Genomic DNA, 115,343 nt, shown 5'->3' with positions numbered 1-115,343 from the left:
TTTGGGCGACGAAGCGCTGGTCTTCTGAGAAGGCAGCGAGGGCGGCTTTTTGGCCGGCGGCGTCGCCGTCGAAGGTGAAGATGACTTCGCCGCCGGTGCCGTCGTCGGAGATGAGGCGGCGCACGATTTTGATGTGGTCGGTGCCGAAGGCGGTGCCGCAGGTGGCGACGGCGGTGTCGATGCCGGCCAGCTGGGCTGCCATGACGTCGGTGTAGCCCTCGACGACCACAATCTGCTTCTTCTTGGCGATAGGGCGTTTGGCCAGGTCAAGCCCGTAGAGAACCTGTGATTTTTTGTAGAGGGCGGTCTCGGGGGTGTTGAGGTATTTGGGCCCCTGGTCGTCATCGAAGAGGCGGCGAGCGCCGAAGCCGATGGTTTCGCCGGTGATGTTGCGGATGGGCCAGATGATACGCCCGCGGAAGCGGTCGTAGAGGCCCCGCTGCCCCTCTGAGAACATGCCGGTTTCGCGGAGTTCCTCGGTGGTGAAGCCCTTGTTCATGAGGTATTTAAGCAGGTTATCCCAGCCGCGCGGGGCAAAGCCTACCCCGAATTTTTGGGTGGCTGCGGGGTCGAAGCCGCGGGCGCCGAGAAACTTTTGGGCCTCAACGGCGGCAGGGGTGTAGAGGTTTTTTTGGAAGAACTCCGCTGCAATCTTGTGGGCATCGAGGAGGCGCTGGCGGCGTCCTACTTCTTCGCGGCTCATACCGCTACCCTGCTCGTAGTGCAGTTCGTAGCCGATACGGGCGGCGAGTTTTTCGACGGTTTCGGTGAAGGAGGTGTGGTCCATTTCCATGAGGAAGCTGATCACATCGCCCGATTCGCCGCAGCCGAAGCAGTGGTAGGTACCCATCTGGGGGCGCACGTGGAAGCTCGGGGTGCGTTCATCGTGGAAGGGGCACAGGCCCTTGAAAGAGCCGATACCGGCGGATTTGAGGGTTACGTACCCTTCGATGATTTCGCGGATGTCGGTGCGGGAGCGCACCTCGTCAATGTCTTCTCGTTTGATTAAGCCTGCCACGGGTTCAATTCTAGTCGGGGGCGTCAAGCCGGGGACTCGGGAGTTTTATGCCTTGTGGGCACCAACATGTTTAGCTGTAGAGATCGTCATCGAGTGGCCCCGGGCGGGTACGCCCCAGCCCGAAGGATTCCGGTGAGAGCGCAATTAACAGGGTTACGATGAAGGAGCCTACACCCACAATCCACAGGCCGGTCAGCGACCCGGCGAGCAAGCCGATGAGCAGGCTCGCCAGCGCCGCCATAAAGATCTGTTTGAAGGATTTCTTGTATCTCATGTGTCACGTCCTTAGCAGTGTGTATCTACCACAGCGGTTTATCGCCAACCGCCCAGTGGGTTCCTGTGATTCGCTTGAAGAGGGCGACCGCGGATCGATCGGTCAGGCAGGCGACCTGGTCAATCACCAGTCTCAGGCGGGCAGTATCGTCATTGCGCCCCAGCTCCTGCAGGTCGGCGGCAAAGACCGGGTCGAGATAGTTGGGGTTATCAAAGAGGGCGTGCACCAGGAATTCAAGGATCTCCTGCTGGTTCCCCTCGGTTGTTTGAGCGGCTGCCGCATCGCGGGGAGCCATCACAAAAGCCGTGGCGATACCCTTGAGCACGGCGATTTCGTGCTCAGTTTCTTCGGGTACCACCAGCTGGGCCTGGTAGCGGGTGAGCGGTTCGTCCCCGTAGACGTCGCGGGTTGCCAGCATGGCGCTGGCAGCAAAACGCCCAATGAGTTTAGAGGTAAGGGCCTTGAACGCCGCCATGGACGAGCGGGTCCCCGTCATGTTCGGCACCCAACGGTTGAGGTTCTCTAAGCGGGTTAGGGCTTTGTCGAGGGTGGCGTCCTCAACCCCGGGCAGGTACCAGAGCCGGGTTTTGTCGAAAACCTGCTGGCGGGCGTCCGCCTTTTTCAGGTCATCGAGCTGCACGTGCCCACCGAAGACGGCGTCCTCAACGTCGTGCACGGAGTAGGAGATATCGTCAGCGAGGTCCATGACCTGGGCTTCCAGGCATTTTTGGGTGGGGGCAGCCCCGGCTTCAGCGGCCCCGGCGCGGAGCCATTCGAAGACGGGCAGATCATCGGTGTAGATGCCAAATTTGCGGTTGGGCTTGCCGTCGGTTCGGGCGGGGGCGTTGGTGCGGGTCCAGGGGTACTTGCAGGTTGCGTCCAAGGACGCCCGGGTCAGGTTCAGCCCGGCAGAACCGCCGTCGTGCCTAATCACCTTGGGTTCAAGGCGGGTGAGCAGGCGCAGGGTCTGGGCGTTGCCCTCAAAACCACCGGCGTCCGCCGCTAGCCGGTCGAGGGCGGTTTCACCGTTGTGCCCAAAGGGCGGGTGGCCGAGGTCGTGGGAGAGGCAGGCGGTATCGACCACGTCGGGGTCGCAGCCCAGCATACGCCCCAACTCGCGGCCAATCTGGGCAACTTCCAGGGAGTGGGTCAGGCGGGTACGCACGAAGTCGTCGGTATCGGGGTCAACCACCTGGGTTTTAGCGCCGAGACGGCGCAGAGCCGCAGAATGCAACACGCGGGCGCGGTCGCGTTCAAAGGGCGAGCGGTAGACAAACTTGTGGTGTTCGGGAACCCAGCGTTCAGCGTCCGCTGCGCTATAGCCGGGAGTGGGGGCCTGTTCTGGGGTGAAGGTGCTGCTCATGAATCTCGTCTTTTCTCTACCGGTTCAATCTAGGCCTGGGATTCCAGTTTAGAGGTCATCGCCCTGGTCGAGGCCGTATTCTGCGGGCCAGGTGACCTCGCCTGAGATAGGCGGGTAGTCGGGGGTGAGGTTAACGAGTTGCAGGGCTTCTGCCAGGGCATTTGGCTCAACACCCTCGATGACTGCGCGTACCCCGTGGCGGGCTGCCGGCTCGAACCCAAAACGGCTGTAGTAGGCGGGCTCACCGAGCACCAGCAGGCTGGTGGGTGCATTGCTGACCTGGGCGGACGCCGCCGCACGGGCTAGAGCTTCACCTGCCAGGGCGGTGCCCGCTCCCCTGCCCTGGTAATCGGGGTGGACGGCCAGGGGCGCGAGCGCATAGGCAGGCCAGGACCCCACCCAGCAGCGGCTGATGAGAATGTAGCCGATAAGAGCACCGGTGACGGTGTCGCGGGCTGTGAGGGAGATTCCCGGTTCCCAGGCGTTGGGGTTGCCGCGCAGGGCATCGACCAGGTCGGCCTCGTAGCTGGTCTCAAAGGCAGCCAGGAGCAGGTCACGAATTTCTGCGGTATCGGCCGGGGTTTCAGGGCTCAGGGTGTGGGTGTGCATGTTTTAAGTCTAGAGGGTGCACCCAGCTCAGTGGGGCGGACGCCGCCCCCCGCTCTTCCTGCCCAGAGGCAGGGAAGCGGGGTGCAGCGTCCGCCCGCCCTTACCCTTCACAAACTCAGTGGCCACGAGAATCGCGCAGGGCCCACGAGCGTCGTGGGCCCTGCGCGATTCTGGTAAGCACTGTTTACTGGGGCAGCGGCTTCATGGATGCCAGGACGCGGTCAGGCAGCATTTGCACGCGCGGCGACAGATACCTATGATGAAGTTGATCAGAACTGAATAAGCTCAGTTATGCCTTGATGACCGTGATACTCCACTCAGCAGGGCCACGTTTAACAAAGTCTTTCGTTCCGTAACCGTTCTCAGCTGCCCACCTCGGAATTGCTTCAGTGCCCTGGGTGCAGTCAAAGTTAATAACCAGTTCGTCGCCGGAGCTAAGCTCAGCCATGGCTGCTTTGGCTTCTTGGACGGGAAAAGGGCAAATCAGACCATCTGTTTCGAGAATTCGCTGTGCCATGATGTCTCCTTAGGCTTTGATAAGTTGAAAGCGATTGACGATAAAGATTTTTGAAGCAAGGCCAGCACCCAGCAGCATAGCTACAAAGGCTACCCATCCCTGCCACGAGAACATAGACGTTTCAACCAGGCCGTTACCGATCGTGCAACCTCCAGCCCATGCGGCGCCCCACCCCATCAAGGCACCGCCGAGAATTGATTTCACGATAATGTCAGCACTAGGTACACGAATTTTAAATTCTCCACTTGCCTTAGCTGCAATGAAAGACCCTAGGAGAATCCCTAAAACAAGGAAAAGGCCCCAGTCAACATAATCGGTGTCACCCGTTGTCAGGAAAGCTGTGAGGTTAGCGCTAGGGCCGGTGATGCCAAGACCCCATTGACGCCCAGTTGCCCAACTCAAAGGCCAGGCAATAAGAGCGATGAGGCCGATGATAGCGCCTGTGATGTAAGGGTTCCAGGCTTTTTCAAAGAGGATGTGAGCTAAACCGGTCTTTTCGGCAGGCAGGGTAGCGACGGGCAGTTTAGGCCGAGTGAGGTTACGGTAGACCCAGATTCCGGTGATAAGAACCAAGATACCAACGAGAACCCAGGGAGAAACGCCAAGACTCTGGTAAATCGTTGCATTCTCAGTCACGCCCCAGGACTGCACGGTTTTTGTGCTTTGTCCTAGCGGCCCGAACTTGAAAATAGCGGCAAAGAGAGCATAGAAGATGAGGGCAAACCAAGACCCTACCAGGCCTTCACCAGCGCGATAGTAGGTACCCGTCGCGCATCCCCCGGCAAGGAGCATACCGATTCCAAAGATAAATCCACCCACCACAGTAGCGAAAGGAGCAAAGGCGCTAGCTACGGTTTCGGTAGGCAGGTAGCCCGTGCTGTTAAAAAGAGCTAGTCCTATAGCTTGGACGCTAATAGCTACGAAAAGGGCTCCAAGCCACCAGGTATTTTTAGCAACCCAAACATCACGGAAAGCACCGGTGACGCAGAACCGACCGCGCTGAAGCACAAAACCTAGGGCGGCACCCACAAAGAGACCTGAAATAAGCATGTGCTCCATGCTAGGTGCAGACATTAGCACCGGTAAATATAACGTTCATCTGGGGAAACCTAAGGAAACAGTTCGCAATACCGGTTTGATTCTCTCATCCATCGGCAGTAAGAGTGACCATGCTCTTCAACGCCCAACATATTACCGCCCACCAGAATCGCGCAGGGCCCACGCCGCTCGTGGGCCCTGCGCGATTCTGGTATGCGCTGTTTACTGGGACAGCGGCTTCATAGATGCCAGGACGCGGTCAGGCAGCATGTGCACGCGCGGCGACAGATCTTGGGGCGGGTACGTAGGATCGATACATTCACGCCAGTACTCGACGTGTTTTTCGTCCAACCAGTGCTCAGACTCAGTAACCTTCTGTTCTAAGCCGGCCTCCCCACGCACCGAATACCAGTACAGGTAATCGGTTCCATCGATTGTTTCAGCAAAGATTGTCTCAACATACATGTGCTCAGGCTCTAGTGTTTCCTTGACAGCCTCCATGTTCTGATTGAGGAAAAGCATCCACTCATCGACCTTATGTCGCTTGCCTGGTTTTACCCGAAATCGGGTCAGTTCAATCTGCATACCATGATTCTATCCAGGGTCTTCTTAGCTCCAGGGCTATCTCTTCATCCGCGAGTGCGCGTTATGCCCGCCCCTCGCCAATATAAAGAGCGCAACAATGGCAACCACTGTGACTAGCCCCCAGATTCCAGCAACAGTCCATGAAGCACCAGCAACGACTAAAGCAGGAATAAAAGTAACTGCCAGAATCTCATTCTGATTAAAAATCGAGAGCAAGGCGTAATCTTCAAGCGTGCGGGACTTAAGTTTCGGGTCAACAATGCGCAGTAGGGCAATGCCCTGTGCTAAGGCTCCTGTAGCCCAGCCCCACGTGAAAATTTGCTTCTCGAACCAGCCCTGATCAAGAACACGAGGAGCCAGCACCAACCCAAGAACCAGCAAAAGAACAAGACCCACGGCAAATAGAATAGTTAGCTGCACCCAGTAATCTGCTACTAAGCCAGGCTTAATAGAAGCAATACCGAAAACGATCAATACATCGGTAGCAGTGCCAGAAATAGACTGCATAGTGGTTCGATCAACGAAATGGCCCAGCTTGAGCTTATCTATACTCAGGCGAACGATGAGTCCCAAGATAAAAGCCAAGCTAAAAACAGGAATCGAAACTGATGGGAAAAACCCTTTAAGATACTGCTGAGCCATATAGCCAATCGCGGTAATAGCAGCAATAACACCCAAATGAAAGCCTAGGGTATCGATTGAAGAACTAGAAAATACGTGAGTACCGATAGAGGGCCGCTTAGCTTTCTGAGGAAGAATGCCTGTTCGAATTTCCTCAGGTAACTCTTTAAGGCCTGCAAACTCTTCAACATAACCTTTTTTAGCGCCATACTTAGCGATAATTACGCCGCCTAAAATCCCAATGAGTAGACCGACCGTTGCTGAGGTATAAGCTAATGACTGTATCTCCTCTTGTCCGGCCTGAGTAAAAACATCTCCTACTGCAGCTGCCGTGCCAAATCCACCAGCCCATCCCGAGAATAGAACCACTCCAAATGCTTCTGGGGTATCAAACAGAGGCCCCAGCAGTAAAAGAGTTAATAAAATACCTACAACAACTTGGGCGGAATAGAGCAGGACTGTGTAACTCAAGAACTGTCCCAAAGGGCGTCCTAGCTTATTGAGACTCAGGTCTGTTCCTAACGCGATACAAGCAAAGACGGCAGCAATAAGTACCGAGCCGTATGAGCCAATCGCACTTGAAAACGGTAACCAGTTAGCCCCGGCTGGCCCCAAAGCTAGCCCTAAAAATCCCGCAATAACGGGAGCCGGAATCATCAGTTCTTGAATAAATTTAATGCGAGCTCGCAGTACGGTGCTAACCGTGAGCAGCAGCCCGATAATACCCAGGTCAATGACCAGAGCCCAGGGAGTAAAGTCCACGGGAATCGCTCCTTTGCGTGTGGGGTGCGCTGTTTACTGTAGATGTGGTTCAAGTTGTATTGCCGAGAAAACCTATGCCGAGGGTTCAAAGAAACGACTTAGGTTGAAGTTCTGTAATGAAAAAGCTGGTTCTTGGTCCTCAACTAAATCTGCGATGGCACGGCCGAGAGCCGGGGTTAATTTGAAGCCATGCCCAGAAAAAGCTGTAGCTACTATAATCCGCCCCGAAAGACGATCGATAATCGGCCTATGATCTTGAGAAAATAGATCCATGTGCATAGAGTGGCGGGCGGGTCCGTCTGTGACCCCTTTCAGATACCGAGCAACTAATTGCGCAGGTTCTCGTAAAGCTGGGCCAGATGCTCGAGGTGGAAGCTCCCGCGGGGTAGGCACCTCAGAACGGTTGCCAACGTTACCTACCTTTACGGTCATCCCATCGAGACAAGGGAAACCGTAGAGATGGGACCCATTTGATTCTCTAATAAAGCCAGGAAAAGAGCTGGGAGCATAGTCCGTAACACCATTAGTGATGTACCATCCCAAGCTAATGGGAACAATCGACACGTACGGGTCTAGTTCTGGTACAAGGGTCTTAGACCATACTCCTGTACAGACGATGAGATGGTCAGCCTTATAGGTATCTCGGACAGTGCGCACCTTAACTCCGCGGGCAGTTTCTTCGAAGCCTACAACTTCTTCGTGTGTATGCAGCTCCGCACCAGCCGCTTTCGCTTCTTGTTGCATTTGGTGCACGATAGCGTCTGAATACAGCACCCCGCCTTGCTTATCGAGAATGCCAATTTCATCTGTGATATCAGCGTGTTGGGGGTAGCGGCGCCTCAGTTCTTCTGCATCGTATGCTTCGAAATCAATATGAAAGTTGTTGATAGAGTCTTGAACACCAATCAGCCCTGCACCATTGGGATGTCCGATTGTAAGAGCCCCTGTTTGGTGAAAAAGTTTTGCGGGATGACGCGTATCTAGGTCGATGAAGTAGTTACGTGAATATTTGAGAAGCGGCACATATTCAGCTCCCTCGTGGTAGGCCATACGAAAAAGTCGAGATTCGCCAGAGTATCCTCCGCGGTCATGCACCGGGGCGTACTGTTCAATTCCAAGCACTGAATGCCCACGAGCAGCTAGCTCCCCTGCAAGATACGAACCAATCGCTCCAAGACCCACGATAACCACTGAATACTTCATGTGCCACAGGTTACACGCTTGGCTTCTGTTAATAAATTTCCCCACACTTATATTTCGCAAAATCAGTGTCCACAAGAATCGTGCAGCGCCCACGCCACTCATGGGCCCTGCGCGATTCTGATAAGCACTCACGTAACCTGTGTTTTTAGAACCTACCGGGCGGTACAGTCATGTTCTATGAGTGAGAAGTATGTGCCCAGCTACGGCGACCTGGAGCGCTTTCGGTACGAGAGGCTTATTCGCACCAAGTCCAGGGCCTACCAGATGGCTTGCTGGCAGGGTTACCTGGGTACCCACGAGTTCTTTCTGGGCAATACTCTCAAAGGCTGGGCCACGCTCCTTCTCACTATGGCGGCCGCTAGCCTACTCGTCTACGAGTGGATACTCGGGCTTCTCCTACTGATTCTTGTTATCTGCCTCAATATCACGGCGGTACGGGCAATCGCCGCCTCAGACCCAGCCAGCGACATTTACGGTGAAGAGTGCGGAGCTGTCTTTCACAGCCTCCATATGATGAGCCTCTTCTCCATCATGTGGGACATGAACCTGTGGAAAGGTAAAACTCCCACCGACCCTCCACCGCCCGACATGGATTAGCCGGGCCCGGCCGTCCGCTCCCCTAGCCGCCGCTGATATCCAGCTCGGCGTCCACCAGGCCCAGGCGCTCTGCGTCCCCCAGGACGCGGGAATTCAGCCAACCATCGGGCAGGTGGGGCTTCTTGGGGTTGCCAGCACGTCCGCGAGGGCCCTCAACGGCGGCACCGGGGTAGCCGATGGAGTGGTCCAGCTCGGCCAGGTACTCGCGGAAGGCCTCGAGGGTGGGCACGGTCGACATCTTGGCGCGCAGCTTACCGCCCACCGGGTAGCCGTGGAAGTACCAGGCCACGTGCTTGCGGATCTCGCGCAGGCCGCGGGTCTCATCCCCAAAAGTCTCAACCAGCAATTCCGCGTGGCGATAAATCATATCCGCCACCTCAGAAACAGAGGGGCGGTGGCGCTCTTCCGAGCCCTCAAAAGCGTTCTGAAGGTCGCCAAAGAGCCAGGGGCGACCCTGGCAACCGCGGCCGACCACAATGCCGTCCACCCCTGTCTGCTCAACCATGGCGATGGCGTCCTCGGCTGAGAAAATATCGCCGTTGCCCAGAATTGGCACGTCGGGGATAGCTTCGCGCAGGCTGGCAATGGAGTCCCAGTCAGCCTTACCCGAGTAGTGCTGGGCGGCGGTGCGGCCGTGCAGGGCGATAGCTGCAACCCCGGCGTCGCGGGCAATTTTGGCTGATTCCAGGTAGGTCAGATGGTCCTCATCTATGCCCTTGCGCATCTTGATGGTCAGGGGTACGTCCCCGCGAGAAGCCTCGCGCACGGCGGTCTGGACGATGGCAGTAAAGAGGTCGGTCTTCCAGGGCAGGGCTGAGCCGCCGCCCAACTTAGTCACCTTGGGCACGGGGCAACCGAAGTTCAGGTCAATATGGTCGGCGCGGTCTTCTTCGACCACCATGCGGATTGCCTTACCCACGTTGACGGCGTCCACCCCGTAAATCTGGATGGAGCGGATTTTTTCGTCGCCATCATGGTCAATAATGCGCAGGGACTCGGGATTACGCTCCACCAGGGACCGCGCGGTGACCATCTCGGTCACGTACAGCCCGCCACCGTAGTCGCGGCAGAGCCGGCGGAAGGCCTTGTTAGTAACGCCAGCCATGGGTGCCAGCACCACCGGGGTGTCAATGGTGTGCTTGCCCAATCGCAGGGGAGGCAATTTTAGTTGCTTGGCACGGGCCGGGGTCTGGCCGGTCTCTAAAGTCTCTTCTGTCATAACCTTCCAATTCTGGCACAAACCCCGCGAGGGCGCTGTTAGCTAGAGCAAAGAGAAGGACGCCCTCCCCACCTGATTGCCGCTGCGCCAGCTGGTAGCTGGGCAAGTGCAGGGTGGGGCGGACGCCCGCCAGGGTACTAGGCTATGAGTGCTTAGGGGGTGGGGCGCCCACCGGTGAGGCCCAGGGTCTCGCCTGAGACGTAGCTAGCTTCGTCTGAGGCCAGGAATACGTAGGCACCGGCAATTTCAGCAGGCTGACCGGCACGCCCCAGGGGTGTGTCTTGCCCGAATTGGGTGAGCTTTTCCTGGGGCTGACCGTGACTGGGCTGCAACGGAGTCCAGAAGGGGCCGGGTGCTACCGAGTTCACACGGATACCGCGCGGCGTTAGCGCCTGGGCTAGACCCTTGCTGAAATTGTTCTGGGCTGCCTTGGTCAGGGCATAGTCCAGCAGGGTTTCGCTGGGCTCGTAGGCCTGAATTGAGGAAGTGAAGATGATGGAGGAACCTGCCTGAAGGTGCGGTAGTGCAGCCTTGGTGACCCGGTAGGACGAGTAGACGTTAGCTTTCATGGTGGCATCGAAGTCTTCGTCTGAGAGGTCTTCGAGCTTTTCGTGCCACACCTGACGGCTGGCGTTATTGACGAGAATATCGAGCCCACCGAAGGCTTCAACGGTTTTTTCAACAATCAGCTGGCACTGCTCTAGTTCCCGTAGGTCACCGGGTAGAGCCAGGGCTTGTACTCCAGCTTTTTCGATTTGTTCAATGATGGTGCGCGCATCGGGTTCTTCTTCGGGAAGGTAGGCAATGGCAACGTCAGCACCCTCGCGGGCGTAGGCGATGGCGACGGCAGCTCCCAGACCCGAGTCACCGCCGGTGATGAGGGCACGGCGGCCCTTGAGGCGCCCTGTCCCCCGGTAGCTGTCGATGCCGAGGTCGGCTTTGGGGGTCATTTCAGCGTCAAGACCAGGTTCGGGCTGGGTCTGTTCGGGTGGTGCGATGACGGGGTATTTACTGCGGGGATCTACGAGATGAGTCATTGTTCTTCCGTGAGTTGTGAGGGTAAACAGACGGCCCCGGGTGGTTCATTCCCGGGGCCCTTCATGAGGCTGTGGTTCAGCGCTAGAGGCTTAGAGCGAGGCTTACTTGTTGTCGCCTTCTACAACGATTTCTTCCTTGCGGACGTCTGCTGAGACGCGCTCAGTGTCGGTGCGTACTTCCTTGCCAACTGAGACGCGCTCGGTGGCTACGGTTTCGGTGGAGACAACGGGGCGCTCTTCGTGGGCGGTGACAGTAACGTCTGCCTGTGCCTCGGCGGAGTCGAAGTCGTAGTTTTCTACAACTTCGCCGTCCTTGAGGTTGGTGCGCTCAACAACAATTTCTTCCTTGCGGACGGGCACCTCGACGGTTTCATTTTCGGTGCGGACGACCTTGCGCAGGCGGACCTGGCCGGTCTGGGTTGCGCTGGTGGCGGTGCCAACGTTCAGGCGCTCTTCGTGGGCAACGACGTCGCCGTTCTCGGCAGTTGCGGTGGCCTGAGCTGCGTGGGCGTCGGCGGCAGGACGCTCGGTGTTAGCTACACCGGCAGTTGCGGTGCCAGCGGTTGCGGTGCCTGCGGTGAGTGAGTAGTACTCGTAGAGGCGCTGCTCTTCAGCGGGTGAAAGTTCGCCGTCTTCTGCGATGTTGGGGGCGCCCTTGACGAATTCCTTGGTGTAGGGAACGTGGATTTCTTCGCCTGCGTAGCGGGCCTTGTCCACGGGGATGAAGGATTCGTTGGTGCCGAAGAAACCGGTGTTGACGGTAACGAAGGTGGGTTCACCGGTCTGGGCGTCGAGGTAGAGCTCGCCTACCTTGCCAATCTTTTCACCGTCGGTGCCGAATACGGTGCTGTTGCGCAGGGTTTCGATGGTTTCGTTGGTAGCCATGAGCTATTGCCTTTCTTTGCGACTCTCAGTACGAGGTGTTGCGCCAGCCGAGCTCTCCCGATGAGTGCTATCAGTAGGCTGAGCAACTGGTAATAACCTTACATACTTTCAGCAGGCTGAGCAACTACTAAGCGAACTTTTTAAGAAAAAAGACAAAATTTCACCCTGAGGTGAAAAATAGAGCATGACTGGGCATGCCAACCAATGACATGCCTAGTCATGTCATTTTTGACAGATGACGCAAGAAAGTAACAGGGGTTAGTTTTAAAGTAAACATTTTCCACATACGCGCCCTCAGCATAGGCAGCACCTCAAGCCCAATCGGTGAATCGTCAAAACCTCTTGACAGGCACCCAAGAACAATCACATACTTGTGATACGTCAAGATTGCTTGACGCACCTAAGAAAGCGTCTAAGAAAGGAGGCCCCGTGCAGTCCAACGACCCGCGCATTACCGCCGTCCGCGCCGCTAACGAGCAGGTTAGCCAGGCTACCCGTGCGCTTGAGGACGCTGTGCAGGCGGCTCGCGCAGGCGGCGCGACCTGGCAACTTATCGGCTCGGCGATTGGCGTGACCAAGCAGGCTGCCGCCCAGCGCTTTTCAGAGACTGTCTACAACGCCCGGTCTCTCTCACAGATTCAGGTGGAGCTGGAGCAGATTACCGAAGCCCTCTTTGCTGCCCTGGCTCACAGTGACATCGAGCATGTACACAGCCACATGACCTACACAACCGCCCGGTTGCTGTCTAAACGCAAGATTCTGAAAACCTGGCAGCAGGTACTTGAGGCATGTGGCCCCTTTATTGAGGTGAAAAAAACCGTGGTAGAGCAGTCAGGCTCCGGCTTTGTACTCACCTACCGGCTGCGCCACGAAAATGGTGAGCCGGTCGGCCAACTCTCTTTCAACTCAGCCCGCAAAGTAACAGGATTGGTGATCTTCAATGACGATTCAGCAGAACTCCCCTGGTAACAGCATCTATGCGCCCCTCATCATGGTGGGACTGTGGGGCCTACACGGTTTTATCACCTGGTACCTCAGCCGAGAACTAGCTATAACCTTGTGGGCGATTGGCCTAGTGGGGGTTGGTACGGTGCTCACTCAGTGGTTCCTGCGCCCCAAGGGAAGCCGCACGATGGTATGGAGACCGGGACTCTTTGCCGGGACGCTTACTATTACCTGGATCGTCTGGGCAATTCTCAATATCTTTTGGGATATGCAAGCCCAGAACGCTGCAATCTGGCCGTTGCTCGGGTACATCGGTTCAAGCAGTAGTGCACGGGAGGCTTCAGCTCAGAGGCGCAAAGCCCGCGACATCGGCGTTTAGCTCCTCTAAGCCTGCCCCTCCCCCAGCTCAACGAGGCGAGGGGCAGAAAGGTGGGCGAGGGCGTCCGCGCCGATACGGGCAGCGCCCAGAGCGACCCGGCCGTCCACTCGTAGCGGGGTGCCCTCGTCCTGCCAGTAGGGGCGAGCCTGCTCCAGGTGCCCCGGGATTTCCCCGCGGGCGTTGCAGATGCGCCACCAGGGCACGTTCGACCCCCAGAGTGCGAGAGTGCGCCCCACCAGCCGGGGAGATTCGCCGGCGACCGCACCGACATCACCGTAGGTAGCAACCCGCCCGGCGGGCACGCACTCGGCCACCCGTAAGATTCTCTCTACGCGTGTATCGTCCACGGGCCTTTAACCGTCAACCAGTACCAGAGACTCGCTGGTCACGGTGGCAGCACCCATCTTCACCAACTGGTCGATCAGCACAGCCAAATCGTCCATGGAATCATCGACCTCGATCTGCACGGCGTAGGAGCCGGTCAGTACCGAGAGCAGCTGCATGATAGCCTCGCGGGCGCCGGGGTGGCCCACCCGGTAACCGATGGTAATTTCGGTGGCATCATCTTCAGAGACGGGCATCTGGCCGGCGTCTACCTCGATAGGGCGGTAGCTCACGGCAAAAGCGATGATGTCGCCCTTCTTGCCGTTCGCCTGGGCACGAAGTACATCATCGCGCAGCACCACAGCGCCCAGGGCCTCGGCCTCGTCTGAGAGGAAGAGGCGGTTGACGCGGCCGATGGGCAGGTCGGCAGGCTCGTCCCAGGTGTGTACGGCCCGGTAGAACTCCCAGAAACGCTGGGTCAGTTCGACAGACCCGGTGGCCAGGTCCTCGATGGCCTGGGTGATGCGTTCAGATTCGTCCTGGCGTAAGGGTACGGACGGCACTGCCCCGGCTTCAATGCGCACCATGCGCGAGCGCTGGGAGACCGTGAAACCGCGAGCAGAGGCAAAGTCAAGGCCGGTGGACGCCGGTTCCACCTTGGCGCGCAGAGCTACGGTGCCACTGGGGGCTGAGGCGGCGGCGTCCTTTAGGGCCTGTAGGAGCAGGCTGCCGAGGCCTGCGCGGCGGTGTTCGGGGGCTACTTCGATGTAGGACCAGAGGCGGTTGGGGTGCAGGTCGGTCTCGTAGACGGTGCCTGCAGCCACGGGCACGCCCTGGTGCTCTGCGACGAGGGTGCGGGAGAATCGGGTGTCGGAGTCGGGCCCGAAGGACGAGCGGAAGGCGGCTACCTGCCGGTTTTCGGCATCGTGCCAGTATTCGAGCAGGGCTAGGGTGTCGCCCTCTCGCCAGGGGCGTAGGGTGTAGGTGTTCTCGGCGGTGCTCACGGTGGTGCCTTTCGGGTAGCCGGTGGGGTGTACCCATCTACTTTAGCGCCCCTGCCTAAGCTGCGGACGTCCGCGGGGTGAAAAGCGCGCACGCTGAGCGTGAACCGGCAGAGCGGCACCTTGATTTCACCGACCTGTTACCAGCTAGACTTTAAGGGCTTAAAGTTTATTTGACTCTATTGTTTAGCGTGGTGTTATGACTTCTCCCCTTGCCCACAAGCCCACCCTCGTCGGCTCCCGCGTTGAGCTGCGCCCCTTCGACGCCGATGCCATTGACGCCATGATCGGTATTCTGCAGGAACCCGACGTTCTGATTAAGACCGGCACCGTTCACTCCCGCTCAACAGAGACCCACCCCTTCAACGAGACTAAGACCCGCGAGTGGTACTCCCGCCGCAACGAGAAGAAGAACCGCCTCGATTTAGCGGTGTACGCGCTGGACCAGCAGAAGTACGTGGGCGAGGTTGCCTTCAACGAGTACGACCCCGATAACGGCTCGGTCAACTACCGTATCGCGATTGGGCAGGCTGGCCAGAATAAGGGCTACGGCACCGAGGCTACTAAGCTCATGGTTGATTACGCCTTTGAGAAGCTCGATTTGCACCGTATTGAGCTTGAGGTGCTGGATTTCAACGAGCGGGCCAAGCACGTGTACACCTCCTGCGGGTTTGTGCCCGAAGGACGCCGCCGCGAGGCTTTCCTGATTGACGGCGAGTACCACGATGCGGTCATCAAGTCGGTCCTGCGCAGTGACTGGGAGGCCGCGCGCTCAGTCGCGGGCCACCTGACGCTGGATTTGAAGCGGGTAGAAATCTAGAAGATATTGTTCTTCTGAGGCACCAATGTGCTCCTTCATAGACGAAAGCCGCTCCTCCCACTTTGGGGAGGGGCGGCTTTTGTGCACCTTCTCTAGGCGTTACAGACGCGTCTTAAGCCAGCTGGCTCGGGGCTGGCGTGAATTGGGGTGAGCGCCCCAGCGCGAGCCCCAAGAGGGTCAGCAGGCGAACGCACGTCCGTCCTTTTATGTACCTACAGGTACTTACTTGGTCAGCTTAGCTGCCAGGTAGGCGGTGACCTGGTCGAGTGAGACGCGTTCCTGGGTCATAGTGTCGCGTTCGCGGATGGTGACTGCCTGGTCTTCGAGGGTGTCGAAGTCGACGGTGATGCAGAAGGGGGTGCCGATTTCGTCCTGGCGGCGGTAGCGGCGGCCGATGGCGCCGGCATCGTCGTAGTCGATGTTCCAGTTACGGCGGAGTTCGTCGGCCAGGTTCTTGGCGGTGGGGACGAGGTCTTCCTTCTTCGACAGGGGCAGGACGGCTGCCTTGACGGGGGCCAGGCGAGGGTCGAGCTTGAGCACGGTGCGCTTGTCGACGCCGCCCTTGGTGTTGGGGGCTTCGTCTTCGACGTAGGAGTCGACGAGGAAGGCCATCATGGAGCGGGTCAGGCCGAAGGAGGGCTCAATGACGTAGGGTACATAGCGTTCGCCGGTGCCCTGGTCAAAGTATTCGAGCTTGGCGTTGGAGTGTTCGTTGTGCACGCCGAGGTCGTAGTTGGTGCGGTTGGCAACGCCCATGAGTTCGCCCCACTCTGAGCCGGTAAAGCCGAAGCGGTATTCGAGGTCCATGGTGCCGGCTGAGTAGTGGGCGCGGTCGTCTTCGGGCACGTCGAACTTGCGCATGTTGTCGGGGTTGATGCCGAGGTCTACGAACCAGTTCCAGCAGTCTTCAATCCACTGGTCGTAGTACTTAGGGGCGTCGTCGGGGTGCACGAAGTATTCGATTTCCATCTGTTCGAACTCGCGGGTTCGGAAGATGAAGTTGCCGGGGGTGATTTCGTTGCGGAAGGCCTTGCCGATCTGGCCGATGCCGAAGGGCGGACGCTTGCGGGCGGCGGTGACGACGTTGTTGAAGTTGACGAAGATGCCCTGGGCGGTTTCGGGGCGCATGTAGTGCAGGCCCTCTTCGTTGTCGACGGGGCCCAGGTAGGTCTTCATGAGGCCGGAGAAGTTCTGGGGTTCGGTCCACTGGCCCTTGGTGCCGCACTTGGGGCAGACGATGTCATCCATGCCGTTTTCGGGGGCGCGGCCCTTCTTGGCTTCGAAGGCTTCGATCAGGTGGTCCTGGCGGTGGCGGGAGTGGCAGGAGAGGCATTCGACGAGGGGGTCGGTGAAGGTGGCTACGTGGCCTGATGCTTCCCAGACTGCCTTGGGCAGGATGATGGAGGAGTCGAGGCCGACCATGTCTTCGCGACCGCGCACGAAGGTCTGCCACCACTGCTGGCGGATGTTTTCTTTGAGTTCGGCACCGAGCGGGCCGTAGTCCCATGCTGAGCGGGAACCTCCGTAGATTTCACCTGCCTGGAAGACGAATCCGCGGCGCTTGGCCAGTGAAATAACGCTGTCGAGTTTGGACTTCGGTGCCATGTGTTGGTGTCTCCTATGAGCCTGCGCCACCGGTTGTGGCGTGCTTGGATGTTAAAGATAGGTGGGCCGGGTGGCGCACACGTCTTTAAGCCTACCGCACCTGGGTGTCTGGGTGCGGGCGCGGGTAGAGTGGTGGGTATGAGTATTGAGTCTGTTTTTATTCGTGATGATATGATTCGCCTGGGCCAGTTTTTGAAGCTGGCTAACCTGGTGGAGAACGGGGTGCATGCCCGTGAGGTGATTCAGGACGGCCTGGTGAAGGTGAACGGTGAGATTTGCGAGCAGCGCGGCCGTCAGCTGCATGCTGGCGATACCGTTGAGCTGAACGGCGTGACCGTGCAGGTGGAGGTTGAATAACCTCTAGCCAAGCGAATCCCATATTGGTATTCTCGGGTTATGACAGTTCAGATTGCAGTCCGTTTACCCGATGATTTAGTGGCCTTTCTTGATCATGAGGTGGAGGAAGGCCAGGCTAGAAGCCGCGCTGAGATTGTTGCTGAGGCGCTTGAGTATGAGAGGCGACGCCGGGCGGCTTTAGTTGATGCAGCTATTCTGGCTTCTCTGGGCCCAGAGGATGACCTGGACGAGTTAGTGGACTGGGCCAGCAGCACGCCTTCGTCTCAACAGTAGGCGTTGAATCGTGCGCGAAATTTGTTTAGTCCATCTCGATAAGACAAGGCCAGCGGTCATTTTGACGCGCGAGCCTACGCGGTTTGCGATGACTAAGGTGACCATCGCCCCTATCACCTCAACGATCAAGGGGCTATCGAGCGAGGTCTTACTAGGGCCTGCTAACGGTCTTGACCGTGAGTGCGCTATTTCTGTGGATAACATCCTGACGGTCCGTCAGGACACCCTAGGGCGGACGATTGGTTACCTCACGGAGCCTCAGGAAAAACAGCTCGCCCAGGCAATTATTTTCGCGTTTGATCTGCGGGCTCCCCTAGCCCGTTAAAGGCGAGCCCGCAGTCCTTACACATAATTATTCAGCAAGTACTTTCTCATTGAGGAAGGCTGAGATATGGGTGAGTTCTGCTGCTGCGACCCCGTGCCCGATGTTGGGGTAGGTCTGGGCGATGAGAGCGGTGTGTCCGGCTACCCACTCCTGGGTATAGGCAATTTTGTCGGGGGTGATGATGGGGTCAGCTTCGTCGCGCCCCCAGAAGAGGGGCAGGGGCTCGTCAGCTAGCTGGGCGTCCTTGAAGTAGTTCTCTCCCCCGGCCACAGCGTAGCCGGAGAGCCCTACCACGGCCTTGATGAGATCGGGGCGGGCACGGGCTACCGAGGTGGCAAGAGCCATGCCCTGGGAGAAGCCCAGCAGGGTCACGCTGTCGTAGTCGGCGGCGATGGGTTCGAGCCAGCCCAGCAGATAGTCGACAGCCAGTTCGATGGCGGTAAAGCCCACGGTGTCTAGTTGCTGGTTGAGGGGCCACCACTGGTAGCCCATGGCTGGTCCCTCGATGTAGGCGGAGTCGGCATCAGCTGGTAGCGGGTAGCCGACGGGCTGGGGCGCGCGGACGGACGCGTAGGTCACCTTTTCGCTGGGCAGGTAGGGGGTGAGCCCCAGCAGGTCGCGTTCGTGGGAGCCGTAGCCGTGCAGAAGGACAACCAGGTGGGTACCCCGGCGAAAGGGTTCTGCCTTTGAATATTCAACAGTGTACTGGTTCATAACCCCCAACTTACCACCGGCAGAGCCAGCCTTAGGCTACTGCCCACAGGTGCTTGCGCTCCCGCGGTTTTGCTTCGTCGGCGGCGTCCTGGGTTTCGATGCTGGTGGCGAGGATTCTTTCGAGCTGTTCGTGTTCGATGAGGAAGCCGTCGTGGCCGCAGGGTGAGTGGATGACGGCTGGCTCTACGGGGTTGGGCAGGGAGGCTGCCAGGATGTGGGAGTCGGAGGGGAAGAAGAGGCGGTCGGAGTCGACGTAGGCGATGGTCCAGTTGCAGGTGGTGCGGGCGAGGGCTTTTTCGAGGCCGCCGCGGTCGCGGCCGAGATCATGGGAGAGTAGGGCTTCGTTGATGGCGAGGTAGGAGCCTGCGTCGAAGCGGTTGGTGAGTTTGGTGCCGTGGTGGTCGAGGTAGTTTTCGACCTGGTAGCGGCCGCGGTCTGCGGTGAGGGGGTGCAGGACGTTGTGGCCGTCTTGGGCGTCGCGCCCGAAGCGGAAGTGGAGTTCGGCAGCGGAGCGGTAGGTGGTGTGGGCAATGCGGCGGGCCAGAGCCAGGCCGGTGACGGGACCGGGGCCTGGGTAGTAGTCACCGCCGGCGAAGGCGGGGTCTTGGCGGATCGCCAGGTTTTGCATGTGACCCCAGGCGATTTGTTCGGCGGTGGCGGCGGGGCCGGAGGCGATGACGGCGCAGGAGCGGACGAGCTCGGGGTAGGTGACGGCCCATTCGGCGGCGCGGGCACCGCCGAGGGAGCCGCCGATGACGTGGTGGAGGGAGGTAACGCCGAGCTGGTCGAGCAGGCGTTTTTCGGCGCGGACGCCGTCGCGGATGGTAACGAGGGGGAAGCGGGAGCCCCAGGGTTTTTGTTCGGGGTCGATACTGGCCGGGGCGGGTGAGGCTGGGCCGGTGGTGCCGTAGCAGCCGCCGAGCATGTTGGGTGAGATGACGAAGTATTTGTCGGTGTCGATCACGCGGCCGGGGCCGACGGCGGTGGGCCACCACCCGGCGGCTTCGGCGTAGGCGCGGTCTTGCTCGCTGGCGTCCGCCCCTACTCGCCCTGCCGAGACGTGGGTGTCACCGGTCAGGGCGTGCAGGATCAGAATGGCGTTGTCGCCCGCCTCGTTGAGGGTTCCCCAGGTTTCGTAGCCGATGGTGACGTCGGGCAGCACTGCCCCTGATTCGAGGGTCAGGTCGCCGACTTTGGCGTAGGTGAGGACGCCGTCGGTACGGTTGGGGGTGGTCTCAGCGGGGCGGGCGGTCGTCATTGGGCTACCTTTCCTTAGCGGATGGCGGTGAAGCCGAGTTCGAGGTCGGCGAGGATGTCGTCGATGTGTTCGATACCTACCGAAAGGCGGATGAAGGCGGGGTTGATGCCGATAGCTTCAAGCTCTTCGGTGGTGGACTGGCTGTGGGTGGTGGACGCCGGGTGTACGGCCAGGGAGCGCACGTCACCGATGTTGACCAGCAGGGAGTGCAGGGAGAGGGAGTCCACGAATTTCTGGGCGGTTTCGGCGTCGGCGTCCTTGAGGGTGAAGCCGAGGACGGCGCCAGCACCCTTGGGCAGGTACTTTTGGGCCAGTTCGTAGTAGGGGGAATCGGGCAGGCCGGAGTAGGTGACCGATTCGACCTGGGGGTGGTCTTTGAGGAACTGGGCGACTTTGAGGGCGTTCTCTACGTGGCGTTCTACGCGCAGGGAGAGGGTTTCAAGGCCGATGGCGATGTTGAAGGCGTTGGTCGGTGAGATGGAGGAGCCGAGGTCGCGCAGGAGGGAGACGCGGGCTTTGAGGATGTAGGAGAGGTTGACTCCGAAGGCACCGTCCGCGCCGAGGTCGCGGGCGTAGACCAGGCCGTGGTAGCTTTCGTCGGGCTGGTTGAAGAGGGGGTACTTGTCGGGGTAGGCGCCGTAGTCGAAGTTACCGGAGTCTACGATGACGCCGCCGACCGAGGTGCCGTGGCCGCCCAGGTATTTGGTGGCTGAGTGGATAACCACGTCAGCGCCGTGCTTGATGGGGTTGAGCAGGTAGGGGGTGGCAATGGTGTTATCAACGATGAGGGGCACACCGACCTCGTGGGCTACACCCGAGATAGCCTCGATGTCGAGTACGTCGCCGCGGGGGTTGGGCAGGGTTTCTGCGTAGAAGGCCTTGGTGTTCTCGCGGGCTGCTGCTCGCCAGGACTCGGGGTCAGCAGGATCGTCAACGAAGGTGGTTTCGATACCGAGGTTCTTGAGGGTGTACTTGAGCAGGTTGAAACTGCCGCCGTAAAGGGAGGGGGAGGCAACGATGTGGTCCCCGGCACCGGCGATATTCAGGATTGCGAAGGTGGACGCTGCCTGGCCGCTGGCCAGCAGCAGGGCGCCGACGCCGCCTTCGAGGGCAGCGATACGGTTTTCAACGGCTTCCTGGGTGGGGTTGTTGATGCGGGAGTAGATGGGGCCCAGCTCTGAGAGGGCGAAGCGACCTGCTGCCTGGGCGGAGTCCTTGAAGACAAAGGACGTGGTCTGGTAGATGGGTAGGGCACGGGCGCCGGTTGCCGCGTCGGGTTCCTGGCCTGCGTGAATCTGCTGGGTTTCGAACTTCCAGCCGGTGGGATTGGAGGGGGTGGGAACGGTGTTCTCGGTGGTCATGCGGTTACTCCTAGGGAGGTCGTTGTTTCAGTGTTCAGTTGAAACGGGCCGCATGCCGTATCTTCCGCCCGGGTAAGGAGGAAAAGAATCTGATGCCCTCGCAGAAGATAGAGGCACATCGGTCCCGCGCTTGCGTACCTGGTTCTCGGTGGGTACGCCCGGTCATCACCCAGGGCACCCCACCGCGAGTGGAGGGTTGCCGACCAGCTAGCTGGGGCTTAGCGCTGGTTCTCTTGACCTGTCTCTAGTCTGGCTGGCTCACCCGGGGACCGTCAAGAAAGGGCTCTAAAGTTTCAGCATGTGTCCTTGTATTGCGTACGTTACGTTCTATGAGCGTCATTTAGAATGGTGGGAAGCGAGTTTTTACGAAAGGGCTGATGATGTCTCTGACTCCTCCTCTTGCCAAGCGTGTACCCGTTGAGCGCACCCATCACGGTGATACTTTTGTTGATCACTATGAGTGGTTGCGCGATAAGGAAAGCGCCGAGGTTCTAGAGTATCTACGCGCTGAGAACGCCTTTACCGAGGCGGTCACAGAAGACCAGCAGCCCCTTCGGGACGCTATTTTTGAAGAGATTAAGGGGCGCACCCAGCTCACCGATATGTCGGTGCCCTCGCGCCGCGGGGCCTGGTGGTACTTTAACCGCACGGTTGCCGGTGAGCAGTACCCGGTCATGTGCCGCGTCCCCGCCCTCACAGAGGGCAGCGTTGAAGAGCGCTACCAGCCGCCGGTCGTCCGCCCCGGTGAGCCGCTTGACGGCGAGCAGGTCGTATTGGACTGCAACGAGTTTGCCCGCGACATGGCCTTTTTCTCCCTGGGTTCCTTCCAGGTCACTCGCGACGGCTCCCTGCTGACCTTCGGTGTTGATGACTCGGGCGACGAGCGCTACACCCAGTACTTCAAGAACCTCGATACCGGTGAGATTCTGGAGGAAAAGATTGAGGACGTCTTCGCTGGTGCTTTCTTTGCCTCCGGCGCTAAGCACCTGATCTACTCGGTAGCCGATGAGTCCTGGCGCCCCTATGAGGTGCGTGCCCACGCTATCGGCACCAGTGCGTCTGAAGATTTTGCCCTCTACCGCGAGGACGACAACGGGCTCTGGCTGGGAGCCGGGATGTCGTCCTCCCGAACCCACGTGGTCATTACCTCTTCAAACTCCGAGTATTCAGAGACCCGCATTATTAACATCCACGAGCTGGGCCAGCTAGAGCCCACGCTCATCATGAAGCGGGACGCCGGCATCGAGTACTCCACCGACGTTATCGATGTGGAGGGCACCGGCTACCTGGTCATCGGCCACAACCACGAGGCCCCCAACGGCGAAATCGTGCTGGCTCCCCTGCGGGAAGAGTACGTACCCTTTGCCGACTTCAAGGCCAGCTGGATTCCCCTGGTGCCCCACCGCACGGACGTCCGCCTAGAGGGTTTCAAGTTCTCCCGCAACCATCTGGTCCTGATGGCCCGTGAGAACACCACCGTCAAGGTGTTTGTGGCCCCGCGTACCGCGCTCGCGGAGCAGGTGGCTTCTGCCCACCCCCAGGGCATTGACCTCTATGAGCCCGGCGGCTTCACCGAAGAGCTCTACACGTCAGCCTTCTCCGGTGTGAACATCATGTCTCCGGTTATCCGCCTGAACTACACCTCCTACCTCACCCCCAGCAGCGTCTACGACTACTTCCCCGATACCGACGACCTCGTGCTGCGCCGCCGCACCCCCGTCATCGGCTACGAGCCCGAGAACTACACCGCCTACCGCATGTGGGCACCGGCAGCGGACGGAGCCATGATTCCGCTCTCCGTCATGCACCGCGCCGACCTCGATAAGGCCCAGGAAAACCCCCTGATTCAGTACGGCTACGGGTCCTATGAGTCCTCCATGGACCCCTACTTCTCCACCGCCCGCCTCAGCGTGCTGGACCGCGGCGTCATCTTCGTCGTCGCCCACATCCGCGGGGGCGGCGAAATGGGCCGTGCCTGGTACACCGAGGGCAAGAAGCTGGCCAAGAAAAACACCTTCACCGACTTCATCGACGCCACCGACTTCCTGGCCTCCCAGGCCTGGGTGGACGCTGCCCGTATCGGCATCATGGGTGGATCAGCCGGCGGCCTGCTCATGGGCGCCGTCGTCAACATGGCTCCCGAAAAATACGCAGCCTGCCTGGCCCAGGTCCCCTTCGTAGACGCCCTCACCACCATTCTCGACCCCAACCTGCCGCTCTCAGCCCTGGAATGGGAAGAATGGGGCAACCCCATCACCGATAAGGAGGTCTACGACTACATGAAGTCCTACACCCCCTACGAAAACATCCGCCCCGTCAAGTACCCGGCCATTGCAGCTGTTACCTCCCTCAACGACACCCGCGTCTTCTACGTTGAACCGGCCAAGTGGGTAGCAGCCCTGCGCGAAACCATTGACCCGGCCTCCCCCACTCCCCTGCTCAAAATTGAGATGGACGGCGGCCACGGTGGCGGCTCAGGCCGCTACACCGCCTGGCGCGAAATCGCCTGGGACTACTCCTTCCTGCTCACCCACCTGGGTGCCACTAGCGTCACGGAGTAAACCCGCTCATGCCCCCGTCCGCTGATCTAGTAGATCTCACCCCGCGCGTCCCCCACGAAATCTTGCTCTCCCTGCTGAATAAGCCGCCCTACCGGGAAAAGTGGATGCGGCACGTGCAAAGACGCCGGGGTAACTCCATCAACCAACGAGCCGTAGCCACCTTCATCGCCTACGAGCTTTCTGACTACCTCGACCAGGACATCGACCCGGCCACCATCAAAGACCGGGTCTCGCGCGCCCTCAACGGCGAAGCGATTTCGGACGCCACCGCCCACATGTTCATCACGGCCTTCGAGTTCACAGCGGCCGAGGCAAGAGAACTCCAGCGTGCCCTCTCGACCCACAGCCTCAGCCGAAAGCTCGCCCAGCGGGCAGAGACCCTCACCAGCGCCGAACGCACCATTGACACCCGCAACTACACGTCGCTCTCCACCCTGATGGACGGCCATGTCGACCGTTTCGGGTTCATGCGCCACTTCATCGTCACCGAGATTATCCGCTCTGAAGTTGATGAGCTCACCCTCATCTCTCCACGCTTCGAGTCCACAGATTCCACCGCCACCCTTGTTGAAGGTGGCGAACTCATCTCTATGAACGAGCATGAACGCGCCCATATCCATCACCAGGACAACACCATGTGGCAGTTAGCCATCAGGACGCCCTACCCTATTCGCTACGGACAGGTACACCAGATCCGCTACCGGATCGACCTCAATATCGAACCCATGCTCCGTAAACGAGAGAAGTTCAACTACGCTTCTCTAGGGCCTTTTACGCCGGCCCGCTTCAACACCAGCTTGGCCCTTACCTTCGATGCCCCGCCCACCAATATGCACCAGAAAATCTGGTCCCAAGCCATGCGCGATGAAAACCTGCTCGAAGTGATAGAGCTTCCCGCTCAGCTCCGCTACTCTATGAGCTTCCCCATCGCCGAAGACACTGTCTTCGCCTACTTTTGGGAATCTGACCATGATGGAGCTGTCAGCCACTACCACGAGGGCACCTCCGTGCGTCCTTCCCCTCTCGACTCCTCGAACTCCCACTAAAACCATGTCTTCATCTTCCGGCACCGATTCCACGACCCACCTGGTGAGCTCCCTGCTTCGTTCAGAACTCCTTGAACCCTACGTCCGCGATGTGTGGGAACGCTACGTCCACCACGAAAAACTGGGCGAGGCTAACCCCTTCTCTATCAGGGCTATCGCCCGCGCTATGAGTGCCCACCAACATACGGTTTACGGCTTAGAAATCCCGCCCCACAAGTACAAAGACCGGGTGCGCCGGGCCATTACCGGCGAACACATCAGTAGCGAAACCATTGACCTCTTGAGCGAGACCTTCGGCTTCGATGAGCGAACCCGCAAGACCCTGCACAAGGCAGCCACCCAGGGGTTCGATGACTCAGAAACCGTACAGTTCCTCCGCACCAACCCCCAGGTACTGACCTCTAGCTGCTACCTGGATATTCAGCTTGACCCGACTGACCCCGGTGCATTTACTCTCAACGCCACCTACACCCTTCTCAGTCTCGAGTCAGGCTGCTCGGCCTTCGTCTTCTCCCTGCCCCAGGGGCAAGAGCTCATCTGCGACAACCGGCACTTTTCCGTATCGCGTGTGAGCGAAGACCAGGAATGGGTCTTTACTCCCACCAGCTTCATCCAACCCCTACAGACTTTTATGCTGTGTTTTAGTGTCAAAGGCAGGGCAACACAAAACACCGATGATTCGTTTTCCCTTCTTCTTCCTTTCACACACCGCAGCTATTCCGCTGCTATCAAACTGACTGCTGCGGGAAGCCCCTTAACCGTCCGCTTCACCGAGCAAACCGATGCCAACGCTTCAGATGCCACTATTACCTGTGCCGGAGAAGTAACCGATTATCTCTCCCATTTCTACCCCAGTATTAAAGACACCCGCCTTACCCTGAGCTGGTCGGTTGCCACCTAGATTCCTACCACTCCCAATATCTAGGTCCCCTGATCGCTCTGCGATATAAGTGAGACGTGGGAGAACATAACCTAAGCATGTAAGGTTTGGTGGATGTGGTAACCACCTTCCCTTACACTCGATAACCCTAACCGGTGCTAGAGGTTCAGAGCTTCTGACAAAAGGACATCCCGCCCCTGGTGCATGTTTTCGCTCCTAGTTCCCCCCTCTGTACTAGTGCACAACCTCCCACCGCGTTATATCGAGAAAAGCTAGATAGCCTCAGTGCGATTTTTGCTATCTAGCCCGGCGGTCGATTTGTTTCCCTAGTGCATCGGCCGCTCACCGGGTAGAGCTCTTCTCCTCAGAGCCCTACCCGCGGTGCAAAGTAATAAGGCGCCCCTCTTTCCCAGAGCGGGCGCCTTCTTTGTACCCTTTCCCCTCCAGGGCAAGAAAAACCGGGCGCCCTCCCCACAGGGGAGAACGCCCGGCACATAGCTCAGTAGGTCAGGGAACCTTAGCCCTCAACACCCAGCTTTTCGAGAATCAGCTCGCGCACACGTCCGGCATCTGCCTGACCGCGGGTAGCCTTCATAACCTGGCCAACCACGGCGCCAGCGGCCTGCACCTTACCAGCGCGGATCTTGTCGGCAACATCGGGCATAGCGGCCAGAGCCTCGTCAATAGCGGCGGTCAGAGCCGAGTCATCAGAGACAACGGCCAGGCCGCGCTTCTCAACGATCTCAGCAGGGGTACCCTCGCCCTCAATGACGAAGCCGAGTACCTGGCGGGCAATCTTATCGTTGATCTTCTTACCCTCAATCAGCTGGTTGAGCTCAACGATGGTAGCGGCGGTTGCACCGGTTTCGGTCAGCTCAACCTCGCGTTCCTTGGCGATACGGGCAATCTCGCCCATCCACCACTTACGGGCAACTGAGGCGGGAGCACCGGCGGCGACGGTCTCTTCGATGGCGTCCATAGCACCGGCGTTGACCACGTCGCGGAACTCTTCGTCCGAGAAGCCCCAGTCGGCCTTCAGACGGCGGCGGCGCTCGGCGGGAGGCTCAGGCAGCTCGGCGCGCAGACGCTCAATCCACTCTTCGTCGGTGACGACCGGAACCAGGTCGGGCTCGGGGAAGTAGCGGTAGTCGTCGGCGTCAGACTTGGGGCGACCACTGGTGGTCTCGCGGGTGTCTTCGTGCCAGTGGCGGGTTTCCTGAACGACCTTCTCGCCTGCTTCGAGGACGGCCGCGTGACGCTGAATCTCGTAGCGCACCGCACGCTCAACCGAACGCAGGGAGTTGACGTTCTTGGTTTCTGAGCGGGTACCGAACTCGGTGGAACCCTTGGGCATGAGCGAGACGTTGGCGTCGCAGCGGACGTTACCGCGCTCCATACGGGCGTCGGAGATACCCAGGTTCTTGACAATTTCGCGAATGGCAGCCACGTAGGCGCGGGCCAGTTCAGGAGCCTTGTCGCCCGCGCCCACGATGGGGCGGGTAACAATTTCAATCAGCGGAACACCGGCGCGGTTGTAGTCGACCAGGGAGAAGTCTGCGCCCTGAATACGGCCAGCGGTGCCACCCTTATGGGTCAGCTTGCCAGCGTCTTCTTCCATGTGGGCACGCTCGATGTCGATGGTGAAGACGGTGCCGTCCTCCAGCTCAACATCCAGGGACCCGTTAGCGGCGATAGGCTCGTCGTACTGGGAGGTCTGGAAGTTCTTAGGGGTATCGGGGTAGAAGTAGTTCTTGCGGGCAAAATGGCTAACGGGCGCAATCTCGCAGCCCAGAGCCAGACCCAGCTTGATAGCGGATTCAACAGCCTTACCGTTGACCACCGGCAGCACGCCGGGCAGGCCCAGGGAGACGGGGGTGACATTGGTGTTCGGGGTATCGCCAAACTCGTTAGGAGCGGCGTCGAACATCTTGGTCTTGGTGTTGAGTTCTACGTGAACCTCGAAGCCGAGTACGGGGTCGTACTTCTCCATGGCTTCTTCAAACGACAGGATTTCGTCAGACATTTACTTAGCTCCCTCGAAGTCAAAGTCACGGATCAGGGCGGCGGTATCGGGCAGCTGCTCGTGCAGGTAGCCGCCCCACTTAGCGGTCAGCAGGGCTTCCAGACCAGCACCGGCGCGGTAGAGGCGGGCATCCTCGTGGGCGGGGGCGGTGAACTGGATGCCGACGGGCAGGCCGTCCTCATCTGCCAGGCCACCGGGCAAGGACAGGGAGGGTACACCGGCCAGGTTGGTGGGTACGGTGGCGATATCGCCCTTGTACATGGCCATGGGGTCGCCCTTGGTCTTCTCCCCCAGCTTGTAGGCGGTGGTGGGCGCGGTGGGGCTAATCAGCACGTCTGCGACCTCAAATGCCTTGGCGTAGTCGCGCTGAATCAGGGTGCGTACCTTCTGGGCTGAGCCGTAGTAGGCGTCGTAGTAACCGGCGGACAGGGCGTAGGTACCCAGGATGATGCGGCGCTTGGCTTCTGAGCCGAAGCCTGCGGCACGGGAGGCTGCCATGACGCGCTCGATGGTGACGTGGCCTTCTTCGGGCAGCTTACGCAGACCGAAGCGGACGCCGTCGTACTTGGCCAGGTTGGATGAGACCTCGGAGGACATAATCAGGTAGTAAGCCCCAATTGCTTCCTTGACGGAGGGCAGGGAGACCTCAACGATTTCTGCGCCGGCTTCCTTGAGCAGCTCCAGGGACTCGTTGAAGCGGGCCATGACGCCGGGCTGGAAGCCCTCGCCGGTCAGTTCCTTGATGACGCCGACGCGCAGGCCCTTGAGGCCACCTTCAGCGGCACCGGCGCGGGCGGCGTCCGCGTAGGCGGGCACGGGCTCGTTCAGGGAGGTGGAGTCCTTGGGGTCGTGACCGCCGATAACCTCGTGCAGCAGGGCGGTGTCGAGGACGGTGCGGGCACAGGGGCCGACCTGGTCCAGGGATGAGGCCATGGCAATGACGCCGTAGCGGGAGACCGAGCCGTAGGTGGGCTTAACGCCAACCGAGCCGGTGACGGCTGCGGGCTGACGGATGGAGCCACCGGTATCGGTACCCAGGGCCAGGGGGGCCTGGAAGGCAGCTACTGCTACAGCGGAACCACCGCCGGAGCCACCGGGAATACGGTCTAGAGCCCAGGGGTTGCGGGTAACACCGAAAGCTGAGTGCTCGGTGGTGGAGCCCATGGCGAACTCGTCGAGGTTGGTCTTACCCAGGATGGGCATACGAGCCTCGCGGATCTTCTGGGTGACGGTGCCGTCGTAGGGGCTCATCCAGCCCTCGAGCATACGGGAAGCTGCGGTGGTGGGCTGGCCCTTGGTGACAATGAGGTCTTTAACGGCGATGGGGACGCCTGCGAGGGCAGGTAGTTCTTTGCCGGCGGCACGGTCTGCGTCTACAGCGGCAGCAACTTCCAGAGCCTCTTCAGCGTTGAGGTGCAGGAAGGCATTGAGGCCGCTCTTGCCGGCTGCGCGGTTTTCTGTGTCCAGAGGTTCGCCATCGGTGGCGATGATGTGGTCTATGTAGGCCTGGGTTGCTTCAACAGAAGTCAGTTCCCCTGCGGCCAGCTTGTCAGCAAGTTCTGCTGCGGAAAGTTTGATGATGTCGTTCATGCCCGCTCCTTAGTCTTCGTCCAAAATTGCCGGAACCTTGAACTTGCCGTCTTCGGCGTCAGGAGCACCCGAAAGAGCTTCTTCAGCCGTCAGGGTTTCGCCCACCACGTCTTCGCGGAAGACGTTCTTGAGCGGGATGGGGTGGCTGGTTGCCGGAATATCGTCTGAGACGGCGTCTGAGACTGACTTGACGGATTCTACGATGACGTCGAGCTCAGCGGCCATAGCGGCCAGCTCTTCATCAGTCATCTCGATATGAGCCAGCATGGCAAGGTGTGCCACCTGCTCACTCGTAATAGCAGACATAATCACTTCCACGAGTTAGACATAGGTTTTCAGTTTCTATCTTAGCCCCCATACGGTCATAACACGATTTAAAAAAGAATCGCCCCCTAGCCTGTGCAGGCTAGGGGGCGACGGTGTGAGATCAGAAATCCGCTAGAGGTCTAAGAACCTGGAGGGGTCTTACTTAGCGGGGATGGTCAGAACCCAACCGATTTCAATCAGGTCAGCATCCTGAATCAGGTCAGAGTTAGCTGCCAGTACTTCGTCCCAGCCGTTGAAGCCGTGAGCGTAAGCAATTTCTGACAGGGTGTCGCCAGCCTTGACGGTGTAGGTGTTAGCAGCAGGTGCTGCTTCTGCGGTTGCTTCTGCAGCGGGAGCTTCAGCTACAGGAGCCTCAGCAACGGGAGCTGCAGTTTCTTCAACAGCAGGGGCAGTAGCAACTTCGGTTACCTCGGTTGCCTGAGGCGCAACAGCGGGGGCTTCAGCAGGCAGCTGGGGTGCTGCGGTACCGTAGTTTGCTAGGCCAAGCTTAGCGTTGCAAGCGGGCCAGGCGCCCCAGCCCTGCATCTGAAGGAGGTTTTCAGCAACGCGAATCTGCTCTGCCTTTGAGGCAGCTGCGGGGTTGCCGGTGCCGCCTGCGGCTGCCCATGAGGACAGTGAGAACTGCAGGCCACCGTAGTAGCCGTTGCCGGTGTTGATGGACCAATTGCCACCTGACTCGCACTGTGCGAGAGCTTCCCAAGCTTCGAGGGGAGCGGCGTTGGCTGCGGGGGTAGCGGCCAGGCTTGCTGCTGCTGCGCCACCGATTGCAAGTACTGCTGCTGAACGACGAATGTTGGAAGTCATGAAATGCTCCGTAAGGCCACCTTATGCTCTTCCCATCCCTGGGCATCAATGCATTGCCGTCTACCCGTAATCGTTGAGTGGATTGTTTGAGGCTTTACCCTGTAGACGGCATCAGGTGTGCGGTAGAGCCCAGCATGCGCCCACAGCTTCCACTGTGAGCTATAGACCGTTGCACCTGTGGCTTGGCGGTCGTTTTTGATTCGTTGATAACGATAACGTAACGATTTCGGCTTTGCCAACCCATTTTTGAGACAGAACACCTTTTACAGTCGAAGCCAAGACCCCTAGCCCTCCCCTGGGCAATTGGCTTTAAAGACAGGCTTGCACCACCCTTAACACCGGCAACAAGCCCGTATTTCTGCGGTTTAAAGCGGGCTACAGTCACTCAACACACCAAGACTTGTCTATCATTAAAGACAGGCTTACCCCGCTTTAAAAATTTCTTAAAGTTCAGCCACTCCCCCTTCAAACAACAGAGTCTTATGTCACATTTAGGTCACAGAATCAAAGAATCCTGTGACCTACCTGTGACTCATACCCTAAGCAACAGCGTCCGGCCCCTGCGCCAAAAGCAGCTCAAATCCCTCTTCATCCAGCACCGTCACACCCAGCTGTTCAGCCTTATCAAGCTTGGACCCGGCAGACTCACCAGCCACCAGGTAACTGGTCTTCTTCGAGACCGAGCCGGAGGCCTTTCCACCGCGCACAATGATGGCTTCCTTGGCACTATCACGGGTGAAGCGGGCTAGGGTTCCGGTGACCACAATGGTCAGACCTTCAAGGGTGCGCTCGATTGAGGCGTCCCGTTCGTCCTCCATCCGCACGCCGGCTGCCGCCCAGCGGTCTACGATTTCGCGGTGCCAGTCTTCTGCAAACCATTCCTTGAGCGAGCTAGCAATGATGGAGCCCACTCCGTCAACGCCTGCCAGGCGCTCCTCGCTTGCTTCGCGAATTGCATCCATCGACCCGAACTCGGTCGCCAGGGCCCTAGCCGCGGTGGGCCCCACGTGCCGAATAGAGAGGGCGACCAGCACCCGCCACAGGGGCTGGCTCTTTGCCTTCTCTAGCTGCTCAAAGAGCTTTTCGGTATTGCGGGTAGGGGCACTCGGCTTCTTCGCGGTACCCCGCGTATAGAAGTAGGGAACCAGTTCGGTCTTACCCGTAGGTTCACCTTTGACCTTTTTCTCGCGCTCAATACGCACATCTGCCAGATCCTCAGCGGTGAGGTCAAAGAGGAAGGCCTCAGAGATAAGCGGGGCCTGCTCAGGGGCTGCCGGACTGGTCAGGGCTTTAGCGGCCTCATAACCTAAAGCTTCGATGTCGAAAGCACCGCGCCCGGCCAGATGGTTGACGCGCTCGGTGAGCTGAGCGGGGCAGGAGCGGGCATTGAGGCAGCGGATATCCACATCGCCGTCCTTAGCGGGCGCCAGGGGCTGACCGCAGGAGGGGCAATCAGTGGGCATCACGAATTCCCGTTCGCTGCCATCGCGCAGGGCAACCACGGGCCCCACAATTTCGGGGATGACATCCCCTGCCTTACGCAGCACCACGGTATCGCCGATGAGTACGCCCTTGGCCTTGACCACGTCCTGGTTGTGTAGGGTTGCCATCTCAACCGTTGAACCAGCTACCTTGACCGGTTCCATCACACCGAAGGGGGTCACGCGGCCGGTCCGGCCAACCCCCACCCGGATATCGAGTAGCTTAGTGTTGACCTCTTCGGGCGGGTACTTGTAGGCCACGGCCCAGCGGGGTACGCGGGAGGTATATCCCAGGCGCTCCTGGGTGGAAAAATCGTTCACCTTAATAACGATGCCGTCGATTTCGTGCACCAGGGAGTGGCGTTTTTCGCCGTAGGTTGCAATGAATTCAAGAATCTCTGAGCGGCTAGTGAGTAGCTGGGAATAGGGGCTGACGGGCAGACCCCATTCCTGGAGCTGGGTATAGGTTTCAAACTGGGTGGTGATATCGAGGCCGGTGCGGGAGCCAATGCCGTGCACAAACATGCTCAGGGGGCGCTCGGCGGTCAGGGCGGCGTCCTTCTGCCGCAGGGAGCCTGCTGCCGCATTTCGCGGGTTGGCGAAGGGCGCCTTGCCCTGCTCAACCATCTGCTCGTTGAGGGCCTTAAAGTCAGCCGATGAGATAAAGACTTCACCGCGAATTTCGATTTCTTCGGGGTGGTGGCTACCGGCGAGCTGGGTAGGGATTGAGGCGATGGTCAGGACGTTGTGAGTCACGTCTTCGCCGGTGGTTCCGTCGCCGCGTGTGGCGGCGCGTACCAGCTTGCCCTTGCGGTAGAGCAGGTTGACCGCCAGGCCGTCAATCTTGAGTTCGGTGAGCCAGGCAGGGCGAGCGCCCGTCATCTCTTGGGCGTTGGTTTCGGCGCGGTCTAGCCAGGCGCCGAGCTCATCGAGGGAGAAGACGTCTTCCAGCGAGTACATGCGGGCCAGGTGGGTGACCGGGGCGAAGGCTGCTGAGGCTTCGCCACCGACTTCCTGGGTGGGTGAGTCGTTAGCAACCAGTTCGGGGTGCTGGGCCTCTAGCTTTTCAAGCTCACGGTAGAGGGCATCGTAGTCAGCATCCGAGATGGTGGGGGCGTCGTTGACGTAGTAGCTTTGGCGGGCTGCCCGAACGCGGTCAACGAGCTGAGCGTAGCGCTCCTTGATATCGGCAGCTACGCCCTGGCCTTCGACCAGGTCGCGGTCAACGCCGTGGACGGTTTCTTCTTCTACACCGGGAAGGTCTTTGTTTTCACTCACCCTATCTATTCTGCCCTATAACCTCCCCGGCTGAACTCTAGCCGTTGATACCCCGGTGCAGTTCTTTTTCAGAGTGGAACCGTTCTTCTTCGGTGGTAGCGGTGTGGGGGTAGTCGTAGCCGTCGATGTTGGCCACAATCTCGTGGGCGTCGGTCTCGGTCAGGGCTTTGAGTTCGGCTGCACGGGCTTCGGCGTCCGCTACGGTTATAGCGTCTGCCACAATTACGGTGATGTTGTCCCGCCCACCTGCGCGCAGGGCAGCCATCTGGAGCACGTCCGCCGCGTCCTGGGGGTGCTCGACGGTAGCAAGTACCCGGGCCATGTAGTTGTGGGAGAGTTCGCCAGAAAGACCGTCGGAACACATCATCAGGCGGTCGCCCTCACGAGCAGGAATAACCCAGAAGTCGGGTTCCCAGTAGTTACCGGTGCCCAGGGCACGGGTAATGACGTTACGGCGGGGGTGGGTCAGGGCCTCCATAGCGGTGATCTGACCGGTGTCGACCAGGTACTGAACCTCAGAGTGGTCTACAGTGATCTGTTCTAGTTCTAGACCTTCAACCGGCCCGTTAGAGATAGAGAGAGCTTCTTCGGTCTGAGCCTCTTCTGCCCGGACCAGCCGGTAGGTTCGGGAGTCGCCCACGTTGAAGATAAACCACATCTGCTGGTCGCCAATGTGGGTGAGCCAGGCACCGGTGACGGTTGTTCCTGCTCGTAGGTCAAGGGCGTTTTTGATGGCCTCATCGGCCTCACCAATGATTTCCTTGATTTTATCGAGGGTTTTGAGGATCTGGCGGTTGAGGGCGGAGGTTTCTTTGCGGCGCCTTCCCAGGCGGCGTCCGCCCGGTTCGTCGTTGAGGGCCTCGCTGGCAACTTCCTGCCGGAACGCTGTCTCTTCTTCTTCAGTCATGCCGCCGGGGCGGGTAAACATCTGGGCGTAGGCTAGGGTGCGGGTGCACAGGCGCGAAGCAACTTCACCCTTTTCGTGCCCGCCCATGCCGTCGGCGACCACGCAGAGGGTGCCGGCAACGACCATAGAGTCTTCATTGTTGTCACGGTACTGGCCTACGTCGGTTGACTTGCCCGCGTAGATAGTGAGGTTGGGGGCTGTGGTCATTCGAAATCGATCTCCAGTTCATTACCGATGCCCGGGGTAATCGCCACGGGCCTAACATTGCCAAAACCGCGCACGTTGCGCACGCCTTGGGGGATGAGTACAAAACGCCTGTCGTCTTCCAGCGCTTCAGCGGTCGAGTCATCGGTGAGGACGACCCCGGGTTCAGTCAGCGCAACCAGGCGGGAAGCCAGGTTAACGGTAGGTCCGTAGATGTCGCCCAGACGCGGCAGTACCCTGCCCCACACGAAGGATACGCGGGCTTCGGGGAGCTGGGGGTCTTCGCTGATAAGTTTTGAGAGGGTCAGGGCGATACGGGCGCCGTTTTCGGGGGATTCGACCAGGTACATGACCTCGTCCCCAACCGTTTTGATAATGCGTCCGCCGCCTACCGCAATCACTTCAGCACAGCGCTGTTCGAAGTTCTTAACCAGGCGAGCCAGGTTCCGCTCGTTCATCTCGCGTGAGAGTGAGGTGTAGGAGACCAGGTCGACAAAACCCACACCGCGGGCTAGGGGCAGGTCACTGTCTGCCAGGTCAGTTCCATCTTCTTCATCGCGCAGGGCAAGACGCAAGATGGCCGAATTGAGCATGCGGCGGTAGCCGTAGACGGTGATATCTTCTAGGTCTTCTATAAGGCGCGGAAGGAGACTTAGCAGTTCACCGCGGGCTTCGGTGTCGGTCAGCCCTCCATTGATAACCATGTCTTCCACCAGGGCTTCGACCTGCCAGACCACCATGCGGTCCATCATCTGCCCCACCGACCGGGTGAGCGACAGGGCGGCCTCTTCGGTCAGTTTGCCCTCTTTAATAAGGGAGGTAACCGTGGTCAGGGCTTTGCTGTCAGCGTGGGTGAAGTAGGCGTCGTCATCAGTGAGGTTAGGTAGCCCCAAGGAGCGCCAGATTTTGCGGGCGGTCAGCAGCGAAACCCCGGCGTCGTCAGCTACTTCGCCGCGCTTCATACTACGGTTTTCTCCCAGTAGAGCGCGTTCGAGTTCCAGCACGCCCTGGCGGGCTTCGTCGCTACGGTAGAGCTGGCTTTGCACGCGGTTATGGTGGTGCCTGCTCCGGTTGGGTGCGGTTCCGGCCTGTTCGGCGGGGTCGCTACCGGGTGCTGACTTCTCCACTGGAGTCTTCCTTCTCTTGGTTAGTGCTGCGTGGTTCTAGAGGTAGTAAGGTCTAGGGCTGGCACGGCGAATAGTTGCCTACTTCAAGAATACCTAGTTACTGTGAGCCAGGCTACGAAATGTTCACCACCCGCTAAGCGCCATCGCCTATTCTATGCCCGCCGTCACCTTTTTTCGAACCCAAACAACCTGTTTAGGCTTATCAGACAGATATTTTAAGTTTATACCCGGTAGCGGGAGGTAGACCCGCTCAGCAGAGCCCGCTGGGCCTCCTGAATCCCCCGACTAAAGCGTTCGGGGTCGGGTACGGCCCGCAGTACGTGTTGCACTCCACGGGCGTGGACGGTCAGGGCAGCAGCATTGGTTAACCCCATCAAGTGCCGGCGCCCCACGCTCACTCCCTCAATCTCGGCAAGCGGAACACTGACGTCCTGACCGGGGCCCCAGCCCCGTCTAATCACAACCCGGCCGTTAGTGAGCAGGTAGCTGGTATTCACCCAGCGCGCCACCCCCAGCACACCCAGCCAGACCAGCCACAGCGCAAGAGCCAGTGCCAGGTAGCGCCAGACAGGGGCACCGGCACCCAGAGCCGAGGCGAAACTCCAGGCAGTCATAGCAACGAGAAAATACGTTAGAGGGCGCACCAACAGCACCCCGTGGGCACGCGTTGCGGCAAGGGTGTGTTCTGCGGGGTAGAGGTCGCCTCGTAGTTTCATCACTGGTGAGTCTATCGATGCTTCCTGAAGATTGCCCGATATTGGCTAGGTTGAACAGCTAGCGCCCGTACCCCTGGGGGCGTACGTGCACCACATCCCCCACAGTGAAGCTTCGCTCCTCGCCGGTATCGGAGCGGACGACCAGCTCCCCTTCCGCGGTCAACTCAACTCCGGTTCCCCTAAAGGTCTCATCCCCGGGCAGGTGAATGGTAAGGGTAGCTCCCAGGGTGCTCATGCGCTCCCGCAGGCGGTCCAGGAGGGAGGCCCCGCCGGTAGCCGCACCCGCATCGAAGCCGGTGGCTGCAAACTCCCGGTAGTAGCGCGAAAAGCTGGTAGCCAGTACCGTCAGAGCCCGGTTCAAATCAACCGGCTGCCCAGATTCCAGCAGGGCGCTGGTGGCGGTAGGGACGGGCAAATCCTCCTGAGCCAGGTTCAGGTTGAGCCCGATACCCACCACAACCGAAATCTGCCCCTCCGGTTCAATCACGAGCTGGGCTAGAATACCGCAGGCCTTACGGCTACCCAGCAGCACGTCGTTAGGCCACTTAATAGAAGGGTGCAGCCCTGAGAGCTGCTCAAAAACATCACAGGCAGCCAAGGCGGCTAAAGAGGTAAACCAGTGATACTGGTCGGGCGCAACCCTGTTGGCCGGGTTAACGTGCGGACGCACGATAAAGCTGGTTGCCAAAGCGGCACCTGCCGGGGCTACCCAGACCCTGTCCAGGCGTCCTTTTCCCGCATTCTGGTCGGCGGTCGAGACCAGCGAGAGCTCCCCATAGCTGCGGCGCACCAGGGCATCACCCACCAGAATCTGCCGGGCATACTCGTTGGTTGACCCCACCGAGGGCAGAAGCTCCACCCGCTCAAACCCGCTCACATCAACCAGGTCAGCTTGAAGATGCCCCATGCGCGCACTCCTTATCTCACATACTAAGTTTCGACCGCTATTCTACGGGGTCACGCCCAGCCTGAGCGGCCTAGCGGTGCAATACTGGAACTGTCTAACCCCTACGAAAGGTTCTACCATGACCGTTTACGCTGTGCAGTACTCCTACGGCCCCGCCGACCTGCAGGCTGAGCACCGCCCCGCCCACCGCGAATACCTGGCCCAGCTCCATGAAGAAGGCAAGTTGCATGCTGCCGGCGCCTTCCTCGACGGCGACCCCGCAGGTGCCCTGCTCATCTTCGTTGCTGAAGATCGCGACGACCTCGACCGCATTATTGCAGCTGACCCGATGAGCACCGGCGGTGTACTCACCGGCTACACCGCGCGCGAATGGAACGCTGTGATTGGCAAGGTCGGCAAGTAAGCAAGAAGCACTAGAGCTGGAGCAGGCTCACAGCGAAGCTGTTGGCTTGGGGCTGGCATGAATCGCTTGTGAGCGCTAGCGAACCAGCGAGAGGGTCGACAGCAAGCGTGAGCCTGCTCCAGCTCTCCCGAAACACTCTTATTTAGAAAAATCGCTCAAAAATCCCAAGAATAATTGGGTGGGGCGGGGTGGCAGGTCTATAGTTGAAAAGAATGACCCTTATCCCAGGTCACCCCACACCATTGACCCACAGTGCACGAGGCAGGCAGAGCATGAGCGAGAACCCCACCACCGATGCCCCCGATTTGACCACCACCGCCGGTAAGATCGCTGACTTCTACGCCCGCCGCGAGCAGACTCTTGCGCCCACCGGGCAGGGCCCGATTGACCGCCAGCACGAACGCGGCAAGCAGACTGCCCGCGAGCGCATCGAGATGCTGCTTGACGAGGGTTCTTTTGTGGAGTTTGATGCTCTGGCTAAGCACCGCACTACGGCTTTTGGTATGGAGAAGAAAAAGCCGCTGGGTGATGGCCTGGTTTCGGGCTACGGCACTATCGATGGTCGCCTGGTTGCGGTTTATTCCCAGGATTTCACCGTCTACGGTGGTTCCCTGTCGCAGGTCAATGGCGAGAAGATTGTGAAGGTGCAGAAGTTCGCGTTGAAGAACGGCTGCCCCATTATCGGTATTAATGACGGTGGTGGCGCCCGTATTCAGGAGGGTGTTGCGTCGCTAGCCATGTTTGCCGATATCTTCCGTATGAATGTGAGGGCCTCGGGTGTGATTCCGCAGATTTCGGTGATTATGGGTCCCTGCGCCGGTGGTGCGGCTTACTCCCCCGCTCTGACCGACTATATTGTGATGGTTGATAAGACCAGCCACATGTTTATTACCGGCCCCGATGTCATTAAGACCGTGACCGGTGAAGAGGTCGATATGGAGACCCTGGGCGGTGCCCGCCAGCACAACGCGGTGACGGGTACGTCGACCTACCTCGCTGAGGACGAAGAGGACGCCTTTGATTTCGTCCGCGAGCTCGTTGAGTTCTTGCCCTCCAACAACCTCACCGAGACCTTCCCCCTGGATCATGACCAGGATCCCGAGGTCACCGTCGATGATCTTGACCTTGACCTGCTGATTCCTGATTCAGCTAATCAGCCCTACGATATGCGGGCTGTGATTGAGTCGGTGGTTGATGATGGCCATTTCTTTGAGATGCAGGCCCTCTACGCCCCCAATGTGATGATTGGTTATGCCCGGGTTGAGGGTAAGACCGTGGGTATTGTGGCCAACCAGCCCATGCAGTTCGCTGGCACCCTCGATATCAATGCTTCTGAAAAGGCTGCCCGCTTCGTGCGCAACTGCGATGCCTTCAACATTCCGATTCTGACCTTTGTTGACGTGCCAGGCTTCCTGCCCGGTACCGACCAGGAGTTCAACGGTATTATCCGCCGCGGCGCCAAGCTGCTGTACGCCTACGCCGAGGCGACCGTTCCGCTGGTTACCGTGATTACCCGCAAGGCCTACGGCGGAGCCTACATTGTGATGGGTTCAAAGAAGCTGGGTGCCGATATTAACCTGGCCTGGCCCACCGCCCAGATTGGCGTGATGGGGGCCCAGGGCGCGGTCAATATTCTCTACCGCCGCGAGCTGGCCGCTGTGGCCGAAGAGGGCGGCGATGTTGAGGCTAAGCGCGCGGAGCTGATTACCAAGTACGAAGAGGAGCTGCTCAACCCCTACCAGGCTGCTGAGCTGGGCTACATCGACGAGGTTATCGCCCCTTCTGAGACCCGCGTGCGCATCATTTCTTCCCTGCGGGCCCTGCGCGATAAGCGCGCAGCCTCCCCCGCCAAAAAGCACGGCAACATTCCACTGTAAGGGGCAGGTAGAACATGGCAACTCCCAATCCGCTGTCCCTGCTGGGCTTCGGCAAGAAGCCGGCACCGGCGTCCGCACCCCTTGAGAACCAGGGGCAGGACGCCGGCGATGAGCAGGTGCCCACCCCTGTGCTTTCGGTAGTGCGGGGCAACCCCACGGAAGAAGAGCTGGCTGCGCTGACCAGCGTCGTGGTGGCGCTACAGGCCCAGGCTGATTCCCGGCAGGAGACCGCACTGGAAATGTGGCAGCGCCGCCTCAACCACACCCAGCGCCTGGGTATGCGACTGCGCCCAGGGCCCGGCTCCTGGAAGCGGGCCCGTCCCCAGTAGTTCCCCCTACCCAACTCCCTGTTTTCTGGGTCACAGTAACCTAGAATGGGTGTATGACACTACACCCAGATTTACCCGAAATTTTTAAGGCCGACCGCACCCAGACCGAGGTCGACCGCATTGCCAACGACTACTACGAGAAGACCCTGGAACTAGACCCTGCAGCGGCTACCATCGAGGGCCGCAAGGGGCGGGAAACTGAGTACCCCGATTACTCCCCCGCCGGCACCCAGGCAGAGATTGACCTAGCCCGCGCTACTCTGGTAGCCCTTGAAGCCGTTGAACCGGCCGACGACATCGACCGGGTTACTGTCGATGCCATGCGCGAGCGGCTGGGCCTCAAGCTAGAACTGCATGAGGCGGGCCTGGGCGACTGGGAACTCAACAACATTGCCTCCCCTGTTCAGGGCATTCGTGCCATCTTTGACCTGATGAACCGCGAAACAGCCGAAGACTGGGGGCACATTGCTGGCCGTCTGGGTAACGTTGCGGAAGCGGTTCGCGGTTATATCGAGACCCTAGAAGCCGCCCGCGCCGCCGGTAAGGTGGCAGCGGTGCGCCAGGTTGATATCGTCATCGAGCAGGTGGCCGCCTACGTTGCTGAGGGCGGTTTCTTCGACACTCTGGCACAAGAGGTAGCAGAAGCAGCTCCCGAGCACACCGACCGCGCCACCCAGGGGGCGGCGTCCGCCAAGGAAGGCTACAGCGAACTTCTCTCCTACCTCAAAGACACCCTGCGCCCCGACGCGCCCGAGGCCGATGCTGTGGGCCGCGAGCGCTATTCCCTTTACTCCCGTCAGTTCGTGGGCACCACCCTTGACCTGGAAGAGACCTACGCCTGGGGTATTGAAGAACTCGACCGCATCATCGCGGCCCAGCAGGAGGTCGCCGAAGCCATCAAGCCCGGTGCCACCATTGACGAGGCAAAGGCCCTGCTCGATGCTGACCCCAAACGCACCCTCAACGGCACCGATGAGCTTCAGGCCTGGATGCAGAAGCTTTCCGACGCTGCCGTTGACTACCTGGCCCAAGAGCACTTCACGATCGAGGGCCCGCTGCGCAAGCTCGAGTGCATGATTGCCCCCACCCAGGAGGGCGGTATCTACTACACCGGCCCGTCCGCTGATTTTGAGCGCGCCGGTCGTATGTGGTGGTCGGTGCCCGAAGGTGAAGATACCTTTGGCACCTGGCGCGAAACCTCAACCGTCTACCACGAGGGCGTGCCCGGCCACCACCTGCAGGTTGCCTACGCAACCGCTATGGCCGAGGCCCTGAACCAGTGGCGTGCTAACGCCGTGTGGGTTTCGGGCCATGGCGAGGGCTGGGCCCTGTACGCTGAGCGTCTCATGGACGAGCTGGGTTATCTCTCTGACCCCGGCGACCGTATGGGCATGCTCGATGCCCAGCGCCTGCGCGCAGCCCGCGTGGTCTTCGATATCGGCCTGCACTGCGGTTTTGAGATCCCTGAACGCTGGGTTACCGAGCTGGGTGTAGAACCGGGCATCTGGGACGCAGAGAAGGGTTATAAGTTCCTAGAGGCCAACCTCGATATCTCCGAGGGCCAGCGCCGCTTTGAGTTCCTGCGCTACCTGGGCTGGCCTGGTCAGGCCCCCTCTTACAAGGTGGGCGAGCGAGTCTGGTTACAGCTACGTGAGGACGCCCGCGCCGCCGGAATCTCTGACCGCGACTTCCACACTCGGGCCCTCAAGCTGGGCTCAGTCGGGCTTGATACCCTGCGCCGGGCACTAGCTGCCTAAGTCGCGTAAACATGAAGCGGGCCCTGCACACCGATAGGTACGCAGGGCCCGCTTCTCTACGAGGTAGGGGTAAGGGTTAGGACGCTGCCGCGGCAGGTACCTGGGGTGCCTCGCCGAGGCGGGCGTAGACGTCCTCAGCTACAAATCCGCCCTCGGTGCGCGGGGCGTTGTAGAGGTCCTCGTTCAGAATGCCCTCGCGTTTGGCGACGATGAGCGCAACTAGGGCCTGGCCTGCGACGTTGACGGCGGTACGGCCCATATCGATGATGGGGTCGATAGCCAGGAGCAGGCCAACGCCGTCGAGGGGAAGACCCAGGGTGGAGAGGGTGAGGGTGAGCATAACCGTTGCACCGGTGGTTCCGGCGGTAGCGGTGGAGCCGAGCACCGACACCATAATGATGAGCAGGTAGTGGGTGATGTTGAGGTCGATGCCGTAGAACTGGGCCACGAAGAGGGCCGCTAGGGCGGGGTAGACAGCGGCGCAGCCGTCCATCTTGGTGGTGGAGCCCAGGGGGACCGCGAAGGAGGCGTAGGCGCGGGGCACACCGAAGTTACGCTCAGCTACGGACTGGGTCAGAGGCATGGTACCCATGGACGAGCGGGAGACAAAGCCCATCTGCACAGCGGGCCAAACACCCGAGAAGAACTGCTTGATAGACAGACCGTTGGCGCGGGCGATGGCGGGGTAAACCACGAAGAGCACAAGGGCCAGGCCGATGTAGAGCACAATCACGAAGCGGGCCAGAGAGCCCATGGAGGTCCAGCCGTAGGCGTAGACGGCTCGGCCAATCAGGCCGACGGTACCGAGCGGGGCCAGACGGATGATCCACCAGAGGACGGTCTGAATAATAGCCAGAGCGCTCTTATTGAGGTCAAGGAAGGGCTTGGCAGCGGGGCCGGTCTTGAGGGCTGCGATACCCACGGCTACTGAAATCACAAGGATCTGGAGCACGTTGAAGCTAGCTGAGCCGGTGACGGTCTCGCCCGAGTTTGAGATGCTCACACCCAGGCCGAGGAAGTTGGCGGGAATCAGGCCGGTGAGGAAGCCCAGCCAGGAGCCGGTGCGCCCTTCGTAGGTTTCGGGGGCCGCCAGGCCGGTATTTGCACCGGGCTGGGTGACGAGCCCGAGGATGAGGCCAATCACCACAGCGATGAGGGCGGTGTAGGCGAACCAGAGCAGGGTCTTGGTAGCCAGGCGGGCCGCGTTCGTTACCTCAGCCAGGTTGGCGATGGACGAGACCACGGCGGTAAAGATTAGGGGTACCACCGCTGCTTTGAGCAGGGTGACGTAGGAGGAGCCGATAGTGGAGAGGGTGGTCATGAGCCAGTTGGGGTTCTCTGTAGCATCGCCACCGAGGTTGGTGGCGACAAGGCCCAAGATCACGCCCAGAATAAGGGCGGCAATAATTTGATTGCCGAAGGACGTAGCCCAGGCGGGAAGTCTCTTGCGGCTAGCGGGTGCTGTGGTGTGGTTTGACATGTCTCACCACTGTACGCCGGGGGTTGGGGCTTGTGAATCGGGGTGTAAAGCTAGGACATATTTTGCTGTAAGTCACAGACCGACAGGGTTTTTCATGTAGCGCTCTTCACTTTTACACAACCCACCGCTAAACTGTGATTCAAGTTACTTTTATGTGCTTTTTATGAACAGGTAAGCCCTGGTTGCCTACCCGTAGTCAGACACAACTCAAAGGAGAGACAATGACTGTTTACGCTGCACCCGGCTCAGCAGATTCCATCACCACGTTCAAGTCCCGCTACGACCACTTCATCGGGGGTGAGTGGGTAGCCCCGGCCGAAGGCCAGTATTTTGAAGACATCTCCCCCGTTAACGGCAAGCCCTTTGCCGAGGTCGCCCGCGGTACCGCAGCTGATATCAACAAGGCTATTGACGCAGCCTGGAAGGCATTTGAGACCTGGGGCAAGACCTCCCCCACCGAGCGCGCTAACCTGCTACTCAAGCTGGCCCAAATTATGGAAGATAACCTGGAGTCCATAGCGGTAGCTGAGACCTGGGAAAACGGTAAGCCTGTACGCGAGACCCTAGCCGCAGACATCCCGCTGGGCGTTGACCACCTGCGCTACTTCGCGTCCGCTATCCGCACCCAGGAAGGCCGCCTGTCAGAGATTGACGAGGACACCGTGGCCTACCACTTCCACGAGCCCCTGGGCGTGGTCGGTCAGATTATCCCCTGGAATTTCCCCATCCTTATGGCCATCTGGAAGATTGCCCCGGCCCTGGCGGCGGGCAACACCATCGTGCTCAAGCCCGCCGAGCAGACCCCGGTTTCGGTGCTCTACCTGGTTGACCTCTGGAAGGATGTACTCCCCGCCGGTGTGCTGAACGTTGTGAACGGCTTTGGCCCCGAGGCAGGCGCCGCCCTCTCTGGCAGCAAGCGCATCCGCAAGATTGCTTTTACCGGCGAGACCACCACCGGCTCCATCATCATGAAGGCTGCAGCCGACAACATCATCCCGGTCACCCTGGAGCTGGGCGGCAAGTCCCCCAACGTCTTCTTTGCCGATGTTGCCGCCGAGAAGGATTCCTTCTACGACAAGGCACTAGAAGGCTTTGCCTCCTTCGGCCTGAACCAGGGCGAGGTCTGCACTTGCCCCTCGCGTGCGCTGATTCAGAAGCCGATTCACGATTCCTTCCTCGAGGCCGGTATCGAGCGCGTGAAGGCCATGAAGCAGGGCAACCCGCTCGATACCGAAACCATGGTCGGCGCCCAGGCGTCCAAAGAACAGTGGGACAAGATTACCGGCTACCTGAAGATTGGTAAGGACGAGGGCGCGGACGTTCTCGTCGGCGGTGAGGCTTGCGAGCTGGGCGGCGATCTGGCAGACGGCTGGTACATTCAGCCCACCGTTTTTGCCGGCAGCAACGACATGCGTATCTTCCAGGAGGAGATTTTTGGCCCGGTTCTGGCTACTACCTCTTTCACTGATTTTGATGAGGCTATGCGCATTGCCAATGACACCGACTACGGTCTGGGTGCGGGCGTCTGGACGCGCGACCAGAACACCGCCTACCGGGCAGGCCGCACTATTCAGGCTGGCCGTGTCTGGATCAACAACTACCATAATTACCCGGCCCACGCCGCTTTCGGTGGCTACAAGAAGTCAGGCATCGGCCGCGAGAACCACCTGATGATGCTTGAGCACTACCAGCAAACCAAGAACATGCTGGTCAGCTACTCAGATAAGCCGATGGGGCTCTTCTAATACCTGCTTCTGATAGCTTGAGGCTTATTCATAAGGGGTTCCGCAGGCTCACGCTCGCTGCCGACCCTCCCGCCGGTTCGCTAGCTGGCTCGCAAGCTCGCCAGTCCCGAGCCAGCAGCTTCGCTGTGAGCCTGCTCCACCCACCCTTATGAATAAGCCCTCTCAGACCCTATCTTTCCCCAGCAGGATTATTCCGTCAGACAATGGAAAGATAGGTTTTCTTTTATGGCGTTTTATGCTTTTAGTTTTTCTATTTCATCCCAAGATTCACTAACCACAATGGCAGCCATAGTATCTGTTAAACGCCCTAAATAGGTTTCCCACAACGAAGCATGAGTGGTATTTGCAATTAGCTTCCCTCCCCGCACCGCAACACGAATCAAAAACTCTTCCACCTGAAGAAAACTTGGAACCCACCCATCTGCAAGCTCTTCTAACAACCTGTCGATATAGCTACCGCTCCACTCATATTCATCGATCAATGAAATGATTGCCTGCGAGTTAAAACCTCCTCGCGCATAACTCAACCGCACCGGGTAGCAATTATTTTCAGCAACCATCGCCAAAAAACTGGATGAAATCTGGTTCCTCAAATACTCATTTTTCCACCGAAGTTCGTTTTTCCAGCGCCTACCAGTCTTATCTGAGCCAATATAAACAACCTGATTTTCTTCCGTAACCCACAAATACAAATCGCCTAAGACAGACTCATCCTCAACAACCTCGAGGGTAAATCCAGCCTTAGTCCACCAAAGACGCAGTTCATCTACGCTAAGCTGTGTGCTCACAATTTTCTCCTTTCGACACCTTCATTATAATTCTATCTAGTTGAATCAACCAGTTAGAAAAAGGTGTGTCATGAGCCCTTCCTCCGAGCAGCCCACTGGGCCCACAGACCTGGGAATCACTGTCGGCCAGATTTTTTACCACTTCAACCCGCGCCCCAAGACAAGAAACCGCCGCCCCATTCCCAAAGGGCAGCTCGACCCTTTCGCCCAAACCGGCTTCTACGTCGTCCTGGCGCTCACCGTGCAAACCGTTACGCTCGCCCCTATCAGATGCAATTCCTACAGCGACCTAGACGCACTCGGCATCAACGCCACCTGGCTTATTCCGTTTTCTCCAACACCACAAGAGTTAGAAGTCCTTATCCAGAATCCGCACTGCCACCAACAAGCCAAAGTCAACTCAGGCAGCACACCAGACGATTGGAAGCTCACCATCGAGCTAGAATCCACTTCCTATACACTCACCAAGTGGGACGGTTCAATGATCCTGACCCCCTAATCTTGAGGCAGATCCCACCAGAGAATCGGCTGACCAGGTCCGGAATTAAGCCAATTAAACTTCACCGACTCCAACCAGGGGCCAGCGTCCTGAACCTCAAAAGCCACAAGGTCACCCACCTCAGCGGTAACAGCCTCGTCCACACCAATAATTTCTCGCCCGGCAACCACTAGCCCACCCACAGTAATAACCAGAGGAAGGGACTGCCCCGGGGCCAGAGAACGAACTAGGGTCAGGTTAGAAGAGCTCACCTTCCATACCATCCGCGAAGCATCTGTTTGACCCGCCCGAACAGCAGCATCTTCAGACATTTCAGCTGCCATATCAAACCCATACCAGGTACGCCCCGCCGGGCCCGCAGTAGGCTGGGCATCTATTTGCCGCAAGATAACAGCCTTTTGAGCCCGAACCCCTAGCTCTACTAGCCGCTGAACGAAGCCAGACTTATCCCACCGCGGAGCAGAAGCGAGCTCCGCTATTCGCTCATAGGGGTAATAACGGGACTTAGCGCCGGTGGTATACGCAGGTCCCAGAGCATGAGCCCGGTCCAGTATCTGCACCTGAGCCAGCGGACGCCCCACCATGTCACTAACCTCTTTAAGAGAACAGAGTCGGATGTCAGAATACGCCACAAGTTATCTTTCGTTTGTTAATTTATCGGGTGACAGCCCTCGACTCTACCGCCCCTGAAACTTAGAGGAAGATAAACATTCCTTATAAGCCTGACGCCGAGGACGCCCCGCCAAAACTAGCTCCAAGGAATAAGGAAAGGCTCTAACCTGCTAGCGATTGACTCAAGGCTCTCCTGTCCTTCTGCTATGTCCATAATGAGCCGGTAGGAGGTATCAGAATCCATCACATGCTTTAATCCGTTGATACGCAAAAAGATATTGAGGAAAATCAGCGTGGTTCGCTTGTTCCCATCAACCAGTGCGTGGTTCCGAGCTAGAGATTCGCTCTGAGCGGCAGCCGCCAGCGGAATCGTAGGGTAAACGTGAGCTCCATACACCCTCGTAATAGGTCTTTCTAAGGCCGAATCTAGCAGTCCTACATCTCGAACGTAAAAGCCCAGACGCGCTACAACCTCAATAGCAATTTCGAGTTGAATCCGCTGCATTTATGAGTCGGCTAGTCGTTCCAAAGTTTTTGCATCATGCTCAAGCGCGTAAGCAAGCCCCTCTTCTACCATGGCCCGATGCTCTCTTTCTTCTAGCATGCGACGCACACTCTCGACGATGAGGGAGTGCTTAGATAAATGCTCGCGCTCTGCTAAATCTGCAAGCTGGTGGTCTAAATCTTCAGGAAGTCGCAAGGTAAGAGCCATACACCCACAATACCAAGTTGATACCATCAGCTCCATACCGATGTGCAGACTTGGCCCATCACACATGTTGTGGGTTCGGGGTTCGTCAGCCCCGTTAGACTGTTACCCATGCAGAACCCTACTGAAACCGCAGCCGCGGCGGGCGAACAGCCGGTGCGGCTCGTCCTTGCCTCATCTTCCCCTGCCCGCAAGAAACTCCTGGAGGACGCCGGCGTCCGCTTCACCGTTATTGTCAGCGATGTCGATGAGGACGCCGCCCTGCGCGAGGCCCAGCAGGCCGCCTACGAGGCTGGCCTGGGCGACATCACACCTGCACAAACAGCTCAGCTCCTAGCTAAGGCTAAGGCACAGGCTGTTGCCGCCCTGCCAGAGGCGGCCGGTGCCCTGGTCCTGGGCTGCGACTCTGTTTTCGAGCTCGACGGTGTTGCTTACGGCAAGCCCGGTAGCGCCGAGAAAGCCTTAGAACGCATCACCGCTATGAGCGGACGCAGCGGGCAACTCCACACCGGGCATTGGCTGGTCGATACCCGCGAGTCTGCCCAGAACACAGCAAATGGTAAGCACCCCGAGGCCAGCGAGTTGCGCACAGCAACCGTCCACTTCGATACCTTCAGCGACGAAGAAGCCCGGCGCTACGTAGCCACCGGCGAGCCCCTGTGGGTGGCTGGATCCTTCACAATCGACGGTTTCGGTGCGGCCTTCATTAAGGGAATTGAGGGCGAATACCACACCGTGGTGGGGCTTTCGGTGCATGCCCTACGCACAATGCTGGCTAACTTTGGTGTTTCAATCAGCGACATTTGGAAAAATTCGCGATAAATTTCAAGATACGACTTTTGTGAGGCGCCGTCACCCGGCGCCTGCTCATAATGCGTCATAGCCAGTAACGGCACGCCAGCACGGCGCATCAACCCGAGGAGCTTTACAGTGACTGCACATAACGACCTGGCCCAGACCTTTACCCCGGTGAAGGGTCGCCACACCGGCCCCGTCAGCAAGGTACTGATTGCCAACCGCGGTGAGATTGCCGTGCGCGTCATCCGAGCTGCCCAGGACGAGGGCATCTCAACCGTTGCCGTCTATGCAGACCCCGACCGCGAGGCCCAGCACGTGCTGCTAGCCGACGAGTCCTATGCCCTGGGCGGCACCACCGCAGCGGAGTCCTACCTGGTCATGGACAAGCTACTTGAGGTCGCCAAGCGCTCTGGAGCCGATGCCGTGCATCCCGGCTACGGCTTCCTCTCTGAGAACGCCCAGTTCGCCCAGCAGGTCATCGACGCCGGTCTGACCTGGATTGGCCCCTCCCCCGAGTCCATCAACCGCCTGGGCGACAAGGTAGCCGCCCGCCATATCGCCGAGAAGGTCGGTGCCCCGCTGGTTCCCGGCACCAAGGACCCGGTCAAGAGCGCAGCAGAGGTTGAGGCTTTTGCGAACGAGTACGGCCTGCCCGTTGCCATCAAGGCAGCTTTCGGCGGCGGAGGGCGCGGCATCAAGGTCGCCCGCGAGCGCGAGGGCATCGGGGAGCTCTACGAGTCAGCTGTCCGCGAGGCTATCGCCGCTTTTGGCCGCGGCGAGTGCTTCATCGAGCGCTTCCTTGACTCCCCCCGTCACGTTGAAACCCAGTGCCTGGCCGACGCCCACGGCAATGTTGTGGTTGTTTCGACCCGCGACTGCTCCCTGCAGCGCCGCAACCAGAAGCTGGTAGAAGAGGCCCCGGCCCCCTACCTGACCAAGGAACAGAACGAGCGCCTGTACGAGGCGTCCAAGGCTATCCTGCGCGAGGCAGGCTACCAGGGCGCCGGTACCTGCGAATTCCTGGTGGGTACCGACGGCACCATCTCCTTCCTCGAGGTTAACACCCGCCTGCAGGTTGAGCACCCGGTCTCCGAAGAGGTCACCGGCATTGACCTGGTGCGCGAGCAGTTCCGCATCGCCCGCGGTGAGACTATCGAAACCACCGACCCCGAGGTGCGCGGCCACTCCTTCGAGTTCCGCATTAACGGTGAGGACGCCGGCCGCAGCTTCATGCCCTCCCCCGGCACCATCGAGAAGCTGGTTATACCCACCGGCCCGGGCGTCCGCTGGGATTCCGGAGTTATCGCAGGCGATACCGTCAGCGGCAACTTTGACTCCATGATTGCTAAGCTCATCGTCACCGGCGCCACCCGCGAACAGGCCCTACAGCGGGCCCGCCGCGCCCTGGGCGAGCTGGTCATCGAGGGTATGCCCACCGTTGCCAACTTCCACCGCGCCGTACTCGATGAGCCTGCCTTCGCCCCTGCCCCCGGCGGTGACTTTGCCGTTCACACCCGCTGGATTGAAACCGAGTTCAAGAACACCCTGCCCGCCTACGACGGTGCCCTCACCCTGGCTGAGGCCGATGAAGAGCGCCAGAAGATTACCGTTGAGGTCAACGGCAAGCGCATGGAAGTCGTCCTGCCCGCCCTAGGTGGTACTACCGCCAAGCCCGCCGCCGCGTCCAAGGCCCGAAAGTCCCGCTCAAGCCGCGGGGGCGCGTCCGGCTCTGCCAACAGCAATGAGCTCACCAGCCCCATGCAGGGCACCATCGTCAAGGTTGCCAGCAAGGACGGCGCCAAGGTCGCCGAAGGCGATTTGATCGTCGTTCTGGAAGCCATGAAGATGGAGCAGCCCATCACCGCCCACAAGGCAGGCAAGGTAACCGGACTCAAGCTCAAGGCGGGCGATACCGTCTCAGCCGGGGCAATTATCGCCACCATCAAATAAAAGCACCGCGCACGGACTAGGCCAGTCCCCCTTGCCACTAGGTAAGGGGGCCTAACCTTTACCCAATACCCCATGAGCTCACATAGTGGAATTGAAGTTTCACATAGAGAACGCCAGTTTTAGAGTAAAACTGTTCAACACATTCCACACACCCTCAGAGAGATCCTGTGAGCACCACAACCGCCACCCCAGCATCCTCTGCCACCGAGCAGACCGTGCCCCGCAGCCGCGTCATCCTGGCGTCACTCATCGGCACCACCATCGAGTTCTACGACTTCTACATCTACGCCACCGCCGCCGTGGCAGTCTTCCCCGCCCTCTTCTTCACCGGCGAGGACGACACCGCCAAGCTCCTCGCCTCCATGGCGACCTTCGGCGCAGCCTTCATCGCCCGCCCCATCGGCTCCATCGTCTTTGGCCACTTCGGCGACAAGGTAGGCCGCAAGGCAACCCTGGTCGGCGCACTCCTGACCATGGGCATCGCCACCTTCCTCATCGGTCTGCTCCCCACCTACTACCAGATTGGCCTGTGGGCACCGGCCATGCTGACCATCCTGCGCTTCTGCCAGGGCCTAGGCCTCGGCGGCGAATGGTCAGGCGCAGCCCTACTGGCCACCGAATACGCCGAAGAAGGTAAGCGCGCCCGCGCCGCCATGTGGCCCCAGCTCGGCGCACCGTTCGGCTTCATCCTCGCCAACGGCTTCATGCTGCTACTCACCTTCGCCATGGGCTTCACCTCCCTCGCCGCCGGCGACACCATCGACCACAACTTCCTCGTCTGGGGCTGGCGCATCCCCTTCATCGCCTCCATCATCATGGTCGCAGTCGGCCTCTACGTGCGCTTCAAGCTCGAAGAAACCCCCGTCTTCAAACAGGCCCTCGAAAAGGACGAAAAGGTCAAGACCCCGCTCGCTGAAGCCTTCAAGGTAGCCTGGTGGCCCATGATTCAGGGCACCTTCATCATGCTCGCCACCTACGTACTCTTCTACCTCATGACCGCCTGGATCCTCTCCTTCGGCATCGGCAAGGTAGAAAAGGGCGGCCTGGGCATCGCCTACCGCGAATTCCTGGTCATCCAGCTCATCACCATTCTCTTCTTCGCAGCCATGGTCCCGGTCTCCGGCTGGCTAGCCGACAAGTACGGCCGCCGCTCATCCCAGCTCGTCATCACCGGCGCCATCATCATCTTCGGCCTCTCCTTCGGCTTCCTCATGGACCCCTCCGTCGTCGGCACCGGTGAGGACGCCAACGCCGGCCGCATCGTCCTCTTCATGGCCATCGGCATGACCCTCATGGGCCTGACCTTCGGTTCCATGAGCGCCTACCTGCCCGAGCTCTTCCCCACCAACGTCCGCTACACCGCCTCAGGTATCAGCTACAACGTCGCATCCATCCTGGGCGCAGCGCTGACTCCCTACGCCGCGGTGTGGCTGAACGCCAACGGTGGTGTGGGCGCAGTCGGCCTCTACCTGGCCGGCGCAGGCCTGCTCACCCTGATCTTCATGGCCATCACCCATGAAACCCGCGACGTGGACCTGACCACCATGGCCCGCACTAAGTAGGGTAGACGCACACAGCTCAAGGAGGGGTAGCGCCCGCTCTTGCCGACTAACCTTCTCGCTGGCTCGCAAGCTCGCAAGCGATTCATGCCAGACCCAGCCAGTCGGCTCCGAACGGGCGCTACCCCTCCCGTACTAGAAGTTTCTAAAACTTACTAAAGCCAAGTCACCACCAAAACCGCCCATTCCTCCAAGAGGAACGGGCGGTTTTATTATGGGCGGCGCACTTACTGCATGGTGTGCAACTGCCGCGCGGCTTCTGAGATAGAGCCGGTCAACGAGGGGTAGACCGTGAAGGTCTCAGCAATATCGTCGACATGCAGCTTCTTATCAACGGCCAGAGACAGCGGGAAGATCAGCTCTGAGGCGCGGGGGCCTACCACCACACCGCCAATGACGGTTCCAGAGTGCTTACGGGCAAAGATTTTGATGAAGCCATCCTCTACCGCCATCATCTTGGCGCGCGGGTTGGTCGTCAGTGGCAGCATGACCATATCGGCCTGGTACTTCCCCGACTCGATTTCGCTCTGGCTCACGCCGACGGTTGCAATTTCAGGGGCCGTAAAGATGTTGGCGGCAACCTGGTGGGTGCGCAGGGGCTTGACGATGTCGCCCAGCATGTGCGAAACAGCAACGCGCCCCTGCATCGCGGCAACAGAAGCCAGAGGGTAAACCCCGGTACAGTCACCGGCCGCATAAATGTTGGGGATGTTAGTGCGGGAGACGCGATCCACGTTAATGTGCCCTGATTCGCTCACTTCAACCCCGGCGTCCTCAAGACCCAGATTTTCGGTATTGGGAATCGACCCCACAGCAATCAGCACGTGGGAGCCAGCCACCTTGCGCCCGTCCCCCAGGGTGACAATGACGCCGTCGCCGGCCTCGTTGTAGCAGGCAGCTTCGGCGCGGGAGCGGGGCATAACGCGCACGCCCTTACGTTCAAAAACATTTTCAAGGACGGTCGCGGCGTCCTCGTCCTCACCGGGCAGCACCCGGTTGCGGGAGGAAATCAGGGTAACCCGCGAGCCCAAACCGTTGTAGGCCGAGGCGAACTCTGCACCGGTCACACCGGACCCGACCACAATCAGATCTTCGGGGAGTTCTTCAAGTGAGTAGAGCTGGGTCCAGTTGAGAATGCGCTTACCGTCCGGCTTAGCGGTGGGCAGCTCGCGGGGGTGGGTACCCACCGCCAGAATAATGAACTCGGTGGTCAGGTCATAGGTCAGCCCGCTGGAATCGGTCACCTGCACGGTGTGGCGATCCACCAGCTTACCGCGGCCATCAATCACTTTGACGCCACTACGTTCAAGGGTGCGTTTAATATCGTGGGACTGCTGATGAGCCAGGTCAATCAGACGCTTATTCACCTTGGCCAGGTCAACCGAAATGGGCGGCGGCGCGTCATTATCGCCCACCGAAATGGCGAGTTCCTGGGCCTTGCCGAAGCGGTTGCGGGCGTCCGCACTGGCAATCAGGGTTTTGGAAGGCACGACGTCGGTGAGGACGGCCGAGCCGCCCATGCCCTTATCTTCGATGATAGTGACGTCGGCGCCGTGGCTTGCAGCGACCAGGGCAGCTTCATAACCGCCGGGGCCACCGCCGAGAATGACAATTTTGTGCGATGCGTAGTCTGTTTTGAGAGTCACCCCTTTATTGTGTCGCACATCGCACGCACGCTCAACTCTGGGCAGGTTTGGTACCGTAGAAGGGTGTTGAATGATTCAAATATTTCCGCTGTTTCCACCGCTGACCCTCACCACCCGGCACTGGTTCGTGCCCGTGAGGCCGCGGAGTTCATTGCCGAGAAAACTGGCGTCGAGAAGCACGACCTAGCGCTGACGCTGGGGTCGGGCTGGGGCGAAGCTGCCTCCCTCATTGGCGAAGCCACCCACGTGCTCTCTGCCGACGAGGTCCCCGGTTTCCACAAGGCTGCCGTCGTGGGCCACCCCGGTACCCTGACCTCTATTCTGACCGAGAACGGTAAGCGAGCCCTGGTGATTGGCTCCCGCACCCACTACTACGAGGGGCGTGGCGTTGAAGCCGTCGTCCACGGTGTGCGCACCGCAGCCGCAGCCGGCGCTGACACCATGATTCTCACCAACGGCTGCGGCGGTCTGAACCCCGCCTACTCAGCCGGGGAGCCCGTCCTGATTTCTGACCACCTGAATTTCACCTCGGCGTCCCCGCTGACCGGTGCCCACTTCGTTGACCTGACCGACCTGTATTCTCCGCGCATCCGCGAGATTGCCCGCGGCATTGACCCCTCCCTGCAGGAGGGTGTCTACATGCAGTTCCCCGGCCCCCACTACGAAACCCCGGCCGAGGTCAAGATGGCAGGTGTACTGGGTGCTGACCTGGTGGGCATGTCCACCGCTCTTGAAGCCATCGCTGCCCGCGCTGCGGGTCTTGAGGTCTTCGGCATTTCACTGGTCACCAACCTGGCTGCCGGTATTCAGGAGACCCCGCTGTCCCACGCCGAGGTCATCGAAGCTGGCGAAGCTGCTGGCCCCCGCATTTCCCGTCTGCTCGCAGATATTATTGCGGCCCTCTAAGCACACAAGGAAACCCCATGTCACTAGATACTCAACAGCTTCTTGAACAGGCCCGCGCCTGGGCCGCTATCGACCCCGACGCTGAAACCAAAGCCCAGCTTGAGGGCATCATTGCCCATGTTGAGGCCGGCGATGAGGGAGCAACCGCCGATTTGGCTGACCGTTTCTCTGGCACCCTGCAGTTCGGCACCGCGGGTCTGCGCGCCGAACTGGGTGCTGGCCCCATGCGCATGAACCGCGTTGTCGTTCAGCGTGCCGCCCAGGGCCTGGCAGACTACGCCACTGCGCGCGCGTCCGCCGAGGGCTGGGAGAAGATTTCTGCCGTGGTGGGTTTTGACGCCCGCAAGAATTCGGACGTCTTCGCCCTCGATACCGCCGCTATCTTCACCGCTGCCGGTATTAAGGTTCACCTCATGCCCTCAGCCCTGCCCACCCCTGTAACCGCCTGGGCGACCCGCGAATACGGGGCTGAAATTGGCGTCATGGTCACCGCCTCCCACAACCCGCCTAACGACAACGGCTACAAGGTCTACCTGGGCGGAGCGGCCGTTGAGCCAGGTGCCCGCGGCGCCCAGATCATTCCTCCCTACGACGGCGACATTGCAGCCGCTATCGCCGCTGTTGAAACCCCGGTACTGGCCGCTGACGGCTGGACGGTCCTGCCCGAGAGCGTGGCTACCGACTACATCGCCCGCGTCACTCCCCTGGTCGAACAGAAGGAACGCGACCTCAAGATCGTTCTGACCCCCATGCACGGGGTGGGCGGTAAGACCGCTGAGGCTGTGCTGCATCAGGCCGGTTTCACTAACGTGACCCTGGTGCCCCAGCAGGCAGATCCCGACCCGAATTTCTCCACCGTGGCCTTCCCCAACCCCGAAGAGCCCGGTGCCCTCGACCTTGCCATGGCTCTGGCCGAGAAGGTTGATGCCGACCTGATTATCGCCAACGATCCGGACGCCGACCGCGCGGCTTTCGCCGTCAAGCGAGACGGTGCCTGGGCGATGCTGCGCGGCGACGAAACCGGTGCGATTCTAGCTACCCGGGTGCTGGCGTCCGTCACCGACACCGAAAGCGCAACCTTCGCCAACTCGATTGTTTCCTCCCGCCTGGCAGGGGCCATCGCCAAGGCTGCGGGGGTAGCCCACTACGAAACCCTGACCGGCTTCAAGTGGATTGCCCGCGTCGATAACCTGACTTTCGGCTACGAAGAAGCGCTGGGCTACTGTGTAGACCACGCCCAGGTGCGCGATAAGGACGGCATCTCAGCCGCCCTGGTTATGGCCGATTACGCCCAGGAGCTTAAGGACGCCGGTTCCTCCTTCCCCGCCCTCCTCGACGAGCTTGCCACCGAGCACGGCCTCTACGCCACCGACCAGCTCTCCGTCCGCGTTGACGACCTCGCCCAGATCCCGACGATGATGAAACGCCTGCGCGCTAACCCGCCCGCAGAGCTCGCCGAATCCCCCGTAGTATCGGTTGAAGACCTCACCGAGGGCACCGAAACCCTGCCACCCACCGACGGTATGCGCTACTACACCGAGGACTCCACCCGCGTGATTGTGCGCCCCTCCGGCACCGAGCCCAAGCTCAAGTGCTACCTCGAAGTGGTCGTACCGGTCAGCGGTTCCGTAGCCGATGCCCGCCAGGTTGCTAGCACCAAACTGGCCCTGCTCAAGGCAGATATGACCGCGGCCCTGGGCCTCTAAACAAACCAAGATTTCAAGGAAGAAACACTATGACTCTCGAACTTTCAGCAGCCGAACTGGCTGCCATGATTGACCACACCATCCTGGCCCCCTCCGCGTCAGAGGCTGACGTCCGCCGCCTCTGTGCCGAAGCCAAGCAGTACGGCTTCGCCTCCGTCTGTGCCAACCCCGTCTGGGCCCCCGTGCTGGCTGAGGAACTGGCCGGGTCTGCGTCTGTCCCCTGCGTGGTTGTGGGCTTCCCCTTCGGTGCTTCCGCCACCGAGGTCAAGGCTTTTGAAGCTAAGACCGCCGTTGAGGCCGGTGCCCGTGAGGTCGATATGGTCATCAACATCGCCGACGCCCGCGCAGGTAAGAAGGACGCCCTGGTGGCAGATATCAAGGCCGTCGCCGAGGCTACCCACGCCGGCGGTGCCCTGCTCAAGGTCATCATTGAGACCTCCGAGCTAACCGACGACCAGAAGGTTCTGGCCTGCCAGGCCTCCGTTGAAGCCGGTGCCGACTTCGTCAAGACCTCCACCGGCTACTCGTCCTCCGGCGCAACCGTCGAAGATATCGCCCTGATGCGCGCCACCGTTGGACCTGACCTGGGCGTGAAGGCCTCGGGTGGCGTCCGCACCCGCGAAGAGGCCCTCGCCATGATTGAAGCAGGCGCCACCCGCATCGGCGCTTCAAAGGGCATCGCCATCATCGGCGCCGGCGAAGCAGCAGAGGGCGGCTACTAAGCCAGGTTCTTCTCCGTCATATGGTGCGAACCGCTGAGGCAGCACCTATACTGAGTAATAAAGTACACACACGAAAAGGACTTCCCCATGTCACAGACTCAGGCCAACGGCGCCCCCTCACGCAACGGCACCCCCCAGTACTCAGGCACCAAGGAGCTGGGCTCAAACATCGCCCTCTTCGTTCTCTGCTTCGTACTCCTGCTGGGCTGCCTCTACACCCTGGGCATGTACCCCGAGGGCGGCTGGGGCTGGTGGACCGTAGCTGTACTGCTCTACGGCGTCACCTTCATCATCCCCCTGTGGTTCCTGCCGTCGAAGACCAACGAAAAGGCTCGCACCAGCGGCACTGAGCTCTCACTCAAGTAAAGAGAAGCACGCTGCTCACAGCAAGGGGCGGCCCACCTATTCAGGTGGGCCGCCCCTTGTTTCTGCCTGCCTCGTTATGAACCGGCGACGCCGGCCTCGAAGATGGCATGGATGAACTGCTCGGTCCACTCCACCATGGCATCATCCACCAGGTCTTTACCCCCAACAGCGGACGTCTTGGGGCGGGGCACCAGAATCTGCCAGTTCTCGGTACCCGGAATCTGACGGTACTGGGCACCCGGGTACATGCGGTCTAGGCGCATCTGGCGGGACTCCGGCAGGTCATTGACCGGGAAAAAGCGCACCTTGGGGCCCATCGCCACGATTTCGCTCAGCCCCACAGCGCGAGCGCGCTGGCGAAGCGCTGCAACCTTGAACAGGTTTTCAACCGGGGCAGGCGGGGTGCCGTATCGGTCGACCAGCTCCTCGCGGGCCTCTGCCAGTTCTTCAGCGGTCTGGGCCTGGGCAATCTGCCGATAGGCAGACAGGCGCAGGCGCTCTGAACTCACGTAGTCGTGCGGCATGTGGGCGTTGACCGGCAGATCGACCTTAATCTCAGCGGGAGCTTCTTCCTTCTCCCCGTGCTGGAAGTTAGCCACGGCCTCCCCCACCAGGCGCAGGTAGAGGTCAAAGCCAACACCGGCGATATGGCCCGACTGTTCACCGCCCAGCAGGTTACCGGCACCGCGAATTTCTAGGTCCTTCATGGCCAAGCGCATACCGGCGCCCAGTTCGTTGTGGGTCGCCACCGCCTTCAGACGCTCATGGGCGACCTCGGTCAGCACCTTCTCAGCCGGGTAAAGGAAGTAGGCGTAGGCGCGCTCGCGGCCGCGCCCCACGCGTCCGCGCAGCTGGTGGAGCTGGGACAGGCCGTAATTCTGGGCTTGGTCCACAATCAGGGTGTTGGCGTTTGAGATATCCAGGCCGGTTTCGACGATGGTGGTCGAGACCAGCACGTCGAACTTACGTTCCCAGAAGTCCACGATGATTTTTTCAAGGCGGGATTCGCTCATGCGCCCGTGGGCCACCGCGATGCGGGCCTCGGGAACGAGTTTTTGAATCTCGTTGGCGGTCTCTTCTATGGTTGAGACCCGGTTGTGCACTACAAAGACCTGCCCCTCTCGCATAAGTTCGCGGCGGATGGCGGCGGTAATTTGCTTGTCGGTGCGGGGGCCGACAAAGGTGAGGACGGGGTGACGTTCCTCGGGCGGGGTGGCAAGGGTGGACGTCTCGCGGATGCCGGTTAGGGACATCTCCAGGGTTCGCGGGATGGGAGTAGCACTCATGGCCAGCACGTCCACGTTGGTGCGCATGGTTTTGAGCTTTTCCTTGTGCTCAACGCCAAAGCGCTGTTCCTCATCGATAATGACCAGGCCCAGGTCCTTCCAGTCCACCGACTCGGAAAGTATGCGGTGGGTACCGACGACCACATCGACCGACCCGTTCTTAATGCCCTCAGCGATTTCAGCTGACTCCTTAGCCTTCTGGAAGCGGGAGAGCACCTTGATGGAGACCGGGAAGCCCGAGAAACGCTCGGTAAAAGTCTCGTAGTGCTGCTGGGCCAGCAGGGTGGTGGGGACGAGGACGGCCACCTGTTTGCCGTCCTGCACAGCTTTGAAGGCAGCACGCACGGCGATTTCGGTCTTGCCGTAGCCCACATCGCCTGAGATGAGGCGGTCCATGGGGATTTCCTTCTCCATGTCGGCCTTGACCTCGTTGATGGCGGAGAGCTGGTCGGGAGTCTCGTTATAGGGGAAGGCCTCTTCGAGTTCCCGTTGCCAGGGGGTGTCGGGCCCGAAGGCATAACCGCGGGAGGCCTGGCGGGCTGAGTAAAGTTTGATCAAGTCAGCTGCGATTTCTTTAACGGCTTTTCGGGCCTTGGACTTGGTTTTAGCCCAGTCGGAGCCACCCATCTTTGAGAGTACCGGGGCATCGCCGCCCACATAGTTTGAGACCTGGTCCAGCTGGTCGGAGGGCACGAAAAGGCGGTCCTTGGGCCCGCCCCGCTTCGAGGGGGCGTATTCCAGAACCAGATATTCCTTCATGGGCTTGGGCTGGCCCGGAGTCACGGTGGCCCCTGCGATAGGGCGCTGGATCAGTTCAACGAACTGGCCGATACCGTGCTGCTCGTGCACCACGTAGTCACCGGCTGACAGGCTCATGGGGTCGACCGCGTTCTTGCGGCGGCGCACGGGCAGCTTGCCGCTACGCAGGTCACGGGTGGCGTAGGGGCTGGTGCGGCCCAGAATATCTGCCTCGGTCAGCAGACCCAGCTTTTCGCCGTCCATCATGAAGCCTCGCCCCATGGAGGCGGTGGTCATCTCGATGAGGCCCGGCTCAGGCAGGTTCGTCAGGCTGTCCACGCGGGACGCCGGTATCTCGGCTTCCTGGAAAAGGTCAAGCAGGCGGGTGAGCGGGCCGGGCCCGTCGGTCACCACGGTAATCCGCCAGCCGTCCTTTACCTTCTTCCCAACTTCGGTCAGCAGCTCGGTCACGTTGCCCGAGTAGGTATGGGGGGCGCGGGCAGCCAACTGGACCGAGTCAATCCCGTCATCGATAGCATCATCGACGCCGAGGGCCGTCATAGCCCACCAGCCCAAGCCTTTCGCGAGGGCGGTTTCTCGCAGGGCGGCAATGGTGCGGAAGCTACCGGCACTCAGACCATCGGGGCCGTTGGCACCCAGGTCGATGGGGGCGTCCGTTGTGTCGGTGACAGAATCCCAGGCCGCCAGCAGGAACTCCTCGTTGGTGGCAACCAGGTCGGTTGCGCGGGAGCGTACCTTTTCCGGCTCGATAATAAGGGGCAGGGACCCCGGGGGCAGGTGGTCGAGCAGGGTCACCATATCGTCAACCAGCAGGGGAATCAGGGACTCCATGCCCTCAACATAAATACCACCGGCAATTTTTTCGAGCATGGCGGCAGCTCCGGGGAAGGAACCTTTGAGTCGGGCAGCCCGGCTCATCACAGCAGGGGTAATCAGGAGTTCGCGGCAGGGAGGGGCTAATAGCTCGGTAGGGTGGTCTTTGCCGGGTAAAGTACGCTGGTCAGCAACCGAGAACCAGCGGATATTTTCAACCTCGTCCCCAAAGAATTCAATGCGGGCAGGGTGGGCAGCGGTCGGTGAGAAAATATCGATAATACCGCCGCGTACGGCAAATTCTCCGCGCTTTGACACCAGGTCAACGCGGGAATAGGCGGCCGATGCGAGAGATTTAATCAGGGCATCAAAGTCTTGTTCTTCGCCGACCCGCAGGGTCACCGGCTGCATTTTTTCGAGACCTGCGACCAGGGGCTGTAGCACCGAGCGGATAGGGGCAACGAGCACCCGGGGAGCGGACGCACCCCCCTCGGCGAGGGCGCGCAAGACCGCTAGGCGCTGGCCCACGGTATCGCTTCGCGGGGAGAGACGCTCATGGGGCAGCGTTTCCCAGGCCGGGAAGAGCTGGGCCTGCCCAGGCTCTAGCACCGATTCTAGGGCGGTGACGGTATCTTCAGCCTCGCGGTCGGTAGCGGTGACAGCTAGCAGGACGGGCGGGGTCGGCTCGGTCTGGGTGGCAAGTTGCTGGGCTATACCGGCAAGCAGAAAGGGCCTGGCCCCGTCAGGAGAGCCAATCAGAAATTCATCGAGGCGGGCTTTGGGGTCTGCACCTGCCTGGGTGATGATTGCGGTATAGCTGGGCTCGTGGGTGAGGGCTTGGGCAAGGCCGCTCAGTGACATCTTCGCTCCCCTGGGGTAAGGCCGGTTGGTGCAGGCTCCATTATCCCACAGGCATCTTCACTACCCTAAGGGCTAAACCGCTAAGACGGTAGAAACCTCTATTCAAGAAAATAACTAATACAAGTGTGATAAACACCAATAGTATTTTCGAGGAAAACCATTCTTGTCCCCATAAGTTACTACCGAGTAACCCCATCTTTTCCGCCTAAGGCTATTAACCCACCCGAGGACCAACCGGTAGTATGAGATGACCGGTAAAGCACTCTGGCAAAACCCCACTCCTTTCGCACGGAGCACCAGCGAGCTTTACCCCACCACGCACCACAACTTTTAGGGACTTAATGAAACAATTAGGGACACCCCTCTCTGCTGCCCTGCGCGCGCCCAGCCTGCGCACCGGCGTCCTTGCCCTGTGCGCCAGTGCAACCCTGGCCCTGGCGGCCTGCGGCTCATCCGACAGCAACGCTAGCAGCTCCGAAAGCGCTTCAAGCTCAGCCTCTGCAGCAGCAACCGCAACAAATAGCGCCGGTGAAACGCTCACCGAAAACTTCGCGGGTTCCGAAGCCCTCGCTGAAGCGAGCGAAGCCGCTGTAGACACCGAAGAAGTTCAAACCACCGAACAGCTCTACACCGCTATCCAAGGGGCGCTCGGCGGAATTGAACCAGCTACCGGGTCCAGCGATGCAAACAGCACCGGGGAAGAAATTTCCAGCGATACCGAAAGCGTTCAAGCCAACGAAAACGCGGTTGATAGCTACGTCTCTGCAGAAACCACAGCGCAGCTTGAAGCAGCAGCCACCGGCACAGCCCTTGACCAGTACCTTGCTACCGCAACCGAGTACGCCCAGTCAGGCTGGCATGTTGAGGGAACCTCAACCGTCGTGGGCACCCCCCGCATCGCCGATGGTGAGTACAACGGCCAGGCAGCCAAAATCATGGAAGTCTGCCTCGATTCCTCGGGAGTCAAAGTTGTAGATGCTGCGGGTAACACCGTCAGTTCCAACCAGTTCCCCCGCTCACTCAACATTTTTACTCTGGTCGAAAACAACGGGGAATGGAAGATTGCTTCCCACGACTTCCCCAACAACGCAGATTGCTAAACACACATGAAAAAACCCTCACTGTTTACTAAGATCGCCGTTGGTGCGGTTGCCCTGGGCGTTGGCGTCTCCGTCATCCCCGGTGCTATTGCAACCAACGAGTATGTAGCCAACGGTCTCACTACCGAAACCGCAGCGGCGTCCTGCTGGGAAATCAAGCAGAACGACCCCGAATCCAAGTCCGGCGCCTACTGGCTCTGGACCGACGAAATGGACGCCCCCGCCCAGTTCTACTGTGACCAGGAAACCAACGGCGGTGGCTGGGTCATGATTGGCCGCGGCCGTGAAGGCTGGAGCGAGGACTACGCCGGTAAGGGCGACCCCCGCGAGCTGGCAACCAACCCCGACGGCACCGATGCCTTCTCCCCTGTCCAGCTTCCCTCCTCCACCGTGGACGCCCTGCTGGGCGACACCAAGGTACAGGACCTTGAGGACGGCGTGCGCTTCTACCGCGCGGGTAATGCCGCCGGCACCGCCTGGCAGAACATGTACGCCAAGCGCACCAAGACTGAAAACTGGTCGTGGACCCTCTCTGCCTACCACCCCTGGGAAAGCATCCGCTACGATAATGACCCTTCGCTGGGCGCTGACCGATCCGTAGCCACCTCAGTCAACCGTATCTCCAACGATAACGACTACTACTACTCCAACAACTTCTACGGCCGAAGCAACCAGTCCTGGAAGATTGGCTTCGCCTTTGGTCGCAACGTCCAGGGCACCGATACCGCCGCCTCCTACCTGTGGGGCCCTCGCGGTACCGGCTACGGTATCCCCTTCACCCAGGTTTTCGTCCGCCCCAAACTTACCCAGGCTGACCTGAACCTGACCGACATCGCAGATAGCGGTACCGCAGCAGCTACCGAACGTGCGCTGCCCGCTAGCTTCTCATCCCGCGTCACTTGGCGTACCAGCGCTAACAGCGGCACCGGTTCCACCAGTGAGCTGAACACCCGCGTCCAGGCCATTAACCAGCTGGGTGATACCGTCTACACCGGCGGCGACTTCGCCTTTGTCGAAAACGCCACCACCGGCGAGAAGGTACAGCAGAAGTTCATCGCTGGCTACAACGTCAATACCGGCGAGCTGGTTCGTTCCTTCGCTCCCCAGCTCAACGGCCAGGTCAAGGCTATTTCACCCCTCCCTAACGGCAAACTGGCAGTTGGTGGCGAGTTCACCCGGGTCAACGGTCAACCCTCTAACGGCTTTGTCATTCTGGACCCCGTCACCGGTGCAACCGACACCTCACTGGGCTGGGACGTTGTCAACCGCAACGCCAGCGGCACCTCCTTCGTCAAAGCTATCGATGTGCAGGGCAACTATGTCTACATCGGCGGTAACTTCACCCACGTTAAGGGTGCCACCTCAGATACCTACGCCTACTCCAAGAACATCGCCCGTTTCCGTCTGAACGACAACTCGGTTGACTGGTCCTGGCGCCCCGTGACCAACGGTACCGTCAACGGTGTTTCGGCAAGCGATGAGGGTGTCGCTATCGCCGGCTACTTCTCAACCCTCAACGACCAGCGTGCATGGAAGCTGGCCTACATCAACACCACCGACGGCAAGGCAGCCCAGAACTGGGAGTGGACCCTGTCTCACCGTGCCACCAACCCCACCCATCGCGATGGCTTCCAGTTCGATGTGCAGGATGCCGGATCAACTATCTGGACTGCGGGTGCTGAACATCTCGTTGCCCAGTACGATAAGTCCAATCTAAGCAACCGTCTGACCACTGCTATCACCAAGAGCGGCGGCGACTTCCAGGACCTATCACTCGATAGCAATAACGTGCTCTACGCCGCCTGCCACTGTGGCGACTGGATTTACTACGGTGCAACCACCCACGACAATCCGTGGAACGCACCCACTTACAGCGGTGTGAACACCATCCGTCTGATTTCTGCATTTGATGCCCAGACCGGCGAGATTCTGCCCCAGTTCAATCCCAGCCTGCAGGGCCAGCGCGGTCACGGTATCTGGGCGTCCTTCACCGACTCCACCGGCACCCTCTGGGTTGGCGGCGATATCACCCGCTCCCTGGGCTACAACGGTGTGCAGCAGACTGTCGGTTTCGCCCGCTACGCGCCCGCTGATTCTACTGCTCCGGCTACCGCGTCCAACCTCTCCGTCACCACCGACGGAACCACCGATACCCTGTCATGGACCGGTGTTTCTGAGCGCGGTGTCACCTACCAGATTCTGCGCGATAACCGCGTGATTGCTTCAACGGCGGACACCAGCTACAAGCTGCCCACCACCGAAGACGCTCGCTACTTCGTCCGCGTCTCCGATGCTGCCGGTAACGTCTCTGCTTCTACCCCGGTCGCTGTAGCGGCTAAGCCTCAGCCCACTCCTGAGCCCACGGTAGAGCCCACCACCGAAGCACCTGCTGAGCCGACTGCTGAACCCACAACCGAAGCTCCGGCTGAGCCTACTGCTGAGCCCACCACCGAAGCTCCAGCTGAGCCCACCGCAGAGCCTACCGCAGAACCCACCACTGAGGCCCCCACTCAGCCCGATAACCCGAATGTGAAGCCCATTGAAGAAATCACTGAGGAGCCGGTTCCCCCGGTAGTTGAGGAAAACCCCGCTCCCGCTGAGCCTGTTGCTCCGGTTGAACCGGTCAAGCCTGCAGATCAGAAGGTTGTTGCCTCGGGCGATAACTGGGATATCGCTTTCGTACTCACCAACGAATACGACAAGACCTGGCGTAACACCAACTACGCCTATAACACCGCCCGTCAGTGGTACGTTGCACCGACCTCCATCGGTTGGGGCGAATTCTCACTGGCAAACCGCGTCCAGTTCGCCTACTACAATCAGCCTATGTCGATGTTCCTACGCAAGGAGATGCAGCTGACTCCCCAGGCCAACCAGGAGCTGGTACTGACCACCTACGCCGATGATGGTCTCGCTATCTACGTCAACGGTCGCGAGGTCAACCGCACCAACCTGATGGCTAACGCAGCTCCCAACACCCCGGCGCGGAAGGCTGTTCCCTACTCACTGGCCAAGGCAACCCCGATTACTGTGGTTGTGCCTGCTAGCCAGCTGAACCAGGGTAAGAATGTGATTGCTGTTGAGGTTCACTCTTACCGTCGCTCCGAGAGCGCTACCTTCGATATGGAAGCTGTTCTGCGCACTAAGTAAGGCATATACCTGCTGGTAAGAGTCTGTGGCCCGTGCTCGATGAGCACGGGCCACGTCTTTTTCTTCAAGACGGCAGAGGCGGACGCCGGTATTCACCCCGACAGGATGAGTCGGCGGATCTAGGGTAAGAACATATTGAAGGTCATAGTTTTGTGGGCTAGTTTTCACCTATGGCTGGCACAGTTGTTCACCTAAAATTAAGTACTCGGGCGTGTTTCTCTCGGGTGAGCTCCTGACATTCGCACGGTGGCAGCTCTGCTTATGGCCCAGTGCCACGCCTATCTCGCACACACTTTCAAGGATTAACTAGGGTTTATGACTAGCACTCGCACTTTGGCCCCCCGTGGGTTTAGGGAAACACTGACGCAACTGAATTCTGCCCAGAAGTCCGGGGTCGGGGTGCCCGCCTATACTCGCTGGGTCAACCGCCGTGTTGCCCGTATCTTTGCTGCGGCTGCGGTCAAGATTGGTCTTGGCCCCAACGGGGTCACAGCTCTCAGCGCCACCGTTTCTGTGTTGGGTATGCTCTTGATGATTTTCTTCCCGCCTTCTCTCTTACTGGGTGTGGGGGTAGCTCTGCTGTTCGCGCTGGGCTACGCTCTGGATTCGGCGGACGGTCAGGTTGCTCGCGTTACGGGGGCGTCCTCCCCTGCTGGCGAGTGGCTCGACCACGTGGTTGACGCTATGCGTACTCCCGCGATGCATCTGACAATTCTGGTGGGCTTCATCAAGTACCCGCAGGCCTTCCCCGTAACCGGCTGGCAGCTATGGTGGCTTCCTCTTGCCTTTACGGTACTGGTCACGGGGCATTTCATGAGCCAGATTTTGGCTGAACAGCTACGCAATAATCGGGGTACTGCTGCCCCTGCAACCGGGGGCACCCTCCGTTCTTTCGTCAACCTGCACATGGATGCCGGTACCTTCTGCTGGATTTTTATCTTCTGGGGCACAGGTCTTGGCTTCGTGCTGGTCTATGGCCTGCTCTTTGCTGCCAATGCTGCCACCGTGTTGCTTTCCATGCGCCGTAAATTTGTTACCCTCGCTCAGCCGGTAGGTGCCTAATGCAGAGTGTTTCCGTCATTATCGCCACGAACGGCAAGCGTCCTGAGCTTCTGCGTACCGCGGTTACCGCTCTTTTCGAACAGACTTATACCGGCCCGGTTGAGGTGCTGGTGGTCTTTGACCACGTTGAGATTGACCCGCTGGCAGATCTTCAGATTCCTGAGAACCGCTCCTTGCGCACTATCCCTAATACCCGCCCCCAGGGTCTAGCCGGTGGCCGTAACACCGGTATTGAAGCTGCTGCCGGAGACATTCTTGGCTTCTGCGACGACGATGATTACTGGCTTCCGACCAAGCTCGCTGACCAGCTAGAGCTCTGGCAGCGTGCCCCGCAGGCAATTGCAATTTCTTCGGGTATCCGGGTGCGCTCTGGCGGTAAAGATATTGACCGTTTAGCTCCCGCCCGCGCCACCTTTGCTGATTTTCTCCGGTCCCGCATCACCGAAATCCACCCCTCGGCGATGCTCTACCGCCGCTCAGATTTGTTAGGACGCGTGGGGCTCGTTGACGAGGACCTCCCGGCTGCCTACGGTGAGGACTACGACCTTCTTCTGCGCGCCACCAAGTTCGGTGATATCTACTCGGTCGAAAAGCCGCTGGTACTGATTCTGTGGGATCGCCCGTCCTTCTTTGCTGGCAAGTGGGAGAACATGGCCGCGGGTCTCACCTACCTGCTGCGTAAGTTCCCCGAGTTTGAATGCGACCCCAAGGGTCTTGCCCGCATATCGGGGCAGATTGCTTTTATTCACGCTGCGCTGGGGAATAAAAAGCTGGCTCTTGCCTATGTACGAGCTACGCTGCGCCGTGATCCCGCGCAGCTACGAGCCTGGGCTGCGTTGCCTGTTGCCCTGGGTCTGGTGAGCCCCTCTGCACTTTTGGCGGCTGTGAATAAGACCGGTCGAGGCCTCTAGCCCCATGACCGTGCTTACCCCGACTCACAGGCACAACAGGTTTTTATCTGCTGTTGCTCCTACCGCAGGAGCTCCCCTGCCTGCCTGGCCCATTCTGGTTCTGCTCTACGGCTTCCCACTCGTGTGGGCCATGGGCATGATGCAGTTTGCGCCTACCCTTCTTGCAGCATCGATGATTGTGCTCATGGTCATGCGCCGCCATGTGCTGGTGCACTCCACCATGTGGATCTGGTTCGCTCTGATGTTCTGGGGCCTTATCTGTGTGGTTTCGGTTGATACCGCTTCAGAGTTCCTGGGCTGGTTCCAGCGCTACATGAATATCTTTAACGTGGGTATCTACACGCTCTACTTCTTCAATGCCCGCGAGCGCATTCCCAACCACATCATGCTGGGTGGGCTGCTGACGATTTGGTTCACGGTGGTGATTTTGGGGTACCTGGCCTTGGCCTTCCCCGATTTCCGTCTGCCGACCCCGATGAGTTTCGTCCTGCCGGGGGCCCTGCTCAATAACGAGCTGGTGAAGGACTATGTGCTTCCGCCGATGGCTGAGGTGCAGTGGCCCTGGGGCGCTGAGGTGGCTTATATCCGCCCGTCCGCGCCCTTCCCCTACGCTAACTCCTGGGGCCTGGCCTACGCGCTGCTGACCCCTGTGGTGTTTGCGGTGATGACCGGTGTGCACTCGAAGAAGATTCAGCTGGGGCTGGGTTTTGCGGTGGCTCTGTCGCTGGTGCCTGCTGTGGCTACTTCTAACCGGGGTATGTTTATTGGTCTGGGGTCAGCTTTTGCCTATGTGCTCTTCCGGCTCCTACTCAAGGGTGACTGGCGGGCGCTCGGTATCGGTGCGGTGCTGGGCGTTGGCGTGGTGACCTACCTGCTAGTTTCTGGTGCTGTCGAGGATATTTTGGGCCGTCAGGAGTATTCTGACTCTACCGGTGGCCGCGCTTCGCTCTACGAGCTGACCTTTGAGTACACCCTGCGCTCTCCGCTGGTGGGTTACGGCACCTCGAAGATGGCCGACAGTGTGGGTGTGTCGATGGGTACCCAGGGTCAGGTCTGGGCGCTGATGTTCTGCTTTGGGTTTGTAGGGTTGGGGCTTTTCCTGCTCTATGTGGTCTCGGTTTTGATCAACACCTGGAATATCGCCTCGATTACCGGTATGTGGGTGCACTCGGTGATTGTCGCTGCTCTGGCTGTGGTTTTCTTCTACTCTTTTGACGTTATCCAGCTGACCGTGCTGATGCTATCGGTTGCCCTGATGATGCGCTCCCGTATGTACGGGGAGGGGCTCTGATGGCTAGGTCACTTGCGCGTAGCGGTGCTTTTTCATCGCTCTATGTGATGTACGGTTCTGCCGCGGCTTTTGTAGCTACCCTGATTGTTTCTAATGGGGTGGGGCAGGCCGGGGCTGGCGCCTTCTTCCAGGTCATGGCTTTCTTTGCGATTGCTACCTCTCTCTGCGTTTTTGGGGCCGACACCGGCTTGGTGCGTACCATGAGCGCTCAGCGCGCCGTGGGCCGTTACTCTAGCCTGCCCCAGCTCATGCGTTTTGCTGTCGGCCCGGCAACCGTCATTGCCCTGGTGCTAGCTCTAGGGGCCCTGCTCTGTGCGCTGCCAGCTGTGACCCCGAATCTGGGGGCGGACGTCCGCGCCGCGGTTCTCGTCTCTGCCCCCTTTGTGGTGGTAGCGGCTTGGATGACCCTGTGCTTTGGTGCCCTGCGCGGGCTGGGGCATACGGTTGAGTTCACTTTCTTGCAGTCAGCCCTGCTACCGACCCTGCGTATCGGGGCTGTGCTCCTGGCTGTAGCTTTCTCGGGCGCTATCGCTTACCTGGCCCTTGCCTGGGCTCTGCCCTTGCTGGTGGTTTTTGCGGTGGCAGCACTGTGGGTACGGAAATATATGCCCCAGCAGGAGGACATTCCCACTTACCAGGCCAAGCACCTGGCGGTTGAGCAGGTGCCCCCTACCGCTGTAGCCGCGCCTGAGTCTGCCCGCTCTTTCTGGGCTTTTAGCTCAGCTCGCGGCGTCTCAGCCATGGTCGAAGCTCTCCTCGAATGGATTGACGTGTTGTTGATCGGTCTCTTCCTGGGGCCTGCTGCCAGCGGCGTCTACGGGGCTGTCAACCGCTGTGTGCGGGTGGGGGCCATGGTGGAGCACACCGCCCGTGTGGTGACCGGCCCCGATATCTCTGCCGCTATCGCTACCGGTGACCAGGCTCGGGCCCGCCAGATTTTTGTCTCAGCTACCCGTATTCTCATTGCTGTTGGCTGGCCTTTCTTCATCACCCTCGCTGCCTTCGGCCCGGTGCTTTTGGGGTTCTTCGGCGATGGTTTTAGCGCTGGTGCCCCACTTTTCTACATCATCGGGGCTGCCATGCTGGTGCAGATGGCAGCAGGCGGGGTGCAGTCGGTTCTGCTCATGAGCGGACGCGCCCGCTGGCAGCTCTACAACAAGCTGTCGGCTCTCGCGGTGGCGCTTGTACTGAACCTAACGCTTATACCGCTCTGGGGTCTTACCGGTGCAGCAACTGCTTGGGCGGCAGCCGTCCTGACCGACTGCGGTCTAGCTACTGCCCAGGTCTACGGCAAGCTGGGCATCCGCCCGCGCCTCGGTGAGGTGCTACCGGTGATGCTCCTGGCAGCTCTGGCACCTGGGCTGGGGGCAGCTGCCACGGTGTTCATCTGGGGGCAGAGCCTGCTAGCCTTAGCTGCCTATGCCTTGCTTCTTATCCCCCTCTACTTAGCTCTCATCTACCGCTTCCGCCGAGCAATCGGCCTTGAATCTCTCGTCACATCAATCACTCGCAAACTTCGCCGCTAGGCCCATACACTCCTAGGGAAGGAACACACATGGAACGCTCATCACGAGCCAGAGCCAACGACCAGCAGGCTACCCCCATTTCGCTGGGGGCCGCCGTCCGCCGCATTCTACGCCACAAAATTGTTGTGCTCATCAGCGCCCTCATCTTCGCGGTCTTGGGCGCAGTAGCAGGTCTAGCGCTGCCTAACTCCTACGAGTCCAAGGCCGTCATCAACGTCACCCAGCCCAGTGCAGGCGCAACCGGGTTACGTTCAGCCCTCAACTCCATCGATATGGATACCGAGGAAGCTATTGCTTCGTCCCGTGTGGTTCTTCAGGCGGCAGCAGATGAGCTGGGTATGGACGTAGCCGATCTCAAAGATCAGGTTACCGCTGCCGGTCATTCGAATAGCACCATTCTCGATATCATCGTCAACACCGATGATGCACAGAAATCCGCAGATATCGCGAACACCGTTGCTCGAGCCTACCTCGCCCACCGCTCAGACACCCTGCGTGCTAGCCGCGAAGAGACTCGGGATAACATCGACGCTGTCTCCGGTGGTATGGATAAAGGTCTTGTTGACCAGGCAATTCTGACCCTGGAAGCAACCTCCACCGACAGCGGTACCATCATTTCAGAGGCCCAGGTGCCCGACGCCCCCTCAAACTTTAGCCTGGCTCAGACCATCTTCATCGGTGGCGCCATGGGTCTGCTCATCGGCATCTTCGCAGCCTACGTTGTAGACCGCACGAACCGCACCCTGGGCTACTCAGAACGTCTCTCAGAAATCTCAAGCGCCCCCGTCTCCATCATTGCCCGCGGTGCCGAAAACGAATCAGCTTCCCAGCTGCTGCGTCGAATCGGTGTGGCCGACGGACGCCTCAAGAACGCCGACCTGCGCGGTATTACCGTATTCTCCCCCACCCCGCGCGCAGCGGCGTCACTGACCTCCCTGCTCACCGGCGTCCTTACCGATAGCAACTACACCATTGCTGACGCCGCCACCTTCAACGCCCTGGGCCTTGAGAACCTCAAAGATTACATCAAGCAGAACTCGCCGGTAATTATCGATGCTCCCGCTTCTGCCTCTACGTCTAAGGTCCTGCTGGCTGCTGACCATACCCGCGTGCTGCTTCTGCCCTTCACCTCTAAGAGCACCGTCAAGAGCGCCCAGCGACTCTTCGACGAGCTCACCCCGGGCAGTTCCACCCAGGTCATTCCCGTCTACTTTGACACTCCCACCCAGAAATAAACAGCCATGAAAGTACTCCTCACTGCAAGCGCTGGCGGCCACCTGGCCCAGCTCATTGCCCTCGATAAATTCTGGAAAGAACACGACCGTGCCTGGGCTACCTTCGAGCTGCCCGAAGTCAAAGCAGCTCTAGAGGGCGAGCGCACCTACTGGGTGCACTTCCCTACCACCCGCAATATTCCTAACGCTATTCGCAATATCGGGGTAGCCTGGCGGGTCCTGCGCAAGGAACGTCCCGATGCGGTGGTCTCCACCGGAGCCGCGGTCGCTGTGCCCTTCTTTATTATTGCTAAGCTGCTGGGCATCAAGACCGTTTTCATCGAGGCCTACGACCGTATCACCATGCCCACCCTCACCGGCCGCATGTGCTACCCCATGAGCGACCTCTTTGTGGTGCAGTGGGATGAGCAGAAGAAAACCTTCCCCGAAGCCGTCAATATCGGCCATATTCTCTAGGAGGCTGCCGTGACAGAAAACCCGCACCCCGACGCCGCCCAGGCTAAGGCTTACGATCTGGTGGTGTCTCTGGGCACCGACCATCACCACTTTGACCGGCTGGTTCAGTGGGTTGATTCCTACCTGGCAGATCATCCGGAGGTCACGGCACTGGTGCAGCACGGTTTCACCGCGCCTCCCCAGCATGCGGACGCCGTCGAACGTATGCCCCGCGCCGACCTGCTTGATCTTTACCGGGCTGCCAAGGTAGTGCTGGTTCAGGGTGGCCCGGGGTCGATTCTCGATGCCCGTGAGGTCGGGGCTATTCCCCTGGCCGTGCCCCGGGTAGCAGAACGTGATGAGGTCGTTGATAACCACCAGGTCGAGTTCTCCCGGGTCATGGAAACCCACGGTGAAGCTATCGTTGTTACCAGCCCCGAAGATCTGAGGAACAAGCTTGATGCGGCCTTTGCCGACCCCGGTTCGCTCCGGGGAACCTACCGCGTGCCCGGTAGCGACCAGGCGGCAGATAATCTTTCAGCGGAGCTAGAAGCACTGGGCACAGCCTATAACAGCGGTTTTATCCGCCGCACAGCCCAGATTCTTGCGGGATTCCGCTCTCAGTAAGCAAAGCTGCCCCTAGCTTCCAAGCCCTGAAGCTAACCCCGTAGAATAGGGCTCGACCGCTTTATCACCGCCCTGAAAGAGAGAGCCCATGGCTGTTCAGAGTTCAACCACTATCAACGCTTCTATCGACAACGTCATCCGTGCCTTTGCCGATGAGAACTTTGCTCGCTTCGCTAGCGAAAAGGTCCGTATTTCCTTCGAGTCCTTCTCAGTTGATGGCGACCCCGCCGGCGCCTTCACCGCCACCACCGTGCGCGCTATCCCCGCAGACCGCATCCCCGATATGGCAAAGAAGCTCCCCGGTGTATCCAACGGTGTGACCGTTTCTCAGGTTGACCGCGTCTCAGCTCCCGCAGCAGACGGCTCCCGCACCGTAGTTTCTGAGGTCACTGTCAAGGGTATCCCCGTTACCGGTAACGCAACCCAGACCCTGACCCCCGCAGGTGAGACCACCGAAGTTAAGGTTGACGGTGAGGTCAAGTGCTCCATTCCCCTGGTAGGCAAGAAGATTGCTGCTGCCGCTGAGCCCCAGATTGGCCGCGTTTTCTCAGCCCTGGGCACCAGCGCTGAAGAGTACATCAAGGCTAACTACTAAGAGCTTTTAGATACCGAGGACGCCCCGCTCTCCACTCCCCTCTGAGGGGGAAGGAGGGCGGGGCGTCCTTCATTATGTCTGGGCTTTGCTCTAGGGCAGGAAGCAGTTACGCAGCAGCGGCGACAGGGGTGTTGAGCGCTTCAAGTGCTGCCCGCAGCTTGGTGCTGGAGGTATGGGCGGTGTAGGGGAAGTAGACTACCTGCACGCCGACCTCAGCGAAGCGGTTTTCCAGGTCGATGCCGCGCTGGGTGCCCTTCCAGTCGTCGCCCTTGAAGAAGGTATTGAAGCGCACCTGCTCCCAGGTTTCGAGCTTGTCGACCACGGTTTCGGCGCGCACTTCGTCTACGAAATCGATGTGGGAGACGATTTCCATGCGTTCGGCTAGGGGCACGATGGGCTTACGGCCCTTGGTGAGTTCTAGCATTTCGTCGGAGACCACTCCGGCGATGAGGTAGTCGCAGCTTTTCTTAGCTTGGCGCAGGATATTGAGGTGGCCTACGTGAAAGAGGTCGAAGGCGCCGGCAGCATAGCCGATATTCATGGGTCCCCCAGGTGTGCGTATGAGCGCGGTGCGAGCACGCGGTAGTACGAGTGTGTTTCTCCCTTAACCCTACGTTAAGGTGCGGGGCAGGGTAAGGACGCTGCCGGGGGCACTTTGGGGGACAGCCCAGGTCAGAGCGTGGTTAGGGTAACAAGAAACCCACCCTGTAGCGCCCTTGCGGGGCGGACGCTTGGGGTGGGTTCTGTGCGCTGAGCTGGGATTTTATGCCGGGTTAGACGGCTGCTTCTTTGGTGGCTTCTTCGGCCGCTACCCAGGAGAGCATGGCGCATTTCACGCGGGCTACGAACTTGGAGACGCCTGCGAAGGCGGCGGCATCGCCGAGGACTTCTTCATCGGGCTCGATTTGGCCGCGGGAGCGGAGCATTTCGCGGAAGTCGTCGACGAGCTGCTGAAATTCTTGGGTGCTCATGCCGGGGGCCATTTCTGAGAGTACGGAGGCTGCGGCCATGGAGATAGAGCAACCGTCGCCTACCCAGGAGATGGAGTCGATGGTGTTCCCGTCGTCATTGAGGATGACGCGCAGGTTGATTTCGTCGCCGCAGGTGGGGTTGTACTGGTGGTTGGTTGCGGCGCGGGTTCCGTCGGCGGGGTCGATGAGACCTTCGCCGGAGCGCTGTTTGGAGTGTTCCAGAATGATTTGCTGGTAGAGCTGTTCAAGGCCGCTCATAGTCGGTGTCCTTCTTTCACGGTGGGGGGCTAGTTGCGCTTATCTTTAGTCGGTGTAGCCGAAGTAGCGGCGCACCTTAGCGAGTTCTTCGATGAAGCGTTCTACGTCATCGGTGGTGTTGTAGATGTAGGCGCTGGCGCGGGTTGAGGCGGTGAGCCCAAGTGCCCGGTGCAGAGGCTGGGCGCAGTGGTGGCCTACGCGCACGGCGATACCCTTTTCGTCGAGGAGCTGGCCGACGTCGTGGGGGTGCACGCCTTCGACATGTACCGAGGTGAGTCCGGCTCGGGGCTGGCCTGCTGCCGGGCCGATGAGGCGGACGCCGGGGATTGAGCTCACGCCGTCGGCAAGGAGCTGGCCGAGCTTGGACTCCCAGGCATGCACCTGCTCCATGCCAAGGTGCTGGAGGTAGCGTACGGCTTCGGCCCAGGCTACGGCCTGGGAGACGCGCTGGGTTCCTGCCTCGAATTTGATGGGGGCTGGCATCCATTCGGCTTCGGTCATGGTGACCTTGGTGATCATGGAGCCGCCGGTGAGGAAGGGGGGCATTGCTTCAAGCAGCTCGTTGCGGCCGTAGAGGGCTCCGATACCGGTGGGAGCGAGCATCTTGTGGGCAGAGAAAGCTGCGAAGTCCACGCCGAGTTTTTTAACGTCAACGGGCATGTGGGGTACCGACTGGCAGGCGTCCAGTACGGTGATGGCCCCGACCTTCTTGGCGAGTGAGACCATGAAGTCGACGTCGGTGATAGAGCCTGCCACGTTTGAGACGTGGGTAAAGGCGAGGACGCGGGTGCGGTCGGTGACGATGGACTCGGCAGCTTCGTAGTCGATGAGGCCCTCATCGGTGACGGGGATGTAGCGCAGGGTGGCGCCGGTGCGGGCTGCCAGGATCTGCCAGGGAATGACGTTGGCGTGGTGTTCCTGCTCGGTGGTGACAATTTCGTCGCTCTCTCCCAGCGCAAAGCGGGCGGCGGCGTCCCCACCGATTCCAGCGGACGCGTTGCCGAAGGAGTAGGTAAGCAGGTTGAGGGATTCGGTGGCGTTGGAGGTCCAGACCAGCTCGTTTTCGGCGGCGCCGATGAAGGAGGCGACGGTGCGGCGGGCGTCCTCGAAGGCGTCGGTGGCGTCAACGGCGAGGGTGTGGGCGCCGCGGTGGACAGCTGAGTTCGCACCGAGGTAGTAATTACGTTCGGCGTCGAGGACCTGTAGGGGGTTTTGGCTGGTGGCTCCGGTGTCGAGGTAGGCCAGGGGGTGGCCGTTGACCTCACGGCTGAGGATGGGGTAGTCCTTGCGCAGGTCGGTGACGAGTTCGTTGGTGAGCTCTGCTCCGGCGGGAGTGCGGTAGCTGCTGGCCACTGTCTTTGCCTTTCCGTTGGGTACGCCTGGTATAACGGCATGTTTTTCTAGCCTATTCCCTGCCGGGCGGAATTGGTAGTTAGGTCTGACTACCAATAGCAAGCACAGCTACCACTATCCTCTGCAAAGATACAAATTACCGATTAGTTGGCACCAGTCTTTTTAGGCCCATACAGGGCTTTTCGACAAAGTTCCACGATAGATAAGCAAGCCCCATCGTAACAACCAATGTGAGAAAAGTATTAAGCGCGATACCTAGGCTAGCTGTTCCTGATGCGACCAAAAGTTGCTGAACAGGGAAGGCATAGATATATACACCATAGGACAGGTCATTTTTATACCCCCAGTAAATCTTAAGAATTGCGGCTAGCCCCAGCACACCATAGGCAAAAATTAAGTGCAGGGTGTTCATAAGATATACATTATCAAAATAATGAAGAATAATTGTCAAAACTACTGCAACAACTACTAAAGGTTTTCTAACTTTAATATAATCACCCCAAACATAAAGCAGTGAACCAGCAAGAAACATTGGCACCAGACGGGCAAAACTCCAATACATAGTGGTGGTTGCGTCCGCAGCATCTAATACAGGGTACATTAAAAGACTTCCTACAAAAGCAACAGTGATAGTGACTCTCTGAAAATTTCTAACATAGGGTAAATAAGCCAGCGGGATGAGACAGAGATATGCTACAAATTCATACCAGAGGGTCCAAGTAGAACCATTCCATGCCTGGTAAGGGAGACCGATTTGAGTTCCCTCAATAGCAAATTGAAGATTATAGAGATTAAAATTCTCCCAAAAGTAACCTAAACTCTTTTCTGTATCCCAAGCGAATTGAGATGTTCCCAGCAGATAAGAGATGGGAACAGCCACAACAATAACAAAGAAAAGAGATACCCAATAACCAGGGAATATTCTTAAAAACCTTCTCCATAGATAAGATAAAGGTCCAGATCGCTGTGCGCTGGCCAAGATAAGGAAGCCAGATATACAAAAGAATAAATTAACAGCCATTGCAGAAATAAATTCCACCCGAGAATTCCCACCGCTTGTCAACGGATAAGCATGACCCCAGATAACCAATGCCGCTAATAAAAACCGGATAAAATTAAGAGAATTTTTTGACTGAAGGATTGCCGCTCTGAGTGTGAGAGGTGTAGAGGGTGAAGAGATTTTATGCATCGCGTTCCTTTCTATTGTGTGTGATATCGCTGCTGAGTAGCCAGCAGACCCTCTTTAATCAGCATTTCTGTGGCGTCAGCTGCATTAGAGATGAGGAAGGGTAAATCTTTCTTCTCCGCGGTTGTAAAAGGCTTCAGCACAAAATCTGCAGTCTGCATCTGCCCCGGAGGGCGACCGATACCTGTACGCACCCGGTAGTAGTTCTTAGTCCCCAGAGCCTTGCTAATATCGCGCAAACCGTTATGGCCACCCTCTCCCCCACCGATTTTCAGCTTGATGGAATCAAAGGGAATATCAAGCTCATCGTGCACCACAATGATCTTTTCAGGGTCAATACCGTAGAACCGGGCCAGTGCAGATACCGGACCGCCCGATACGTTCATGTAGGTCAGGGGCTTAGCCAGCACAACTTTTGCACCCCCCACACCGAGGCGTCCTTCAAGCACCTGGGCTCGTGCCTTACTGTGCTTCTTGAAATTACCACCCACAGTGTTTGCGAGCTTATCGAGCACCATCTGCCCGATGTTGTGACGGGTTGCTGCATACTCGGGGCCGGGGTTACCCAGACCTACGATTAGCCATGCATCTGACATATTTTCGCCTTTCCTAGGGCGCAAGAATGCGGTAAGCATACAAAAAGTGTAGCGAGTCAAGAAGGCCCGCACCGTCGTTGACTACGGTACGGGCCTTCTATAAGGGTGAGGTAGCTATAGAGCTTACTTAGCTTCGTCTACCTGAGCGTCAGCTTCTGCGCCCTCGGGAGCGTTTTCGCCCTCTTCACCGGTCTCGGGTACGTCGAGTTCCTCGGGCTCTGAGATGTTAACGACCAGCAGTTCTGCGTCTGCTACGAGGGTTACGCCGGCGGGCAGTTCAACGTCGGAAGCGTGAACGTGGGCGCCTGCTTCGCGGCCTTCGATGTTGACAACGAGAGCTTCGGGTGCCTTCAGAGCGTCTGCTTCAACGAGCAGAGCGGTTTCTTCCTGGTTTGCAACGGCGCCAACAGCGGGCTCGCCTTCAACGTGTACGGGAACCTCGATTTCAACGCGCTCGCCGCGCTTAACGGTCAGCAGGTCGATGTGCTGCAGTTCGGGGCGGATGGGGTGGCGCTGGATGTCCTTGATCATGGCCAGGTGGGAGTCACCTTCGATGTCTAGGTCTAGGATTGCGTTGGGAACGCGGGCAGCCAGGGTGGTGGCGTGGCCGGGCAGTACAACGTGCTTGGGCTCTTCACCGTGACCGTAGATGACGGCGGGGATGTCGCCGGCCATGCGGATGCGGCGGGCGTAGCCCTTACCGAAGTCGGTGCGAAGGGTTGCGGAAATCTTGATGGTCTCAGTCATGAGGGCCATCCTTTCTTCTGGTTAGAGGTTGATGTGCCAAGATTCGAGTGAACTGGCGCCAGAAATCGCTTTCTAACCAGCCACCGTCAGGTTCGGACCTACCGGGGTCTCCCACCGGCATTCCACTGCCTTGGCTTTCTAGCTGTTATCGCAACAGCCCGACTCATCCTACAGAAAGTCCACCTAAATATCAAGGAGGCCAGCCAATCTAATCCTGCCTAGCAACAGACATCATATATTCCATACGCATCTCAACCATAACAATAAACAGACTGGTAGAATTCATTGACGATTTGAGACTTACTAAAAGCGTTGATTCCTACCCCTGCACTTCAGGCCTATCGAGACCTCTTTGCAGCGGCCTTGCCAACCACATCCTTTGCACTAACGACCAATAGATCTTTCAGCAAAAGAAAGTTTGTCATATTAGCCTTAGATTTAGCCTTCTTCAGAATTCCCATAACACCCGAAACAGAGGTACTGTGTTCAGCTAATTTACGTTGCTTAAACTGATTGTAGCCTTCAATATCATGAATTGTTGTTTCCCCTTCCCAGTCAGCTAGACCAGGGCGAACAACCTGCAAGTCCAGAACATGGAAGGGTAGTTCAACTGAGCTCTCTGAGGGACTCACATTATATTCATCTGCCAGCCAGCTGACACCACCAGCTTTTTTCACTTGAGCGACATACTTAACACAGGACTCACGTGAAATGAGATATAGACCAGCTCCAGCTAGCCTATCTGCATAGTGGCCCATCCTGTACCCGCCAGGCAGAATCTTAGCCGTCAAAGACATAGCATAATATTTCAGGTTTTTAATAGAACCAAAAATAGGCTCTGATAAAATAACAATATCTTTTTTACCCTTTGCTGATAAAACTGAGTTCAGCTTACCCAAAAATCCATCAACAGCACGGGCATCATCTTCTGCAACCAGCAGAAAATCCCCCAGATTACCAGGTTCCTCTGCAAACTCCTTAATAACCCTGTAATGGCTAATTGCGCAACCAATTTCAGCAGGGCGCGGGTCCTTTAAAGCTCTTTTTTTGTATTCATCAACATTGAAATCTTCAGGAACATACCCCTGTCGAGTATCTACCGCATCAAAAACCTCAAAATCTATACCCCAATTGGATTTTTGAAAGCCTTCCAAACGCGGTGAGTCCGCCAGTGAGATAACCACAGCTTTTGCCACTGATTTTGCTACCATTTTTAACTACCTTTATACCTAGTACTATAAACTTGTCTGAAAATATTCAGCGAGGGCAAGTGAGTGATTTCTTGGAACGAAACCTGCCTCAAGAATCTTCGATAGGTCCATAGCTGAGTTGCTAGGACGAGGAGCAAAAAAGTCTGCCTGGGCAAAGTAGTCTTCAGTAGATACAGGAGTGACCCGATCAGCTGAATGTCCTGTTGCCTCAAAGACTGCCTGAGCCAAATCAGCCCAGGTCACGACCTCACCGGTGTTCGAGACATGATAGGTACCAAAGTCACAGTTCTTTTCCAGCAGGTGCAAAATAGCTCCAGCCAGATCCTGGGTGAAGGTGGGCCGGCCATACTGGTCATTGACCACAGAAGGATTCACGCCCCGCTCAGCTAGGGAACGCATCACCTCAATAAAGTTCTTACCATCGCCCATGACCCAGGAGGTACGCACAATATAGTGGCGGGCTAGGGCCCGAACAGCCATTTCACCGGCGGCCTTAGACTGACCATAAACACCCAGCGGTGCAAGCGGGGCATCCTCTGTGTACTCTTCATCTAGGGGCAGTGAGCCATCAAAAACATAGTCAGTAGACACATGCACCAGGGGAATACCAGCCTCATCAGCCACCCTAGCTAGGGCAGCAACCCCGCTAGCATTAGCCGCCCAGGCCTGGGCGCGGCCCTCAGGGGTTTCAGCCTGATCAACAGCCGTATAGGCTGCCGCATTGATAATTCCCCGCAAGGAACGCCAGCGGTAGGCCCTAGCCCAGCTTTCTGGGCGAGCCAGGTCTAGTTCCGCACGAGTCGCAGCAATATAGGGTGTACCGGATGCTTCAAGCTGCTTGACCAGTTCACGGCCCAGCTGGCCATTTGCGCCGACCACCAGCAAGGGGGCAGGTGCTAGGGGCTCCACCTCAGCCAGGCGGGGGTGATTTTTATCCTTATCAGAAAGCTCAGCCTGCTCCAGGGAAATCGGCCAGTCAATTGCTACGGTCTCATCAGCAAGGTTGAGGAAAGAGTACTCCCCCTGGGCATCTGCCGACCAGTGGTCATTAACCAGGTAGGTGTAGGCGGTGTTATCTTCCAGGGTCTGGAAGGAGTTACCTACCCCGCGGGGAACAAAAACAGCGGTATCAGGGCCAAGTTCTACAGTGACCGTCTTGCCAAAGGACTCCCCTGCCCGCAGATCAACCCAGGCACCGAAGATACGGCCGGTAGCTACCGAAACGTACTTGTCCCAGGGCTCAGCGTGGATACCCCGGGTAGTACCGGCACTTGCGTTGAAGGAAATGTTGTTCTGTACCGGGCCAAAGTCTGGCAGGCCAGCAGCAAGCATTTTTTCCCGCTGCCAGTTTTCCTTAAACCAGCCCCGGTTATCCCCGTGCTGGGGAATATCAATAATCAGCAGGCCGGGAATGTCGGTACTGCGAACAGATAAATCTTTGGGCATTACTGGCCAGCCTTAGCGTACTTTGCTTCAACCTCAGCCTTGAGGGGCTCCCACCAGGCCCGGTTAGAGCTGTACCAGGCAATGGTGTCAGCCAGGCCCGCCTCAAAGTTGGTGAACTGGGGCTCCCAGCCCAGTTCCTTACGCAGGCGGCTACCGTCAATGGCGTAGCGCAAATCGTGGCCGGGCCGGTCAACTACATGCTCAAAGGCGTCCTCAGCCTGGCCCATCAGGCGCAGGATAGTGCGCAAAACGCTGATGTTGTTTTCTTCGCCGTCAGCCCCGATCAGGTAGGTTTCACCAATCTTTCCCTTTTCAAGAATGGTATGGACGGCTGAGGAATGATCAGAGGCATGAATCCAGTCGCGCACATTCAGCCCCTCCCCATAGAGCTTGGGCTTAATGCCAGCCAGAATATTAGTAATCTGGCGGGGAATAAACTTTTCAATATGCTGGTAAGGCCCGTAGTTATTGGAGCAGTTAGAAATCGTTGCCTCAATACCGAAGGAGCGAACCCAGGCCCGAACCAGAAGATCAGAACCTGCCTTAGTTGAGGAATAGGGGGATGAGGGATTATAGGGGGTGGTTTCAGTGAACTTAGCGGGATCATCAAGCTCAAGATCCCCAAAGACCTCATCGGTAGAAATGTGGTGGTAACGGGTCTTATGTTTACGGACTGCTTCAAGCAGGGTAAAGGTGCCAATCAGGTTGGTATGAATAAAGGGGCTGGGGTCGTTAAGCGAGTTATCGTTATGAGACTCAGCTGCGTAGTGGACAACTGCATCTGCCTGGGCTACCAGGGGGTCAACCAGGTCCATATCGGCAATATCGCCCTTAACAAGTTCAAAGCGGTTTGCTGGCAGGCCTGCGAGTGACATTTCGTTAGCCGCATAAGTCATCTTATCTAGAACAACTACATCATGATCGGTGTTTTCAATCAGGTAGTGAACAAAGTTAGAGCCAATGAAGCCGGCGCCGCCGGTAACAAGAATATTTCCCATAACTTTAACAGTAGTGGCAAATCACCTTATTTTGGGTTTCCGATAGCCCCTAAAAATGTGGTGTTCATGCCAGAATGGGGGTATGAAGGGAATTTTACTCGCAGGTGGTACTGGCTCACGCCTCCACCCCATCACACTCGGCATCAGCAAACAGCTCACTCCGGTTTACGACAAACCGATGATTTACTACCCCATCTCTACCCTCATGCTCGCGGGTATTCAGGATATTCTGATTATCACCACTCCGCAGGATCAGGACCAGTTTCAGCGACTACTGGGGGATGGTTCTCAGTTCGGCGTTAACTTTACTTACAAAGTTCAGCCCTCCCCCGACGGCCTCGCACAGGCTTTTATCCTGGGTGAAGAACACATCGGGGATGATTCAGCAGCTCTTGTTTTGGGCGACAATATTTTCTATGGCCCGGGCCTCGGCAACCAGCTCCGTAAATATAATAACTTAGACGGAGCTGCTGTCTTTGGTTACCGAGTTGCAGATCCTACTGCCTACGGTGTTGTGGAGTTCGACCAAAGCTTTAAGGCTATCTCCATCGAGGAAAAACCGGCACGCCCCAAGAGCGATTACGCGATTCCCGGCCTGTACTTTTACGATAACGATGTAGTCGAATATGCGAAGGCTATCAAACCTTCCCCCCGTGGCGAGCTTGAGATCACTGATCTTAACCGTGTCTACCTCGAGCAGGGAAAACTCCAGGTCGAGGTCCTTCCCCGTGGAACAGCATGGCTAGATACTGGCACTTTCGATTCGTTGGCAGATGCCACGAGCTTTATTCGTACGGTACAGGCTCGTCAGGGGCTCTCGATCGGCTCTCCTGAAGAAATTGGCTGGCGTATGGGCTGGATTGATGATAACCATCTCGAAGAACTAGCACGGCCTCTTGTCAAAAGTGGTTACGGAGCCTACCTGCTCGGTCTACTTAAGTAGGACCAACTTCAAGTGCGCTTAGACAAGCGTTGACAACACGACTTCTTCATTCTCTACCGCTGGTAGAATCATTCCGACTGTTGTCTCAGGAACAGTCTGGTTTTCACTTTTAACCTTTTAGGGCTTATATGACTATCCTTGACTTCTTACGCATGCTCCGCGCCAACCTCAAGCTACTAATAATTGGCTTGGTCGTTGGTGCACTCTTGGGCTTTGGCTATTCCCTCATGCAGCCTCGCGTCTATGCTTCTAGCTCTACGGGCTATGTAACTGTTGGTGACGGCGCAGGAATCGGTGACGTTATCTCTGGCTCAGCTGCTGCCAAAGAGAAGGCCGCGGCTTATCTAGCTCTAGTGAATTCGGCAGCAGTAGCCGATGAAATTATCGCAGCAAACCCAGAACTCAACATGAGCCGCGGGCAGGTACAGGGTAACCTCTCAGCCACAGTTGATGCTAATTCTGCACTCATCAATGTTTCCGCACATGGTTCGACGCCTGAGCAAGCACAAGCTCTCGCAAACTCATCTCTAGAAGCCGTAGCTAAGGTAGTCAATGATCTTGAGGGCTCAAGCTCCGTACGAGTTATTCCGCTGGAAGATGCAACCCTGAACAACACTCCCATCAGCCCTGATGTGCAGAAGCTAGTTCTAATTGGTGCTGGTGTTGGTCTCGGTCTCGTACTTGCAACAATCTTGCTTCGTCGCACTGTCGATACTAAGTTACGTACCCGTGACGATGCTACTAAAGCAACAGAAGCTGGAGTGCTTGGCGTCCTTCCTGTCTCTGACGAACTCACCGAAGAAAATATCCTTCGTGCTAACAGCGACCACGTTGCACAAGAATCAATCCGTCAGATACGTACCAATCTACGTTTCGTCAACGTTGATAACCCGCCTAAGTCGCTTATTGTTACTTCGGCTGAGCCTGGTGAAGGCAAATCAACAGTTTCAACTTCTATTGCGCGGGCACTGGCGGATGCTGGTGAGCCGGTCATCATTATCGACGCGGACCTCCGCCGACCCACTATTGCTAAAAAGTTTAAGATTGATTCTAAGATTGGTCTGACTCAGGTACTCGCAGGTCAGGTTGAGCTTGCCGACGCTGTGCGGCAGTTCGAAGATACCCAACTCTTCATCCTGCCCGCCGGCCGAATCCCCCCAAACCCCTCAGAGCTTCTTGGGTCTGACAAAATGCGTCAACTTATTTCAGAGCTTTCCGGCGAGTTTACTGTTATCGTAGACGTCCCCCCGGTGCTTCCAGTCACTGACGCTGCTCTGCTATCTACTGCCGTTGACGGTGTTGTTCTCGTAGGTACCGTAGGAAAAACCCGCAAGGAAAACCTCGCTGAAGCTGCTGCTAATCTACGCAAGGTAAGCGCCAATCTATTGGGTGTAGTCATCAACCGTGCACCTCGCACTGGTCTGGGTAACTCCTACTACGGCTTTGCCTACAGCTCAAACGGCGGTTACTCCTCCTACTACGGTCAGGACGATGAGAAAGCTAAGAAAGCCGGTCGTGGCAGCAAGCGTTCTAAGAAGTCATAAGCTGTGATAACAGCTTAATAACCCTTTTATGCCAGTGCCCCTAGGGGCACTGGCATAAACTGTTAAAACAAGACGATAAATACGCTCACAAGAATCGGCAGGATAGCATGGATAGTACCCAGGTAGAAGAAAATAATGTTCCACTCAGGTTCCGGCTCATGCTTTCTCACGCTTATTTCCAATATCAGGCTGAAAGCAACGCTATTGACCTTCTACATGTCAAGGGGTACGCTTTTGGCACAGATACCTATCGCGCTCATCGCCAGAGCAGTGATATTGATGTGCTCATCCGCCCTGCCCATGTAGACCGTTTCGTAGAGGTGCTCCTTGCCCAAGGCTGGGAAATCTTAACACATTTTGAGACGGGATCTATCTTTGAACATGCGATGACGATTTATCACCCTCAATGGGGTCTGGCTGATATCCATAGGTTTTTTCCGGGTCTCGGTAAAGATTCAGCTGTAGCTTTCGAGCAGCTGTGGAAGAGCAGACGAAAGAAAAACATTGCATCCTACCCTTGCGACCTCCCCAGTGTTCTTGATAGCCAAATTATCGTTCTCATTCATGCTGGACGTTCTGAGGCTGCGGTGCACCCGGATGTTGAGTTCATCCAGTCTCAACTTACCGATGAAGACTGGTCAGCTATCAAAGAGCGGGTTCAGGAACTCGATGCGGGTATCGCATTCGCTGCGGCTTTTAAAGATTTAGAAGCTTATAAGGGTGACCCTGAGTACCTTCTGTGGAAGTCTGTTTCAGATACGACCCCGGACTATATTCAGTGGAGAGGACGCCTTAAACTAGCCCGCGGCATAAAAGCGAAAATAAGGGTTCTATACAAAATTTTCACCGTTAACCGTGACCATCTGGCGATGGAACTCGGTCATACACCTAGCCGCCAGGAAGTCCGGCGTAAATTCTTTAGCCGGTTCACCTTTGGAAAGAAGAAATAACCCGATGCCCTCTGTTTTCCGCCGAAGCCCGGTCTCAGCAACGGCTACTAAATCTTCGGTCTCTGATGAAGCGCAGACTATCTTCTATGTAGCTAATCTGATGACCTCTGAACTATCGGTACTTGAAGGCTCTAGCGTTCTCATCTGGGAGCTTCTAGAAAAGCCTTACTCTCTCGAAGAACTCTTGATCGACGTATCAGATATCTACGGCGTCGAGCAGGAGTTAGTCTCACCCGGGATTAATGATTTCTTAGAAGCAATGCAACAGCAGGGGCTCGTCGTCCTCGACGAAGTTGCTGAGCCAATGCCCAAAACCGGTGCAACTGACTAGTCTAAAACCAATCAAAAACGGGGGCTCCGGTACTTAGCAGCACCAGAACCCCCGTCTTTTATTAGTCTATTCTGTTACTGCATCGCCCGACGCAGAGCATCAATGAAGCGTTCCTCGCTAAATTTTTCTACATGGCTCTGAATTGATTGAGCATTAAACTGATGTTCATCGAAGGTTGCCACCGCAGCGTGGATAGCCTCCGGGCTCGGGGTATCAATGAAAGTTCCATTGACTCCCTCGCTGATGGTGTCAAGAAAGCCACCAGCCCGTAGAGCAATAACAGGTTTACCAAAGGAGCCGGCTTCCAAAGGAGTAAGCCCAAAATCCTCATGCGAGATAGCGAGTACAGCCTTAGAATGAGCATAGGCATACCGCATCTGGCTATCAGAGATGTTAGAGACAAAACGGACGTTAGGGGTACTCATAGCCTGCAGCTCATCTTTCATCGGCCCTGACCCCACAACCAGAAGTTTCTGGTCAAGGTCAGAAAAAGCTTCAATAGCGTGCTGTACGTTCTTATAGGGCAATAAGCGCGAAACAATCATAAAGAAACCGTCGCTCATGAAATCTTCAAGCCCCTCAATGGGTTCCTGAGAAGTACTAGCTGAGACGCTGTGGGGAGGGAACAGAATATTAACGTCTTTCCCGTAGACATCGAAAATACGTTGTTTAATGGTGGTTGAATTAGCAACGTACTGTTCTTGACGAGCTGCTGCACGTTGGTCCCACAGACGTAGCATCGGGCGCATTATTTTAAAGACGGTGCTGATAACTGGGTTAGGGGTTGCTCCAAGGTATTGGTCGGTCAGGTAGACCCAGCGTGCCGGTGAATGACAGTAAATGAAGCTTTTCTGGGGCAGGCTGAACCCGTGTGCCCAACCAGTTGTGGATACCAGTGCTTTATCAGCTTTGACTCTTAGCAGACTTGAGAAGATAGGCAGCAGCGGAAGCGCTAACCTGTGGTCTTTTCTGAAGAGGGGTATTTTGTTGAGCGGTGAGGTGATAATCGTACAGTCTCTAAACTCCGGGTAGGTAGTTTCGGGGTTGTAGAGGGTGGTGTAGATAGGTGCCTCAGGGAAGGCCTTATGCATGGCAAGGACGACGCGTTCAGCTCCCCCACGCTGGGTGAGGTAATCATGCGCGATAGCGATGGGGGCGGCAGCACTGTGGTTTATTTCGGAGGATGACTGGGACATTTGACCTGTGTCTCTAAGGTATTGTTAGTTTTCTAGCGTTATTTGAGGCTAGAAAACTTTTTTGGCTTTTTCAGGTGAGGTGATACCAGCGTAGCTTGCTGCTTCTACGGTAAGAGCGATAAGCTTCTCAGCGATAGCACAAGGTAGGTGGTCAGCAACTCGGTCGACAGTATTACCTATTAGACTAATTCGTCCTTCTGTTAAAACGCTGGCAAGTAGTTTTGTGGCCAGTCCCCAGAGACCAGCAGGGTTAGGATTTCCCAAGACGTCTTCGCCATGTTTCTTCACAAAAATATCCCGTGCAGCACCTGAATGTAATGCGCGGGTTGCACGTCCGGCTGTTGTGGTTGCTGCGATATGATGTTTACTTTCTAGCTCGGGAGCAAGGATAATTTCTGCTCCAGCCAGATGCATTTCATACCCCATATCCACGTCTTCCCACCCGTAAAGACGATAACGTTCGTCGTATCCACCAATCTCTTCAAACATTTTCGCTGTCATGGACGCATTAGCGTTCCAGAAGTGCCAGTATTTCTCTGCAGGAGTTGAATATGCGTCTTCACGGAACTTCTTATCTCTGTAGTTACCATAGGCACGGGCATAGGGAGTATCGGGGTATAGATTATGGACGAGACCTACTACCCCTACTTCAGCGTCACCGCTGTGGTAGCGCACGTGTTGTTCGATGAAATCTGCCTTAGGTTCAAGGTCATCGTCACAGCGGATTAGGACGTGGGCATCGGCGGCGCGGTGACCTGCGTTGAGAGCTTTACTCCTGCCGCGATTTTCAGGGAAAATGATTGCTTCAATATTGAGGATGCCACGCTCCCGATAAGTCTCCACCACAGCTTCTGTATTGTCGATGTCTCCATCTATCACCACGATGACCTGGAAGTCTTTTTCGGTTTGCTGTTCGAGGGCATCCAGGGGGTAGTGCAGTTTTGAGGCGCCCCCGCGAGTGGGAATAATAACCGCTGCTTTATACATAATCTAGGCGTCCTTAATATGACGGGGTTTAATTTTGGGTGCAATTCTATTCATTGCAGGCGGGGTAAAGAGCCAGGGAGCAATCTTTGAGCATATCTTGTCCATGATTAATGAAAATACTACGCCGGCTACTGTTGCTGCAATGAGGACGAGGAATGGGTTCTCTAGACCAATTTTAACAAGAATCACGCGGTTCTTGGGGGTAAAAAGTAGGTGGGCAAGGTAAATTTGCAGTGATTTTTGACCGAGATACTCTGCCCAGCTGAGGGCTATGCCTTTCTTATAGATAATAGCCAGAGCAGCTAACACCATGGCGGAAACAAAGATGCTACCGGTGATACCTAGAGCGATATTGTTCACTGTGCGGGTAGGGTCACCGCTGGTGGGCTTTGTGAGGTGCCAGTTCAGTAGCAGACAAAGAAACCAACCAGGGTTATCACTAGAGAAGGTAGGATATTCCGGTTTGACAGTCTTTCTGGAACATTTTGCAAAGCCCAAGGGCCAATAATAGCGCCGAAAATCAGAAAGATATAGAGGGTGTTGTCCTGTTGCCCAATATAAGTCCCGTTAATACCCCACCCTAAGATAGTGACCAGTGTGATGGGTACTCACGGCTAGGGGTATGCCAGCTCCCATGAGCAGAGCTAGCAGAGGTAGGTGCACTAGGTATAGAGCACTGTTAAGAGCGGATAAAAAGGGTACTGGGTAGTAGATATTAGACCAGAGACACCTATCCAGCCGATGCGTGTCCTATGACAATGAAAACAATGGCTATACCTCAAATAGCATCAAAATAGCCATTCCGCCGGGATTTTAAAGGACTATTCATTAGAGACTAGTTAAAACCTCTCGTATAATTTCAGCGTTCTTCTCCCACGAGAACTGTTTAGCTTGTTGGAGACCTTTCGTAGTCATATCGTGAAGTATAGAGGAGCTACCAAGGAGATAGCGCGTTTTTTCAACCAGTTCATCATAGTTGTAGGGATTAAAGTAGAGAGCAGCTGCACCAGCAACTTCAGGCAAACTGGTTGTATTAGAGGTAAGGACGGGAGTGCCACAAGCCATTGCTTCAAGCACTGGGATGCCAAATCCTTCATACACCGAAGGCATGATGAAGAGACGTGCCCCCCGATAGTACTGAGCAAGCTCAGCTTCAGCCAGCTGCGTCAGAGAATGCACCCGGTTACTCACGCCTAGCTGATGAGCAAGCTCCGCAAGTTCATTCGTTTGTTGACCAATGATAACAAGGTGCAGCTCTTGTGACACATCAGTCAGCAGACGATAAAGCATATCAATATTTTTGTGGGGTTTTGTATTCCCGACATATAAAATATATTCATACGGAAGATTCCGTGTTGACCCCTCAGTAGTAAACTCTGAACTTGCAGCATTTCCTGTAACGAAAATTTTTTCCTCAGCTACGCCTGACCATTCCACCACCTTCTTTTTAGAGTACTCAGAAACCGTAATAACAGCCGGCGAATTAATGACAACTGGCTTAACAATATTCTCGTAGTACTGTTCCTTTACAGAACTCCTCTCAGCAGCAATATCCAAGTGAATAAGGTCGTGCACCGTAATAACCTGGCGATTATTAAAACCATATACCGGCGTAAAAGATGGCGAGTAGTAAATACTCGAGGGATCAAAAAGTAGATTGCAAGAAACTTTTGCCTGCCAAGCTAGTAGGCCTACAGGTGATAACGGGCTCTGCCTTGAATGCAGGCTTTTAAAGTTAAGTTCATTAAGTCGAGAGGTTGTCTCGTGGGCGTATCGCGCAATTCCATACTGACCCACCCAACGCGCATCATAAATAATTTTTTTCATTAAGGCACTACTTCATATCCGAAAGGAATTTTGCAGGGTTATTAATATCAATTTTACTCACTACAAAGTAAATAATAGTAAATGACTTGAGAAAGTAACGCAACGCAAAACTAAAGTTTCTTCTTTTTAATAAATCAGACATCGAGAGGAGTGAGTCTTTTATAGCTATTAGTGGCCAAAATTTATGGGTGTAAGCAGTGAAACGTTCGGGGTGTCGCTTCCATATTTGTGCTTCTGCCAGATTTGCGTCAAGGACTTTTTTAACTTTTCTTTTTACACCGACTGTCTCGCGGAAGTAAATTTTTAGGTCTGGATTTTCTTCAAAACTAGCGCCTATTTTGTTCAGTCTGAGAGCGATTTCTGTATCTTCGCCACCATAAGGAGGCAGCCCCCAATCAAAGCCATCTACCCTGACAAAAGTATCCTTTTGGATGATCAGGTTGCAACTTAGCAGGGAATAGTCCCCTCGGATTCCTTTGAAGATAGAGCTTCGGCCCAAGGGCATTGTATGCGACCCCGAGGGGTGAAGCGCATAGAGCGGACCGCCTGCGACTTCAACACGTTGCATTGAGTTTTGAGCTGCTTGTAACCAGTTATCTGATACAACATCATCGGAGTCACAAAAGGCAATGATTTTACCACGAGCAGCGAGGACTCCTTTATTACGGGCATAGGAAGCACCAGGCTGGTCGGATGCATCTATCAGTACAAGTGGCACTTTGTAAGAGCTCTGCTGGCTTTGGATGTAATCTATTGTACCATCGTTAGATCCGTTATCGGATACGATGACTTCCCAGTCGCAGTTCACTTGCTGACGCGCCAGCGCCTTAATTTGATTCTGAATATGTGGCATGCCGTTCTTGCATGGAATAACAACGCTAATTTCCACTATCCACCTTCTTTCTGTGGCAATCCTTAAATACACTGAGTAAAAATGAAAGAACGACTCTCAATTCCTATTAGTACAATTAATCCCCCCCCTGCCAGCAACAAACTGAACCAATAGGCGGGATAGTGTCGTGAAAAACGTGAAGTGATAAATACACGAGCACTTCTTACATCTATAGCCATCAGTAAGATTAAAAAGCCGCTAATTATGAAGAAAAGCTGAACACCTAATTCTCCGCATCTAAAACTGTAGGGCGCCACCGGGGCGGAAGGGTAACTATCATTATAAGTCGCTCCGAAGTGGGAAACCACAACAGCCAAAACCGCTAGACCGCTCAACCCATCTAGCTCTCTAAAGCGAGAAGGTTTAAAATCCGATGGATTCAAAATATATTGAGGGTTTCTGTTTGATACACCTCTAGCTACCTTCTAGACTGTACATATCTAAATTGTTGAGCCGAGTTGATAGGTACTGCCAGTAGACTCAGCGCAACCCCCATAGCCAGGCCCCAAGGAGCCGTCAAAAAAACCTCACCGAGTCTCCAGCTACAAATAGCGATAACGATAATTGCCGCCTCTCCAACGACTGAGCGTTGAGGACGAGGTTGCTTCCAGAACAAGGCGGCAGCCAGCGTAATAGCTAATACCAGAATAGTCCAAGGCCATCCTCCCTCAACAAAAAGGGTCCAGAAAGAATTATGGAAATACTGGTTATTGTGCCCTGGAACGGAAGCATAAGCCTGACCTAACCCCTGACCGTACCAGGGAGTCTCCTGCACCTTAGCCCATGAAGCCTTATCAATCTGTTCGCGGAACCAGTCTGTACCTGTACGATCACCGAATACAGCAGAGTCAGCAAAGTTATTCTGAAGCCATTCAAAGAACCAGCCCACAAAACCAGCCAAAAACAGCTTAAAAAACAGGTTTAATTTTTGAGCAAAAAAGTACCAGAGCAAAGCAATACCAAAGGCACCCAAGCTGGTGCGCGAACCGGTTGCAAAGAGAAGCGGAAAACCAATACCAATAATTAGCAATCGTTGCCAGGTCTTTGTATAAAGAGCGAACATAATGATTGGTACGATTGCGTGATAGAGCCCAGCAACATTCTTATCGCTGAGCCAGCCAGTAAGATATTGACCATAATTAGCAGGGGCAACCCCAGCAAAGAAGAGCACGGCGTTCACCAGCATCATAGAGCTCAGGCCAAGAATCAAGGATTTAAGGTCGATTCGCCGCTCAGCAATAAAAAGAGCGAGAAAGACTACCGACATCATCCGAACAATGCGTTGCAGGGCATTTATGAAGTCGATGTCGTTCCCCATGACCGAAGAGGTCATGATAAAGAGCGCCCCCAGAATAAAGACACCGATATAAACATTGGACTGAACCAACTCATATTTTGCTTTTTTAGTTGACTTGTAAACAACTGCCAGTAAAATAACCAAGGCAGCAAAAGGCATGCCAAATACAGGGATGGTAACAAACACCATGAGGATGCCCAGAATAAAGTCAATAATGACAATCTTCCCGGTGCCCTCGGCAACTGATTTCAGTTCTTCTTTGGCCCGATTTTGAAAGGCTTTAACCCGCTCCTCAGCCATCAATGTCTTATTCGCCTGCCAACTCTCATGCTGGGAAAAAGCGCTCATCGTTTCAGTACCTCCCGATAAGCGGTAGCAATGTTACGCGTCATATCTGCTGTACTGTCCCAGGTAAAGGCATCCGAATTATCGGGGCGGTCCATGTCAGACAGAATCTTGATAGCAGCAGCTTCAACAATCTCTGCTCGGTTACTTGAGGTAAGGGCCGGTACCATTTCTTCAGCTTCGAGTTGCTCAGGATTACCGCCCATAGCTGTCGCTAAAACACGTAGCCCGGCAGCTTTAGCCTCAAGCAGGGTGTAAGAATTGTTCTCAGCAATCGACAGCTGGACCAGCACATCATTGCGACCCATCACTTCAAAGGGGTCGTTAAAACCAGAGAACCAAACGTTCTCTTCGATACCAAGATCTGCTACCTGTCTCTTTAGCTCAGCTTCCTTTTCGCCCTTACCCGCGATTTCAAGGCGAGCATCCGGGTGCTCTTTGAGCACTAGGGCAAAAGCATCGATGAGCACATCAATTTTCTTTTCCGGCGCCAGACGAGCCATAGACACAACCCGTAGCCTACCGGGCTCCCCGAATACTCGCTTTTCTTCGACCTTCTGAGCAACAATGTCTAAGTCGACACCGTTAGGAATTACAGTTACATCCTTGGCGCCCCACTTCTTACCCATTTGTACAGCATTAAAACGAGAAACAGCAATCTTGCCATCGGTAAACCATAGACGTACACGATGCACTAGTTCCATTAATTTCTGCTGACGCACAGTTTCGTGGTAGACAAGATCATCAACAGCGATTCCGTGCTCCGTGCTAATAAGCTTCGGTGCACAAACCTTATCTTGCACGAGGTGCCGCGCTTTACGTGCGGTTACTACAGCAACAGCAACGACATCTGCATACGCGAGGTGAGTATGAACTATCGCAGGCTGGATCTCCCCAATAATACGGTCTAGAGCCAAGAATGACTTCTTAAAACCAAAGTCAGGTCCAAACTCACCGGTTCGCACGTCGACACCCATGTTTACTAGGTGCTCAGACAGCTCACCTTCTGGACAGAAAAAGACCAGGTTATGCCCGGGGATACCGTTACGGGCGATATCTACCAGGTGCCGGGCCACACCTGCAAAGTCTGGCACCGGCATACACAGAAGAACAGTGGGATGAGTTGAATTTACAGCCACTTTTCGAGCCTATCGAGTGCGGTGAAGAAGCCTTCGCCGTTGTTCACGTGGCCCTGCCAGATTTCGGGGATGAAGGATGAGTTAGGAGTTAGCTCACGCAGCTGCTTGCCGAGGGCTGCCCAGTCCACGTCGCCTTCGCCGACCTGAACGCCTTCGCCGTCCACGCCGATGCCGTCCACCAGGTGTAGGTGGATGGAGCGGGGAGCCAGGAGCTCAACGGCCTCGGAGAGAGGAATCTTGAGGAAGTTGGCCGCCAGCATGGTGTGGGAGATGTCCAGGCAGAGAGCGGTGTTATAGGTGTCGGAGAAGTCAGCGGTGTCCTTAGGGTCAAGGAAGAGGTTGTGGTACTGCTGACCACCCATGAGCCAGGGGTAGGGAGGCAGGGTCTGGGCCGCGATGCGCACACCCGAGGTGTCGAGCTTGGCCAGGGCCTCGCCGATACGCTCGTACTTGTCGGCACGGGCGGAGGGGGCGATGTGGCCGTCCTTGGTGAAGCCACCCATGGTAACAACCATGACCGGATCATCGTCTACGGTGAAGTAGCGAGTTAGGTCGCGGGTGATGTCGATGGTGCGCTGGACCTCTCCAATCGAGCGTTCCCAGATTTCCTGGTCACGAGAGGCCAGGTCTACCAGGAAGTCACCGGCGAAGAGGTCGGGCAGGTGGGTGGTAAAGGACATGTCGAGCTTGCGGTCAAAGACCTCGTCGATGTTGACTTCTAGGTCCTTGTAGGAGAAGTGGAACTCCAGAAAGTCGGGTTCGGCGTCCTCAATGAGGGGCTTGTAGTCGTGGTAGCGGACGGGCAGGCCCCAGGGGCGATCAAACGTGAAGTCGCGGCGGGTCACCAGGTCGTCCTTCAGGTCGCCCTCGAAGAAGAAGGATCCTGCCTCAACCTCACGCTGCATGGTACGCCCCAGCAGCTGGGGCAGGTAGTTAGGCTGCAGGCCACGGCCGGGTGACTTGACCTCGACGTCCGCCTCGGTCACGACCTCCCCCTTAGCGATGGTACGGGTAGCAACCAGAGACTTAGCCAGGTTCACGCGGTTCATGAGCTCGCCGGTGGAGACCTCGCGGGGAGCAGAGGTACCAATCGACTCCTCTACCTCGCGGATCTGCTGAACCATAGCCTTGAATTCCTCGGGCAGCAAGGAGACGGTGTGGTCGTTACCTTCAAGGGTTTTATCGACAGTGAAGTGCTTTTCAATAATCTTGGCACCGCGGGCAACAGCCGCAATAGGCACGTGGTAGCCGCGTTCGTGGCCCGAGTAGCCCACCAGGCACTGGCCGATGTCAGCTAGACGATCCATGTAGGCCAGGTTGACGTCCTTGAAGGGCGCCGGGTAAGTGGACTGGCACTGTAGCAGGGCGTAGGAAGCGCCGAGGGAACGGAGCAGGTTAACCGACTCCCGGATTTCTTCTTCACGGCTCATACCGGTGGAGACCAGCATGGGCAGGCCACGGGAGGCCATATCACGTAGAAGGTCGTGGTTGGTCAGGTCAGCTGAGGCAACCTTGAGCCCCTGAATACCGTAGTCGACCAGAGCCTGCACCGACGGACCGTCCCAGGGGGTGCACATGATATCCATATCGTGCTGCTTGACGTGGTCAAAGACCTCATACATCTGATCCACGGTAAAGGAGAAGCGGGAGAGCAGGTCGAGGGTGTACTGAACCCCCAGGTCTTCGCCTGCTGACTTAGAGCCCTTCTGCCGGTAGAGGGCATCCATGTCACGCAGCTGGAACTTAACAGCATCAGCTCCGGTATCAACGGCTAGGTCAACCAGGCGCTTAGCCAGGTCAACGTCGCCCTGGTGGTTGTTACCAATTTCGGCAATGATGAAGGAGGGTGAATCCTCGGTGATTTCGGTGCGGCCAATGCGCAGCACGTTCTGCTCGTCCATGGCGATAGCAACCAGGTGGCCGCGCTCGTCCACCAGGGGAAGAAGGCTGATACCCTTGGCGAATTCGCCCTGCAGCTCTGCCGGTTCCGAACCGATGGGGGCTGTCTTGACACCCTGGTTAGCCACCTCAAGGGCACTGGTTTCAAGGGAGGCAGCGGGGTTGGCAATCAGCCAGCGGCGGAAGTCGCCGTCTGACAGGGAGCCCTTAAGCACACCTGACTCGTTGACCAGGAAGATAATGCGCTGCCCGTTAGCAGAAATCTTCTGCAGGGCGGTGAGTACCGGGTCCTCAGAGAAAACAATGTAGGGGGTGATATTGCGTTCGATAATCATAGTTTTAGCCTTCGTTTTCTTCTGATGCGAGTGTGGTGAGCAGTTGGTGCTCTGCGACGGAAAAGTCGATGGGAGCGTCAATGTCTACGCCCTCAACCTCATCAAACATGAAGAGCTCAATCTCGCCACCCAGTCGGTTGTGCAGGGTTTCGTAGAGCTCGGTCTTGGTGATGTACATGGAGCCGTTTTCTCGGTAGCGGAAGGTCTCTCGGGTGAGTTCCTGACGGCGGGGGCGGGCCATGACCTCATACTGGGCAGTCGGTGGCTCGGTGGCGGCCCAGATAAAGGGGCCGATGGGAATAACGCCCACCATGGAATCTGAGGAAGAGCCAGCAAACTGGCGGATAGCGCGTGCCAGGGTGCCGGGCAGGCGGACGGGCGAGGTCGCCTGCAGGAGCATGACGGCGTCCGGACGCTTGCCCTCCGCCGTGTAGAACTCGATAGCGTGCTCAATCACCGGCTCGGTGGCAGTGGTGTCTTCTGCCAGGTGAGCCGGGCGCATGAAAGGAACCTCTGCCCCGTACTGGCGGGCGATATCAGCCAATTCAGCGTCATCGGTTGAGACCAGCACGTCAACCAGGTGCTCGCCTTCCAGCTCAGCCTTTGCGGCAAGGGCCTGCTCGATGGTCCAGGCAACGAGGGGTTTACCCGCAATAGGTTTGAGATTCTTGCGCGGAATTCCCTTAGACCCGCCGCGAACGGGTATCACGCATAGAACGCGCATCTATTTAAGTTTCTCCTCTAGGTATTGTGCGATTGCCTTTGCTGGAGGCGTTGAAGGCACAGCCGGTGCTGGAGTGGGGGCTTCTCCCCACTGGCTAAGGCCATACCTATCCCAAAACTCTCTAACCCACGCAGGCGGGTTGGGATGATAAACCCAAGCAGGGATTCCCCTAATTGCCGCTTCAAGTACTCCTGTAGAAAAAATTGATACTACAGGATTGGTCAGCGTATTGAGGGGCTCGCAACCTCGGTCAATCTCTATACCCATTTTGTCCCATAGAGCATGGGTAAGTACAGACAGTTTGTCCTTTTCGTTAGGGTGAGGTCGGTAACGAGCCCCTGTATCCTTACAGAACTTGTACCCGGCCTGAGCGTACGACAGTCGAGAAAGTTCAGCTCCATGCATCTGCCCCAGGAATATAGGTAATCCCTCTATTTCGGAATTATCTACCCGAGATTTCTGAGCTGCTTCCCAAAAAAGTTGCGACCCAACTACATCGTACGTAACGTCGTTGCGCCCAGATATCCAGAAATCAGCATCCGCTTGGCTGAAAGCAAGAAGGTGAGTTTCAGGGGCCAGTGGCGGTGCATAAGGGGTGTGCAAGCCATGCTGTACGGTGATAAAACGAGCTCCTGAACGCTGAGCATACCGAGCTGCGGCTCCGCCCCAGGCCATATAATGGCCCAGCGCTACAACCTGAGATACAGAGGTAATTTTTTTATCGAGTTCCCCCTCTATGAGAGGGGTAGCTTTCCACTCTCCCTTCGGAAGGCGAGCTGTAACGTCCTCGGGAGCCCATACTGCATACGAATTAGCTGAAAGATAATGAGCGGGCTGCACCAAGGCGCCTAAAGATGTAGGAGATGTGGAGTCCAGCGCAATAAGAATCTGTGGGTCTTCACCTACTGTATGTAGATAACCCGATACAGGGGTAGATGAGTTAGAGGGCTTCTTATAATTACGTATTCGAGCTGGAACTTCCTTAATTGTGACTTTAGCTCTACGAAGAGGATGAGCATTAGCCTGCCATTTGCTCCAGGCATCGAGGTCTTCAGGATAAATTAGACCCATAAGGTATCCATTTTCTGCGCGCGGTGGAAGAAGGTATGTTCAGCCTGGCTTCGTTTAAGGCCTGCTGCTCGGATTGAATCGCTCCATGTGGGGTCCCCGATTATACGTTGGCATAGTTCAATAAGCTCTTCAGTGCTTTGGTAAACGAGTACTTCAGAGCCAATGTCGTAGAACTCCTCAACATCAGGTCTGTCAATCAGCTGTAAGCCATTCATACCAGGTACTTCAAAGGTTCGCATAGCTAAACCAGCCTGTAAACCGTGAATGTTTAGTGCAGCAGCAGCAGATGCTTGAACCTCGTAGGCCTCTGCCAAAGTGATGTCTCGTTCGGAGGGAATGCCTGGACGTTTTAGTTCCCAGGTACGCAAACGGTCGAAAATGTGATGAGACCATTCACGGCCATAGGCCCGTACCGGAACCCCAGAATTTGACAGTTTGACTATCATTTCTTCACGGTTTTTATAACGTGATCCTACGAAAACGATCTCATTGTTTCGTTTTTGTGGGAAATCGGCAAGAGATGGATCATAACCGTTTGCGACGAAGTGAGCGTTGATGCCCTCTGATGCGAGCTCCTCAGCTTCTGTACGAGCATAACTAACTACAAGAGGTAATTCATGCAAGAAGTTTTTGGTGTAACGATGGCGCTTTAAATCATCGTACAGCCATAGAATATAGGGGACTTTACGGTCAGTAACAGCCTGCCAGAAGTTATCGCCTAGGGTATCTGCTTTAATAACAATGATTTTGTCCGGGTCCACCTCGCGAAGGACATGAAGGGCTTTTGCTGTAGCCGCTTTTTCGGCAGTCTTTTGCCCGTCGAAGCCAACTTTTGAGGGTAGTTCGTAAAAAGCTTTATTGCGTAGCTTATCTTTGACCGTGTCGAAGGCGTCATAGCGATGTACCGTTACGTCGTAGCCTAGCTGGGTGAAGCCATCTGCAATGGAGTAGCAGTAGCCGTGAAAGGCAGGGCTGATGATGAGGAGTTTCTCTGCCATTTATCGTTTGCTTTCTGCTTTCTTGATATAGCTAAGTTCTTCGCGGAAGGTCGCAAGAGGTTTAACAGCACGGTTACGAAGCGCTCTGATGGAGTTGAAGATGAAGTTAGCGACAGTTACAGCTTTCAGCGCAGTAGCTAAATGCTTACCCTCATTCCATTTTGTGTTGTAGATAAAACGGGAATCGAGCACCCATTGACGTCGCTGGGCAGAAGCTCCAGAAGAACCACCACCTATGTGTTCTATTACTATATCGCCTCGGAAGACTCGTTTGATGCCGTTGGCTGCAAGCCTGCGTTGCAGGTCAACTTCTTCGCTGTTCATGAAGAAGCGTTCGTCCATTCCTCCGACAGCGTTAAAATCTTCGCGGCGAAGCATCATGCAGGCGCCCATCAGCCAATCAGGTTCTGCTCGTTTTCTGGTGGTGCATGCTAAATCGTGACCAACCATCACATGCCAAAATTTTGTATGGCGCAGGCGAGCTGCCGGGGTGAACCATTCCCAGGCATGGTGGCGCGTTTTGGGGAAAGTTCTACCGACCCATTGTGATTCTCCATTATGGCCTGTGATATGCGGGCTAATTATTACGCCTTGCTTGGCACGGCGGGTTTCTTCTTCAGCGGCTGAAAGCATGTCAGCAAGGAAGTTAGGGGAAAGTGTGAGGTCACTGTTAAGAATTAGAATCCAGTCACCGGTTGCCGCCGCCACACCTGTGTTAACATTAGCACCAAACCCTCCATTGACTGTTCGCCGGATGACTTTAACACCATCAATTTCAGGAAAAGAGATGGGGGAGAAATCATCAGAAACAATAATCTGAAAATTATTAAACGGTGAACTTAATTGTTCAATTAAGTGAATTGTTTCATCAGGATCACCATAAAAAGGTATAATAACAGAAATATTATCTGAACCACCTGCTCTCATCTCACATTACCTCTCCATCTCAACACACATTTAATGGATCTACCCAACCGAATAAAACGTTGGCGAATAAATAAATTTTGTCGTATTATCCTAAATCTGCTTTGCCCTTCTAAGCCATATTTAAGGTATTCTTTTTCCCAAGTATGCTCCTCTCCACCAATAGTTGATGGGCCCTCCCAGGAACAGATTCCTGGCCGGACCAGATTCATGTGAATCCCTGCCTCTTTTGCCCATATTATATAATAATCAGCTGGCCATGAAATTTTATGCCTAGATTCAACATATTTTACATATTTTCTGGCAGCATCTTGGCTTATAATATACAGCCCCGTCCCCAAGGCCATTCCATCAAAGCTACCCAAAAGAATTGGATAAAAACCTGATCTACCGATAGGTTTTGAGAAAAGAGAAAGAACAGCAAGATTTTGATCAGGTGAGAGAAACCTACGCTCACCTGCAGACAATCCAGGAGTAGCCAGAACTACTATTCCTACTTTATTCCAATTAGTAAGCTTTTGGACTCGCTTAATAACTTTTTGTGCTTTATCGTCAAATCTTACGTCATCTTCAGCAACCAGCATTAGATTCTCATTCGGATGATTCTCTATAAAATTTTTACAGAGAAGGTAATGACTAACCACACATCCAATTTCACCAAGATACGGAGGGCGTCCTAATACACGTGAAAATTCATCTAAATCAACATAATCTGGCGTGGGCTCTGTATAACCGTTGAACGCATTCCATACTTTAAAGTCTTTTGAAAAGCCCTGTTTCTTAAACCCTTTAAGCCTTTCAGACCCCTCTAAAGCTAAAACGTACTTAATCATTTAATATGAGCCTTTTTAAATGATTCTTCAATAGATTCAGTTAAAACCGCATTTGGGAATTTATGTGTGTATTCATTATAAATCGTAGATATTTTCCCATAATTATTATCGGACACGAAATTAGGTATTCCTAATATTGAAGCAAATATATGTGCATGAAGTCTATTAGAAACTACGACTGAAGCTGAAGCAAACATCTTGAACGCAGCCCTCATTTAAGGTATCGCATCAATTCACTTTGAATATTTTGGGTCGCAACAATAGCAGATAACGGCAGCTTTTTACTAACCACCAGACGATTCAATAATGAAACATAATTCCATTCTTTGGCATTTCTTTCTGAAAAAATCCAGTCTGAAGGGGCGTTATCACCCACAAAGACTCTTTTATCCTTGCTTTCTTTATCATCGCGTTGAATGATTAACGGCTTTTTTGGAAATGAAAGATCGGCATGATGTTTATGAATATCAATACCTAAAGCCATATCTGGTGCAAAAATAAAATTATTCTCTGAGAATGAATCGCTATACTCAGCTATTCCTTTATGCGTTCTACTAATAATTGTCAGATTCTGGGCGGAAGAAAATACTTTCGCAGTTTCACGTAAATTTGATTTATCGTTATACTGTAAAGTTTGCGGAAGAATCACAATTCTACGCTTTGGATACCGTTCTACGACATATCGTCGAAATTCTTCATAGTGAATCCATATATCGCCCATATTTCCTCCGCCATGAAGAAGTAGTGGAATTTCAGGGTCAAGAGAATCGATAAAATCCCAGTTTGTACGATGACTGACAGACTTATATATTATATTTTTATTAAGTCTCTTGAGAGTGTCGATTTCTCCTTGCCAGATAAATGTATCACCTAAGTTTCTATGAACTGGCTGATCAAGCAAAACCACTTTATCGTTTGATTTTAAGACTTCTCCCAAAGTCCTATCTATCTCAGATTTAAAACTATTTTGAACAGAATCATTAACTATTTCTTGCATTTTATTTCCTTTACTAAGCGATGATAATAATTTTTTCTTTAGTCAGGTAGTTGACCAAGTTCAACCAGTCTAGCAAATTCAGGGTTCTGATCTCTAACTTCGGCAAAAGTACCTTGAGACACGATTTTCCCTTCCGACATAAAAAGTAGCTGATTTACTTCTCGCACAGTAGAGAGGCGATGGGCGACAATAAAAACTGTGCGTCCTTCTGTCAGCCTGTTAATTGCTTTGGTTATCTTATGTTCTGTCTCGTTATCAAGCGCAGAAGTAGCTTCATCTAATATTAGAACACTAGGATTACGATAAAAAGCCCTGGCCAGACCAATCCTCTGTCGCTGCCCCCCCGAGAGGCGAGTACCATTCTCGCCGATTTTGGTATCCAACCCCAGTTCGAGGCTCTTAACAACGTCCTCCAACTCAGCTAGTCGTACACATTCCCATACACGGTCCTCATTAATTTCCTCAGGTGTTAAGCCGTAGGCAATCTCCTCACGAATTGTTTTGCCTGAGATAAATACATCCTGGGGAACATAACCAATATTTTCATTCCACGCCTTGATGTCGTCGTTAATGTCCTCCCCATTAACTAGAACCCTGCCCTGGCTTGGTTTTAATAGGCCAAGAATAAGGTCAATTAATGTAGTCTTGCCTGAACCTGAACCACCCACAAATGCGACTGAGGTTCCACTCGGTACACTAAAGTTAAGAGACTTCAGAACGTCATGGTCACCATCGGGGTAACGAAAACTGAGATTCTCAACAGAAATATTAAATTGCCTGATGTTACTTTTAATTTGTGCAAACTCCCCAATTTCAGGTTCCTTTTCCAAAAAAGTAAAAGGACCAGCATTTATTTCTTGGATAGCTGTTTCATACTTCTCGAGATATGGGAAAGCGTTACGAACGCCACCAAGCGTTGCAATTACACGTACAAAGTTTGGAAGGATACGAATACAAGCCGCAGCAAAAACAGCCATGTAAGCAACTTGCTGCATTCCACCAGTCACAACCATAATGCCCATAATTATGGCGATACCACCAATGAATACAATTTCTAAAAGATATTTAGGGAGTTCGAAATAAAAACCTTTGCGGCGGCCAGCTTCGACGGCATCGATTCTAGCTTGCTGATAGTTAAAGAGGCTACGTTCAGTAATACCGTGGATAATATTTTCTCGAAAACCGTTGATAGCTGTCAATGTAGCGCCTGAAGATTCCAGCTCCTTGGTCCATACAATATAACCCGCAGAGACATTCCTTTTCTTCAAAAACCTTTGTATCAGATAGGTAGCAAAACCGAAATAAAGAAATGCAATTAGAGTTTCGAGAGGCATAACTGCCGCCAGCAAGCCCATGAGTAATATGATGGAGAGGCCCTCCCCGATTATTGACAGTATGCCCCCAACGTAACCACCGTAGACCTGTGCATTAGCGCTACCGGTAATCTGCAGAATCTCCGCAGTGGCTCGCTTCCGATGTTCAGTATAAGGCTCGCGTAGGTATGCGCCTAGAACTGCTACTGCGCTAGCTGTTTGTTGGCGAGCAATAAAGCCAGAACTCCACCATTTAATTATTAGAGAGAAAATACCTTTAAAAACAAATGAGCCTACTAGAACACCACTCATCAATAAAATAAAATCTTCACGTTCTGGACTTCCAAGAATGCGATGTATTTGCCCGAGATAGCCTGACGTATAATCATTTCCCATAGCTACCTGAATCACTGGCAAGATTACAGCTACTCCTAACAAATCTAGGAGCGATACCAGAAACAACAGGATTACATTTAGTATGAGTAGATAGAAGTTCTTACCTGGAAAAAGGTACTTCATTCTGGTTATCATGATGGCGTTTATTTCCCTACTATTAAGTGCAAGCGACCCAAAGCTGAGTCCGTACAAAACTACGCTACAGCGAAAGATAGCTTCGCGCCACCAGGCGCGAAGCTATATTCCAGTGATATTGATGATGTTAGTTAGCTCGTCCGTCAAACAGGCTAGTCACAGACCCCTCATCGAAAACTTCCTTGATGGCACGAGCCAGTAGCGGCGCAATGGACAGCACCGTCAGATTGTCGAACATCTGCTCGGGCTTGAGCGGCAGAGTGTTGGTTACAACAACTTCGCTAGCACCGCAATTAGCCAGACGCTCCGCAGCGGGGTCAGAGAAGACAGCGTGGGTGGCTGCGATGATAACGTCTTTAGCGCCGTTTTCCTTGAGCACGCGCACAGCACCGGCGATAGTACCACCGGTATCAATCATGTCGTCAATCAGCACGCAGGTGCGGCCCTCGATATCGCCCACCACGGTCTTAGATACAGCCTGGTTGGGGACGTTGACATCGCGGGTCTTGTGGACGAAGGCTAGGGGCGCACCATCGAGCAGCTCAGCCCACTGCTCTGCAACACGAACACGGCCAGTATCGGGCGATACAACGGTGACGTTTGAGGTATCGACCTTGCTTGCAACGTATTCTGCCAGCAGGGGGATAGCCATCAGGTGGTCAACCGGGCCATCGAAGAAGCCCTGAATCTGGGCGGTGTGCAGGTCAACGCTCATCAGGCGGTGGGCGCCAGCAGTCTTGTAGAGATCAGCAATCAGACGAGCGGAGATAGGCTCACGGCCTTTGTGCTTCTTGTCCTGACGGGCGTAGGGGTAGAAAGGTGACACCACGGTGATGGAACGAGCTGATGCACGCTTGAGCGAGTCAACCATAATCAGCTGTTCCATGATGGCATCGTTAATCGGTGCCGGGTGTGACTGGATAACGAATGCGTCCTTCCCTCGCACCGATTCGTTGAAACGTACGTAGGTCTCACCGTTGGCGAAGGTGTAGGCGGATGAAGGAAGAACTTCATTCCCCAGTTCCGCTGCAATCTGTTCAGCGAGTTCGGGGTGGGCACGGCCTGAGACCAGCGCCATCTTCTTTTCGCCTGGATTCGTAATCTCAGTCATTACTGCTATTCGCTTTCCTTAACTGAGCTGGCTGATTCCGCATCCAGTGCAGCCTGGGCTGCTTCTGCGGCTTCAGTACCGGCTCGCTTTTCAATGACCCAGCGTTCGATGTTGCGCTGAGGGGCTTCGTTAATTGCTAGGGCGCCTGCAGGGACGTCCTTGCGGATGACGGTTCCAGCTCCAGAATACGCGCCATCTCCGATATGTACGGGTGCGACATACATGTTGTCGGACCCCATTCGGACATTGTTACCTACGGTGGAACGGTGCTTGTTCACGCCGTCGTAGTTCACAAAGATTGATGCTGCGCCGATATTGGAATTCTCGCCAATGGTTACATCACCTGCATAGGAGAGGTGGGGCAGCTTTGAACCGGCACCGATTTCGGCATTCTTGGTTTCAACAAAGGTGCCAATCTTGCCCTTGGTGCCGAGCTTGGTGCCGGGGCGCAGATAGGCGAAGGGGCCGACGGTAGCACCGTCCGCAATTTCTGAATCGGAGCCCTCGGTGCGGGAGATAGTGACGCTCTCCCCTACCTTGACATTGGTCAGAGTAGTATCGGGACCGATGACGGAGCCGGTCGCGATGTGGGTGGCGCCGCGCAGATGGGTGCCCGGCAGGATAGTAACGTCGTTCTCAATGGTGACGGTAACGTCAATCCAGGTAGATTCGGGGTCAACAATGGTGACACCAGCAACCATGTGAGCATGGGCCACACGGTCGTTGAGCTTGCGGCCCAGCTGGGCCAGCTGCACGCGGTCATTTGCGCCTTCAACTTCCCAGCGGTCTTCAATATCGAGTGCGCTGGTGCGGTAGCCGTCCTCGCGGGCGATGGAGAGAACGTCGGTGATGTACTTTTCGCCCTGGGCATTGTCGGTGGTGACGCGGGTCAGCGAGTCACGCAGGACCTTTGCGTCAAATGCATAAATACCGGAGTTGATTTCGGTGATAGCGAGCTGCTCAGGGGTAGCGTCCTTGGCTTCGACAATGGCAGTTACTTCGCCGGCCTCGTTACGGACAATACGGCCGTAAGAACCGGGCTCGTCAATGTGGGTTGTCAGGACAGTAACAGCGTTCTTGCCTTCTTCATGGAAGGCAATGAGTTTGCGCAGAGTCTCGGTCTTCAGCAGGGGAACGTCACCGTAGGTCACCAAAACAGTACCTTCAACTTCTCCGGCTTCTGCATCCAGGCCCAACAGTCCAACCTCAACGGCGCGACCGGTACCGGGAACTTCGTCCTGGTCTACAATCGTGACATCGGAATCGAACGCTGTGACGTGTGCTGCAACTTTGTCGCGCTGGTGGCGCACAACAACAGCCAGGTTCTTGGGGTTAAGTTCACGAGCCACAGCTACTGCGTGTTCCACCATGGAGCGCCCGCCGATGGGGTGCATGACCTTGGGGGTAGACGACTTCATACGGGTTCCAGCTCCGGCGGCTAGAACAATAACAGCGGACGGAACTGAAGCAGTAGCAGTCACTAGTTGGTACTCCTTGAGCGAGTAAGACCCCGGTAGTTTGCGAGATGTATGGGGCGTTGAGCTCCGCCACAAGGACTCGAACCTTGAATAACGGCTCCAAAGGCCGCTGTGTTGCCAATTACACCATGGCGGATTACCGTCCCACCTACTTCAGTGAAGTAGCACGGACGAATCTAGATACTACCAAGTCTCATGCCCAGAATGAAACGCGCGGAGTGTGAGTCTCAGTAAAAATTCTCTAGCCAGCTACCTATGCCCCTAACCAGGGAATAATTTTCGTTAAAGCAAGCTCCACTTCTTCCACTGCAACCCGTGCGGCTTCTGGGCCCTTGCGGTAGGGGTCAGCGATTCTGTCTTCTTTTGCTGGAGGCTCATCGAGGGCATACATGAAGGCTACTGGATCAACGCGACGCCCAGCCTGTTCCTGAACTCGCGCCATATGTTTTAAGAGATGAATTTTTGAGCGGTGTTGGGGCCACTCACGCACAATCCAGTTAAGGTGTTCTTTCTCCATCACTAAGACTAGTGCAGATTCTTCCAATAACTGAGCAGTAATCTGTTTAGCCTGATGGCTGTGAAAGTTTACACCTCGCGATTCCAGCTCCGAGTCAATAAAAGGAGCTACCCCTGAGCCTACGACAGCCCCAGTCCCCGCGCTATCAAAAGTCCACTCTGAATCGGAGCCTGAAAGTTGCTCAGCAATGTACTGTGCCGTGGCGCTTCGGGCAATGTTACCTGTGCAGACAAAGAGAACCTTCTTGGACATCGGGAGGTACCTGAGCTCTTCTTCCTCTACTCTTCTTCTTTTTTTAAGGAGAGCTCCTACATTGAATTGTGTCATGTCTTCTATTTTACTCTGTGCAGAACTTGCAATGTTTGACACCATAGAAAATCGCTCGAGACAGTAAAACACAGTTTGTAATTGGAAGGCCTAACGTTTACCTAGTAGCCTAGAGGGGTGGCACATCTACTTGGCGGCGAAGACCTACACATTGAATTTCCCACACGCACCATCTTTGAGGGCATCACGGTTGGCCTCAACGAGGGCGACCGTATCGGCATCGTAGGTCGTAACGGTGACGGTAAGTCCACGCTTCTCTCCCTCCTCGGTGGGCGGCTCACCCCCGATTCAGGTAAGGTCACGGTACGATCTGGAACCCGGATTGGCTTCCTCGATCAGGCAGATGTTCTCGACGATTCCCTAACCGTGGGTCAGGCTATCGTTGGTGATACCCCCGAATACGAGTGGGCTTCGGATTCTAAGATTCGCGACGTCATTTCGGGGCTGGTGTCAGACCTCGACTGGAATGCGTCCGTCTCTTCTCTCTCGGGTGGCCAGCGCCGCCGTGTTGCCCTTGCCGCTCTGTTGGCAGGCGACTGGGACGTCCTCATGCTTGACGAACCTACCAACCATCTCGATGTGGAGGCTATCACCTGGCTAGCTAACCACCTTAAAACCCGCTGGTCTAAGAACGCGGGCGGTCTGCTCACCGTCACCCACGACCGTTGGTTCCTGGACGAAATTTGTACAGATACCTGGGAGGTCCACGACGGTATTGTCGAGCCCTTCGAGGGCGGATACGCTGCCTACATTCTGCAGCGTGTTGAGCGCGATCGCCAGGCAGCTGCAACCGAAGCAAAGCGCCAAAACTTCATGCGTAAGGAGCTTGCCTGGCTGCGCCGAGGTGCCCCTGCGCGTACCTCCAAGCCCAAGTTCCGTATCGACGCCGCTAACGCTCTTATCGCCGATGTGCCCCCGGTGCGTAACAAGGTGGAACTATCGCAGATGGCTGTATCCCGCCTGGGTAAGGACGTAGTGGATATCGAGGATGTCGATGTTAGCTACCCCGATGCCAATGCACCCGGGGCTACGAAGGACGTGCTCAAAAAGGTTACCTGGCGCATCGCTCCTGGTGAGCGCACCGGCATTATGGGTGTGAACGGTGCTGGAAAATCAACTCTGCTAGGCCTTGTGACGGGCTCGGTACAGCCCACCCGCGGGCGGGTTAAGCACGGCAAGACCGTGAAGGTCGCTACGCTCACCCAGCAGCTCGATGAGCTGCGGGAAGTTGAGAATGACCGGGTATCAGATGTCATTGGGCGCAAGCGCACCTCCTATGTAGCTGGCGGTAAGGAGATGACTCCGGGGCAGCTTCTGGAACGCCTAGGTTTTACATCGGCACAGTTATCTACCCCAGTGAAAGACCTCTCAGGCGGGCAGAAACGCCGGCTTCAGCTCCTGCTCATTCTCTTGGATGAGCCCAATGTTCTCATCTTGGACGAGCCCTCCAACGACCTTGATACCGACATGCTGGCTGCGATGGAGGATCTTCTCGATACCTGGCCCGGTACCCTGCTGGTAGTTTCGCATGACCGCTACCTGATGGAACGTGTGACTGACCAGCAGTATGCGCTCGTTAATGGTGTCTTTAGGCATCTGCCGGGTGGCGTTGATGAATACCTGCAGCTTTCAGCTTCTACCTCTGCCGCACCGTCGACCAAGGCGGTCGATTCTTCGCCGCTCGGTAAGCAGGACGCCGGCAGCAGCTCGGCGGCTAAGGCTAGCGGAGCTGAAATCCGGGCAGCACAGAAGGAAATCAACCAGATTGACCGCAAACTCGCTAAACTAGCAGACCAGAAGGCCAAGCTGGATGAGAAGATGGCTAGCCACGACTACTCAGACTATGAGGGGCTGGCTGCTCTCTCTGCCGAGCAGCAAGGCATTCAGGATGAGATCGATGAACTAGAAATGCACTGGATTGAATTAAGTGAAATAGTGTAGGAGCCTTCATGGGACTTGGAATTAAAATCGCAGCAAACGACCTTGTTAGAAGATTTGCTTTCTCATCTTCAATAAATCTTATTTACCGATGGAAACTTTTAAATAAACTAGGCTGGAAAGAAATTGAAGAAGCTTATATACGGGATGGCTGCCTGTTTATTGGGTATGACCTAAAAATATCCAAAGACAGCTATCTAAATAGGCAAGTTTTCATTGATGCAAGCGCTCGTGTGGAAATCGGATCGCATGTACAATTTGGCCCTCGCTCCAGCATCATCACCAGCACTCATAAAATTGGCAACGCAAGTTGCAGAGGTGGAGAGCCAGATAGAAAGCCAGTTACAATTAAAGATGGTTGCTGGATTGGAGCTGGAGCCATGATTCTTCCTGGAGTCACTGTAGCCGAAGGGTGCATTATCGCGGCAGGTGCTGTCGTTGCTAAAGATACCGAAGCTCATGGTCTATATGCAGGAGTACCAGCTAAACGTATTAAAGATTTACCACACTAAAGGAATCACTAAGATGCACTCACAACCTCTCGTCTCAGTTATCATTCCCGTATATAACGCTGCAGATTTCTTACCTTATCAGCTCGAGGCTCTAGCCGCGCAGTTAAATGCTCCACCATTTGAAGTAATTGTTGCAGATAACGGATCAACTGATCACATTAAAAAGGTTATAGATGATTTTCAGAAAAAGCTGAACATATCTCTTATTGATGCCTCACACAAAAAAGGGCAGTCATTCGCACGAAACCTTGCAGTTTTTAAAGCATCAACCAACTATATTTTAGCTTGCGATGCTGATGATGTGGTTTCACCTAACTGGGTTTCAAGTCTTTCACAATATGTACTGGATGAAGACTGTATAGTTACGACTCCACTTTTACCCTTTTACCCTCATTTGGGTGAATCCCCTGAAACAGCACCCGAATCACGTAAAACTCGGGAAATGCTGCTAGGCCTTAATGAATTTCCATTTGCACAGGGAGGTTCCGCAGCCTATAGAAGATCATCCTTTATTGAAGTAGGTGGTTTCGACGAAAGTTTTCGTGGTGGATCAGAAGATATCGATTTATCGTGGCGAATCACAGACTCAGGGCGCAATCTCTACTTCTGCGACAAAGCCTGTTTGTACTATAGGGCCAGAGAAAATGAAGGTAATACTTTTCTACAGGTCTACCGATACGCTAGAGAGAATGTCCTTCTTTGGAAAAGATGTAAAAGTCGCGGTAAATTGATTAACTCTGTTTCTTTTAAAATAGCGGTTATTAGAGCTTTAGCAATTCCATATCTCTACATTAGAAATAGGAATTTTGAGGACTTTGCTAACTATGGGGGAAGACTAGGCGCACTATCAGGAAATATTAAATATCGCCTTTTGCAAAAAAATAATTCTCCTCAATTGATATGGGATTCTATACCTGAGGCCAAAGAATCCTAGAAAGGGAATAAAAAGTGCGAGCTGTCAGATAAACAGCTCGCACTTTATATTACAAGAGATCAAAAATTTTCTCCCAGGTTTCTACCACATACTTGGATCGATATTTTTCTGAATAACTATAAGATTTCTGGCTCAAACTTTTTCGCATCATTGGATTTTTCATATAGAGAGTGAGTAGTTCACTGTACTCTTTTATATCTCCAGGAGGAACCAGTAGTCCTGTTTCATGAAGACTCTCATGTACTCCTGGAGAAACATCATATGCAATTGTAGGAACGCCCATTTGACCTGCTTCAACTATTGTCATTGGCAAGCCTTCAATTTTTGATGAAATAGCGTTGAGAGATGCACTTGAAAATATATTATCAATATTTTGCACAGCAGGATAGAAAGAAACCTCATTATATTCTTCGTATTTCTTAATTAAATCCTGCTTGGTCTCACCCTCCCCATAGAGTTCAAGCTGCCAGCCATCATGCTCAGAGTCTAGAAAAGCCTGGATTAGATGATCGACCTGTTTTGTCTCAGAAAACCTTCCTGCATAGATAATCTTCCGAGTATCCACAAAGGATTCTTTCCTATACTGCTCCGGAATATCAATTATATTTGGCACATGGAAAAATTTCTTGGGAAACTCCTGCGAAAATAGCTCTTGGTCAGTTTCAGAAAGAACCGTAGCATTGTCACAATTTTTTAGGGCAAGTTTCAGATTGATGATATCCTGACTGGTAAGGCCAGATCTTGACATATGCATCTGTACAATTTTTTTGAAACGCTTTAAATTTACTTTTTTCGCTAAGTAATTGAAGCTTTCAAGAGATGCACCGATAATCACTACATCATTATCACGAAGTTTATGAAATTTCCTCCTCAATCTCAGTGAAAGAAATGGGGATCCAAATTTGGAAATTACTCTTCGAAGTGGTTTCAAGTATCTCTTTGACGTATTAAACCCTTTCATATCATCAGTCAGTTTTATCCATGGATTAATTTGAAATATCTTATATTTTTCTTTAAACTCTTCACTAGCAGAGTACATTAAAAAATATTCCACATCATAACCCTTTTCCGTAAGGGCATCGTATAAGTTTCGAGTTGAGGTAACGAGTCCATTAGGAAGAAACAAGTCTGAGACAGCAATAATAATTTTTTTCTTCTTCATAAGAATATCCCTTTCATTTATTTGATAATTACTGAAGTCGGCCCCGAACCAGATACGAAGCTTACCGCTGCACCGGGCTGAGCATTGGTCTTTTCCAGCGTTTCTGCCAGTTCAGGCAACAGTGTAACGGCAGGCGCAGCCAGATCGTTGCGCAGCAGCCCGGCAATAGCCGGCAGGCGCCTCTGCAGCGGCTCAGCAGAGGTCAACAGGTCTAGCAGCTCCTGCGGAACTTGCAGGGTGGCATCCGGAGCAGGGTAGCGCCCAGCCGCGCGGCCGGCGTCCAGCTCCTTAAACACGGCGGGGGTCGACAGCCCAGCCGCTGAAGGAACAAACCCAAACTTCAGTGGCTCAACGCCTTCAGGTACCTCAATCGGCGTGAGTTTGTCCCCCACCCCGGTGCCCACAGCCAGGCCACCTAAGAGGGCAAAGGGCACGTCGGCACCCAGCGGAGCAGCCAACTCCAGCAGGCGCTCAAGCGCAAGAGACTTAGCGGCCAGGCCTGCCTGCACCAGGTAGTCGTTCATGGCCTTCATGGCGGCGGCAGCATCGGCAGACCCTCCGCCCATCCCACCGGCAACCGGAACAGCCTTATCGATGTGAAGCTGAACGGCGACGTCCTGAATATCCAAGCCCTGGGCAGCTACCACCGCTGCTGCCCCGCGATAGGCCAGGTTAGATTCATCAAGCGGAACGACAGCCGGGTCAAAAGCCCCGGCAGCAACCTGCTCCGCAACAGGAGATCCTTCGGCAACACTCATAGACTGGGAGATACCGGGCTCATGGGCCGAAGAAATCGTGACGCGCTCTAACACGTCGGTTGCGGCATAGAGCGAGGCGACCTCGTGGTATCCGTCCTCGCGCAGGGGCCCCACCGCAAAGTAGAGGTTGACCTTGCCCGGGGCAGTAGCAGAAACGCTTAGAGTCATGAGGACGCCCCCTTCCCGCCCTGCTCCGCACCGGCAGGTACCTGCCGGGCGGCTTCGGCAATCTTGATTAAATCGAAGATATCAAGCTTCTCCCCACGCAACTGCGGGTCAATGCCGGCGGTCTCAAGAATCTCACCGGCGCGGGCAGCTGAACCGGCCCAACCGGCCAGGGCAGCCCGCAGGGTCTTGCGACGCTGGGCAAAGGCAGCATCGACAATAGCAAAAACCTCTTCACGAGGCAGGTCAGACAGTAGCTCAGGGCGACGCTTAAAAGCCACCAGACCCGACTTAATCTTGGGAGCAGGCCAGAAAACGTTAGTACCGATCACCCCGGCCTTAGACACCTCAGCGAACCAGTTAGCCTTGACCGAAGGCACCCCGTAGATCTTAGACCCGGGCTTGGCCGAGAGGCGGTCGGCGACCTCGTCCTGCACCATAACCAGGGCATGCTCAATCGAGGGGAAGGTAGCAAACATATGCAGGAGTACCGGCACCGCCACGTTATAGGGCAGGTTAGCTACCAGGGCGGACGGGGTACGCGGCAGCTCAGTGACCTTCATGGCATCAGAGAGCACCACGTCGATACGGTCTTCCGAGCCGGGGCGGAACTTAGCAATCGTCGCCGGAAGCTGTTCAGCAAGAGGTGGATCGATCTCAACAGCAACCATCTCGCGGGCAGCGTCCAAGATACCCAGGGTCAGTGAACCCAGGCCCGGGCCAACCTCAACCACCGTCTCATCGGGGCTGATATCGGCAGCAGCGATAATACGGCGAATGGTATTAGGGTCAATCACAAAGTTCTGCCCCAGAGTCTTAGTGGGGCGGATACCCAGGGTGGCAGCTAGGTCACGGATTTCTTGGGGGCCCAACAAAGCATCGGGCGCAGGAGATTGCTGTTCAGTCACGCTCCCTAGTCTACCGGGTCTGCCTCAGCACAGAAGGTCTCCCCGTAGTCAGAGCGCCACCGGTAGAATTACTGCTCGTACCCAGCCATCCAACCCCGGGGAACCTATGCCTACCGCACCTGCCGCGCACCAGCGTCCGCCCATTGCCGCCCTCACCAGGGCGCTCACCAGCACACCGGCCCTGGTCACCGCCCTAGCGCTCACCGTCATCAGCGCCTACCCCTTCCTCTGGGACGAAAAAATGGTGGCCCGGGAATTCTTTGACCTGCAAGTCTACTACGGCGGGGTGGCCCACTGGCTAGAGACCGGCCAGCTCTACAACTGGGCCCTGCCGCCCGAGGAAATCTACGGCTTTACCTACCCGCCTTTTGCAGCCCTGGTTTTCACACCTTTTGTGTTGCTCACCAGTGCAGATACGGCTGGGCCAATATTTCTGTTACTCAATATTGCTGCGCTGGTAACCCTGGTCTATCTCTCCTGCCGGGGTATGGGGGTAGGCAAGCGCCCTGCCCTGACAGCCGGGCTCTGGCTCACTCCCCTGCTGCTCAAGTTCTTCCCTATCAGCTTCAACATGGAGCTGGGGCAGATTAACCTCTTTTTGGTGCTGCTGATTCTCACCGACGTCATCTACCTCAAGAACACCCGCTGGCACGGGGTGCTCATTGCCCTGACCGCCTGCATCAAACTCACCCCGGCTATCTTCGGCCTGCTCTTTCTCGCCACCCGCGATTGGAAGTCTCTGACCCGTTTCGTGGGCACCGGTCTGGCCTCTATCGCGCTAAGTTTTGCCGTCGATTTTGAGGTAGCCCGCGAGTACTTCACCGAGAAAATCTTTGAATCCTCCCGCGTGGGCTCCATTACCGGGGCGCTGAACTATAACCTACTGGGCACCTGGGCCATGCTCTTCCCCAGCTGGCTCACCGGCATCCTTTTTGTCATCACCACCCTGGGGTCGGTAGCGCTGACTTACCTGGCCGTGCGCAGGTTCGCGTGGCAGGACGCCCCCGGCGCCTACCTGGGGGCAGCCTCCTGTGTTGCTGCACTGGGGCTCTTGCTCTCCCCCATCTCCTGGACCCACCACTGGGTCTGGTTCGTGACCTTCCTCACCTTCGCAGGTCTCTACGGCTGGCGCACTGCACACAGCGGCTACCTCTACCTGGCGGCCGCCGGCACACTGATTTTTGCTATGCCCTTTGCGGTCTGGTTTGGCGGGCACACCTGGGGCGGTAACGAATGGCCCGAGCACCTAGCTCTCCTACACGCCCTGCCGGTGGTCTGGGCGGTCGCCTATATCGCGCTAGCGGCTAGAAGCCCTCAATTCCCCAGCTCCCGTAGGCTGCCAGAGAGTTAGCGCGAATATCCCGGCAGAGCTCTTCCAGGTCAGCCCCCAGGTGTTCAGCCATGAAACGCACGGTGTAGTTGGTCATGTAGCTGGCATTGGGGCGGCCCCGGAAGGGGTGGGGGGTCAAGAAGGGGGCGTCGGTCTCCGCCAGGATTAGGTCCCGGCGGGCTAGCCTCAGCGACTCTTGAATACCGTGCGAGTTCTTGAAGGTTACGGTGCCCGCAAAGCTCATGTACCAGCCCTGGTCGTTGCAGATTTCGGCCAAGTCAGGCCCACCGGAGTAGCAGTGGAAGATGACGGTCTCGGGTGCGCCTTCGCTCAGCAGGATGCGCACGACGTCCTCGTGGGCGTCCCGGTCGTGGACCTGCACGGCCTTACCGTGTTTCTTGGCCATGCGGATGTGGGCGCGGAAGGATTCCTCCTGAGCCCCCTTGCCCTCTTCACCTGTACGGAAGTAGTCCAGACCGGTCTCTCCCAGGGCACGGACGCGCGGGTCAGCTGCCAGGGTGTCGATAGCGGCCAGGGCCGCCTCCAGCTGGCCAGCCTCAGCCAGCTTGGGAGCCTCATTAGGGTGCAGAGCTACAGCGGCTAGCACCCGCCGATCGGCATGGGCAGCGCGGACGGCATACAGTGAGCTGGACACATCACAGCCTACCTGCACAATTGCACCGATACCCAAGGCCTCGCCGGTATCGAGAGCGTCGCGGGCGGTTACGGCCACCTCACCGTCCAGCAGGTCCATATGGGTGTGGTTATCGACAATGGCATAGGGCAGGGGTGCCGGGGCTGGCGGGAAGACCAGGTTGCGGCGGCGCCCGTCCTCCCCCTTCTCCCCGCGGCGGCGGGTGCCCTCCCCGCTAGGCTCACCCGCGGTGTTGTAGCGGTCAGCCCGATAGGCCGGAGGTACTTCGCCCTCAAGAATCGGTTCGGGGGCCTCAAAGATAGTGGCGGTCTGCTCAGCCTCACTGGGTAGGCAGGAGGCAAAACGCTGGGCAAGCTCTGATAGCTCATTAGCAGCCATCGAATGGCAGTTGATGCACACGGGTAGATCCTCTTGATATAGATGAAGAACATTAATTCATACAGCTTAAATCCTCCCATACATCGTTGCCCACCAGCAGCCTTACAGCAGTTGAATCACGAGATAGTAGGGCTTCCCTTCAGGAAACAACGACCAGAAATAATAAATTTTAAATTAATGATTTCTCACAAGGGATAGATATATTCTATTTTAATAAAATTTTTCCCTAATTAGAAAATAAAAACTTTTTAACCGTAAACATCATGACCTATAAATTCACTCCCAGCCCTCCTCAGCAAGTAATAATCCACTCATACTAAGAGACCACCTAAAACCAGCATGCAGAACACGCCACGTCTTGATCTGAGCAATGACTCACTCCATCACCGACCGCAACCGACTAAGCACCCAGCCATTCTGCCTACTCCTCGGCACTAGGCCTAAACTATGCCTGACGCTTCATCAGGGTAGCCACCCCCAGGCTTATGCAGCTCTTATTCGCTAAAGTCGTCGCATTTAGATACTCCCCCAAGCCCATGAGATTTAAAAGCATAAGCGTCACACCTAACCCCAAGGGCCGAGTCGCGGTCACCATTAGGAGTCAGCCGCCTGATTTTACCCAGGCGCTGTGGACTTATAGAGCTGCGAAGGAGTATTGCGAATTGCTGGCACTTCAGGTCTGTTGCAGGTTTGTTGGGCAACAACATCCTCCGGCGCAATCTTGAGAGTATCCCTAGCGTTTTATCTGATCTTTACTGCTGCGCGATGCTTTACTTAGTTTGCAATGAGAACTTTTAAGCAACCCTCGAGGCTTATTCAAAAGTCCCACCCGCAGCCAAAAACACCAACCCCCGCACCACCGCAAACACCCGCCCATACAACCC

108 protein-coding genes, 1 tRNA gene and 1 riboswitch (1 of these 110 running past the window's edge) are annotated in these 115,343 nt (G+C 56.4%); of the genes, 41 read left to right on the top strand and 68 right to left on the bottom strand.

The window, feature by feature from the left end; genetic code table 11:
* The 9 genes from dnaG to solA all read right to left on the bottom strand — a co-directional run.
* Window positions 1-1,018: the 5' portion of a DNA primase gene (gene dnaG / locus ACED88_RS00545; RefSeq protein ID WP_449108434.1), read on the bottom strand. Its footprint begins 887 nt before the window's first position; only the first 1,018 of its 1,905 coding nucleotides appear in the window; it begins with the start codon at window positions 1,016-1,018; its stop codon lies off the left edge, out of view.
* Window positions 1,019-1,088: 70 nt separating this feature from the next.
* Window positions 1,089-1,292, bottom strand: a complete 204-nt coding sequence (locus tag ACED88_RS00540) for a hypothetical protein (protein ID WP_237197309.1) — start codon at window positions 1,290-1,292, stop codon at window positions 1,089-1,091.
* 25 nt (window positions 1,293-1,317) lie between these two features.
* A complete protein-coding gene (locus ACED88_RS00535) occupies window positions 1,318-2,655 on the bottom strand; it encodes a deoxyguanosinetriphosphate triphosphohydrolase (RefSeq protein ID WP_449108433.1) in 1,338 nt (445 codons plus the stop codon).
* A gap of 48 nt (window positions 2,656-2,703) precedes the next feature.
* The gene (locus tag ACED88_RS00530; RefSeq protein WP_449108339.1) at window positions 2,704-3,264 is read right to left on the bottom strand and encodes a GNAT family N-acetyltransferase; all 561 of its coding nucleotides are present in this window, start codon (window positions 3,262-3,264) and stop codon (window positions 2,704-2,706) included.
* A 289-nt stretch (window positions 3,265-3,553) separates the two neighbouring features.
* Entirely contained in the window at window positions 3,554-3,781 is a 228-nt protein-coding gene (locus tag ACED88_RS00525) for a sulfurtransferase TusA family protein (RefSeq protein WP_237197321.1), read from the bottom strand.
* A 9-nt stretch (window positions 3,782-3,790) separates the two neighbouring features.
* Complete coding sequence (locus ACED88_RS00520; RefSeq protein WP_237197324.1) at window positions 3,791-4,810, bottom strand: YeeE/YedE family protein; 1,020 nt, start codon at window positions 4,808-4,810, stop codon at window positions 3,791-3,793.
* Window positions 4,811-5,041: 231 nt separating this feature from the next.
* Window positions 5,042-5,404 (bottom strand): DUF6176 family protein, encoded by a 363-nt coding sequence (locus ACED88_RS00515; protein ID WP_449108432.1) that lies wholly within the window; start codon window positions 5,402-5,404, stop codon window positions 5,042-5,044.
* 36 nt (window positions 5,405-5,440) lie between these two features.
* Window positions 5,441-6,787, bottom strand: coding sequence for a sodium/glutamate symporter (locus ACED88_RS00510; protein WP_237197327.1), 1,347 nt, complete (start codon window positions 6,785-6,787; stop codon window positions 5,441-5,443).
* 72 nt (window positions 6,788-6,859) lie between these two features.
* On the bottom strand, window positions 6,860-7,990 hold the full coding sequence (gene solA, locus ACED88_RS00505; RefSeq protein WP_449108431.1) for an N-methyl-L-tryptophan oxidase: 1,131 nt from the start codon (window positions 7,988-7,990) through the stop codon (window positions 6,860-6,862).
* A gap of 177 nt (window positions 7,991-8,167) precedes the next feature.
* Here solA and ACED88_RS00500 point away from each other — a divergent pair, with 177 nt between their 5' ends.
* On the top strand, window positions 8,168-8,587 hold the full coding sequence (locus ACED88_RS00500; protein WP_449108430.1) for a hypothetical protein: 420 nt from the start codon (window positions 8,168-8,170) through the stop codon (window positions 8,585-8,587).
* A 22-nt stretch (window positions 8,588-8,609) separates the two neighbouring features.
* On the opposite strand, the gene dusB is transcribed toward ACED88_RS00500, so the two are convergent.
* From dusB to ACED88_RS00485, 3 genes are all read right to left on the bottom strand, one after another.
* Window positions 8,610-9,806, bottom strand: coding sequence for a tRNA dihydrouridine synthase DusB (gene dusB / locus ACED88_RS00495; RefSeq protein ID WP_449108429.1), 1,197 nt, complete (start codon window positions 9,804-9,806; stop codon window positions 8,610-8,612).
* Window positions 9,807-9,958: 152 nt separating this feature from the next.
* Window positions 9,959-10,843: an SDR family oxidoreductase gene (locus ACED88_RS00490; RefSeq protein ID WP_449108428.1), complete on the bottom strand. Its 885-nt coding sequence runs from the start codon at window positions 10,841-10,843 to the stop codon at window positions 9,959-9,961.
* Between the two features lie 102 nt (window positions 10,844-10,945).
* Window positions 10,946-11,728, bottom strand: coding sequence for a DUF2382 domain-containing protein (locus ACED88_RS00485; RefSeq protein WP_449108427.1), 783 nt, complete (start codon window positions 11,726-11,728; stop codon window positions 10,946-10,948).
* 429 nt (window positions 11,729-12,157) lie between these two features.
* Between ACED88_RS00485 and ACED88_RS00480 the strand changes: the two genes are divergently transcribed.
* Window positions 12,158-12,697 carry a DUF3887 domain-containing protein gene (locus ACED88_RS00480; RefSeq protein WP_449108426.1) on the top strand — a complete coding sequence of 180 codons (540 nt, stop codon included), beginning with the start codon at window positions 12,158-12,160 and terminating at the stop codon, window positions 12,695-12,697.
* The gene (locus ACED88_RS00475) at window positions 12,669-13,052 is read left to right on the top strand and encodes a hypothetical protein (RefSeq protein ID WP_449108425.1); all 384 of its coding nucleotides are present in this window, start codon (window positions 12,669-12,671) and stop codon (window positions 13,050-13,052) included. Before ACED88_RS00480 ends, ACED88_RS00475 begins: the two co-directional genes overlap by 29 nt.
* 5 nt (window positions 13,053-13,057) lie before the next feature.
* On the opposite strand, the gene ACED88_RS00470 is transcribed toward ACED88_RS00475, so the two are convergent.
* Both ACED88_RS00470 and ACED88_RS00465 read right to left on the bottom strand, forming a co-directional pair.
* Window positions 13,058-13,399 carry an MGMT family protein gene (locus ACED88_RS00470; protein WP_449108424.1) on the bottom strand — a complete coding sequence of 114 codons (342 nt, stop codon included), beginning with the start codon at window positions 13,397-13,399 and terminating at the stop codon, window positions 13,058-13,060.
* A gap of 6 nt (window positions 13,400-13,405) precedes the next feature.
* Window positions 13,406-14,380, bottom strand: a complete 975-nt coding sequence (locus tag ACED88_RS00465; RefSeq protein WP_449108423.1) for a GNAT family N-acetyltransferase — start codon at window positions 14,378-14,380, stop codon at window positions 13,406-13,408.
* A gap of 196 nt (window positions 14,381-14,576) precedes the next feature.
* On the opposite strand from ACED88_RS00465, the gene ACED88_RS00460 reads away from it, so the two are divergent.
* Window positions 14,577-15,197 (top strand): GNAT family N-acetyltransferase, encoded by a 621-nt coding sequence (locus ACED88_RS00460; RefSeq protein ID WP_449108422.1) that lies wholly within the window; start codon window positions 14,577-14,579, stop codon window positions 15,195-15,197.
* 222 nt (window positions 15,198-15,419) lie between these two features.
* Here ACED88_RS00460 and ACED88_RS00455 read toward each other — a convergent pair whose 3' ends face one another.
* Window positions 15,420-16,802: a glycine--tRNA ligase gene (locus ACED88_RS00455; protein ID WP_449108421.1), complete on the bottom strand. Its 1,383-nt coding sequence runs from the start codon at window positions 16,800-16,802 to the stop codon at window positions 15,420-15,422.
* Window positions 16,803-16,940: 138 nt separating this feature from the next.
* On the opposite strand from ACED88_RS00455, the gene ACED88_RS00450 reads away from it, so the two are divergent.
* From ACED88_RS00450 to ACED88_RS00440, 3 genes are read left to right on the top strand one after another with little or no spacing between them, the layout of a single operon-like run.
* Window positions 16,941-17,159, top strand: coding sequence for an RNA-binding S4 domain-containing protein (locus tag ACED88_RS00450; protein WP_449108420.1), 219 nt, complete (start codon window positions 16,941-16,943; stop codon window positions 17,157-17,159).
* A gap of 39 nt (window positions 17,160-17,198) precedes the next feature.
* Window positions 17,199-17,432: a ribbon-helix-helix domain-containing protein gene (locus tag ACED88_RS00445; protein ID WP_449108419.1), complete on the top strand. Its 234-nt coding sequence runs from the start codon at window positions 17,199-17,201 to the stop codon at window positions 17,430-17,432.
* A gap of 10 nt (window positions 17,433-17,442) precedes the next feature.
* Window positions 17,443-17,757 (top strand): type II toxin-antitoxin system PemK/MazF family toxin, encoded by a 315-nt coding sequence (locus ACED88_RS00440; RefSeq protein WP_272878324.1) that lies wholly within the window; start codon window positions 17,443-17,445, stop codon window positions 17,755-17,757.
* Between the two features lie 27 nt (window positions 17,758-17,784).
* Here the strand turns inward: ACED88_RS00440 and ACED88_RS00435 are convergent, their stop codons facing one another.
* From ACED88_RS00435 to ACED88_RS00425, 3 genes are read right to left on the bottom strand one after another with little or no spacing between them, the layout of a single operon-like run.
* A complete protein-coding gene (locus tag ACED88_RS00435) occupies window positions 17,785-18,471 on the bottom strand; it encodes an alpha/beta hydrolase (RefSeq protein ID WP_449108418.1) in 687 nt (228 codons plus the stop codon).
* 31 nt (window positions 18,472-18,502) lie between these two features.
* The gene (gene metX / locus ACED88_RS00430) at window positions 18,503-19,729 is read right to left on the bottom strand and encodes a homoserine O-acetyltransferase MetX (protein WP_449108417.1); all 1,227 of its coding nucleotides are present in this window, start codon (window positions 19,727-19,729) and stop codon (window positions 18,503-18,505) included.
* Between the two features lie 14 nt (window positions 19,730-19,743).
* Entirely contained in the window at window positions 19,744-21,090 is a 1,347-nt protein-coding gene (locus ACED88_RS00425) for an O-acetylhomoserine aminocarboxypropyltransferase/cysteine synthase family protein (protein WP_237206727.1), read from the bottom strand.
* Window positions 21,091-21,211: 121 nt separating this feature from the next.
* Window positions 21,212-21,329: riboswitch (SAM riboswitch) on the bottom strand.
* A gap of 138 nt (window positions 21,330-21,467) precedes the next feature.
* Between ACED88_RS00425 and ACED88_RS00420 the strand changes: the two genes are divergently transcribed.
* From ACED88_RS00420 to ACED88_RS00410, 3 genes are read left to right on the top strand one after another with little or no spacing between them, the layout of a single operon-like run.
* Window positions 21,468-23,651, top strand: a complete 2,184-nt coding sequence (locus ACED88_RS00420) for a S9 family peptidase (protein ID WP_449108416.1) — start codon at window positions 21,468-21,470, stop codon at window positions 23,649-23,651.
* An 8-nt stretch (window positions 23,652-23,659) separates the two neighbouring features.
* Window positions 23,660-24,697, top strand: coding sequence for a hypothetical protein (locus tag ACED88_RS00415; protein ID WP_449108415.1), 1,038 nt, complete (start codon window positions 23,660-23,662; stop codon window positions 24,695-24,697).
* Window positions 24,698-24,701: 4 nt separating this feature from the next.
* On the top strand, window positions 24,702-25,598 hold the full coding sequence (locus ACED88_RS00410) for a hypothetical protein (RefSeq protein WP_449108414.1): 897 nt from the start codon (window positions 24,702-24,704) through the stop codon (window positions 25,596-25,598).
* Between the two features lie 496 nt (window positions 25,599-26,094).
* On the opposite strand, the gene gatB is transcribed toward ACED88_RS00410, so the two are convergent.
* The 9 genes from gatB to ACED88_RS00365 all read right to left on the bottom strand — a co-directional run bounded on the left by gatB (window position 26,095) and on the right by ACED88_RS00365 (window position 36,941).
* The gene (gene gatB, locus ACED88_RS00405) at window positions 26,095-27,600 is read right to left on the bottom strand and encodes an Asp-tRNA(Asn)/Glu-tRNA(Gln) amidotransferase subunit GatB (protein ID WP_237187310.1); all 1,506 of its coding nucleotides are present in this window, start codon (window positions 27,598-27,600) and stop codon (window positions 26,095-26,097) included.
* Window positions 27,601-29,190, bottom strand: a complete 1,590-nt coding sequence (gatA, locus tag ACED88_RS00400) for an Asp-tRNA(Asn)/Glu-tRNA(Gln) amidotransferase subunit GatA (RefSeq protein ID WP_237235955.1) — start codon at window positions 29,188-29,190, stop codon at window positions 27,601-27,603.
* Window positions 29,191-29,199: 9 nt separating this feature from the next.
* The gene (gatC, locus tag ACED88_RS00395) at window positions 29,200-29,496 is read right to left on the bottom strand and encodes an Asp-tRNA(Asn)/Glu-tRNA(Gln) amidotransferase subunit GatC (protein WP_237197368.1); all 297 of its coding nucleotides are present in this window, start codon (window positions 29,494-29,496) and stop codon (window positions 29,200-29,202) included.
* Window positions 29,497-29,655: 159 nt separating this feature from the next.
* Complete coding sequence (locus ACED88_RS00390) at window positions 29,656-30,321, bottom strand: transglycosylase family protein (protein WP_449108198.1); 666 nt, start codon at window positions 30,319-30,321, stop codon at window positions 29,656-29,658.
* Between the two features lie 539 nt (window positions 30,322-30,860).
* Complete coding sequence (gene ligA / locus ACED88_RS00385) at window positions 30,861-33,017, bottom strand: NAD-dependent DNA ligase LigA (protein ID WP_449108496.1); 2,157 nt, start codon at window positions 33,015-33,017, stop codon at window positions 30,861-30,863.
* 100 nt (window positions 33,018-33,117) lie between these two features.
* Window positions 33,118-34,194, bottom strand: a complete 1,077-nt coding sequence (locus ACED88_RS00380; protein WP_449108197.1) for a PP2C family protein-serine/threonine phosphatase — start codon at window positions 34,192-34,194, stop codon at window positions 33,118-33,120.
* On the bottom strand, window positions 34,191-35,318 hold the full coding sequence (locus ACED88_RS00375; protein ID WP_423817417.1) for an adenylate/guanylate cyclase domain-containing protein: 1,128 nt from the start codon (window positions 35,316-35,318) through the stop codon (window positions 34,191-34,193). The genes ACED88_RS00380 and ACED88_RS00375 overlap by 4 nt, the downstream gene beginning before the upstream one ends.
* 221 nt (window positions 35,319-35,539) lie before the next feature.
* On the bottom strand, window positions 35,540-36,034 hold the full coding sequence (locus ACED88_RS00370) for a PH domain-containing protein (RefSeq protein ID WP_449108495.1): 495 nt from the start codon (window positions 36,032-36,034) through the stop codon (window positions 35,540-35,542).
* A 58-nt stretch (window positions 36,035-36,092) separates the two neighbouring features.
* The gene (locus ACED88_RS00365; protein ID WP_449108413.1) at window positions 36,093-36,941 is read right to left on the bottom strand and encodes a biotin--[acetyl-CoA-carboxylase] ligase; all 849 of its coding nucleotides are present in this window, start codon (window positions 36,939-36,941) and stop codon (window positions 36,093-36,095) included.
* 118 nt (window positions 36,942-37,059) lie between these two features.
* On the opposite strand from ACED88_RS00365, the gene ACED88_RS00360 reads away from it, so the two are divergent.
* The 4 genes from ACED88_RS00360 (at window position 37,060) to ACED88_RS00345 (ending at window position 41,307) form a co-directional block, all read left to right on the top strand.
* Complete coding sequence (locus ACED88_RS00360; RefSeq protein ID WP_185173348.1) at window positions 37,060-37,344, top strand: YciI family protein; 285 nt, start codon at window positions 37,060-37,062, stop codon at window positions 37,342-37,344.
* Window positions 37,345-37,616: 272 nt separating this feature from the next.
* On the top strand, window positions 37,617-39,221 hold the full coding sequence (locus tag ACED88_RS00355) for an acyl-CoA carboxylase subunit beta (RefSeq protein ID WP_449108412.1): 1,605 nt from the start codon (window positions 37,617-37,619) through the stop codon (window positions 39,219-39,221).
* Between the two features lie 14 nt (window positions 39,222-39,235).
* Window positions 39,236-39,550, top strand: a complete 315-nt coding sequence (locus ACED88_RS00350) for an acyl-CoA carboxylase subunit epsilon (protein ID WP_449108411.1) — start codon at window positions 39,236-39,238, stop codon at window positions 39,548-39,550.
* 53 nt (window positions 39,551-39,603) lie between these two features.
* Window positions 39,604-41,307: a DUF885 domain-containing protein gene (locus tag ACED88_RS00345; RefSeq protein WP_449108410.1), complete on the top strand. Its 1,704-nt coding sequence runs from the start codon at window positions 39,604-39,606 to the stop codon at window positions 41,305-41,307.
* Window positions 41,308-41,383: 76 nt separating this feature from the next.
* Here ACED88_RS00345 and ACED88_RS00340 read toward each other — a convergent pair whose 3' ends face one another.
* Entirely contained in the window at window positions 41,384-42,787 is a 1,404-nt protein-coding gene (locus ACED88_RS00340) for a dicarboxylate/amino acid:cation symporter (protein ID WP_449108409.1), read from the bottom strand.
* A 221-nt stretch (window positions 42,788-43,008) separates the two neighbouring features.
* Between ACED88_RS00340 and exaC the strand changes: the two genes are divergently transcribed.
* Window positions 43,009-44,532 (top strand): acetaldehyde dehydrogenase ExaC, encoded by a 1,524-nt coding sequence (gene exaC / locus ACED88_RS00335; protein WP_449108408.1) that lies wholly within the window; start codon window positions 43,009-43,011, stop codon window positions 44,530-44,532.
* 233 nt (window positions 44,533-44,765) lie between these two features.
* Here exaC and ACED88_RS00330 read toward each other — a convergent pair whose 3' ends face one another.
* Window positions 44,766-45,320 carry a hypothetical protein gene (locus ACED88_RS00330; protein WP_449108407.1) on the bottom strand — a complete coding sequence of 185 codons (555 nt, stop codon included), beginning with the start codon at window positions 45,318-45,320 and terminating at the stop codon, window positions 44,766-44,768.
* Between the two features lie 70 nt (window positions 45,321-45,390).
* Here ACED88_RS00330 and ACED88_RS00325 point away from each other — a divergent pair, with 70 nt between their 5' ends.
* Window positions 45,391-45,819 (top strand): hypothetical protein, encoded by a 429-nt coding sequence (locus tag ACED88_RS00325; protein ID WP_449108406.1) that lies wholly within the window; start codon window positions 45,391-45,393, stop codon window positions 45,817-45,819.
* On the opposite strand, the gene ACED88_RS00320 is transcribed toward ACED88_RS00325, so the two are convergent.
* The 3 genes from ACED88_RS00320 to ACED88_RS00310 form a co-directional block, all read right to left on the bottom strand.
* On the bottom strand, window positions 45,816-46,070 hold the full coding sequence (locus ACED88_RS00320) for a hypothetical protein (RefSeq protein ID WP_449108405.1): 255 nt from the start codon (window positions 46,068-46,070) through the stop codon (window positions 45,816-45,818). The two genes, ACED88_RS00325 and ACED88_RS00320, sit on opposite strands and share 4 nt — an antisense overlap.
* Window positions 46,071-46,567: 497 nt before the next feature.
* Complete coding sequence (locus ACED88_RS00315; protein WP_449108404.1) at window positions 46,568-46,936, bottom strand: type II toxin-antitoxin system death-on-curing family toxin; 369 nt, start codon at window positions 46,934-46,936, stop codon at window positions 46,568-46,570.
* Window positions 46,937-47,143 (bottom strand): CopG family ribbon-helix-helix protein, encoded by a 207-nt coding sequence (locus tag ACED88_RS00310; protein ID WP_237205964.1) that lies wholly within the window; start codon window positions 47,141-47,143, stop codon window positions 46,937-46,939.
* Window positions 47,144-47,251: 108 nt separating this feature from the next.
* Here ACED88_RS00310 and ACED88_RS00305 point away from each other — a divergent pair, with 108 nt between their 5' ends.
* The 3 genes from ACED88_RS00305 (at window position 47,252) to ACED88_RS00295 (ending at window position 51,450) form a co-directional block, all read left to right on the top strand.
* Entirely contained in the window at window positions 47,252-47,962 is a 711-nt protein-coding gene (locus ACED88_RS00305) for a Maf family protein (protein ID WP_449108403.1), read from the top strand.
* A gap of 108 nt (window positions 47,963-48,070) precedes the next feature.
* Complete coding sequence (locus ACED88_RS00300; RefSeq protein ID WP_449108402.1) at window positions 48,071-49,888, top strand: acetyl/propionyl/methylcrotonyl-CoA carboxylase subunit alpha; 1,818 nt, start codon at window positions 48,071-48,073, stop codon at window positions 49,886-49,888.
* Window positions 49,889-50,055: 167 nt separating this feature from the next.
* Window positions 50,056-51,450: an MFS transporter gene (locus ACED88_RS00295; protein ID WP_449108401.1), complete on the top strand. Its 1,395-nt coding sequence runs from the start codon at window positions 50,056-50,058 to the stop codon at window positions 51,448-51,450.
* Between the two features lie 224 nt (window positions 51,451-51,674).
* Here the strand turns inward: ACED88_RS00295 and ACED88_RS00290 are convergent, their stop codons facing one another.
* Window positions 51,675-53,093 carry an NAD(P)H-quinone dehydrogenase gene (locus ACED88_RS00290; protein WP_449108400.1) on the bottom strand — a complete coding sequence of 473 codons (1,419 nt, stop codon included), beginning with the start codon at window positions 53,091-53,093 and terminating at the stop codon, window positions 51,675-51,677.
* A gap of 120 nt (window positions 53,094-53,213) precedes the next feature.
* Here ACED88_RS00290 and ACED88_RS00285 point away from each other — a divergent pair, with 120 nt between their 5' ends.
* The 4 genes from ACED88_RS00285 (at window position 53,214) to ACED88_RS00270 (ending at window position 56,793) form a co-directional block, all read left to right on the top strand.
* Complete coding sequence (locus ACED88_RS00285) at window positions 53,214-53,999, top strand: purine-nucleoside phosphorylase (protein WP_185174835.1); 786 nt, start codon at window positions 53,214-53,216, stop codon at window positions 53,997-53,999.
* Window positions 54,000-54,016: 17 nt separating this feature from the next.
* Window positions 54,017-55,705 (top strand): phospho-sugar mutase, encoded by a 1,689-nt coding sequence (locus ACED88_RS00280; protein WP_449108399.1) that lies wholly within the window; start codon window positions 54,017-54,019, stop codon window positions 55,703-55,705.
* Window positions 55,706-55,734: 29 nt separating this feature from the next.
* Complete coding sequence (gene deoC / locus ACED88_RS00275) at window positions 55,735-56,427, top strand: deoxyribose-phosphate aldolase (protein WP_185173361.1); 693 nt, start codon at window positions 55,735-55,737, stop codon at window positions 56,425-56,427.
* Between the two features lie 87 nt (window positions 56,428-56,514).
* Window positions 56,515-56,793, top strand: a complete 279-nt coding sequence (locus ACED88_RS00270) for a hypothetical protein (RefSeq protein WP_449108398.1) — start codon at window positions 56,515-56,517, stop codon at window positions 56,791-56,793.
* 74 nt (window positions 56,794-56,867) lie between these two features.
* Here ACED88_RS00270 and mfd read toward each other — a convergent pair whose 3' ends face one another.
* Window positions 56,868-60,512, bottom strand: coding sequence for a transcription-repair coupling factor (gene mfd, locus ACED88_RS00265; protein ID WP_449108397.1), 3,645 nt, complete (start codon window positions 60,510-60,512; stop codon window positions 56,868-56,870).
* Between the two features lie 341 nt (window positions 60,513-60,853).
* Here mfd and ACED88_RS00260 point away from each other — a divergent pair, with 341 nt between their 5' ends.
* The 10 genes from ACED88_RS00260 (at window position 60,854) to ACED88_RS00215 (ending at window position 72,444) form a co-directional block, all read left to right on the top strand.
* Window positions 60,854-61,612 (top strand): hypothetical protein, encoded by a 759-nt coding sequence (locus tag ACED88_RS00260; protein WP_449108396.1) that lies wholly within the window; start codon window positions 60,854-60,856, stop codon window positions 61,610-61,612.
* A 6-nt stretch (window positions 61,613-61,618) separates the two neighbouring features.
* Window positions 61,619-64,762, top strand: a complete 3,144-nt coding sequence (locus ACED88_RS00255; protein ID WP_449108395.1) for a fibrinogen-like YCDxxxxGGGW domain-containing protein — start codon at window positions 61,619-61,621, stop codon at window positions 64,760-64,762.
* Window positions 64,763-65,161: 399 nt separating this feature from the next.
* Window positions 65,162-65,824: a CDP-alcohol phosphatidyltransferase family protein gene (locus tag ACED88_RS00250; protein WP_449108394.1), complete on the top strand. Its 663-nt coding sequence runs from the start codon at window positions 65,162-65,164 to the stop codon at window positions 65,822-65,824.
* The gene (locus ACED88_RS00245; protein WP_449108178.1) at window positions 65,824-66,735 is read left to right on the top strand and encodes a glycosyltransferase family 2 protein; all 912 of its coding nucleotides are present in this window, start codon (window positions 65,824-65,826) and stop codon (window positions 66,733-66,735) included. The genes ACED88_RS00250 and ACED88_RS00245 overlap by 1 nt, the downstream gene beginning before the upstream one ends.
* A 4-nt stretch (window positions 66,736-66,739) precedes the next feature.
* Window positions 66,740-68,026, top strand: coding sequence for an O-antigen ligase family protein (locus ACED88_RS00240; protein WP_449108177.1), 1,287 nt, complete (start codon window positions 66,740-66,742; stop codon window positions 68,024-68,026).
* Entirely contained in the window at window positions 68,026-69,552 is a 1,527-nt protein-coding gene (locus ACED88_RS00235) for a lipopolysaccharide biosynthesis protein (RefSeq protein ID WP_449108176.1), read from the top strand. The genes ACED88_RS00240 and ACED88_RS00235 overlap by 1 nt, the downstream gene beginning before the upstream one ends.
* Before the next feature lie 29 nt (window positions 69,553-69,581).
* Window positions 69,582-70,787 carry a YveK family protein gene (locus ACED88_RS00230; RefSeq protein WP_449108393.1) on the top strand — a complete coding sequence of 402 codons (1,206 nt, stop codon included), beginning with the start codon at window positions 69,582-69,584 and terminating at the stop codon, window positions 70,785-70,787.
* Between the two features lie 6 nt (window positions 70,788-70,793).
* Entirely contained in the window at window positions 70,794-71,243 is a 450-nt protein-coding gene (pssD, locus tag ACED88_RS00225) for a PssD/Cps14F family polysaccharide biosynthesis glycosyltransferase (RefSeq protein ID WP_237187093.1), read from the top strand.
* A 9-nt stretch (window positions 71,244-71,252) separates the two neighbouring features.
* A complete protein-coding gene (locus tag ACED88_RS00220) occupies window positions 71,253-71,849 on the top strand; it encodes a glycosyltransferase (RefSeq protein WP_449108392.1) in 597 nt (198 codons plus the stop codon).
* 88 nt (window positions 71,850-71,937) lie between these two features.
* Complete coding sequence (locus ACED88_RS00215) at window positions 71,938-72,444, top strand: DUF2505 domain-containing protein (protein ID WP_135010995.1); 507 nt, start codon at window positions 71,938-71,940, stop codon at window positions 72,442-72,444.
* A gap of 106 nt (window positions 72,445-72,550) precedes the next feature.
* On the opposite strand, the gene ACED88_RS00210 is transcribed toward ACED88_RS00215, so the two are convergent.
* From ACED88_RS00210 to rfbB, 9 genes are all read right to left on the bottom strand, one after another.
* The gene (locus ACED88_RS00210; RefSeq protein ID WP_449108391.1) at window positions 72,551-72,985 is read right to left on the bottom strand and encodes an adenylyltransferase/cytidyltransferase family protein; all 435 of its coding nucleotides are present in this window, start codon (window positions 72,983-72,985) and stop codon (window positions 72,551-72,553) included.
* Between the two features lie 232 nt (window positions 72,986-73,217).
* Window positions 73,218-73,673: a Fe-S cluster assembly sulfur transfer protein SufU gene (sufU, locus tag ACED88_RS00205; protein WP_449108390.1), complete on the bottom strand. Its 456-nt coding sequence runs from the start codon at window positions 73,671-73,673 to the stop codon at window positions 73,218-73,220.
* Window positions 73,674-73,718: 45 nt separating this feature from the next.
* Entirely contained in the window at window positions 73,719-75,026 is a 1,308-nt protein-coding gene (locus tag ACED88_RS00200; RefSeq protein ID WP_449108389.1) for a SufS family cysteine desulfurase, read from the bottom strand.
* 136 nt (window positions 75,027-75,162) lie between these two features.
* Complete coding sequence (locus tag ACED88_RS00195) at window positions 75,163-76,215, bottom strand: acyltransferase family protein (RefSeq protein ID WP_449108388.1); 1,053 nt, start codon at window positions 76,213-76,215, stop codon at window positions 75,163-75,165.
* 11 nt (window positions 76,216-76,226) lie between these two features.
* Window positions 76,227-76,808: an aminoacyl-tRNA hydrolase gene (gene pth, locus ACED88_RS00190; RefSeq protein WP_449108387.1), complete on the bottom strand. Its 582-nt coding sequence runs from the start codon at window positions 76,806-76,808 to the stop codon at window positions 76,227-76,229.
* A 123-nt stretch (window positions 76,809-76,931) separates the two neighbouring features.
* Window positions 76,932-77,555, bottom strand: a complete 624-nt coding sequence (locus ACED88_RS00185) for a 50S ribosomal protein L25/general stress protein Ctc (protein ID WP_449108386.1) — start codon at window positions 77,553-77,555, stop codon at window positions 76,932-76,934.
* A 338-nt stretch (window positions 77,556-77,893) separates the two neighbouring features.
* A complete protein-coding gene (locus ACED88_RS00180) occupies window positions 77,894-78,766 on the bottom strand; it encodes a glycosyltransferase family 25 protein (protein WP_449108385.1) in 873 nt (290 codons plus the stop codon).
* A gap of 24 nt (window positions 78,767-78,790) precedes the next feature.
* Window positions 78,791-80,212, bottom strand: a complete 1,422-nt coding sequence (gene rfbD / locus ACED88_RS00175) for a dTDP-4-dehydrorhamnose reductase (protein WP_449108384.1) — start codon at window positions 80,210-80,212, stop codon at window positions 78,791-78,793.
* Window positions 80,212-81,210 (bottom strand): dTDP-glucose 4,6-dehydratase, encoded by a 999-nt coding sequence (gene rfbB, locus ACED88_RS00170; RefSeq protein WP_449108383.1) that lies wholly within the window; start codon window positions 81,208-81,210, stop codon window positions 80,212-80,214. Before rfbB ends, rfbD begins: the two co-directional genes overlap by 1 nt.
* A gap of 82 nt (window positions 81,211-81,292) precedes the next feature.
* Between rfbB and rfbA the strand changes: the two genes are divergently transcribed.
* The 4 genes from rfbA to ACED88_RS00150 all read left to right on the top strand — a co-directional run bounded on the left by rfbA (window position 81,293) and on the right by ACED88_RS00150 (window position 84,978).
* On the top strand, window positions 81,293-82,153 hold the full coding sequence (gene rfbA, locus ACED88_RS00165) for a glucose-1-phosphate thymidylyltransferase RfbA (RefSeq protein WP_449108382.1): 861 nt from the start codon (window positions 81,293-81,295) through the stop codon (window positions 82,151-82,153).
* Between the two features lie 188 nt (window positions 82,154-82,341).
* Window positions 82,342-83,697 carry a polysaccharide biosynthesis tyrosine autokinase gene (locus ACED88_RS00160; RefSeq protein WP_449108381.1) on the top strand — a complete coding sequence of 452 codons (1,356 nt, stop codon included), beginning with the start codon at window positions 82,342-82,344 and terminating at the stop codon, window positions 83,695-83,697.
* Between the two features lie 107 nt (window positions 83,698-83,804).
* The gene (locus tag ACED88_RS00155) at window positions 83,805-84,647 is read left to right on the top strand and encodes a nucleotidyltransferase family protein (RefSeq protein WP_449108283.1); all 843 of its coding nucleotides are present in this window, start codon (window positions 83,805-83,807) and stop codon (window positions 84,645-84,647) included.
* Between the two features lie 4 nt (window positions 84,648-84,651).
* A complete protein-coding gene (locus ACED88_RS00150; protein ID WP_449108380.1) occupies window positions 84,652-84,978 on the top strand; it encodes a PqqD family protein in 327 nt (108 codons plus the stop codon).
* Window positions 84,979-85,052: 74 nt separating this feature from the next.
* Here the strand turns inward: ACED88_RS00150 and ACED88_RS00145 are convergent, their stop codons facing one another.
* The 21 genes from ACED88_RS00145 to ACED88_RS00045 all read right to left on the bottom strand — a co-directional run bounded on the left by ACED88_RS00145 (window position 85,053) and on the right by ACED88_RS00045 (window position 105,719).
* Entirely contained in the window at window positions 85,053-86,174 is a 1,122-nt protein-coding gene (locus ACED88_RS00145) for a glycosyltransferase (protein WP_449108379.1), read from the bottom strand.
* A 48-nt stretch (window positions 86,175-86,222) separates the two neighbouring features.
* Window positions 86,223-87,161 (bottom strand): glycosyltransferase family 2 protein, encoded by a 939-nt coding sequence (locus ACED88_RS00140; RefSeq protein WP_449108280.1) that lies wholly within the window; start codon window positions 87,159-87,161, stop codon window positions 86,223-86,225.
* Between the two features lie 3 nt (window positions 87,162-87,164).
* Window positions 87,165-87,521 (bottom strand): hypothetical protein, encoded by a 357-nt coding sequence (locus tag ACED88_RS00135; RefSeq protein WP_449108378.1) that lies wholly within the window; start codon window positions 87,519-87,521, stop codon window positions 87,165-87,167.
* A gap of 468 nt (window positions 87,522-87,989) precedes the next feature.
* On the bottom strand, window positions 87,990-88,988 hold the full coding sequence (locus ACED88_RS00130; protein ID WP_449108377.1) for a glycosyltransferase family 4 protein: 999 nt from the start codon (window positions 88,986-88,988) through the stop codon (window positions 87,990-87,992).
* Window positions 88,989-88,995: 7 nt separating this feature from the next.
* A complete protein-coding gene (locus tag ACED88_RS00125; protein ID WP_449108376.1) occupies window positions 88,996-89,877 on the bottom strand; it encodes a glycosyltransferase family 2 protein in 882 nt (293 codons plus the stop codon).
* A gap of 26 nt (window positions 89,878-89,903) precedes the next feature.
* Window positions 89,904-90,215: an acyltransferase family protein gene (locus ACED88_RS00120; protein ID WP_449108375.1), complete on the bottom strand. Its 312-nt coding sequence runs from the start codon at window positions 90,213-90,215 to the stop codon at window positions 89,904-89,906.
* Window positions 90,216-90,298: 83 nt separating this feature from the next.
* A complete protein-coding gene (locus ACED88_RS00115; protein WP_449108374.1) occupies window positions 90,299-91,525 on the bottom strand; it encodes an O-antigen ligase family protein in 1,227 nt (408 codons plus the stop codon).
* Window positions 91,522-92,661 (bottom strand): glycosyltransferase, encoded by a 1,140-nt coding sequence (locus tag ACED88_RS00110; RefSeq protein WP_449108373.1) that lies wholly within the window; start codon window positions 92,659-92,661, stop codon window positions 91,522-91,524. The genes ACED88_RS00115 and ACED88_RS00110 overlap by 4 nt, the downstream gene beginning before the upstream one ends.
* A complete protein-coding gene (locus ACED88_RS00105) occupies window positions 92,652-94,895 on the bottom strand; it encodes an N-acetylneuraminate synthase family protein (protein ID WP_449108372.1) in 2,244 nt (747 codons plus the stop codon). Before ACED88_RS00105 ends, ACED88_RS00110 begins: the two co-directional genes overlap by 10 nt.
* 4 nt (window positions 94,896-94,899) lie before the next feature.
* Window positions 94,900-95,619: an acylneuraminate cytidylyltransferase family protein gene (locus ACED88_RS00100; RefSeq protein ID WP_449108371.1), complete on the bottom strand. Its 720-nt coding sequence runs from the start codon at window positions 95,617-95,619 to the stop codon at window positions 94,900-94,902.
* On the bottom strand, window positions 95,620-96,690 hold the full coding sequence (locus tag ACED88_RS00095; protein WP_449108271.1) for an RNA-binding protein: 1,071 nt from the start codon (window positions 96,688-96,690) through the stop codon (window positions 95,620-95,622).
* Window positions 96,681-97,688, bottom strand: coding sequence for a CgeB family protein (locus tag ACED88_RS00090; RefSeq protein ID WP_449108270.1), 1,008 nt, complete (start codon window positions 97,686-97,688; stop codon window positions 96,681-96,683). Before ACED88_RS00090 ends, ACED88_RS00095 begins: the two co-directional genes overlap by 10 nt.
* On the bottom strand, window positions 97,689-98,615 hold the full coding sequence (locus ACED88_RS00085) for a glycosyltransferase family 2 protein (RefSeq protein WP_449108370.1): 927 nt from the start codon (window positions 98,613-98,615) through the stop codon (window positions 97,689-97,691).
* Window positions 98,612-99,445 (bottom strand): glycosyltransferase family 25 protein, encoded by an 834-nt coding sequence (locus ACED88_RS00080; protein WP_449108369.1) that lies wholly within the window; start codon window positions 99,443-99,445, stop codon window positions 98,612-98,614. The genes ACED88_RS00085 and ACED88_RS00080 overlap by 4 nt, the downstream gene beginning before the upstream one ends.
* Window positions 99,442-99,642, bottom strand: coding sequence for a polysaccharide pyruvyl transferase family protein (locus tag ACED88_RS00075; protein WP_449108368.1), 201 nt, complete (start codon window positions 99,640-99,642; stop codon window positions 99,442-99,444). The genes ACED88_RS00080 and ACED88_RS00075 overlap by 4 nt, the downstream gene beginning before the upstream one ends.
* Before the next feature lie 14 nt (window positions 99,643-99,656).
* Window positions 99,657-100,442 (bottom strand): polysaccharide pyruvyl transferase family protein, encoded by a 786-nt coding sequence (locus ACED88_RS00070; protein WP_449108367.1) that lies wholly within the window; start codon window positions 100,440-100,442, stop codon window positions 99,657-99,659.
* A 38-nt stretch (window positions 100,443-100,480) separates the two neighbouring features.
* The gene (locus ACED88_RS00065) at window positions 100,481-102,274 is read right to left on the bottom strand and encodes an ABC transporter ATP-binding protein (protein ID WP_449108366.1); all 1,794 of its coding nucleotides are present in this window, start codon (window positions 102,272-102,274) and stop codon (window positions 100,481-100,483) included.
* A 139-nt stretch (window positions 102,275-102,413) separates the two neighbouring features.
* Entirely contained in the window at window positions 102,414-103,397 is a 984-nt protein-coding gene (locus ACED88_RS00060; RefSeq protein ID WP_449108365.1) for a ribose-phosphate diphosphokinase, read from the bottom strand.
* A 5-nt stretch (window positions 103,398-103,402) separates the two neighbouring features.
* On the bottom strand, window positions 103,403-104,878 hold the full coding sequence (glmU, locus tag ACED88_RS00055; protein ID WP_449108364.1) for a bifunctional UDP-N-acetylglucosamine diphosphorylase/glucosamine-1-phosphate N-acetyltransferase GlmU: 1,476 nt from the start codon (window positions 104,876-104,878) through the stop codon (window positions 103,403-103,405).
* A gap of 61 nt (window positions 104,879-104,939) precedes the next feature.
* Window positions 104,940-105,011, bottom strand: a tRNA-Gln gene (locus ACED88_RS00050).
* Window positions 105,012-105,128: 117 nt separating this feature from the next.
* Complete coding sequence (locus ACED88_RS00045) at window positions 105,129-105,719, bottom strand: arsenate reductase/protein-tyrosine-phosphatase family protein (protein WP_449108363.1); 591 nt, start codon at window positions 105,717-105,719, stop codon at window positions 105,129-105,131.
* Between the two features lie 117 nt (window positions 105,720-105,836).
* Here ACED88_RS00045 and ACED88_RS00040 point away from each other — a divergent pair, with 117 nt between their 5' ends.
* From ACED88_RS00040 to ACED88_RS00030, 3 genes are read left to right on the top strand one after another with little or no spacing between them, the layout of a single operon-like run.
* Window positions 105,837-107,660 (top strand): ABC-F family ATP-binding cassette domain-containing protein, encoded by a 1,824-nt coding sequence (locus ACED88_RS00040; protein ID WP_449108362.1) that lies wholly within the window; start codon window positions 105,837-105,839, stop codon window positions 107,658-107,660.
* Between the two features lie 8 nt (window positions 107,661-107,668).
* Window positions 107,669-108,169, top strand: coding sequence for an acyltransferase (locus tag ACED88_RS00035; protein WP_237187124.1), 501 nt, complete (start codon window positions 107,669-107,671; stop codon window positions 108,167-108,169).
* 13 nt (window positions 108,170-108,182) lie between these two features.
* Entirely contained in the window at window positions 108,183-109,103 is a 921-nt protein-coding gene (locus ACED88_RS00030) for a glycosyltransferase (RefSeq protein ID WP_237187125.1), read from the top strand.
* Window positions 109,104-109,152: 49 nt separating this feature from the next.
* On the opposite strand, the gene ACED88_RS00025 is transcribed toward ACED88_RS00030, so the two are convergent.
* The 3 genes from ACED88_RS00025 to rsmA are packed head-to-tail and all read right to left on the bottom strand — an operon-like array spanning window position 109,153 to window position 112,096.
* Entirely contained in the window at window positions 109,153-110,265 is a 1,113-nt protein-coding gene (locus ACED88_RS00025; protein ID WP_237187126.1) for a glycosyltransferase, read from the bottom strand.
* 17 nt (window positions 110,266-110,282) lie between these two features.
* The gene (locus ACED88_RS00020; protein WP_449108361.1) at window positions 110,283-111,191 is read right to left on the bottom strand and encodes a GHMP family kinase ATP-binding protein; all 909 of its coding nucleotides are present in this window, start codon (window positions 111,189-111,191) and stop codon (window positions 110,283-110,285) included.
* A complete protein-coding gene (gene rsmA, locus ACED88_RS00015; RefSeq protein WP_449108360.1) occupies window positions 111,188-112,096 on the bottom strand; it encodes a 16S rRNA (adenine(1518)-N(6)/adenine(1519)-N(6))-dimethyltransferase RsmA in 909 nt (302 codons plus the stop codon). Before rsmA ends, ACED88_RS00020 begins: the two co-directional genes overlap by 4 nt.
* Window positions 112,097-112,202: 106 nt before the next feature.
* On the opposite strand from rsmA, the gene ACED88_RS00010 reads away from it, so the two are divergent.
* Window positions 112,203-113,447 carry a glycosyltransferase 87 family protein gene (locus tag ACED88_RS00010; RefSeq protein ID WP_449108359.1) on the top strand — a complete coding sequence of 415 codons (1,245 nt, stop codon included), beginning with the start codon at window positions 112,203-112,205 and terminating at the stop codon, window positions 113,445-113,447.
* Here the strand turns inward: ACED88_RS00010 and ACED88_RS00005 are convergent.
* On the bottom strand, window positions 113,401-114,459 hold the full coding sequence (locus ACED88_RS00005; protein ID WP_449108494.1) for a TatD family hydrolase: 1,059 nt from the start codon (window positions 114,457-114,459) through the stop codon (window positions 113,401-113,403). The two genes, ACED88_RS00010 and ACED88_RS00005, sit on opposite strands and share 47 nt — an antisense overlap.
* Window positions 114,460-115,343: the final 884 nt, after the last annotated feature.

The sequence above is a fragment of the Rothia sp. 11273D007AR genome, assembly GCF_053547255.1.
This window is presented reverse-complemented; position numbering and strand designations above follow the sequence as displayed.

Bases quoted from the DNA above. Each gene is read 5' to 3' on its own strand.
- ACED88_RS00540 (WP_237197309.1), bottom strand. From the start codon at position 1,292: ATGAGATACAAGAAATCCTTCAAACAGATCTTTATGGCGGCGCTGGCG.
- ACED88_RS00535 (WP_449108433.1), bottom strand. From the start codon at position 2,655: ATGAGCAGCACCTTCACCCCAGAACAGGCCCCCACTCCCGGCTATAGC.
- ACED88_RS00530 (WP_449108339.1), bottom strand. From the start codon at position 3,264: ATGCACACCCACACCCTGAGCCCTGAAACCCCGGCCGATACCGCAGAA.
- ACED88_RS00525 (WP_237197321.1), bottom strand. From the start codon at position 3,781: ATGGCACAGCGAATTCTCGAAACAGATGGTCTGATTTGCCCTTTTCCC.
- ACED88_RS00515 (WP_449108432.1), bottom strand. From the start codon at position 5,404: ATGCAGATTGAACTGACCCGATTTCGGGTAAAACCAGGCAAGCGACAT.
- solA (WP_449108431.1), bottom strand. From the start codon at position 7,990: ATGAAGTATTCAGTGGTTATCGTGGGTCTTGGAGCGATTGGTTCGTAT.
- ACED88_RS00500 (WP_449108430.1), top strand. From the start codon at position 8,168: ATGAGTGAGAAGTATGTGCCCAGCTACGGCGACCTGGAGCGCTTTCGG.
- dusB (WP_449108429.1), bottom strand. From the start codon at position 9,806: ATGACAGAAGAGACTTTAGAGACCGGCCAGACCCCGGCCCGTGCCAAG.
- ACED88_RS00490 (WP_449108428.1), bottom strand. From the start codon at position 10,843: ATGACTCATCTCGTAGATCCCCGCAGTAAATACCCCGTCATCGCACCA.
- ACED88_RS00485 (WP_449108427.1), bottom strand. From the start codon at position 11,728: ATGGCTACCAACGAAACCATCGAAACCCTGCGCAACAGCACCGTATTC.
- ACED88_RS00475 (WP_449108425.1), top strand. From the start codon at position 12,669: ATGACGATTCAGCAGAACTCCCCTGGTAACAGCATCTATGCGCCCCTC.
- ACED88_RS00460 (WP_449108422.1), top strand. From the start codon at position 14,577: ATGACTTCTCCCCTTGCCCACAAGCCCACCCTCGTCGGCTCCCGCGTT.
- ACED88_RS00455 (WP_449108421.1), bottom strand. From the start codon at position 16,802: ATGGCACCGAAGTCCAAACTCGACAGCGTTATTTCACTGGCCAAGCGC.
- ACED88_RS00450 (WP_449108420.1), top strand. From the start codon at position 16,941: ATGAGTATTGAGTCTGTTTTTATTCGTGATGATATGATTCGCCTGGGC.
- ACED88_RS00445 (WP_449108419.1), top strand. From the start codon at position 17,199: ATGACAGTTCAGATTGCAGTCCGTTTACCCGATGATTTAGTGGCCTTT.
- ACED88_RS00435 (WP_449108418.1), bottom strand. From the start codon at position 18,471: ATGAACCAGTACACTGTTGAATATTCAAAGGCAGAACCCTTTCGCCGG.
- metX (WP_449108417.1), bottom strand. From the start codon at position 19,729: ATGACGACCGCCCGCCCCGCTGAGACCACCCCCAACCGTACCGACGGC.
- ACED88_RS00425 (WP_237206727.1), bottom strand. From the start codon at position 21,090: ATGACCACCGAGAACACCGTTCCCACCCCCTCCAATCCCACCGGCTGG.
- ACED88_RS00420 (WP_449108416.1), top strand. From the start codon at position 21,468: ATGATGTCTCTGACTCCTCCTCTTGCCAAGCGTGTACCCGTTGAGCGC.
- ACED88_RS00415 (WP_449108415.1), top strand. From the start codon at position 23,660: ATGCCCCCGTCCGCTGATCTAGTAGATCTCACCCCGCGCGTCCCCCAC.
- ACED88_RS00410 (WP_449108414.1), top strand. From the start codon at position 24,702: ATGTCTTCATCTTCCGGCACCGATTCCACGACCCACCTGGTGAGCTCC.
- gatB (WP_237187310.1), bottom strand. From the start codon at position 27,600: ATGTCTGACGAAATCCTGTCGTTTGAAGAAGCCATGGAGAAGTACGAC.
- gatA (WP_237235955.1), bottom strand. From the start codon at position 29,190: ATGAACGACATCATCAAACTTTCCGCAGCAGAACTTGCTGACAAGCTG.
- gatC (WP_237197368.1), bottom strand. From the start codon at position 29,496: ATGTCTGCTATTACGAGTGAGCAGGTGGCACACCTTGCCATGCTGGCT.
- ACED88_RS00390 (WP_449108198.1), bottom strand. From the start codon at position 30,321: ATGACTTCCAACATTCGTCGTTCAGCAGCAGTACTTGCAATCGGTGGC.
- ACED88_RS00380 (WP_449108197.1), bottom strand. From the start codon at position 34,194: ATGACCACAGCCCCCAACCTCACTATCTACGCGGGCAAGTCAACCGAC.
- ACED88_RS00370 (WP_449108495.1), bottom strand. From the start codon at position 36,034: ATGAAACTACGAGGCGACCTCTACCCCGCAGAACACACCCTTGCCGCA.
- ACED88_RS00365 (WP_449108413.1), bottom strand. From the start codon at position 36,941: ATGGGGCATCTTCAAGCTGACCTGGTTGATGTGAGCGGGTTTGAGCGG.
- ACED88_RS00360 (WP_185173348.1), top strand. From the start codon at position 37,060: ATGACCGTTTACGCTGTGCAGTACTCCTACGGCCCCGCCGACCTGCAG.
- ACED88_RS00355 (WP_449108412.1), top strand. From the start codon at position 37,617: ATGAGCGAGAACCCCACCACCGATGCCCCCGATTTGACCACCACCGCC.
- ACED88_RS00350 (WP_449108411.1), top strand. From the start codon at position 39,236: ATGGCAACTCCCAATCCGCTGTCCCTGCTGGGCTTCGGCAAGAAGCCG.
- ACED88_RS00345 (WP_449108410.1), top strand. From the start codon at position 39,604: ATGACACTACACCCAGATTTACCCGAAATTTTTAAGGCCGACCGCACC.
- ACED88_RS00340 (WP_449108409.1), bottom strand. From the start codon at position 42,787: ATGTCAAACCACACCACAGCACCCGCTAGCCGCAAGAGACTTCCCGCC.
- exaC (WP_449108408.1), top strand. From the start codon at position 43,009: ATGACTGTTTACGCTGCACCCGGCTCAGCAGATTCCATCACCACGTTC.
- ACED88_RS00325 (WP_449108406.1), top strand. From the start codon at position 45,391: ATGAGCCCTTCCTCCGAGCAGCCCACTGGGCCCACAGACCTGGGAATC.
- ACED88_RS00315 (WP_449108404.1), bottom strand. From the start codon at position 46,936: ATGCAGCGGATTCAACTCGAAATTGCTATTGAGGTTGTAGCGCGTCTG.
- ACED88_RS00310 (WP_237205964.1), bottom strand. From the start codon at position 47,143: ATGGCTCTTACCTTGCGACTTCCTGAAGATTTAGACCACCAGCTTGCA.
- ACED88_RS00305 (WP_449108403.1), top strand. From the start codon at position 47,252: ATGCAGAACCCTACTGAAACCGCAGCCGCGGCGGGCGAACAGCCGGTG.
- ACED88_RS00280 (WP_449108399.1), top strand. From the start codon at position 54,017: ATGTCACTAGATACTCAACAGCTTCTTGAACAGGCCCGCGCCTGGGCC.
- deoC (WP_185173361.1), top strand. From the start codon at position 55,735: ATGACTCTCGAACTTTCAGCAGCCGAACTGGCTGCCATGATTGACCAC.
- ACED88_RS00270 (WP_449108398.1), top strand. From the start codon at position 56,515: ATGTCACAGACTCAGGCCAACGGCGCCCCCTCACGCAACGGCACCCCC.
- mfd (WP_449108397.1), bottom strand. From the start codon at position 60,512: ATGTCACTGAGCGGCCTTGCCCAAGCCCTCACCCACGAGCCCAGCTAT.
- ACED88_RS00260 (WP_449108396.1), top strand. From the start codon at position 60,854: ATGAAACAATTAGGGACACCCCTCTCTGCTGCCCTGCGCGCGCCCAGC.
- ACED88_RS00255 (WP_449108395.1), top strand. From the start codon at position 61,619: ATGAAAAAACCCTCACTGTTTACTAAGATCGCCGTTGGTGCGGTTGCC.
- ACED88_RS00245 (WP_449108178.1), top strand. From the start codon at position 65,824: ATGCAGAGTGTTTCCGTCATTATCGCCACGAACGGCAAGCGTCCTGAG.
- ACED88_RS00240 (WP_449108177.1), top strand. From the start codon at position 66,740: ATGACCGTGCTTACCCCGACTCACAGGCACAACAGGTTTTTATCTGCT.
- ACED88_RS00235 (WP_449108176.1), top strand. From the start codon at position 68,026: ATGGCTAGGTCACTTGCGCGTAGCGGTGCTTTTTCATCGCTCTATGTG.
- ACED88_RS00230 (WP_449108393.1), top strand. From the start codon at position 69,582: ATGGAACGCTCATCACGAGCCAGAGCCAACGACCAGCAGGCTACCCCC.
- pssD (WP_237187093.1), top strand. From the start codon at position 70,794: ATGAAAGTACTCCTCACTGCAAGCGCTGGCGGCCACCTGGCCCAGCTC.
- ACED88_RS00215 (WP_135010995.1), top strand. From the start codon at position 71,938: ATGGCTGTTCAGAGTTCAACCACTATCAACGCTTCTATCGACAACGTC.
- ACED88_RS00210 (WP_449108391.1), bottom strand. From the start codon at position 72,985: ATGAATATCGGCTATGCTGCCGGCGCCTTCGACCTCTTTCACGTAGGC.
- sufU (WP_449108390.1), bottom strand. From the start codon at position 73,673: ATGAGCGGCCTTGAACAGCTCTACCAGCAAATCATTCTGGAACACTCC.
- ACED88_RS00195 (WP_449108388.1), bottom strand. From the start codon at position 76,215: ATGCATAAAATCTCTTCACCCTCTACACCTCTCACACTCAGAGCGGCA.
- pth (WP_449108387.1), bottom strand. From the start codon at position 76,808: ATGTCAGATGCATGGCTAATCGTAGGTCTGGGTAACCCCGGCCCCGAG.
- ACED88_RS00185 (WP_449108386.1), bottom strand. From the start codon at position 77,555: ATGACTGAGACCATCAAGATTTCCGCAACCCTTCGCACCGACTTCGGT.
- ACED88_RS00180 (WP_449108385.1), bottom strand. From the start codon at position 78,766: ATGGTAGCAAAATCAGTGGCAAAAGCTGTGGTTATCTCACTGGCGGAC.
- rfbD (WP_449108384.1), bottom strand. From the start codon at position 80,212: ATGCCCAAAGATTTATCTGTTCGCAGTACCGACATTCCCGGCCTGCTG.
- rfbB (WP_449108383.1), bottom strand. From the start codon at position 81,210: ATGGGAAATATTCTTGTTACCGGCGGCGCCGGCTTCATTGGCTCTAAC.
- rfbA (WP_449108382.1), top strand. From the start codon at position 81,293: ATGAAGGGAATTTTACTCGCAGGTGGTACTGGCTCACGCCTCCACCCC.
- ACED88_RS00155 (WP_449108283.1), top strand. From the start codon at position 83,805: ATGGATAGTACCCAGGTAGAAGAAAATAATGTTCCACTCAGGTTCCGG.
- ACED88_RS00150 (WP_449108380.1), top strand. From the start codon at position 84,652: ATGCCCTCTGTTTTCCGCCGAAGCCCGGTCTCAGCAACGGCTACTAAA.
- ACED88_RS00145 (WP_449108379.1), bottom strand. From the start codon at position 86,174: ATGTCCCAGTCATCCTCCGAAATAAACCACAGTGCTGCCGCCCCCATC.
- ACED88_RS00140 (WP_449108280.1), bottom strand. From the start codon at position 87,161: ATGTATAAAGCAGCGGTTATTATTCCCACTCGCGGGGGCGCCTCAAAA.
- ACED88_RS00130 (WP_449108377.1), bottom strand. From the start codon at position 88,988: ATGAAAAAAATTATTTATGATGCGCGTTGGGTGGGTCAGTATGGAATT.
- ACED88_RS00115 (WP_449108374.1), bottom strand. From the start codon at position 91,525: ATGAGCGCTTTTTCCCAGCATGAGAGTTGGCAGGCGAATAAGACATTG.
- ACED88_RS00105 (WP_449108372.1), bottom strand. From the start codon at position 94,895: ATGATTATCGAACGCAATATCACCCCCTACATTGTTTTCTCTGAGGAC.
- ACED88_RS00100 (WP_449108371.1), bottom strand. From the start codon at position 95,619: ATGCGCGTTCTATGCGTGATACCCGTTCGCGGCGGGTCTAAGGGAATT.
- ACED88_RS00095 (WP_449108271.1), bottom strand. From the start codon at position 96,690: ATGGGTCTAATTTATCCTGAAGACCTCGATGCCTGGAGCAAATGGCAG.
- ACED88_RS00090 (WP_449108270.1), bottom strand. From the start codon at position 97,688: ATGGCAGAGAAACTCCTCATCATCAGCCCTGCCTTTCACGGCTACTGC.
- ACED88_RS00085 (WP_449108370.1), bottom strand. From the start codon at position 98,615: ATGAGAGCAGGTGGTTCAGATAATATTTCTGTTATTATACCTTTTTAT.
- ACED88_RS00080 (WP_449108369.1), bottom strand. From the start codon at position 99,445: ATGATTAAGTACGTTTTAGCTTTAGAGGGGTCTGAAAGGCTTAAAGGG.
- ACED88_RS00075 (WP_449108368.1), bottom strand. From the start codon at position 99,642: ATGTTTGCTTCAGCTTCAGTCGTAGTTTCTAATAGACTTCATGCACAT.
- ACED88_RS00070 (WP_449108367.1), bottom strand. From the start codon at position 100,442: ATGCAAGAAATAGTTAATGATTCTGTTCAAAATAGTTTTAAATCTGAG.
- ACED88_RS00065 (WP_449108366.1), bottom strand. From the start codon at position 102,274: ATGAAGTACCTTTTTCCAGGTAAGAACTTCTATCTACTCATACTAAAT.
- ACED88_RS00060 (WP_449108365.1), bottom strand. From the start codon at position 103,397: ATGACTGAGATTACGAATCCAGGCGAAAAGAAGATGGCGCTGGTCTCA.
- ACED88_RS00045 (WP_449108363.1), bottom strand. From the start codon at position 105,719: ATGACACAATTCAATGTAGGAGCTCTCCTTAAAAAAAGAAGAAGAGTA.
- ACED88_RS00035 (WP_237187124.1), top strand. From the start codon at position 107,669: ATGGGACTTGGAATTAAAATCGCAGCAAACGACCTTGTTAGAAGATTT.
- ACED88_RS00030 (WP_237187125.1), top strand. From the start codon at position 108,183: ATGCACTCACAACCTCTCGTCTCAGTTATCATTCCCGTATATAACGCT.
- ACED88_RS00025 (WP_237187126.1), bottom strand. From the start codon at position 110,265: ATGAAGAAGAAAAAAATTATTATTGCTGTCTCAGACTTGTTTCTTCCT.
- ACED88_RS00020 (WP_449108361.1), bottom strand. From the start codon at position 111,191: ATGACTCTAAGCGTTTCTGCTACTGCCCCGGGCAAGGTCAACCTCTAC.
- ACED88_RS00010 (WP_449108359.1), top strand. From the start codon at position 112,203: ATGCCTACCGCACCTGCCGCGCACCAGCGTCCGCCCATTGCCGCCCTC.
- ACED88_RS00005 (WP_449108494.1), bottom strand. From the start codon at position 114,459: ATGGCTGCTAATGAGCTATCAGAGCTTGCCCAGCGTTTTGCCTCCTGC.